The organism is Phytobacter diazotrophicus, from assembly GCF_052061655.1.
Taxonomy (GTDB): domain Bacteria; phylum Pseudomonadota; class Gammaproteobacteria; order Enterobacterales; family Enterobacteriaceae; genus Phytobacter; species Phytobacter diazotrophicus.
Genome location: NZ_CM125428.1, coordinates 459,379 through 569,637, shown reverse-complemented (window position 1 = coordinate 569,637; position 110,259 = coordinate 459,379). Strand labels below are relative to the sequence as shown.

Annotated in this window: 127 protein-coding genes, 2 tRNA genes, 4 rRNA genes and 2 pseudogenes (2 of these 135 cut by a window edge); 40 read left to right on the top strand and 95 right to left on the bottom strand. The window is 52.1% G+C overall.

Annotated elements, in window-relative coordinates:
• On the bottom strand, nt 1-581 hold the 5' portion of the coding sequence (gene zapE, locus ACS0RQ_RS02775; protein ID WP_271849892.1) for a cell division protein ZapE. Its footprint begins 544 nt before the window's first position; the window shows 581 of its 1,125 coding nt (coding positions 1-581); it begins with the start codon at nt 579-581; its stop codon lies off the left edge, out of view.
• 189 nt (nt 582-770) lie between these two features.
• On the opposite strand from zapE, the gene zapG reads away from it, so the two are divergent.
• The 3 genes from zapG to degS all read left to right on the top strand — a co-directional run bounded on the left by zapG (nt 771) and on the right by degS (nt 3,868).
• Nucleotides 771-1,169, top strand: a complete 399-nt coding sequence (gene zapG, locus ACS0RQ_RS02770) for a Z-ring associated protein ZapG (RefSeq protein ID WP_039077425.1) — start codon at nt 771-773, stop codon at nt 1,167-1,169.
• A 170-nt stretch (nt 1,170-1,339) separates the two neighbouring features.
• Nucleotides 1,340-2,710 (top strand): serine endoprotease DegQ, encoded by a 1,371-nt coding sequence (gene degQ, locus ACS0RQ_RS02765; RefSeq protein WP_039077424.1) that lies wholly within the window; start codon nt 1,340-1,342, stop codon nt 2,708-2,710.
• 90 nt (nt 2,711-2,800) lie between these two features.
• Nucleotides 2,801-3,868 carry an outer membrane-stress sensor serine endopeptidase DegS gene (degS, locus tag ACS0RQ_RS02760; RefSeq protein ID WP_039077545.1) on the top strand — a complete coding sequence of 356 codons (1,068 nt, stop codon included), beginning with the start codon at nt 2,801-2,803 and terminating at the stop codon, nt 3,866-3,868.
• An 87-nt stretch (nt 3,869-3,955) separates the two neighbouring features.
• Here the strand turns inward: degS and mdh are convergent, their stop codons facing one another.
• Entirely contained in the window at nt 3,956-4,894 is a 939-nt protein-coding gene (mdh, locus tag ACS0RQ_RS02755; RefSeq protein ID WP_039077423.1) for a malate dehydrogenase, read from the bottom strand.
• A gap of 404 nt (nt 4,895-5,298) precedes the next feature.
• Between mdh and argR the strand changes: the two genes are divergently transcribed.
• The 3 genes from argR (at nt 5,299) to yhcN (ACS0RQ_RS02740) (ending at nt 6,753) form a co-directional block, all read left to right on the top strand.
• Nucleotides 5,299-5,769: a transcriptional regulator ArgR gene (gene argR, locus ACS0RQ_RS02750; RefSeq protein ID WP_039077422.1), complete on the top strand. Its 471-nt coding sequence runs from the start codon at nt 5,299-5,301 to the stop codon at nt 5,767-5,769.
• 361 nt (nt 5,770-6,130) lie between these two features.
• A complete protein-coding gene (gene yhcN, locus ACS0RQ_RS02745; RefSeq protein ID WP_271849891.1) occupies nt 6,131-6,394 on the top strand; it encodes a peroxide/acid stress response protein YhcN in 264 nt (87 codons plus the stop codon).
• A 95-nt stretch (nt 6,395-6,489) separates the two neighbouring features.
• Entirely contained in the window at nt 6,490-6,753 is a 264-nt protein-coding gene (gene yhcN / locus ACS0RQ_RS02740) for a peroxide/acid stress response protein YhcN (protein WP_039077420.1), read from the top strand.
• A gap of 61 nt (nt 6,754-6,814) precedes the next feature.
• On the opposite strand, the gene ACS0RQ_RS02735 is transcribed toward yhcN (ACS0RQ_RS02740), so the two are convergent.
• The 5 genes from ACS0RQ_RS02735 to aaeX all read right to left on the bottom strand — a co-directional run bounded on the left by ACS0RQ_RS02735 (nt 6,815) and on the right by aaeX (nt 11,781).
• Nucleotides 6,815-7,081 carry a barstar family protein gene (locus ACS0RQ_RS02735; RefSeq protein WP_271849890.1) on the bottom strand — a complete coding sequence of 89 codons (267 nt, stop codon included), beginning with the start codon at nt 7,079-7,081 and terminating at the stop codon, nt 6,815-6,817.
• Nucleotides 7,082-7,126: 45 nt separating this feature from the next.
• Entirely contained in the window at nt 7,127-8,581 is a 1,455-nt protein-coding gene (locus ACS0RQ_RS02730; protein WP_271849889.1) for an NAD-dependent succinate-semialdehyde dehydrogenase, read from the bottom strand.
• An 83-nt stretch (nt 8,582-8,664) separates the two neighbouring features.
• Nucleotides 8,665-10,632 (bottom strand): p-hydroxybenzoic acid efflux pump subunit AaeB, encoded by a 1,968-nt coding sequence (aaeB, locus tag ACS0RQ_RS02725; protein WP_271849888.1) that lies wholly within the window; start codon nt 10,630-10,632, stop codon nt 8,665-8,667.
• A gap of 5 nt (nt 10,633-10,637) precedes the next feature.
• Nucleotides 10,638-11,570 (bottom strand): p-hydroxybenzoic acid efflux pump subunit AaeA, encoded by a 933-nt coding sequence (aaeA, locus tag ACS0RQ_RS02720; RefSeq protein ID WP_271849887.1) that lies wholly within the window; start codon nt 11,568-11,570, stop codon nt 10,638-10,640.
• Nucleotides 11,571-11,577: 7 nt separating this feature from the next.
• Nucleotides 11,578-11,781 (bottom strand): p-hydroxybenzoic acid efflux pump operon protein AaeX, encoded by a 204-nt coding sequence (aaeX, locus tag ACS0RQ_RS02715; RefSeq protein ID WP_039077415.1) that lies wholly within the window; start codon nt 11,779-11,781, stop codon nt 11,578-11,580.
• Between the two features lie 173 nt (nt 11,782-11,954).
• Between aaeX and aaeR the strand changes: the two genes are divergently transcribed.
• Nucleotides 11,955-12,878: an HTH-type transcriptional activator AaeR gene (gene aaeR / locus ACS0RQ_RS02710; RefSeq protein WP_071194419.1), complete on the top strand. Its 924-nt coding sequence runs from the start codon at nt 11,955-11,957 to the stop codon at nt 12,876-12,878.
• Nucleotides 12,879-12,926: 48 nt separating this feature from the next.
• Here the strand turns inward: aaeR and tldD are convergent, their stop codons facing one another.
• From tldD to csrD, 8 genes are all read right to left on the bottom strand, one after another.
• On the bottom strand, nt 12,927-14,372 hold the full coding sequence (gene tldD / locus ACS0RQ_RS02705; RefSeq protein ID WP_039077413.1) for a metalloprotease TldD: 1,446 nt from the start codon (nt 14,370-14,372) through the stop codon (nt 12,927-12,929).
• 85 nt (nt 14,373-14,457) lie between these two features.
• Entirely contained in the window at nt 14,458-18,267 is a 3,810-nt protein-coding gene (yhdP, locus tag ACS0RQ_RS02700) for an AsmA2 domain-containing protein YhdP (RefSeq protein WP_271849886.1), read from the bottom strand.
• Nucleotides 18,268-18,308: 41 nt separating this feature from the next.
• Nucleotides 18,309-19,778, bottom strand: coding sequence for a ribonuclease G (rng, locus tag ACS0RQ_RS02695; RefSeq protein WP_039077411.1), 1,470 nt, complete (start codon nt 19,776-19,778; stop codon nt 18,309-18,311).
• Complete coding sequence (locus ACS0RQ_RS02690; protein WP_039077410.1) at nt 19,768-20,361, bottom strand: Maf family protein; 594 nt, start codon at nt 20,359-20,361, stop codon at nt 19,768-19,770. The genes rng and ACS0RQ_RS02690 overlap by 11 nt, the downstream gene beginning before the upstream one ends.
• Nucleotides 20,362-20,369: 8 nt before the next feature.
• The gene (gene mreD / locus ACS0RQ_RS02685) at nt 20,370-20,858 is read right to left on the bottom strand and encodes a rod shape-determining protein MreD (protein ID WP_039077409.1); all 489 of its coding nucleotides are present in this window, start codon (nt 20,856-20,858) and stop codon (nt 20,370-20,372) included.
• Nucleotides 20,858-21,862 (bottom strand): rod shape-determining protein MreC, encoded by a 1,005-nt coding sequence (mreC, locus tag ACS0RQ_RS02680; protein ID WP_071194416.1) that lies wholly within the window; start codon nt 21,860-21,862, stop codon nt 20,858-20,860. Before mreC ends, mreD begins: the two co-directional genes overlap by 1 nt.
• Nucleotides 21,863-21,927: 65 nt before the next feature.
• Nucleotides 21,928-22,971, bottom strand: a complete 1,044-nt coding sequence (gene mreB, locus ACS0RQ_RS02675; RefSeq protein WP_006818047.1) for a rod shape-determining protein MreB — start codon at nt 22,969-22,971, stop codon at nt 21,928-21,930.
• A gap of 309 nt (nt 22,972-23,280) precedes the next feature.
• On the bottom strand, nt 23,281-25,221 hold the full coding sequence (csrD, locus tag ACS0RQ_RS02670) for an RNase E specificity factor CsrD (protein WP_079497037.1): 1,941 nt from the start codon (nt 25,219-25,221) through the stop codon (nt 23,281-23,283).
• A 280-nt stretch (nt 25,222-25,501) separates the two neighbouring features.
• On the opposite strand from csrD, the gene msrP reads away from it, so the two are divergent.
• The 11 genes and pseudogenes from msrP to ACS0RQ_RS02615 all read left to right on the top strand — a co-directional run bounded on the left by msrP (nt 25,502) and on the right by ACS0RQ_RS02615 (nt 34,717).
• On the top strand, nt 25,502-26,503 hold the full coding sequence (gene msrP, locus ACS0RQ_RS02665; RefSeq protein ID WP_271849885.1) for a protein-methionine-sulfoxide reductase catalytic subunit MsrP: 1,002 nt from the start codon (nt 25,502-25,504) through the stop codon (nt 26,501-26,503).
• Nucleotides 26,504-27,103, top strand: a complete 600-nt coding sequence (msrQ, locus tag ACS0RQ_RS02660) for a protein-methionine-sulfoxide reductase heme-binding subunit MsrQ (protein ID WP_110295858.1) — start codon at nt 26,504-26,506, stop codon at nt 27,101-27,103.
• A gap of 234 nt (nt 27,104-27,337) precedes the next feature.
• Nucleotides 27,338-27,587, top strand: a pseudogene (locus tag ACS0RQ_RS02655) (type II 3-dehydroquinate dehydratase).
• 21 nt (nt 27,588-27,608) lie between these two features.
• Nucleotides 27,609-28,085: an acetyl-CoA carboxylase biotin carboxyl carrier protein gene (gene accB, locus ACS0RQ_RS02650; protein ID WP_039077404.1), complete on the top strand. Its 477-nt coding sequence runs from the start codon at nt 27,609-27,611 to the stop codon at nt 28,083-28,085.
• Between the two features lie 10 nt (nt 28,086-28,095).
• Nucleotides 28,096-29,445, top strand: a complete 1,350-nt coding sequence (gene accC / locus ACS0RQ_RS02645; RefSeq protein WP_039077403.1) for an acetyl-CoA carboxylase biotin carboxylase subunit — start codon at nt 28,096-28,098, stop codon at nt 29,443-29,445.
• 114 nt (nt 29,446-29,559) lie between these two features.
• Nucleotides 29,560-29,802: a YhdT family protein gene (locus ACS0RQ_RS02640; RefSeq protein ID WP_271849884.1), complete on the top strand. Its 243-nt coding sequence runs from the start codon at nt 29,560-29,562 to the stop codon at nt 29,800-29,802.
• Nucleotides 29,792-31,243, top strand: a complete 1,452-nt coding sequence (panF, locus tag ACS0RQ_RS02635) for a sodium/pantothenate symporter (protein WP_271849975.1) — start codon at nt 29,792-29,794, stop codon at nt 31,241-31,243. Before ACS0RQ_RS02640 ends, panF begins: the two co-directional genes overlap by 11 nt.
• 11 nt (nt 31,244-31,254) lie before the next feature.
• Nucleotides 31,255-32,136 (top strand): 50S ribosomal protein L11 methyltransferase, encoded by an 882-nt coding sequence (prmA, locus tag ACS0RQ_RS02630; protein ID WP_193794499.1) that lies wholly within the window; start codon nt 31,255-31,257, stop codon nt 32,134-32,136.
• A gap of 358 nt (nt 32,137-32,494) precedes the next feature.
• Entirely contained in the window at nt 32,495-33,460 is a 966-nt protein-coding gene (dusB, locus tag ACS0RQ_RS02625; protein ID WP_271849883.1) for a tRNA dihydrouridine synthase DusB, read from the top strand.
• 23 nt (nt 33,461-33,483) lie between these two features.
• Nucleotides 33,484-33,780: a DNA-binding transcriptional regulator Fis gene (fis, locus tag ACS0RQ_RS02620; protein ID WP_000462905.1), complete on the top strand. Its 297-nt coding sequence runs from the start codon at nt 33,484-33,486 to the stop codon at nt 33,778-33,780.
• Nucleotides 33,781-33,952: 172 nt separating this feature from the next.
• Nucleotides 33,953-34,717 carry an abortive infection family protein gene (locus ACS0RQ_RS02615; protein ID WP_249569790.1) on the top strand — a complete coding sequence of 255 codons (765 nt, stop codon included), beginning with the start codon at nt 33,953-33,955 and terminating at the stop codon, nt 34,715-34,717.
• Here ACS0RQ_RS02615 and ACS0RQ_RS02610 read toward each other — a convergent pair.
• The 9 genes from ACS0RQ_RS02610 to ACS0RQ_RS02570 all read right to left on the bottom strand — a co-directional run bounded on the left by ACS0RQ_RS02610 (nt 34,714) and on the right by ACS0RQ_RS02570 (nt 40,504).
• Entirely contained in the window at nt 34,714-34,896 is a 183-nt protein-coding gene (locus tag ACS0RQ_RS02610) for a hypothetical protein (RefSeq protein WP_114266263.1), read from the bottom strand. The two genes, ACS0RQ_RS02615 and ACS0RQ_RS02610, sit on opposite strands and share 4 nt — an antisense overlap.
• Nucleotides 34,897-34,899: 3 nt before the next feature.
• Nucleotides 34,900-35,385, bottom strand: a complete 486-nt coding sequence (locus ACS0RQ_RS02605) for a DUF1441 family protein (protein ID WP_114266264.1) — start codon at nt 35,383-35,385, stop codon at nt 34,900-34,902.
• A 219-nt stretch (nt 35,386-35,604) separates the two neighbouring features.
• Nucleotides 35,605-37,521 carry a ClpP-like prohead protease/major capsid protein fusion protein gene (locus tag ACS0RQ_RS02600; RefSeq protein WP_334633157.1) on the bottom strand — a complete coding sequence of 639 codons (1,917 nt, stop codon included), beginning with the start codon at nt 37,519-37,521 and terminating at the stop codon, nt 35,605-35,607.
• Nucleotides 37,518-37,712 carry a hypothetical protein gene (locus ACS0RQ_RS02595; protein ID WP_249573398.1) on the bottom strand — a complete coding sequence of 65 codons (195 nt, stop codon included), beginning with the start codon at nt 37,710-37,712 and terminating at the stop codon, nt 37,518-37,520. The genes ACS0RQ_RS02600 and ACS0RQ_RS02595 overlap by 4 nt, the downstream gene beginning before the upstream one ends.
• A gap of 305 nt (nt 37,713-38,017) precedes the next feature.
• On the bottom strand, nt 38,018-39,388 hold the full coding sequence (locus ACS0RQ_RS02590; protein ID WP_334633159.1) for a helicase RepA family protein: 1,371 nt from the start codon (nt 39,386-39,388) through the stop codon (nt 38,018-38,020).
• The gene (locus ACS0RQ_RS02585) at nt 39,385-39,753 is read right to left on the bottom strand and encodes a hypothetical protein (RefSeq protein WP_108700606.1); all 369 of its coding nucleotides are present in this window, start codon (nt 39,751-39,753) and stop codon (nt 39,385-39,387) included. The genes ACS0RQ_RS02590 and ACS0RQ_RS02585 overlap by 4 nt, the downstream gene beginning before the upstream one ends.
• Nucleotides 39,750-40,061 (bottom strand): hypothetical protein, encoded by a 312-nt coding sequence (locus ACS0RQ_RS02580; RefSeq protein WP_334633163.1) that lies wholly within the window; start codon nt 40,059-40,061, stop codon nt 39,750-39,752. The genes ACS0RQ_RS02585 and ACS0RQ_RS02580 overlap by 4 nt, the downstream gene beginning before the upstream one ends.
• Nucleotides 40,054-40,242 carry a hypothetical protein gene (locus ACS0RQ_RS02575; protein WP_334633165.1) on the bottom strand — a complete coding sequence of 63 codons (189 nt, stop codon included), beginning with the start codon at nt 40,240-40,242 and terminating at the stop codon, nt 40,054-40,056. The genes ACS0RQ_RS02580 and ACS0RQ_RS02575 overlap by 8 nt, the downstream gene beginning before the upstream one ends.
• Nucleotides 40,235-40,504 carry a host cell division inhibitor Icd-like protein gene (locus ACS0RQ_RS02570; RefSeq protein ID WP_334633167.1) on the bottom strand — a complete coding sequence of 90 codons (270 nt, stop codon included), beginning with the start codon at nt 40,502-40,504 and terminating at the stop codon, nt 40,235-40,237. The genes ACS0RQ_RS02575 and ACS0RQ_RS02570 overlap by 8 nt, the downstream gene beginning before the upstream one ends.
• Nucleotides 40,505-40,691: 187 nt before the next feature.
• On the opposite strand from ACS0RQ_RS02570, the gene ACS0RQ_RS02565 reads away from it, so the two are divergent.
• Nucleotides 40,692-40,877, top strand: coding sequence for a YlcI/YnfO family protein (locus tag ACS0RQ_RS02565; RefSeq protein ID WP_334633169.1), 186 nt, complete (start codon nt 40,692-40,694; stop codon nt 40,875-40,877).
• 162 nt (nt 40,878-41,039) lie between these two features.
• Here ACS0RQ_RS02565 and ACS0RQ_RS02560 read toward each other — a convergent pair whose 3' ends face one another.
• Genes ACS0RQ_RS02560 through ACS0RQ_RS02550 form a run of 3 tightly spaced genes read right to left on the bottom strand, consistent with a single transcriptional unit; the run spans nt 41,040 to nt 43,344 of the window.
• On the bottom strand, nt 41,040-41,243 hold the full coding sequence (locus ACS0RQ_RS02560; RefSeq protein WP_249573266.1) for a helix-turn-helix transcriptional regulator: 204 nt from the start codon (nt 41,241-41,243) through the stop codon (nt 41,040-41,042).
• Between the two features lie 53 nt (nt 41,244-41,296).
• Complete coding sequence (locus tag ACS0RQ_RS02555; RefSeq protein WP_271851948.1) at nt 41,297-42,124, bottom strand: hypothetical protein; 828 nt, start codon at nt 42,122-42,124, stop codon at nt 41,297-41,299.
• The gene (locus ACS0RQ_RS02550; protein ID WP_249573268.1) at nt 42,121-43,344 is read right to left on the bottom strand and encodes a tyrosine-type recombinase/integrase; all 1,224 of its coding nucleotides are present in this window, start codon (nt 43,342-43,344) and stop codon (nt 42,121-42,123) included. The genes ACS0RQ_RS02555 and ACS0RQ_RS02550 overlap by 4 nt, the downstream gene beginning before the upstream one ends.
• A 348-nt stretch (nt 43,345-43,692) precedes the next feature.
• Here ACS0RQ_RS02550 and ACS0RQ_RS02545 point away from each other — a divergent pair, with 348 nt between their 5' ends.
• The 7 genes from ACS0RQ_RS02545 to ACS0RQ_RS02515 all read left to right on the top strand — a co-directional run bounded on the left by ACS0RQ_RS02545 (nt 43,693) and on the right by ACS0RQ_RS02515 (nt 51,296).
• Nucleotides 43,693-43,857: a DUF2556 family protein gene (locus tag ACS0RQ_RS02545; protein ID WP_039077398.1), complete on the top strand. Its 165-nt coding sequence runs from the start codon at nt 43,693-43,695 to the stop codon at nt 43,855-43,857.
• Nucleotides 43,858-43,998: 141 nt separating this feature from the next.
• Nucleotides 43,999-46,077 carry a putative bifunctional diguanylate cyclase/phosphodiesterase gene (locus tag ACS0RQ_RS02540; RefSeq protein WP_271851949.1) on the top strand — a complete coding sequence of 693 codons (2,079 nt, stop codon included), beginning with the start codon at nt 43,999-44,001 and terminating at the stop codon, nt 46,075-46,077.
• 364 nt (nt 46,078-46,441) lie between these two features.
• Entirely contained in the window at nt 46,442-46,663 is a 222-nt protein-coding gene (locus tag ACS0RQ_RS02535) for a putative periplasmic lipoprotein (protein WP_039077395.1), read from the top strand.
• Between the two features lie 476 nt (nt 46,664-47,139).
• The gene (locus tag ACS0RQ_RS02530) at nt 47,140-48,165 is read left to right on the top strand and encodes an amino acid ABC transporter substrate-binding protein (RefSeq protein WP_271851958.1); all 1,026 of its coding nucleotides are present in this window, start codon (nt 47,140-47,142) and stop codon (nt 48,163-48,165) included.
• 70 nt (nt 48,166-48,235) lie between these two features.
• Complete coding sequence (locus tag ACS0RQ_RS02525) at nt 48,236-49,417, top strand: amino acid ABC transporter permease (protein WP_271851957.1); 1,182 nt, start codon at nt 48,236-48,238, stop codon at nt 49,415-49,417.
• A gap of 9 nt (nt 49,418-49,426) precedes the next feature.
• Entirely contained in the window at nt 49,427-50,530 is a 1,104-nt protein-coding gene (locus ACS0RQ_RS02520) for an amino acid ABC transporter permease (protein WP_271851956.1), read from the top strand.
• Nucleotides 50,531-50,537: 7 nt separating this feature from the next.
• Nucleotides 50,538-51,296, top strand: a complete 759-nt coding sequence (locus ACS0RQ_RS02515; RefSeq protein WP_039077391.1) for an amino acid ABC transporter ATP-binding protein — start codon at nt 50,538-50,540, stop codon at nt 51,294-51,296.
• Nucleotides 51,297-51,456: 160 nt separating this feature from the next.
• On the opposite strand, the gene rrf (ACS0RQ_RS02510) is transcribed toward ACS0RQ_RS02515, so the two are convergent.
• From rrf (ACS0RQ_RS02510) to ACS0RQ_RS02485, 6 genes are all read right to left on the bottom strand, one after another.
• Nucleotides 51,457-51,572 (bottom strand): 5S ribosomal RNA (gene rrf / locus ACS0RQ_RS02510).
• Between the two features lie 37 nt (nt 51,573-51,609).
• Nucleotides 51,610-51,685: transfer RNA gene (locus ACS0RQ_RS02505), tRNA-Thr, on the bottom strand.
• A 14-nt stretch (nt 51,686-51,699) separates the two neighbouring features.
• A 5S ribosomal RNA gene (gene rrf, locus ACS0RQ_RS02500) occupies nt 51,700-51,815 on the bottom strand.
• A gap of 197 nt (nt 51,816-52,012) precedes the next feature.
• Nucleotides 52,013-54,913 (bottom strand): 23S ribosomal RNA (locus tag ACS0RQ_RS02495).
• 345 nt (nt 54,914-55,258) lie between these two features.
• Nucleotides 55,259-55,334 (bottom strand) — tRNA-Glu (locus ACS0RQ_RS02490).
• A gap of 85 nt (nt 55,335-55,419) precedes the next feature.
• Nucleotides 55,420-56,961 (bottom strand): 16S ribosomal RNA (locus ACS0RQ_RS02485).
• The 16S, 23S and 5S rRNA genes sit together here with 2 tRNA genes alongside, the layout of an rRNA operon.
• 473 nt (nt 56,962-57,434) lie before the next feature.
• Between ACS0RQ_RS02485 and ACS0RQ_RS02480 the strand changes: the two genes are divergently transcribed.
• Entirely contained in the window at nt 57,435-57,983 is a 549-nt protein-coding gene (locus tag ACS0RQ_RS02480) for a gamma carbonic anhydrase family protein (protein WP_039076835.1), read from the top strand.
• On the opposite strand, the gene ACS0RQ_RS02475 is transcribed toward ACS0RQ_RS02480, so the two are convergent.
• The 6 genes from ACS0RQ_RS02475 to dprA are packed head-to-tail and all read right to left on the bottom strand — an operon-like array spanning nt 57,965 to nt 61,758.
• Nucleotides 57,965-58,222, bottom strand: a complete 258-nt coding sequence (locus ACS0RQ_RS02475; protein ID WP_271851077.1) for a DUF1488 family protein — start codon at nt 58,220-58,222, stop codon at nt 57,965-57,967. The genes ACS0RQ_RS02480 and ACS0RQ_RS02475 overlap by 19 nt on opposite strands.
• A complete protein-coding gene (aroE, locus tag ACS0RQ_RS02470; RefSeq protein ID WP_271851078.1) occupies nt 58,219-59,037 on the bottom strand; it encodes a shikimate dehydrogenase in 819 nt (272 codons plus the stop codon). Before aroE ends, ACS0RQ_RS02475 begins: the two co-directional genes overlap by 4 nt.
• 4 nt (nt 59,038-59,041) lie before the next feature.
• The gene (tsaC, locus tag ACS0RQ_RS02465; RefSeq protein ID WP_271851079.1) at nt 59,042-59,614 is read right to left on the bottom strand and encodes an L-threonylcarbamoyladenylate synthase type 1 TsaC; all 573 of its coding nucleotides are present in this window, start codon (nt 59,612-59,614) and stop codon (nt 59,042-59,044) included.
• A complete protein-coding gene (locus ACS0RQ_RS02460) occupies nt 59,604-60,161 on the bottom strand; it encodes a DNA topoisomerase family protein (protein ID WP_271851080.1) in 558 nt (185 codons plus the stop codon). Before ACS0RQ_RS02460 ends, tsaC begins: the two co-directional genes overlap by 11 nt.
• Nucleotides 60,162-60,188: 27 nt before the next feature.
• Nucleotides 60,189-60,662: a DUF494 family protein Smg gene (gene smg / locus ACS0RQ_RS02455; protein ID WP_039076830.1), complete on the bottom strand. Its 474-nt coding sequence runs from the start codon at nt 60,660-60,662 to the stop codon at nt 60,189-60,191.
• Entirely contained in the window at nt 60,634-61,758 is a 1,125-nt protein-coding gene (gene dprA, locus ACS0RQ_RS02450) for a DNA-protecting protein DprA (RefSeq protein ID WP_271851081.1), read from the bottom strand. Before dprA ends, smg begins: the two co-directional genes overlap by 29 nt.
• Nucleotides 61,759-61,885: 127 nt before the next feature.
• Between dprA and def the strand changes: the two genes are divergently transcribed.
• From def to mscL, 5 genes are all read left to right on the top strand, one after another.
• Nucleotides 61,886-62,395, top strand: coding sequence for a peptide deformylase (gene def / locus ACS0RQ_RS02445; RefSeq protein WP_039076828.1), 510 nt, complete (start codon nt 61,886-61,888; stop codon nt 62,393-62,395).
• 14 nt (nt 62,396-62,409) lie between these two features.
• On the top strand, nt 62,410-63,357 hold the full coding sequence (fmt, locus tag ACS0RQ_RS02440) for a methionyl-tRNA formyltransferase (RefSeq protein ID WP_271851082.1): 948 nt from the start codon (nt 62,410-62,412) through the stop codon (nt 63,355-63,357).
• A gap of 48 nt (nt 63,358-63,405) precedes the next feature.
• Entirely contained in the window at nt 63,406-64,695 is a 1,290-nt protein-coding gene (gene rsmB / locus ACS0RQ_RS02435; RefSeq protein ID WP_271851110.1) for a 16S rRNA (cytosine(967)-C(5))-methyltransferase RsmB, read from the top strand.
• 22 nt (nt 64,696-64,717) lie between these two features.
• Nucleotides 64,718-66,094, top strand: coding sequence for a Trk system potassium transporter TrkA (gene trkA, locus ACS0RQ_RS02430; protein ID WP_039076825.1), 1,377 nt, complete (start codon nt 64,718-64,720; stop codon nt 66,092-66,094).
• A gap of 139 nt (nt 66,095-66,233) precedes the next feature.
• Nucleotides 66,234-66,647 carry a large-conductance mechanosensitive channel protein MscL gene (gene mscL / locus ACS0RQ_RS02425; RefSeq protein ID WP_039076824.1) on the top strand — a complete coding sequence of 138 codons (414 nt, stop codon included), beginning with the start codon at nt 66,234-66,236 and terminating at the stop codon, nt 66,645-66,647.
• Here the strand turns inward: mscL and ACS0RQ_RS02420 are convergent.
• The 31 genes and pseudogenes from ACS0RQ_RS02420 to rpsJ form a co-directional block, all read right to left on the bottom strand.
• A pseudogene (locus ACS0RQ_RS02420) lies at nt 66,538-66,863 on the bottom strand (alternative ribosome-rescue factor A). The gene mscL and the pseudogene ACS0RQ_RS02420 overlap by 110 nt on opposite strands.
• Before the next feature lie 66 nt (nt 66,864-66,929).
• Nucleotides 66,930-67,346, bottom strand: a complete 417-nt coding sequence (gene zntR / locus ACS0RQ_RS02415) for a Zn(2+)-responsive transcriptional regulator (RefSeq protein ID WP_271851083.1) — start codon at nt 67,344-67,346, stop codon at nt 66,930-66,932.
• Nucleotides 67,347-67,348: 2 nt separating this feature from the next.
• Nucleotides 67,349-67,717, bottom strand: a complete 369-nt coding sequence (locus ACS0RQ_RS02410; RefSeq protein WP_271851084.1) for a DnaJ family domain-containing protein — start codon at nt 67,715-67,717, stop codon at nt 67,349-67,351.
• A gap of 107 nt (nt 67,718-67,824) precedes the next feature.
• The gene (gene rplQ, locus ACS0RQ_RS02405; protein ID WP_001216372.1) at nt 67,825-68,211 is read right to left on the bottom strand and encodes a 50S ribosomal protein L17; all 387 of its coding nucleotides are present in this window, start codon (nt 68,209-68,211) and stop codon (nt 67,825-67,827) included.
• A 40-nt stretch (nt 68,212-68,251) separates the two neighbouring features.
• Nucleotides 68,252-69,241, bottom strand: a complete 990-nt coding sequence (locus ACS0RQ_RS02400) for a DNA-directed RNA polymerase subunit alpha (RefSeq protein ID WP_034461761.1) — start codon at nt 69,239-69,241, stop codon at nt 68,252-68,254.
• A 25-nt stretch (nt 69,242-69,266) separates the two neighbouring features.
• Nucleotides 69,267-69,887: a 30S ribosomal protein S4 gene (rpsD, locus tag ACS0RQ_RS02395; RefSeq protein ID WP_000135224.1), complete on the bottom strand. Its 621-nt coding sequence runs from the start codon at nt 69,885-69,887 to the stop codon at nt 69,267-69,269.
• A 33-nt stretch (nt 69,888-69,920) separates the two neighbouring features.
• Nucleotides 69,921-70,310, bottom strand: coding sequence for a 30S ribosomal protein S11 (gene rpsK / locus ACS0RQ_RS02390; RefSeq protein ID WP_002919257.1), 390 nt, complete (start codon nt 70,308-70,310; stop codon nt 69,921-69,923).
• A gap of 16 nt (nt 70,311-70,326) precedes the next feature.
• Nucleotides 70,327-70,683 (bottom strand): 30S ribosomal protein S13, encoded by a 357-nt coding sequence (gene rpsM, locus ACS0RQ_RS02385; protein WP_003863308.1) that lies wholly within the window; start codon nt 70,681-70,683, stop codon nt 70,327-70,329.
• Nucleotides 70,684-70,829: 146 nt separating this feature from the next.
• Nucleotides 70,830-70,946 carry a 50S ribosomal protein L36 gene (gene rpmJ / locus ACS0RQ_RS02380; RefSeq protein WP_000868187.1) on the bottom strand — a complete coding sequence of 39 codons (117 nt, stop codon included), beginning with the start codon at nt 70,944-70,946 and terminating at the stop codon, nt 70,830-70,832.
• A gap of 30 nt (nt 70,947-70,976) precedes the next feature.
• A complete protein-coding gene (secY, locus tag ACS0RQ_RS02375) occupies nt 70,977-72,308 on the bottom strand; it encodes a preprotein translocase subunit SecY (protein ID WP_039076820.1) in 1,332 nt (443 codons plus the stop codon).
• A gap of 7 nt (nt 72,309-72,315) precedes the next feature.
• Nucleotides 72,316-72,750 carry a 50S ribosomal protein L15 gene (gene rplO / locus ACS0RQ_RS02370; RefSeq protein WP_039076819.1) on the bottom strand — a complete coding sequence of 145 codons (435 nt, stop codon included), beginning with the start codon at nt 72,748-72,750 and terminating at the stop codon, nt 72,316-72,318.
• A 3-nt stretch (nt 72,751-72,753) separates the two neighbouring features.
• On the bottom strand, nt 72,754-72,933 hold the full coding sequence (gene rpmD, locus ACS0RQ_RS02365; RefSeq protein WP_001140434.1) for a 50S ribosomal protein L30: 180 nt from the start codon (nt 72,931-72,933) through the stop codon (nt 72,754-72,756).
• 3 nt (nt 72,934-72,936) lie between these two features.
• Nucleotides 72,937-73,440 (bottom strand): 30S ribosomal protein S5, encoded by a 504-nt coding sequence (gene rpsE, locus ACS0RQ_RS02360; RefSeq protein WP_039076818.1) that lies wholly within the window; start codon nt 73,438-73,440, stop codon nt 72,937-72,939.
• Nucleotides 73,441-73,454: 14 nt separating this feature from the next.
• A complete protein-coding gene (gene rplR / locus ACS0RQ_RS02355) occupies nt 73,455-73,808 on the bottom strand; it encodes a 50S ribosomal protein L18 (RefSeq protein ID WP_039076817.1) in 354 nt (117 codons plus the stop codon).
• A 9-nt stretch (nt 73,809-73,817) separates the two neighbouring features.
• Nucleotides 73,818-74,351 carry a 50S ribosomal protein L6 gene (rplF, locus tag ACS0RQ_RS02350; RefSeq protein WP_039076816.1) on the bottom strand — a complete coding sequence of 178 codons (534 nt, stop codon included), beginning with the start codon at nt 74,349-74,351 and terminating at the stop codon, nt 73,818-73,820.
• A 12-nt stretch (nt 74,352-74,363) separates the two neighbouring features.
• Entirely contained in the window at nt 74,364-74,756 is a 393-nt protein-coding gene (rpsH, locus tag ACS0RQ_RS02345) for a 30S ribosomal protein S8 (RefSeq protein ID WP_039076815.1), read from the bottom strand.
• 33 nt (nt 74,757-74,789) lie between these two features.
• The gene (gene rpsN / locus ACS0RQ_RS02340; protein WP_039076814.1) at nt 74,790-75,095 is read right to left on the bottom strand and encodes a 30S ribosomal protein S14; all 306 of its coding nucleotides are present in this window, start codon (nt 75,093-75,095) and stop codon (nt 74,790-74,792) included.
• A gap of 14 nt (nt 75,096-75,109) precedes the next feature.
• Nucleotides 75,110-75,649 carry a 50S ribosomal protein L5 gene (gene rplE / locus ACS0RQ_RS02335; RefSeq protein ID WP_007702494.1) on the bottom strand — a complete coding sequence of 180 codons (540 nt, stop codon included), beginning with the start codon at nt 75,647-75,649 and terminating at the stop codon, nt 75,110-75,112.
• Between the two features lie 14 nt (nt 75,650-75,663).
• Entirely contained in the window at nt 75,664-75,978 is a 315-nt protein-coding gene (gene rplX, locus ACS0RQ_RS02330; RefSeq protein ID WP_035894981.1) for a 50S ribosomal protein L24, read from the bottom strand.
• 10 nt (nt 75,979-75,988) lie between these two features.
• The gene (rplN, locus tag ACS0RQ_RS02325; protein WP_008457164.1) at nt 75,989-76,360 is read right to left on the bottom strand and encodes a 50S ribosomal protein L14; all 372 of its coding nucleotides are present in this window, start codon (nt 76,358-76,360) and stop codon (nt 75,989-75,991) included.
• 162 nt (nt 76,361-76,522) lie between these two features.
• Nucleotides 76,523-76,777, bottom strand: coding sequence for a 30S ribosomal protein S17 (rpsQ, locus tag ACS0RQ_RS02320; RefSeq protein ID WP_000130100.1), 255 nt, complete (start codon nt 76,775-76,777; stop codon nt 76,523-76,525).
• Nucleotides 76,777-76,968, bottom strand: a complete 192-nt coding sequence (gene rpmC / locus ACS0RQ_RS02315; protein ID WP_032614707.1) for a 50S ribosomal protein L29 — start codon at nt 76,966-76,968, stop codon at nt 76,777-76,779. Before rpmC ends, rpsQ begins: the two co-directional genes overlap by 1 nt.
• Nucleotides 76,968-77,378: a 50S ribosomal protein L16 gene (rplP, locus tag ACS0RQ_RS02310; protein ID WP_007369814.1), complete on the bottom strand. Its 411-nt coding sequence runs from the start codon at nt 77,376-77,378 to the stop codon at nt 76,968-76,970. Before rplP ends, rpmC begins: the two co-directional genes overlap by 1 nt.
• Nucleotides 77,379-77,390: 12 nt before the next feature.
• Complete coding sequence (gene rpsC, locus ACS0RQ_RS02305) at nt 77,391-78,092, bottom strand: 30S ribosomal protein S3 (RefSeq protein WP_000529945.1); 702 nt, start codon at nt 78,090-78,092, stop codon at nt 77,391-77,393.
• A 17-nt stretch (nt 78,093-78,109) separates the two neighbouring features.
• Nucleotides 78,110-78,442 carry a 50S ribosomal protein L22 gene (gene rplV / locus ACS0RQ_RS02300; protein WP_002919773.1) on the bottom strand — a complete coding sequence of 111 codons (333 nt, stop codon included), beginning with the start codon at nt 78,440-78,442 and terminating at the stop codon, nt 78,110-78,112.
• Between the two features lie 14 nt (nt 78,443-78,456).
• On the bottom strand, nt 78,457-78,735 hold the full coding sequence (gene rpsS, locus ACS0RQ_RS02295) for a 30S ribosomal protein S19 (protein WP_001138115.1): 279 nt from the start codon (nt 78,733-78,735) through the stop codon (nt 78,457-78,459).
• Between the two features lie 16 nt (nt 78,736-78,751).
• A complete protein-coding gene (gene rplB, locus ACS0RQ_RS02290; protein ID WP_039076813.1) occupies nt 78,752-79,573 on the bottom strand; it encodes a 50S ribosomal protein L2 in 822 nt (273 codons plus the stop codon).
• Between the two features lie 17 nt (nt 79,574-79,590).
• The gene (gene rplW / locus ACS0RQ_RS02285; RefSeq protein WP_000617546.1) at nt 79,591-79,893 is read right to left on the bottom strand and encodes a 50S ribosomal protein L23; all 303 of its coding nucleotides are present in this window, start codon (nt 79,891-79,893) and stop codon (nt 79,591-79,593) included.
• Nucleotides 79,890-80,495 (bottom strand): 50S ribosomal protein L4, encoded by a 606-nt coding sequence (rplD, locus tag ACS0RQ_RS02280; RefSeq protein WP_039076812.1) that lies wholly within the window; start codon nt 80,493-80,495, stop codon nt 79,890-79,892. Before rplD ends, rplW begins: the two co-directional genes overlap by 4 nt.
• A 10-nt stretch (nt 80,496-80,505) precedes the next feature.
• A complete protein-coding gene (gene rplC, locus ACS0RQ_RS02275) occupies nt 80,506-81,135 on the bottom strand; it encodes a 50S ribosomal protein L3 (RefSeq protein ID WP_039076811.1) in 630 nt (209 codons plus the stop codon).
• Nucleotides 81,136-81,167: 32 nt separating this feature from the next.
• Entirely contained in the window at nt 81,168-81,479 is a 312-nt protein-coding gene (rpsJ, locus tag ACS0RQ_RS02270; RefSeq protein WP_001181005.1) for a 30S ribosomal protein S10, read from the bottom strand.
• A gap of 372 nt (nt 81,480-81,851) precedes the next feature.
• Here rpsJ and ACS0RQ_RS02265 point away from each other — a divergent pair, with 372 nt between their 5' ends.
• Entirely contained in the window at nt 81,852-82,337 is a 486-nt protein-coding gene (locus ACS0RQ_RS02265; protein WP_271851085.1) for a prepilin peptidase, read from the top strand.
• On the opposite strand, the gene bfr is transcribed toward ACS0RQ_RS02265, so the two are convergent.
• The 11 genes from bfr to fkpA all read right to left on the bottom strand — a co-directional run bounded on the left by bfr (nt 82,321) and on the right by fkpA (nt 90,672).
• Nucleotides 82,321-82,797, bottom strand: a complete 477-nt coding sequence (gene bfr / locus ACS0RQ_RS02260; RefSeq protein ID WP_039076809.1) for a bacterioferritin — start codon at nt 82,795-82,797, stop codon at nt 82,321-82,323. The two genes, ACS0RQ_RS02265 and bfr, sit on opposite strands and share 17 nt — an antisense overlap.
• A 70-nt stretch (nt 82,798-82,867) precedes the next feature.
• Entirely contained in the window at nt 82,868-83,062 is a 195-nt protein-coding gene (gene bfd, locus ACS0RQ_RS02255) for a bacterioferritin-associated ferredoxin (protein WP_039076808.1), read from the bottom strand.
• 183 nt (nt 83,063-83,245) lie between these two features.
• Nucleotides 83,246-84,430 carry an elongation factor Tu gene (tuf, locus tag ACS0RQ_RS02250; RefSeq protein WP_047372876.1) on the bottom strand — a complete coding sequence of 395 codons (1,185 nt, stop codon included), beginning with the start codon at nt 84,428-84,430 and terminating at the stop codon, nt 83,246-83,248.
• A 71-nt stretch (nt 84,431-84,501) separates the two neighbouring features.
• Nucleotides 84,502-86,616 (bottom strand): elongation factor G, encoded by a 2,115-nt coding sequence (gene fusA / locus ACS0RQ_RS02245; RefSeq protein WP_041851438.1) that lies wholly within the window; start codon nt 86,614-86,616, stop codon nt 84,502-84,504.
• 88 nt (nt 86,617-86,704) lie between these two features.
• Nucleotides 86,705-87,175 (bottom strand): 30S ribosomal protein S7, encoded by a 471-nt coding sequence (rpsG, locus tag ACS0RQ_RS02240; protein ID WP_035894363.1) that lies wholly within the window; start codon nt 87,173-87,175, stop codon nt 86,705-86,707.
• Between the two features lie 95 nt (nt 87,176-87,270).
• The gene (gene rpsL, locus ACS0RQ_RS02235) at nt 87,271-87,645 is read right to left on the bottom strand and encodes a 30S ribosomal protein S12 (protein WP_000246815.1); all 375 of its coding nucleotides are present in this window, start codon (nt 87,643-87,645) and stop codon (nt 87,271-87,273) included.
• Nucleotides 87,646-87,769: 124 nt separating this feature from the next.
• A complete protein-coding gene (gene tusB / locus ACS0RQ_RS02230; RefSeq protein ID WP_271851086.1) occupies nt 87,770-88,057 on the bottom strand; it encodes a sulfurtransferase complex subunit TusB in 288 nt (95 codons plus the stop codon).
• A gap of 7 nt (nt 88,058-88,064) precedes the next feature.
• The gene (gene tusC, locus ACS0RQ_RS02225) at nt 88,065-88,424 is read right to left on the bottom strand and encodes a sulfurtransferase complex subunit TusC (protein WP_271851087.1); all 360 of its coding nucleotides are present in this window, start codon (nt 88,422-88,424) and stop codon (nt 88,065-88,067) included.
• Complete coding sequence (gene tusD / locus ACS0RQ_RS02220) at nt 88,424-88,810, bottom strand: sulfurtransferase complex subunit TusD (protein ID WP_271851088.1); 387 nt, start codon at nt 88,808-88,810, stop codon at nt 88,424-88,426. Before tusD ends, tusC begins: the two co-directional genes overlap by 1 nt.
• The gene (locus ACS0RQ_RS02215; RefSeq protein ID WP_041851434.1) at nt 88,810-89,532 is read right to left on the bottom strand and encodes a helix-turn-helix transcriptional regulator; all 723 of its coding nucleotides are present in this window, start codon (nt 89,530-89,532) and stop codon (nt 88,810-88,812) included. The genes tusD and ACS0RQ_RS02215 overlap by 1 nt, the downstream gene beginning before the upstream one ends.
• 282 nt (nt 89,533-89,814) lie before the next feature.
• The gene (gene fkpA, locus ACS0RQ_RS02210) at nt 89,815-90,672 is read right to left on the bottom strand and encodes an FKBP-type peptidyl-prolyl cis-trans isomerase (RefSeq protein ID WP_271851089.1); all 858 of its coding nucleotides are present in this window, start codon (nt 90,670-90,672) and stop codon (nt 89,815-89,817) included.
• 234 nt (nt 90,673-90,906) lie between these two features.
• On the opposite strand from fkpA, the gene ACS0RQ_RS02205 reads away from it, so the two are divergent.
• Complete coding sequence (locus ACS0RQ_RS02205) at nt 90,907-91,125, top strand: protein SlyX (protein ID WP_041851432.1); 219 nt, start codon at nt 90,907-90,909, stop codon at nt 91,123-91,125.
• Nucleotides 91,126-91,284: 159 nt separating this feature from the next.
• Here ACS0RQ_RS02205 and slyD read toward each other — a convergent pair whose 3' ends face one another.
• From slyD to kefG, 4 genes are all read right to left on the bottom strand, one after another.
• On the bottom strand, nt 91,285-91,890 hold the full coding sequence (slyD, locus tag ACS0RQ_RS02200; RefSeq protein ID WP_271851090.1) for a peptidylprolyl isomerase: 606 nt from the start codon (nt 91,888-91,890) through the stop codon (nt 91,285-91,287).
• A gap of 94 nt (nt 91,891-91,984) precedes the next feature.
• Nucleotides 91,985-92,185 (bottom strand): YheV family putative zinc ribbon protein, encoded by a 201-nt coding sequence (locus tag ACS0RQ_RS02195; RefSeq protein WP_041851430.1) that lies wholly within the window; start codon nt 92,183-92,185, stop codon nt 91,985-91,987.
• Nucleotides 92,186-92,195: 10 nt separating this feature from the next.
• The gene (gene kefB / locus ACS0RQ_RS02190) at nt 92,196-94,001 is read right to left on the bottom strand and encodes a glutathione-regulated potassium-efflux system protein KefB (protein WP_041851429.1); all 1,806 of its coding nucleotides are present in this window, start codon (nt 93,999-94,001) and stop codon (nt 92,196-92,198) included.
• Nucleotides 94,001-94,555, bottom strand: a complete 555-nt coding sequence (gene kefG / locus ACS0RQ_RS02185) for a glutathione-regulated potassium-efflux system ancillary protein KefG (protein ID WP_072039772.1) — start codon at nt 94,553-94,555, stop codon at nt 94,001-94,003. The genes kefB and kefG overlap by 1 nt, the downstream gene beginning before the upstream one ends.
• Before the next feature lie 170 nt (nt 94,556-94,725).
• Between kefG and ACS0RQ_RS02180 the strand changes: the two genes are divergently transcribed.
• Together ACS0RQ_RS02180 and ACS0RQ_RS02175 are read left to right on the top strand one after the other, a co-directional pair.
• The gene (locus ACS0RQ_RS02180) at nt 94,726-96,630 is read left to right on the top strand and encodes an ABC transporter ATP-binding protein (protein ID WP_041851427.1); all 1,905 of its coding nucleotides are present in this window, start codon (nt 94,726-94,728) and stop codon (nt 96,628-96,630) included.
• Between the two features lie 18 nt (nt 96,631-96,648).
• Nucleotides 96,649-97,581 carry a LysR family transcriptional regulator gene (locus ACS0RQ_RS02175; RefSeq protein ID WP_271851091.1) on the top strand — a complete coding sequence of 311 codons (933 nt, stop codon included), beginning with the start codon at nt 96,649-96,651 and terminating at the stop codon, nt 97,579-97,581.
• Between the two features lie 12 nt (nt 97,582-97,593).
• Here ACS0RQ_RS02175 and mdcH read toward each other — a convergent pair whose 3' ends face one another.
• The 10 genes from mdcH to prs all read right to left on the bottom strand — a co-directional run bounded on the left by mdcH (nt 97,594) and on the right by prs (nt 107,230).
• Entirely contained in the window at nt 97,594-98,496 is a 903-nt protein-coding gene (gene mdcH / locus ACS0RQ_RS02170; RefSeq protein ID WP_271851092.1) for a malonate decarboxylase subunit epsilon, read from the bottom strand.
• Nucleotides 98,497-99,111, bottom strand: coding sequence for a malonate decarboxylase holo-ACP synthase (locus ACS0RQ_RS02165; RefSeq protein ID WP_271851093.1), 615 nt, complete (start codon nt 99,109-99,111; stop codon nt 98,497-98,499).
• A 3-nt stretch (nt 99,112-99,114) separates the two neighbouring features.
• On the bottom strand, nt 99,115-100,074 hold the full coding sequence (locus ACS0RQ_RS02160; protein ID WP_041851423.1) for an AEC family transporter: 960 nt from the start codon (nt 100,072-100,074) through the stop codon (nt 99,115-99,117).
• Nucleotides 100,075-100,204: 130 nt separating this feature from the next.
• Nucleotides 100,205-101,005 carry a biotin-independent malonate decarboxylase subunit gamma gene (gene mdcE / locus ACS0RQ_RS02155; protein WP_271851111.1) on the bottom strand — a complete coding sequence of 267 codons (801 nt, stop codon included), beginning with the start codon at nt 101,003-101,005 and terminating at the stop codon, nt 100,205-100,207.
• Complete coding sequence (locus ACS0RQ_RS02150) at nt 101,005-101,838, bottom strand: biotin-independent malonate decarboxylase subunit beta (protein WP_041851421.1); 834 nt, start codon at nt 101,836-101,838, stop codon at nt 101,005-101,007. Before ACS0RQ_RS02150 ends, mdcE begins: the two co-directional genes overlap by 1 nt.
• Entirely contained in the window at nt 101,831-102,130 is a 300-nt protein-coding gene (gene mdcC, locus ACS0RQ_RS02145; protein WP_271851094.1) for a malonate decarboxylase acyl carrier protein, read from the bottom strand. Before mdcC ends, ACS0RQ_RS02150 begins: the two co-directional genes overlap by 8 nt.
• Before the next feature lie 9 nt (nt 102,131-102,139).
• Nucleotides 102,140-102,997, bottom strand: a complete 858-nt coding sequence (locus ACS0RQ_RS02140; protein WP_271851095.1) for a triphosphoribosyl-dephospho-CoA synthase — start codon at nt 102,995-102,997, stop codon at nt 102,140-102,142.
• Nucleotides 102,997-104,652 carry a malonate decarboxylase subunit alpha gene (gene mdcA / locus ACS0RQ_RS02135; RefSeq protein WP_271851096.1) on the bottom strand — a complete coding sequence of 552 codons (1,656 nt, stop codon included), beginning with the start codon at nt 104,650-104,652 and terminating at the stop codon, nt 102,997-102,999. The genes ACS0RQ_RS02140 and mdcA overlap by 1 nt, the downstream gene beginning before the upstream one ends.
• Before the next feature lie 213 nt (nt 104,653-104,865).
• Entirely contained in the window at nt 104,866-106,356 is a 1,491-nt protein-coding gene (locus ACS0RQ_RS02130) for a nicotinate phosphoribosyltransferase (protein WP_271851097.1), read from the bottom strand.
• A gap of 13 nt (nt 106,357-106,369) precedes the next feature.
• Nucleotides 106,370-107,230 (bottom strand): ribose-phosphate diphosphokinase, encoded by an 861-nt coding sequence (prs, locus tag ACS0RQ_RS02125; protein ID WP_271851098.1) that lies wholly within the window; start codon nt 107,228-107,230, stop codon nt 106,370-106,372.
• Between the two features lie 192 nt (nt 107,231-107,422).
• Between prs and ACS0RQ_RS02120 the strand changes: the two genes are divergently transcribed.
• The 4 genes from ACS0RQ_RS02120 to ACS0RQ_RS02105 form a co-directional block, all read left to right on the top strand.
• Nucleotides 107,423-108,142 carry an NUDIX hydrolase gene (locus ACS0RQ_RS02120; RefSeq protein WP_271851099.1) on the top strand — a complete coding sequence of 240 codons (720 nt, stop codon included), beginning with the start codon at nt 107,423-107,425 and terminating at the stop codon, nt 108,140-108,142.
• A gap of 123 nt (nt 108,143-108,265) precedes the next feature.
• The gene (locus ACS0RQ_RS02115) at nt 108,266-109,249 is read left to right on the top strand and encodes a hydrolase (protein ID WP_420372492.1); all 984 of its coding nucleotides are present in this window, start codon (nt 108,266-108,268) and stop codon (nt 109,247-109,249) included.
• Complete coding sequence (locus ACS0RQ_RS02110) at nt 109,250-109,468, top strand: YheU family protein (protein WP_041851414.1); 219 nt, start codon at nt 109,250-109,252, stop codon at nt 109,466-109,468.
• 51 nt (nt 109,469-109,519) lie between these two features.
• On the top strand, nt 109,520-110,259 hold the 5' portion of the coding sequence (locus ACS0RQ_RS02105) for a phosphoribulokinase (RefSeq protein ID WP_041851413.1). It continues 130 nt past the right edge of the window; 740 of the gene's 870 nt are visible here — the first part of the coding sequence; its start codon is at nt 109,520-109,522; its stop codon lies off the right edge, out of view.

Genomic DNA, 110,259 nt, shown 5'->3' with positions numbered 1-110,259 from the left:
GCCGGTAAAAAACGCGCCCGTTGCAACCCGTTACGATAAAGTTCGTCTGGCGGAATATTCGAAGTGGCGACCAGCGTAATTCCTCTGGCGAAGAGTGCCTTCATTAGCCCGCCGAGCAACATGGCGTCGGTGATATCCGATACGAAAAACTCATCAAAACAGAGTACATCGGTTTCGGCTTTGAAATGGTCGGCGACAATCTCCAGCGGATCGCTATGCCCCTGTAGTTGCGTTAATTCCTCATGCACACGCAGCATAAAACGGTGGAAATGCAGACGCTGTTTCCGTTCCCCTGGCAGGCTTTGAAAAAAGAGGTCCATTAACCAGGTTTTACCGCGCCCAACGCCCCCCCACATATAAAGGCCGCGTACGGGGGTAAGCGTCGTGGGCTCACGCTTACCTAACAATTTGCCAAATTTCGCCATCAGGCCACCGCTTTGCGGGGCGGAATGTTCTTTGGTCACAATTTGCTGGTAAATGAGATCAAGACGGCTAACAGCTTCTTTTTGCACATCATCCGGCTGATGGCTACCCTCGTTGAGGGCATTGAGGTAACGCGATGTCGGGGTAAGGCTCTGCATGGTGTTATCGTTATTCCTTGAAAATCGATCCTGCCCACAGGGTTGGCGAAAAAAAGGTCGTTCTACCCTACGCGATGCCGCGTCGGGATTCCACTTCTGCGCGAATAGCGGTTATAGTGGCATAATCAGGCGCAGGCAAGGAGCTTGCAGCTATTACCCTACGGAACCATAAGACAATGGGAGAAGTACATGACCTGGGAATACGCGCTAATTGGGTTAGTCGTCGGCGTCATCATTGGTGCTGTGGCCATGCGTTTTGGAAACCGGAAATTACGCCAGCAACAGGCAATGCAGTACGAGCTGGAAAAAAATAAAGCAGAACTTGAAGAGTACCGTGAAGAGCTGGTCAATCACTTCGCTCGCAGCGCAGAACTCCTCGACAATATGGCGCATGATTACCGCCAGCTTTATCAGCACATGGCAAAAAGTTCCAGCAGCTTACTGCCGGAAATGTCTGCTGAGGAAAACCCATTCCGTAACCGTCTGGCGGAGTCCGAAGCGGGCAACGATCAGGCACCGGTACAGATTCCTCGTGACTATTCCGAAGGTGCCTCCGGCTTGCTGCGCGGCAACGCAAACCGCAAATAATCACTTTATTACCGCATTTTTAACGGGCGCACAGGTTGCGCCCGTCTTGTCTTTATAATCACAGCTATCATTTAGTCATTAACCTCATTGTTATCCGATTGAAATTTCAATAACATCAAACTGTTTTGCATCGTTTTCCCTTTCACTTCAGGTTACGAGAGCCAGCATCAATGAAGAAACAAACCCAGCTGTTGAGTGCGTTAGCGTTAAGTGTCGGGTTATCTCTCTCGGCACCCATCCAGACTATGGCAGCGATGCCATCGCAGGTTCCAGGCCAGGGAGCGCTTCCCAGCCTCGCGCCAGTGCTGGAGAAAGTTTTACCTGCCGTGGTGAGCGTGCAGGTGGAAGGAACGGCGGTACAAGGACAGAAAGTCCCTGATGAACTGAAAAAATATTTTGGCGATGAGTTGCCCGAACAGCAGCAGGCTCAGCCTTTTGAAGGGTTGGGTTCCGGGGTCATCATTGATGCAGCAAAAGGTTACGTGTTGACGAACAACCACGTCATTAACCAGGCGCAAAAAATCAATGTCCAGCTCAACGATGGTCGCGAGTTCGAGGCCAAACTGATTGGCGGCGACGATCAAAGCGACATTGCGCTGTTGCAGCTACAAAACCCCAGCAACCTCACGCAAATCGCGATCGCCGATTCCGATAAGTTAAGAGTGGGTGACTTTGTCGTTGCCGTGGGGAACCCGTTCGGGCTGGGGCAAACAGCGACATCCGGGATTGTTTCTGCTCTGGGCCGAAGCGGACTTAATCTCGAAGGGCTGGAAAACTTTATCCAGACCGATGCCTCGATTAACCGCGGTAACTCCGGCGGCGCATTGCTGAACCTGAACGGTGAGCTTATTGGCATCAACACAGCAATCCTTGCGCCGAGCGGCGGCAGCGTCGGTATCGGTTTTGCGATTCCGAGTAATATGGCACAGACACTGTCTCGCCAGTTGATTCAGTTCGGCGAAATCAAACGCGGCCTGCTGGGTATTAAAGGGACCGAGATGAGTGCTGATATCGCCAAAGCCTTCAACCTGAATGTGCAGCGTGGCGCCTTTGTCAGCGAAGTATTACCGAACTCCGGCTCAGCGAAAGCAGGCATTAAATCTGGCGACGTGATTGTCAGCCTTAATGACAAGCCGCTGAACAGCTTTGCCGAACTGCGTTCACGCATTGCAACGACGGAACCGGGCGCAAAAGTGAAGTTAGGCATCCTGCGTGACGGCAAACCGCAGGATATTGAAGTCACACTGGATAAGAGCACTTCGTCTTCTGCCAGCGCTGAACTGATCTCCCCGGCGCTGCAGGGCGCCTCGTTGAGTGATGGTCAACTCAAAGACGGTACGAAAGGTATCAATATTGAGAACGTCGAAAAAGGCAGTGCGGCTGCTCAGGCAGGCCTGCATAAAGACGATGTCATTATTGGCATTAACCGTACGCAGGTGCAGTCCATTGCCGAGCTGCGTAAGGTTCTTGAAACCAAACCATCGGTAATTGCTCTGCAAATCATCCGCGGCAATGAAACACTCTATTTATTGCTACGTTAAGCAAATGCGATCCCGGACATCACCGCTGCATGTGATGTCCGGAAAACTCGTGCTATGCTGCTGCGACTCCCTAATGACGACGCCTGCATCATGTTTTTGAAGCTCTTACGCTCGGTTGCAATTGGTTTAATGGTTGGTGGCATTATCCTCGCCGCCCTGCCTTCGCTACGCCAGCATAACCCGCTAACCGCAACGCAATTTGACAGTACCGATGAAACGCCCGCCAGTTACAACCCGGCGGTTCGCCGCGCCGCGCCCGCGGTAGTCTATGTCTATAACCGTAGTATGAATACGTCATCCCATAATCGTCTGGAAATTCGTACCCTGGGTTCCGGTGTAATTATGGATCAGCGTGGTTATATCGTTACGAATAAACATGTTATCAACGATGCGGACCAGATCATCGTTGCCTTGCAGGATGGCCGCGTTTTTGAGGCGCTTCTCGTGGGGTCGGACTCCCTTACCGACCTGGCGGTACTGAAAATTAACGCCACTGGCGGCCTGCCGGTGATTCCGATCAATCCGCGTCGTGTACCGCACATTGGTGATGTGGTATTGGCGATTGGTAACCCCTATAACCTGGGGCAAACCATTACTCAGGGGATCATCAGTGCCACCGGGCGTATTGGCCTGAACCCAACAGGTCGCCAGAATTTCCTGCAAACGGATGCCTCCATCAACCACGGCAACTCCGGCGGCGCGCTGGTGAACTCGCTGGGTGAGTTAATGGGTATCAATACTCTCTCTTTCGACAAGAGCAACGATGGCGAGACACCGGAAGGTATTGGTTTCGCTATCCCCTTCCAGCTCGCGACGAAAATCATGGATAAGTTGATTCGCGATGGTCGGGTGATCCGTGGCTATATCGGTATCGGCGGAAGAGAAATCGCCCCCATGCATACCCAGAACGGCGGTATCGATCAAATTCAGGGAATCGTGGTTAATGAAGTCTCGCCAGATGGTCCGGCAGCCCGGGCAGGCATTCAGGTGAATGATGTTATTGTCAGCGTAAATGGTAAGCCCGCGGTCTCGGCACTGGAAACCATGGACCAGGTCGCGGAAATTCGTCCCGGGTCAGAAATACCGGTTGAAGTGATGCGTGATGACAAGAAACTAAAACTGCAGGTCACAATCCAGGAATATCCAGCGACCAACTAAAAGCGATAAAAAAACCGGAGCCTAATGAACTCCGGTTTTTTTTGCGCGTCTCTGGAGGCAAACGGCGTACCAGATGGCGGCGGCTATTTACTTGTTAACAAAATCTTCGCCGAGCTGAATATCTTTTTTCAGGGTTTCCAGCATCCCTTCCAGCGCCTGCTGTTCAAAGGCGCTTAATTTGCCAATCGACTGGCGTTCTTCAATACCATTTTTACCTAACAGCAGCGGCTGAGAGAAGAAGCGGGCATACTGGCCATCGCCTTCAACATAGGCACATTCGACAACGCCTTTTTCGCCTTGCAACGCACGCACCAGCGACAGGCCAAAGCGCGCGGCTGCCTGGCCCATAGAGAGTGTTGCAGACCCGCCACCCGCTTTTGCTTCGACCACCTCAGTGCCCGCGTTCTGAATACGTTTTGTCAGATCGGCAATTTCCTGCTCAGAGAAGCTGACACCCGGAATTTGCGACAGCAGCGGCAGAATGGTGACGCCTGAATGTCCGCCCACGACTGGCACTTCAACCTCGCCCGGCTGCTTACCTTTCAGCTCAGCCACAAAGGTATTGGAGCGAATGATATCCAGCGTTGTCACGCCGAACAGTTTGTTTTTGTCATACACACCAGCTTTTTTCAGCACCTCTGCGGCAATCGCCACCGTAGTGTTAACCGGGTTAGTGATCACGCCAATACAGGCTTTGGGGCAGGTTTTGGCAATTTGCGCGACCAGGTTTTTCACAATACCGGCATTCACATTAAAAAGATCGGAACGATCCATACCCGGTTTACGCGCGACGCCCGCGGAAATCAGCACCACATCCGCACCGTGCAGAGCAGGCGTTGCGTCTTCTCCAGAAAAACCTTTAATTTTCACAGCGGTAGGAATATGGCTGAGGTCAACAGCAACCCCAGGGGTTACAGGAGCAATATCATAGAGCGAGAGTTCTGAACCTGAAGGCAGTTGAGTTTTAAGTAGTAGAGCTAACGCCTGGCCGATGCCACCAGCTGCGCCGAGGACTGCAACTTTCATCATAAACTCCTTATTATGGTTAGCTAAATATTTTGTTACTCCATTGCGGCGACCTTAATTCACCCTGATAATTATGGCAACGAACCAGCCAAAATTCTGCGGCATGGCACGCTTTTAAAATATTATAATGGGCTTTCACGACCGTCGGACCGGCAAACCAAGCAACTAAGATTGAGAGTTTACAATATAGCGCTGATATCCATCTAAACAATATCATTTCAGTAACATTTATTTTACTTTTGCTTGAATTTGCGACACATGACACAGTAGGTTCCATAACGTAATTTGATAAAATTTACGTGAACTATAAGAAAATTTGAGTTATTTCCACAGTAGATTATTTGCATAAAAATTCATCCATGTGCATAATAATGTAGTTTTCACGGCCTTAATACGGGTGACTTATGCGAAGCTCGGCAAAACAAGAAGAATTAGTTAAAGCGTTTAAAGCGCTACTTAAAGAAGAGAAATTTAGTTCTCAGGGAGAGATTGTTCTGGCGTTACAAGAACAGGGCTTTGACAATATCAATCAGTCTAAAGTCTCCCGCATGTTGACTAAATTCGGCGCGGTGCGTACGCGCAACGCCAAAATGGAGATGGTGTACTGTTTGCCTGTCGAAATGGGTGTTCCAACCACCTCCAGCCCGCTCAAAAATCTGGTGCTTGATATCGATTACAACGACGCCGTTGTTGTTATTCATACCAGCCCAGGCGCTGCACAACTGATTGCGCGCTTACTGGACTCGCTGGGCAAAGCGGAAGGTATTCTGGGTACTATTGCCGGTGACGATACTATTTTCACTACCCCGGCAAGCGGCTTTACGGTCAAAGAACTTTACGAAGCCATCCTCGTACTCTTCGAACAAGAGCTTTAATTCCTTCCCCCGGTTTCGTGCCGGGGAAGTGCCTCTCTTAGAGTCACATCTCTTTCTGGCCCCCCTTCCTTTAACACAATGTGCGAATTTCCGTCGCATTTCATTCACGCAATGAATGTTTTCGCACAAAAAATCAAAATAACGCATCTCATTGATTTTAATTATTAAAAAATAAATCCCCGCTCAAAATCATCCGTTTTTTATGCCTTTTTGACTATAAAAAAAGGTTTCTTTACCACTTACTTACAATAGCAATAATTAGCTCAGTATTAATTTTACACGTTATTAGTGTATACTTGATTTTGTGATGAGGGTCACGAAACAAAGCCCTCAGGAATTAAGATTCGACGAGGTAAGCATTATGAAAATCAAATCAACTCTAGCAACACTCAGCATCCTTTCTGTTCTGTCCTTTGGCGCATTTGCAGCAAGCTCTATCGATGCTGGCCAGGCGCAGAATCGCCAATCATTAGGTACCGTCTCTGTCGGTGGCATTGCATCATCCCCGATGGATATGCGTGCAGAACTGAACAAAAAAGCTGAAGAACAGGGTGCGTCTTCTTATCGCATCATCGAAGCACGTACCGGCGATAGCTGGCATGCCACTGCTGAACTGTATAAATAATTAACCGACAACCCTATGTCATCATCACTCAGCGGCACCAGGCATAAAAATAGCAGTATAAACCTTCTCGCCGTTGAGTATTGAGGAGAAAGACAATGAAACGTAACGCAATCATCGCAGCCCTTGGTTTAGCTTCACTGATCTCTTTTGGTGCCAGCGCAGCCACTCAACTGTCCGATAACCAAACACAAAACATGCAGGCCATTGGGACCATTTCTGTTTCCCAGACCGCAAGTTCTCCAATGAGCATCCGTGACGAATTATCTGCCAAAGCGGACGCGGCAGGCGCGAAAGCCTACCACGTGACCGAACTCCAGGAAGGTGATACCTGGCACGCAACGGCGGAACTCTACAAATAAACCCTCGTCGTCTACTCCGACGACTTGCCCCCGCCTGTCGGGGGCTTTTTTTTGTGCTGCATTAGCGCACGTTAAAACGCAACTGCCCTTCCAGCTCTTCCTCCGCTTCATCAAACAGCAGAATGAGCGCGCCGAAACGCCGCCGCAGTGTTTCGCTAAGATGAATGAACTCAATTTCAACCGGCAACGACAACTTTTCCGTCACTACTATCCATAATGAATCCAGATCGGTAATGCTTGCCCCATCGAGAGCAAACCGGCGGGAAAACTCGTGATAGAACTTACTTTGCGTGTCGATCTCAGCAAAATCGAAGATATAGGTATTCATTGTCCGCCATCCAGCCCTGTCGGGCGGCTTACGCCACCCGTTTCACTATAATCCCCCGAGATGCAGGGTTTTGACTTCCATAAACTCTTCCAGCCCCAGAACGGAGCCTTCCCGTCCCAGGCCGGACTCTTTTACACCGCCAAATGGGCCCAGCTCAGTGGATACCGCGCATTCATTGATACCAATCATCCCACTTTCAATCGCCTGGGAGACGCGGAACACGCGGGATAAGTTTTGAGTGTAGAAATAGGCTGCAAGACCAAACGGCGTTGCGTTAGCGCGCTGGATAACTTCATCCTCAGTCGTAAAGCGAAAACAGGCGGCGACCGGGCCAAACGTCTCTTCGTTCGCCAGCTTCATGCCATCGCTGCAATCCCCCAGGACGGTGGGTTGCCAGAAATTTCCCCCCAACGCGTGCGCTTTACCCCCAGCCAGAACTTTCGCCCCTTTTGCGACGGCGTCTTCCACGTGTTCACGCACTTTACCCACCGCCGAAGATTCAATAAGCGGGCCGACCACCACACCGTCGTCAAGACCATTCCCGACTTTAAGGGCATTGACCGCCTCTGCCAGTTTCTGCGTGAAGGTGTCATACACCGACTCATGAATATAGAAACGGTTTACGCTCACACAAACTTGCCCGGCATTACGGAATTTATTGGCAATCGCCCCTTTTACCGCCGCATCAATATCTGCGTCTTCAAAGACAATGTAAGGCGCGTTGCCCCCGAGCTCCATGGAGACTTTCTTCATGGTTTCAGCCGCGTTACGCACCAATGTTTTACCGACTGCGGTAGATCCGGTAAAGGAAATTTTGCGTACATCATGGCTCGCCATGATCGCATCGCTAATTTCCGATGTATTCCCGGCAACCGCATTTAGCACACCGTCCGGCACGCCCGCTTTTTTCGCCAGCGCCAGCAGCGCAAAGGCACTGAGCGGCGTGTTATTGGCGGGTTTAATCACGCCCGTACACCCTGCGGCTAACGCGGGTCCCAGCTTACGGGTCAGCATCGCCATCGGGAAATTCCAGGGGGTTATCGCTGCCACAACGCCAATGGGTTCGCGGGTAGCAAAAATACGCGATCCGGGTTTTATCGGCGGGATAATTTCGCCATTAGCACGCTTCGCTTGCTCGGCGAACCATTGAATAAAGCTTGCAGCATAGTCCACCTCACCTTCGGCTTCTTTTAAGGGCTTGCCCTGTTCGGTGGTCATTAACCTTCCCAGCCAGCTTTTGTTTTCAATGATCAATTCGTACCAACGATAAAGGATGGCGGAACGCTCTTTTGCCGTTTTCGCACGCCAGGCGGGAAAAGCCCTGGTGGCTGCGGCGATAGCGGCTTCCGTCTCTTTTTTCCCGGCTTTTGCTACCTTCGCGACAACCTCGCCGGTCGCCGGGTTCAGTACGTCAAATGTCGTGTCCAACGATTTCCAGACGCCATCGACAAGATAGCCCGTCTGGAAAAGTTCGCTGTCCTGCAATGCCTGCGTTGTCATTTGTCCTCCTGATCTGTGATTTACAAAAGCTCCCGTAAAGTATAGCCATAAAAAAACCGACGCTTCTGGCGTCGGTTTTGGGTCTAGCTGCTGGTTAGTGCATGCTGATATTTGTGTAACATTCCGGTAAGTCGTTTTACCGGCTCGGTCACCTGCGGCGGCGCATCCCAGTGCTGCAATTTCTCCTGATAGACCTCCAGCTCCTCCAGCAACTGCGAGAAATAGTGCCGTCGTCTGCTGTCAGATCGGGCGGAGATGACGCTGTCAGCCGTACGGCGAAGCTGTCGATGGAACGCCGAAAGCTCCTCATTCACTGGTACAGGCGCATCACGTAAACGCTGATGAGCGATGATCAATGTCAGCGCCAGGCGGAATTTCGCCACATCGCCAGGGAATTTATTCAACAGTAAAAACAACTGCTGATAGAGCGCAGGAAGATGGTTCTCTTTACGTCGCGCGCTGTTGGTTGTCATCGCCGAAACGGCCGCCGAGACAAACTGATTGAGCAACATCCGCCCGGTACGTGCCTGCGAATTGTCCCGCACCAGCAAAATGACGATCAGCGCCAGCCCGCAGCCGATAATTTGCCCGAGCGCGCTATCAAGAAATTGGCTGAACTTAAACGTCATCGGGTTATCAAGCACGATAATGTTGATGGTACTTGCCAGCGCCCCCAGCGAACCCAGCCGCCGTTTCTGCACCTCGACACCGGCAAAAAAAGCCAGTACAGCCAGGCTGATGCAGAGCAACAGCATGCTCTGCTGCGTCGAAGGGATGATAAACAGAAAATAGAGCGCACCGACCGGCAGGGCGACCAACGTCCCTATCAGAAAATCAATAGCCACCATTTTCGGATTTGGCAGACGCATTGCCAGCGACGTCACCACCGCGATCATCACCATGGTTCCACTACCGGAAGTCCAGCCGCTCCACAACCAGAATAAGGTCCCTAACCCGCAGGATAGAGTGGTACGCCAGAAGTTGACCATCGCATGATGGCGTTCCGCTGATGCCGGTTTGATAACCACTTCGCCGCGCAGGACTTCTTCTTCCGTCGCACTGATTTTGGTGTTGCTCACCACCCCACGTTTAAGCAGCAAATACCGCGTGGCCGCCCCTACCCAGCTATAGATGGTGACTGGTGTTTCACGTTCACCGGTCCAGGCAATCACCCGGCGCATCCGCTTCATTTGTCTATGCACGTCCTGAACGGTTTCTACGGGCTCATCGAACAGTTCACGGAACGTGTCGGTAATCAATTCGGGTCGCGTATTTTGGATCAGATACGTTTCACAGGCCTGGGTAATCAGCGTAAGCGACAACGTATTGATCGCTGTCAGTCGGCGGTTGGCGCGCCCCCAGCGGGAGGACTCAATTTTCAGGTTGCTGCGCATCCCTTCCAGGGCAGTTGTGCGCCGCACCAGTGCTCCCCAGGCTTTATCCACGTCTTCTGGGTCGCCATGTTTAATGCACAACTGCATTAGCTGGTATTGGGCCACCAGCAGACTGTCCAGCTCGCGGTCAATCTCGCGTTTAATCGAACGGGGAGAAAACAGCAAATCTGCCGCAATGGCGCAGACAATACCGATAACGATTTCACTGCAACGCTCAACGGCAAACTGAGGGGCCAGCAGCGGTTCGCTCTGGATTGTCACAACAATAATCAGCGCCGTATAGCCTGCCAGTCCCCAGGCGTAAGAGTTCTCCACACGGACGAGCGAAGAAACCCAGGTACAAAACCCCGCCCAGATACAGCAAACCGTCAGCATCAGGAATGGAGCACGGATCATGGCGATGATGATGGTCAGACCGGCGATAGAGCCAATAAAAGTACCGACAATACGCAGCATACCGCGATAACGAATCGCGCCCGACCAGGGTTCCCCCCCGGCAGCAAAAGCCGGACCTGCCGCCACAATCGCCGCCGTCAATACTGCCCAGCGGGGTGTTTCCAGTTGGAAATGAAAACCGACAAATAGCGCCAGTACGATAGCGCATGCGAGTTTGAGGGCGAAGCGAACGTGGTAGCTGGCGATGGAAAACATAGCCATAGGGATTAACCAAATTCACGCAGGCGATGAGCCAGTTTGCGGAAAAATGAGTCGTGGCTCTCATCGCGATCGGTTTGCCCCGTTACCACAACCGTAGCCGTCGTGCCTGCTGGCCAGAGATTCCCCTGCTGCTCATCCAGGCGAATACGTACCGGCACGCGTTGCGCCAGACGTACCCACTCAAGATTCGAATCAATGGTCGCCATCCCTTTGCTGTCATTGCTGCTGCTGGCATTCGTCACCCCGGCTGCCACGCTCTCTACCGTGCCTTTCAGAACCCGGTTACTGCCCAGCGGGGTGATTTCGGCCCGGAAGCCAGGATGAACGCCCTCCAGTTTGGTCTCTTCCATATAAGCCTGAACATAGAAGGAGTTCTGTTTGACCAGCGCGACGGCCGTTGAACCACGGGTAATAAACTCCCCGGCGTAGACATTGAGGTTGGTAACCCATCCGTCTGCCGGTGCGCGAATCACCGTGCGTTCCAGATCCAGTTTTGCCAGGTCACGTGTAGCCTGCGCTTTCGCCAGTTGATGTAATACTGTCTGCAGGACGTTGTTAGCCTGATCGATTTCTTCGCGGGACATCGCCTGAACGCCAAGCTGGTTACGGCGGCCTGCTTCACGGCGCTTTTCACTTTCCAGCGCCTGGTAGTAAGCGACATCCGCTTCAGCCTCTTCCAGCGCTTTCTGATAACGCGGCTGATCGATGGTAAACAGCACCTGGTCTTTTTTAACCAGTTGGTTATCGTGAACGCTGACGTCGGTGATTAATCCGGCGACGTCAGGCGCGATAGCGACCACGTCGGCGCTAAAGCGCGCATCGCGAGTCCAGGGGGATTCTGTGTAGTACACCCATGCGCGGAAAATAGCGATGAAAGCGAGGATAACCAGCACCAGGGTGATGGCGGTACGAAAGAAATTTCTTGTTAGTGTTTTCACTTCTACCTCAAACAAACAGACGCGACAGCAGGTAAAACAAGCAGCAGTAAAGCGCAGTATTGAACAACGCCGGATGCCAGACAAAATCATAGATCCCGGTCGGGATCAGCATGCGGCGCACCAGCCAGAAGATCGCCAGTGACAAAAGCAATTCAAAAAAAATCGGTGGGAACGACAGACCGAACACCACGATAACGGGAAACAGACTCATGTTGACCTTGATTAGAGAGAATGCAGGCGACAATATTTCTTATACGCACCGCAGCGGAGCAGGAAGCAAGGCGAGATCGGCACGTTAATTATTCAGCGAATAGTATATTAACGTAACTGTTATGCTGTTATCTATATTATGTGATCTAAATCACTTTTAAGCCAGAGTGAATAATGGAACGACTTAAACGCATGTCGGTATTCGCCAAAGTGGTGGAACAAGGCTCGTTTACTGCCGCGGCCCGGCAGTTGCAAATGAGCGTATCTTCCATCAGTCAAACGGTGGCGAAGCTGGAAGATGAGCTACAGGTTAAGCTGTTAAACCGCAGTACACGCAGCCTTGGGCTCACCGAAGCCGGGAAAATTTATTATCAGGGTTGCCGACGCATGCTGCATGAAGTGCAGGATGTCCATGAACAGCTTTACGCCTTCAATAACACGCCCATCGGTACGCTGCGCATTGGTTGTTCTTCAACCATGGCGCACAATGTTCTGGCGCAGATGACCGCCGCGATGCTGAAAGAGTACCCCGGTTTATCGGTGAATCTGGTAACGGGCATTCCCGCACCGGATCTGATTGCCGACGGGCTGGATGTGGTCATCCGGGTGGGCGCGTTGCAGGATTCCAGCCTGTTTTCTCGTCGTCTGGGCGCGATGCCGATGGTCGTCTGTGCGGCTAAAAGTTATCTGGCCCAGTACGGTATTCCGGAAAAACCCACTGATCTTGTTAATCATTCATGGCTGGAATACAGCGTCAGACCAGATAATGAATTTGAGCTGATCGCACCAGAGGGCATTTCCACTCGCCTGATCCCTCAGGGCCGCTTTGTCACCAACGATCCGATGACCATGACACGCTGGCTTACCGCCGGGGCCGGGATCGCCTATGTACCGTTGATGTGGGCGATCAACGAGATCAATAACGGGACGCTGGAGATCTTGTTCAGCCGCTATCAGTCCGATCCGCGTCCGGTCTGGGCTCTGTATACGGAAAAAGACAAACTGCCGCTAAAGGTGCAGGTGTGTATTAACTATTTGACGGATTATTTTAACGAGGTCGCCAAGCTGTATCAGGGCGTGCAGGGGCGGAGATTGTAGGATGCGCTCCCGGATGACGGCGCTTCGCCATCCGGGAATAAACCGAACTTATGCCGTCCCGCCGACGGTCAGGTTGTCCACTTTCAGCGTCGGCTGACCGACACCCACCGGCAGACTCTGGCCTTCTTTGCCGCAGACACCGACGCCGTTATCCAGTTTCAGGTCATTACCCACCATGGAGATCTGCTGCATAGCTTCAATGCCCGAGCCAATCAGGGTTGCCCCTTTCACCGGCTTAGTCACCTTGCCTTTTTCAATCAGGTAGGCCTCTGAGGTAGAGAACACGAACTTACCGGAAGTGATATCCACCTGGCCACCGCCAAAGTTCGGCGCATAAATACCAAACTCGACCGACTCGATAATCTCCTGCGGCGTCGATTTCCCTGCCAGCATGTAGGTGTTGGTCATACGCGGCATTGGCAGATGCGCATAGGATTCGCGACGACCGTTACCGGTTGGCGCAACGCCCATCAGACGGGCATTCAACTTATCCTGCATGTAGCCTTTCAACACACCGTTTTCAATCAGCACATTGTACTGACCCGGCGTACCTTCGTCGTCGATAGAGACGGAACCACGGCGATCGGCAATGGTGCCATCATCAACGACAGTACAAAGCTCAGAGGCTACCAGCTCGCCCATGTGACCACTGAATACTGACGTGCCACGGCGGTTAAAGTCGCCTTCCAGACCGTGCCCGACCGCCTCGTGCAGCAATACGCCCGGCCAGCCAGCACCCAGCACCACAGGCAGTGTTCCGGCAGGCGCCGCTACAGCAGAGAGATTCACCAGTGCCATGCGCACCGCTTCTTTTGCCCAGGCATCGGCACGGACGTCGCCATCGACATCTTTCAGGAACCAGTCATAGCCAAAACGACCGCCGCCACCGCTGGAGCCGCGTTCGCGTTTGCCGTCATCTTCCACCTGCACACTCACGGAGAGGCGTACCAGCGGGCGAACATCCGCCGCCAGCGTACCGTCCGTCGCGGCAACCAGAATTAATTCATACACGCCGGTCAGGCTGGCGGACACTTCCTGTACACGCTTATCCGCTGCACGGGCCACTTTGTCGACGCGGCGCAGAATATCGAGCTTCTCTTCCCGGCTCATGCTTTGCAGCGGGTCAATGCTGGCATAGAGTCCCTGATGCTCAACGGCGCCGAGCGTTTGCACGCGCCCATCACCTGACTCACGCACGATGGTACGTGCCGCCTGCGCGCTCTGCTCCAGCGCCAGTAGACTAATTTGGTCAGCGTAGGCAAAACCGGTTTTCTCGCCGCTTACCGCACGCACACCAACGCCCTGGTCGATGTTGTATGACCCGTCTTTGATGATACTGTCTTCCAGCACCCAGGATTCGTGATAGCTCGACTGAAAATAGAGATCACCGTAGTCGAGTCGGCGCTCGGTCAATTGACCAAGGATGGAAAACAGATCCTGATGATTCAGGCCATTCGCTGCGAGCAATTGTTCACTTACCAGGTTCAGACTCATCGTTTGCTACTCGTCGTTGCCGCCACATCGGGCAATAAAAAAGTGTGATATAAGGAGCTTGAGGCAATTCGCCGACGCCGTCAAATCATTGCTTTTTATCTGTACGCGGCTGGCGTAAGACTTCATTGATTTGTGGTTTGTCTACCGGACCGGTGATGCGATAACGCAAAATGGAGACTTTATTCCACAGCGGCCCCAAAACTTTACTGGCGGCGAACACCGCAGCACCAATAATCGGGTTAACGGCAAAGGCAGCCGCAACGCCTACCGTTGCTGAGATTTCCGGTGCGACAACTGCCTCGACATCTAACCGGCGCTGTACCAGATCCACCGATCCTTTCATCGCAATATCAGCTTCCAGGCCGTCGACCAGCGTATCGTCAGTATGCAGAACACCATCTTTAATCCAGGCGGCGCTGCGGATAGAGTCAAAATAGAACCCTTCACTGCTGAACGTGTCGCTGAAATCGAAACGAAGCTTGCGCAGCAACGCATCGACGCTAAACAGACGCAACAGTTGCCCGGCGTGTCCGGTACTGATATCGGTAATATCCCCTTTGCCGAGGCGGGTGCGCAGAATACCGCTAAGCGACTCTTCCTGCGGCTGCCATGGCGCGCTACGCCAGTGTAAATCATAGTTCACATCAAACGGCGCATTGCGCACAGGCGTTGAAATCCCGAAGAAATTCATCGCCGAATCGATTTTGTCACCGTGCAATGTGCCTTTCAGTGAGGTACGTTCTCCGCCGATTTTGTTGACCCACTCGCCATCGGCAGTGAGACGGGCAAAGCCGCTGTCGATGAGACCATTTGCCAGCGACAGGGTATCTCCGTTGATCGCGAAATCGCCCTCAATACGGCCATATTTTTGTCCCCACAGCCAGCACTCAGCACAACGCAGTTGCAGATCCGGCCAGCCGGTGAAATCCACCTGCGTCTTGCCACGCAGCAATGTCGACGGCGAAGAGATATCGTTGTCATCCGACGCCGTCGCAGACGGGTTGTAGTAAAGGTAGCGAATCGCCGCCTGCCACGGTGCGTTATCGCGCAGGGTAAACGTCCCGTTGATTTCACGCCCTTGTGCTTCGACAACCGACCCTGACGCCTGCGGCTGCGAGACAATACTCAGGTTGTTCCACTGCTGACCTGCCAGGGTGAGCGCCGGAGTACGCAGCGTGACACTGGCCGGGAACGACGTTGCGTTGCTGACGTTACTGGCAACGCCCTGACGCAACAGACCCAGCCACTGCGCGCCGTTCATTGGCGGCAGATTCAGTTCAAGACCGGCCTGCTCAGGCAGTGGCGGCAGCGTGCGGCTATCAGATGTCCAGATTGCCCTGTCGAGGGTGAGTTTCTGGTTGAGCAACCAGCTACTGTTAAAATGGTTGCTATTGCCTGCACTGCCGGTCAGATCGAAACTGCGAAGATTGCCTTCAACATTCACCTTCACCGGCAAGGCTTTGCCCGCAGGCTTATCAAGCGGCGGCGGCAGGCGACTGGCGATATCCGTCAAATCACCGTCGATACTGACGTTATATTTCGCCCCGGCGCTGTGCGGCAGTTCGATGTCCACTTTGCCTTTCCAGCCCACACTGCCGCTCACCGCATCACTGAGCTGCTGCGGCATGATGCCTGTTTTCGCCGGTTGCCAGTTGCCATTCAGATTGACCGCCACCTGATAGGCTTTCGCCCCTTCGGTGGTAGTGAAATCAATATTCACAGGCTGGTTAAACCACATCGCCTGCAGTGGCTCGCTTTTCAGATTACCGTTAACAAAGCTGAACGAGCCCCGCAAATCTTTCACCGTGCTGTTAAGCGGTTTGATGAACAGATTATTGTGGTTGAGGACGACATCGCCTTTCGCGGTCGTTATCTCGCCGTCCAGCGGAATATCAAGATGTAAGCGAGCACTCACATCACCATCCAACTGGAGCTCATCGAGGGCTGTAGAAAGCGTATCTTTTAGCGGCGTATCTTTAAAATAGGGCCCAACCGCTTTCCCTGGCCCGTTGATATCGGCATCAATGAGCAGTTTCTCTTTAATGTAATCCGGAATGACAGCCGTCAGGTTTGTGGCTTTAACACCGCCCAATGCCACTTCATCCGTCTTCATCCACAGGCCGTCATTGATGAAATCGAGTTGAATATCGAAATTTTTCAGCGCTGGCCAGTCTGGCTGGAAGGCAAAGGTGGCGTTACGTAACGGCACCAGCACCTCAAACTGCCCTTCATTATGCTTATAAGGAAAGAGCCGTGGGTTGCCACCGTAGACCAGCGTCGCGTTATCAGCCTGCCCGCCCTGAATCGCCGCGCTCAGATAATCCACCAGCGCTTTGCCCATCAGGTTTTCCGGGAAGTAGCGCCATGCCTGGCCGCCATCGGTAACATTAATGCCTGCCAGAATACCCAGCCACGGCTCGTCGTCTTTAGGCTGCAAGTAGCGGAAATCGCCCCTGGCGTGAATCGCATTCGCCTGCACGTCGATATCATGTCCATCGATCTGCAGACCACGCTCATCGTTTTGCCAGGCGAGGGTCGCTACCCCTTTTTCAATCTCCAGCGGCGCACGGAAAACCGTGGCATAAGGCATTTTTGCCTTTGCCATGTCGACAGTCACGCGCCCATTTTCAACGCTACCGGACAACGTACCGGAAAGGTTCTCGACGCCGGGCAGCAGTTCCCACTGCTTCCAGGAGATGTCTTTCCAGTTTGCCTGGAAGCGTGTTTTTTCCGTCGCCTGTAGCGGAATATCCAGCGCCAGATTTTCCAGCAGCCCTTCCGGGGCCATTGTTCGCCAGACTTTTCCCAGCTGTGGTGAAATTTTTTCGGCAATCGGCAGCATACCGTCAAGCGCATCCAGATCGAGGCGACTGGCACGGACGCGTAATTCATCGCTACGCTGACCTTTTTCCCCCCCCGCTTCCTGGGCCGGCACCCACGCAAAGGCCAGCGAGCCTTGCGGCCACGGGTGTCCATCCATAGTTATGCGCGTAGTGGGAATATCAAACTGCCAGCCCTGCTGCTGACGCGAGACGTGTGCCGTCAGGTTATCAACCAACAGTTGGTGATTATCTTTGTCCCCAGGCCAGCTAGCGCCGCCTTTTTTAAGCCAGACATCACCACTTTCCACCACACCTTTATTGAAAGTCATCCAGCCTTCGAGACTAAATTGGGCGCTCTCCAGGGCAATGTTGTCCTGCATCCATTTATTAAGCCAGGGCTTAACATCGATGTCGTCCGCCTGTAGCCACAGCCGACCGTTATTGAGGATGCCCCGGTCATCGCGAAGATCCATCCTCACTTGCATAATGCCATGCTGTCCGGTCAGGCTGGACAGGCTCACCTGGCCTTCTGCACGGTGTCGGTCATCGCTATTAAGCCAGGTCAATTGAGGGATCGCGAGTTCGGCACGCTGGCCGGAGAGGGTCAAAAAGCTGAGGCGACTGTCGCGCAGAACGAAGTGATCGAACTGGCGAAGGAAAAGATCGCGGATACGGTCAGTTTCTATCGCTTTACCATCATCATTGCGCTGTAACGGGGTATTCGTGCGCACAGCCAACTGATAAAACGTGAGATCGCGGAACTGCCAGCGCATTTGTAGCAGGCTTTGCCAGACGTCCAGCGCCAGGGTGACGCGTTTAACGGACAGATCGCCGCCGTCATTGAGGGTAGCTTTAACGTCACGAACGTCGAGGATGGGGCCGAAATTTTCCCAACTGGCGTTCAACTGACTGGCATCGACTACAATACCGGTGTTTGCCTGAATTTTCGCCAGGATTTCAGGGCGCCAGTTATCCAGATGGGGCAGGATAAGGCGCAGGCCACTTACCAGCAGCGCCACTATCACCACCAGCGTCGCACCCGTAAGCAGCAATATCCCCGGCAATCGCCTCACGCACCTCTCCTTGTCAACAAACGTCTGGACGTAATCGTCTTTTACATCATCACCACATCAAACTGCTCCTGATTATAGAGCGGCTCAATTTGCACTTTAACTTGCTTACCGACAAAGATTTCGACCTCAGCCAGCGCATGGGACTCTTCCCCTTTCAGGGTTTCCGCCACAGCAGGAGAAGCATAGACCAGGAAACGATCTGAGTCGTAAGCATGGTGTACGCGAACGATTTCACGCATGATTTCGTAGCAGACGGTTTCCACCGTTTTTACTGTGCCTCGTCCATGGCAGGTTGGGCATTCATTACAGAGAACATGTTCCACGCTTTCACGCGTACGTTTACGGGTCATCTCAACCAGACCGAGCTGAGAGAAACCGTTTATGCTGGTCTTCACACGGTCCTTGCTCAAGGCTTGTTCCAGTGAATGCAGGACACGGCGGCGATGGTCATCGTTATTCATATCTATGAAATCAATGATGATAATGCCGCCAAGGTTACGTAAACGCAGTTGGCGAGCGATAGCCTGCGTGGCTTCGATATTGGTATTGAAAATGGTGTCATCGAGATTACGGTGGCCAACGAACGCCCCGGTGTTGATATCCACCGTCGTCATTGCTTCGGTCTGGTCAATAACCAAATAGCCACCGGATTTCAACTCCACTTTTCTTTCCAGTGCGCGCTGGATTTCATTCTCAACGTCATAGAGATCGAATATCGGCTGGCGACCGCTGTAATGTTCAATCATGCTGGTCATTTCCGGCATGTATTCAGCGGTGAACTCCAGCAGCATCTCATAGGTCAGACGTGAGTCAACGCGGATCCGGTCAAGTTGAGCATCGGCAAAATCACGCAGCACACGCTGCGCCAGCGCCAGTTCGCCGTAGAGCTTGCACCGGGTCTGCTGACGCTTTTTGCGCTCCATGACTTTCGTCCATACCCGCTTGAGGTAGGCTGCATCGGAGGCGAGATCCTCATTGCACACCCCTTCTGCCGCCGTGCGAATGATGAATCCGCCCTGCTCATCGCAATACTCAGAGACGACCTGCTTGAGTCGCTCACGTTCGGCCTCGCTTTCGATACGCTGAGAAACCCCAACGTGTGATGCGCCGGGCATGAAGACCAGATAGCGAGAAGGTAGAGTGATGTCTGTGGTCAGGCGAGCACCTTTGGTGCCCAGGGGATCTTTCACCACCTGTACCATCAGGTCCTGTCCCTGACGTACCAACTCAGAGATATCGCGAACGGTGAAGTTCTTCTGCTCTTCTCCCGCCACACATTCGGTGTGAGGCATAATGTCCGAGGCGTGAAGAAACGCGGCCTTATCCAGACCAATATCTACAAAAGCCGCCTGCATACCAGGCAGTACGCGACTGACCCGACCCTTGTAGATATTGCCTACTATCCCGCGCCGCGCTTCACGTTCAATGTGAATCTCTTGCAGGATACCGCCATCGATATAGGCCACGCGTGTTTCCGATGGCGTAATGTTGACTAACAATTCAGCCGTCATGATTGTCTCTTCCCTCGCGCAATGCGTTAAAGTTGCTCAACAGTTCCCAGGTCTCTACCAGCGGCAAACCCACCACAGCGTGATAACTCCCGTTTATTTTCCTGACAAAACAGCCGCCCAGCCCCTGAATTCCGTACGCACCGGCTTTGTCCATCGGCTCACCGCTGGCAACATAGGTAGCAATATCATCATCAGAAAGGGTTCGGAACGTCACCTCGGTTGTCACCAGACAATCCAGCAGGTGTTGGTTGTCCGCCAGCGCGACGGCCGTCATCACCTGATGGGTCTGACCAGAGAGCTGTCGCAGCATTTTAGCAGCATGCGAGGAGTCTTTCGGTTTTTCAAGCACTTCACCATTAAATATGACAATGGTGTCAGCCCCCAGCACGGGCAAATCGCGAGAAACCATCGCCACACCTGCGAGCGCCTTTTCCCTTGCCAGCCGCACAACATAATGTTGGGCGCTTTCTTGCGCCCGACGTTGCTCTTCAATACCGGGAATAATTCGCTCGAAGGTCACGCCCAGTTGAGTGAGCAGTTCCTGACGACGCGGGGAACCAGAGGCAAGCCAAATCGATGTCATAAAAACCTTTATTGCACGGCAAACTGCTGGCGAATTTTACGCATAAGCAGGAAAAGCCACGGCCAAAGCACGCCATTAACGAAGCTACTCCAGAAAATTTCTGGTTTGAAGGAGACATTAATGACCAAAAACTCTGCCCAAAAGACGATGACTTCGGTTGCCAGCGACAAGACCATCACCACCAGCGCCTGTTGCCATAGCGCCAGGTTACGGAACAGTTGAAATTTAAGCGCGACCAGATAGGCGATAATGCTCAGAGACAACGCACGTACACCAAGCGTGGATCCGCTAATCAGATCCAGTATGGCACCCATAACGAAACCTGTGCCGACATTTACGCGGTGCGGTAGCGCCAGAATCCAGTAAAGCAGGATAAGTAACACCCAGTTTGGCCGGTAGACAAGAATGTCATCCGGCCAGGGCATAATTTGAAGCAACAATGCGATAAGAAACGAGAGCCAGATAACCCATCGCCCCTGGCTACGGTAACTTGCCACTATTGGCCTCCCCGGGAGCCTTGAGACGGTGACGGCGGCCCGGCAATACCGGTTGCAGGTGCAGGAATCGGCGCAGGCGGCCCCATCGCATCCGGAGCAGGCAATACTTGCGGCATCATCTGCATCAAACGTTCGTTAGCCACGCGGTGTACTTCTTCCGGCGTCATCGGATTCGTGCCGTTACGATCGGCTCCCCACAGCAAAAGCAAGTAGCGCAAACGCTGCAAGCCTGCGGTAGGACGCGCCTGGATAACGGTATACGCCCGCTGCGTGTCGAGTTTTACGGAAGAGACCACCCCAACAGGATAACCTTCCGGGAAGCGCCCACCGAGACCGGACGTCACCAGCACATCCCCTACCCGAATATCGGTATTGGCTGGCAGATGTTCCAGTTGCAGATCGTCAGTACAGCCATTGCCTGCGGCAATAACGCGAATATCGTTACGCAGCACCTGAATCGGCAGTGCATGGGTCGCATCACAAATTAACAGAACCCGGCTGGTCAGTTTGGCTACTGCGACAACCTGGCCTACCACGCCTTTATCGCTGATCACCGGCTGGCCTTCATAGACACCGTTAGCACTGCCCTTGTCGATAACAACCTGGTCGCTATACGGATCGTTGACCGTTGAAATAACCTGGGTGACCATTTTCTGTTCGTCCTGACGCAGCGGCGAACCCAGCAGCTCGCGCAGTCGCGCGTTCTCCTGTTTATATTGCCCTAACATCAGCAGCTCGCTGTTTTTCAGCAGCAGTTCCTGACGCAATGCCCGATTTTCAAGCTCAAGTTGATCGCGCGACGAGATCGTTTGTGAAACGCTATCTAATAATTCGCGAGGACCATTGGAAATAAAGTAGAAAGGACTGACGGCAGTATCCATGTACGTTCGAATTTGACTGAACGTACCGAGGCGGCTGTCGGCAATAATAACTCCGAGCGCCACTACCACCGCCAGGAAAAGGCGAATCTGTAGCGACGGGCCACGGCTAAAAATTGGCTTCATAGGCTTTGCGTATTCTCAGGCCAGACAAATCCGGGGCGATATCTTCGCCCCGAATCTGAATCAGACTATTCTTCGCTGAACAAATCGCCGCCGTGCATATCGATCATTTCCAGCGCCTTGCCGCCGCCACGCGCTACGCAAGTCAGTGGATCTTCTGCAACTACGACAGGAATACCTGTCTCTTCCATTAACAGGCGGTCAAGGTTGCGCAGCAGCGCGCCACCACCGGTCAGAACCATACCGCGCTCAGAAATATCGGACGCCAGTTCTGGTGGGCACTGTTCCAGTGCAACCATCACCGCGCTAACAATACCGGTCAGAGGTTCCTGCAGTGCTTCCAGAATTTCGTTAGAGTTCAGCGTGAAGCCACGCGGAACACCTTCTGCCAGGTTACGGCCACGAACTTCGATTTCGCGGACTTCGTCACCCGGGTAAGCAGAACCGATCTCGTGCTTAATACGCTCAGCGGTCGCTTCACCGATCAGAGAGCCGTAGTTACGGCGAACGTAATTAATGATTGCTTCATCGAAACGGTCACCACCGATACGTACAGAGGAGGAGTAGACCACGCCGTTCAGAGAGATAACGGCCACTTCTGTGGTACCACCACCGATATCGACAACCATAGAACCGGTTGCCTCAGAAACTGGCAGGCCTGCACCGATTGCGGCAGCCATAGGTTCTTCAATCAGGAAAACTTCACGCGCACCAGCACCCTGAGCGGATTCACGGATCGCACGACGCTCTACCTGGGTCGCGCCAACCGGCACACACACCAGAACACGCGGGCTTGGGCGCATAAAGCTGTTGCTGTGCACCTGTTTGATAAAGTGCTGGAGCATCTTTTCTGTCACGAAGAAGTCGGCGATCACGCCATCTTTCATCGGGCGGATAGCAGCAATGTTGCCCGGCGTACGGCCCAGCATCTGCTTAGCTTCATGACCTACCGCGGCTACACTTTTCGGTGAACCGGCACGATCCTGGCGAATGGCTACCACGGAAGGCTCATTCAATACGATGCCTTGTCCTTTTACATAAATCAGGGTATTCGCGGTACCCAGGTCAATGGACAGGTCATTGGAAAACATGCCACGAAATTTTTTCAACATACTAAGGGATAATCCTGAAAGCTGGGGCGGAAAACAAAATCCGCTTACTTTACCAACCACACGCAGCAGCGACAAGGCGCAAAAATCATCTGCTACGGTGAAAATTAGTGCAGTTTGTTTCCTTTGTTACAAACAACCTGACTCCTTCAGGAATGAACCATGGCGGGAGCAATCCTTGCCCTGCGTTTGTAACCTGTCAAAGGTTAAAACTAGCGTTCGCGCTGTGGCAATCTGGCGGGCAGGCAAGCACACCCCCATACGTACGATACAGCGCGCGTTATTCTACGTGAAAACGGCTTAAACGGCAGTTCAAACCGAGTATCTTTGCGAATATTTTTTCACATTGGTGTCAAGCGGCTGGGAGGAAGCAAAAAAATCCCCCTGACCACCCGAAACGCCACGTTCAATCAGCGTCTGCCATTCGCCACGGGAACGAACGCCAGTGGCGAAAACGCGCGTATGCGTACCTTTGCAGGCTTCTACGAGACTTTGCACCAGTAGCTGATTTTCCGTGCGTTTCTCAATGTTCCTGACAATCCCAGGATGAAGTTTTAGCAATTCAACATCCAGCGCTTTAATCCAGCTGGTACTGACCAGGGTGAGACCCGCCTGCGTGACAGCAACTCGCGAGCCTAACGCATTAATCAACCGCACCACCGGTTGTAACCGGCTGATATGTTGACAAACATCAGCCTCGGCAAGTTCAAAAATAATCCGTCGACGCTGTGATTTTTCACATTGCATCAAGGTATCGCGCAGCCAACGCTGAAAACGTGGTCGAATAAGCGACTCCACGGTCACCTGCATGGCGAGGGTTTCTTCCGGCCAGTACCCCAGATAAGGAATGAGGCGTCCAATTTGCAATCGGTCATACTCTTCAGACAGACCAAACTGCAGCACCATGGGCATATATTCCGCAGAAATAACTTCCTGGTCGCCATCATAGATGCGGCACATCAGTTCGCGATGGTGAACAATCCCTTCGCGATTCACTGCTGGCTTCTGATAGACCCGCGGGCCGCCACGGCTAAGCATTTGCTCAATGAGCGTGCGCCAGCGAACGTTGCCGCGCCCCTGCTCCGGCAGCGTATCGTCGTAAACCGACCAGCTATTCCCCCCTTGCAATACCGCATTGCGGGTCGCCGCTTCAGCATGCTCCATGACCTGCTCTGTTGACTGTCCGCTGCGCCAGGCGCAAATGCCAATGTGCATCATATCTTCACGATCGAGCATTTTGCTGGGTTGCAGGCCATCCACGGCCTTTAAAATCTGCCCGGCGATACTTTCCGCTTCTTTTAATGTGCGGTGCGGTAACAGCACGGTAAAGTCACTGCGGTGGTAGCGCGCCAGCAGCGCGCCGGGATAACGCATAATAAATGTCGATAACAGGTTAATGAGCATAAACAGATGCTCTTCGACGGCCGGGCGCCCCCAGCTATCGCGCAGTAATTCAAAATCGGGTAACCGGATCATCATGACAACGCCGTGCGCGCCGACTTTCTCCTGATCCTCAAGCAATGTGGCCAGTTGATTATCAAAGAAGAGACGGTTATTGAGCCCGGTTTTGGTATCCTGGGCGGCGTAGGAACGGATCAGCGTATCGATATGACTGCGCTGATCGCTGGCAAACTGGATCTCTGAGAGCAGAACATCCAGCGCGCTACTGGCGCGGGATGGCCATTCATAAATAGAACCGCGCGCCTGCGCCCCGCGCTCCCCATTAAGAATGCGGGTGGAGCGAAGTTCGAGTAATTCCTGCCCCGAGAGCTGTCGGCGCAGCCAGCGTACAGAGAGGAAAATAATCAGGACCATAAAACCGATCGCCAGCGTCAGCGGTACGGTGGTTAAGAGAGAACGGAAATAGTTAGCCATCGGGTCCTGATAGACCAGCGTGATGGTCATGCCCGGATTTTTAAGGGAGTTAATCTCTAATTCACGATACTGGTAATTACTACCGGCGGGGCGATAACTGCTTTTGCGGGTGTGCTGCAGAACGGTTTGCTTTCCCTGACGTACCTCGATACCCACTATGTCCACTGGCACCATCAGTTCATCCAGATGGGATGAGATGGCCGAAGGAGACATAAAAATCAAACGGGTATCAACCACCGCCGCAACCGATTCAACGCGGTTGATCACCTTCGACTGAATGGCGTTGTAAAAGCTCAGTGAGCAGCCAAACAGGGTGACAAATATTGCCAGGCCCGTTAGTAGCGTCACAAAAGCTGAGAATTTCGTCGTTAATCGCATCCTTGTGTTAACTCCGTAGTGTAAAAGAACGAGACGCGGCAAACCCTGAAAACAAAGTAAGCGCTAACTTGAAAAACGAGCCCGGCATACTAGCAGGCCTGACGCTTCTGGCAATCAGTATTGCATACAACTATGCGAGTATAGCCCTCAGAATTTATTTGCCAATCATCCTGGGGAGCAAAGGCCACCTGCAGGCAGTAAACGGCCAGATTTCAATTTTTCGTGATAATCCCCCGACCACATATTCGCCGTGCTACAAGTAATAAAAAGGGGGAAATTTATGCACAAGAAAAAACTTACTGAATCCGATGTCACCGCCGAATCCGTTTTTATGCTGCGACGTCGCCAGATCCTGAAAACGCTGGGCATTAGCGCCGCTGCCCTGAGCCTGTCTCCCACTGCGCGCGCCGATCTGCTTGACTGGTTTAAAGGAAATGATCGGCCTAAAGCCCAGCCCGGCAAACCACTCCAGTTCAGTAAACCGGCTCAGTGGCAAAACACGCTGACATTAACGCCGGAAGATAAAGTGACGGGCTATAACAATTTTTATGAGTTTGGGCTGGATAAAGCCGATCCCGCGGCTAACGCGGGAAGCATGAAAACCAATCCATGGACGCTCAAAATTGACGGTGAAGTAGCCAAACCCCTTACGCTTGATTATGACGCGCTTACCGCGCGTTTCCCGCTGGAAGAGCGCATCTACCGCATGCGTTGTGTTGAGGCCTGGTCGATGGTGATTCCATGGACCGGCTTTCCGCTGCATAAGCTGCTGTCGCTGGTCGAGCCCACCAGCAACGCTAAATATGTGGCTTTTCAAACCCTCTATGCCCCCGATGAGATGCCCGGTCAGAAGGATCGCTTCATTGGCGGCGGTCTGGAATATCCTTACGTAGAAGGGTTACGTATAGATGAAGCGATGCATCCCCTCACATTATTGTCGGTTGGCGTTTATGGTAAAGCGCTGCCGCCACAAAATGGCGCGCCGATCCGCCTGACCGTCCCGTGGAAATACGGTTTTAAAGGCATTAAGTCGATAGTCAGTATTAAGCTAACGAAAGAACGCCCACCCACCACCTGGAACCTTGCGGCGCCAAATGAGTACGGTTTTTTTGCCAATGTAAATCCGCATGTCGACCATCCTCGCTGGTCACAGGCGACCGAGCGCTTTATCGGATCCGGCGGCGTACTGGATGTAAAACGCCAGCCTACGCTTCTTTTTAACGGCTATGCGGATGAAGTGGCGTCCCTTTATCGTGGTTTGGATCTGCGGGAGAATTTTTGAGTGCGTTTAACAGCAAAACAGATTGTCTGGCTTAAAGTATTGCTGCACCTGGCAGGTTTTCTGCCCTTTGTCTGGTTGTTCTGGGCGTCGTCGCAGGGGTATTTTAGTGCCGACCCGGCAAAAGACATTCAGCATTTTACCGGCAGAATGGCGCTGAAATTTTTACTGGCAGGCTTGCTGGTTGCGCCACTGGCGCGTTACGCTAAACAACCGTTGCTTATTCGCACCCGTCGTTTACTGGGATTATGGTGTTTTGCCTGGGCAACATTACATCTGACCAGTTACGCACTGCTGGAACTGGGGATCAACAATCTGGTTTTGCTTGGCCGGGAACTGACAACTCGCCCCTATTTAATGTTAGGAATTGTGAGCTGGTTTATCCTGTTGGCTCTGGCAGCGACATCTACCCAGTGGGCACAGCGAAAAATGGGTAAACGATGGCAACAATTGCATAACTTCGTCTATCTGGTCGCGATCCTGGCCCCTATCCATTATCTGTGGTCAGTGAAGATATTATCGCCGTTGCCGCTCCTGTATGCAGCCGCTGCATTCGGGCTATTAGCGTGGCGATACAAGAAGTTCCGCCAGTGGTGGCGCTAAAGTTTCGATATGTGCACTCCTCCGCAGTTCCATTATCAATCGCAGGGATAAAACCAAATGCGGTTGATAATCTTCCCTGATAAGACCAGTATTTAGCTGCGAAATGCTACGAAATAGTTATAATGTGCGACTTTGGTTTTGCCTGGCGGGCTTTTTAAGGTCCAAAAAGGTGACAACCACGCAATGAAGGTATATTTTGTTTTTTACCGGAAAATTGCAGGAGATAGCAGCACGATGGCTGGCAAGTTGCGCATTTTGCTTTTAAACGGCCCCAATCTTAACATGCCGGGAGCACGCAAGTCGGAAACCTATGGCACCCTTCGACTTTACTGAGTTCACTCTGAGCAATATGCATGCGCACGAACCATCTCGCCATCATTCCTGGCTCTCCGAAATCGCTACTGGCGTGGTCTTCGGACCTTATGCTGGCAGTTGTACATACGCTTTACAGACGGCGGTAACACGCCTGTCACAATCAAACTAAACAAGAGTACGGAACCCACTCATGGATATTCGTAAGATTAAAAAACTGATCGAACTGGTTGAAGAATCAGGCATCGCTGAACTGGAAATTTCTGAAGGCGAAGAGTCTGTACGCATCAGCCGCGCACCGGTGAACACGGGCTTCCCGGTGATGCAGCAAGCTTATGCGGCTCCGGTTATGCAGCAGCCAGCCCCTGCGCTTTCTGGCGCAGTCGCTCCCGCAGCTCCGGCTACGGCAGCAGAACCTGCGGCTGCGCAAATCAGTGGTCACATCGTACGTTCCCCGATGGTCGGGACCTTCTACCGCACGCCGAGCCCGGACGCTAAAGCATTCTGTGAAGTCGGCCAGAAAGTCAATGTCGGCGATACCCTGTGCATCGTTGAAGCCATGAAAATGATGAACCAGATCGAAGCCGACAAAGCGGGCGTAGTGAAAGCCATTCTGGTTGAAAGTGGCCAGCCGGTAGAGTTTGACGAGCCGCTGGTCGTCATCGAATAACGAGGCGCACATGCTGGATAAAATTGTCATCGCCAACCGCGGCGAGATTGCACTGCGTATTCTTCGTGCCTGTAAAGAACTGGGTATCAAGACTGTCGCCGTGCATTCGACTGCGGACCGCGATTTAAAACACGTACTCCTGGCGGATGAGACGGTCTGTATTGGCCCGGCTCCGTCCGTAAAAAGCTACCTGAACATCCCGGCTATCATCAGCGCGGCGGAAATCACTGGCGCGGTGGCGATTCACCCCGGTTATGGTTTCCTTTCAGAGAACGCCAACTTTGCCGAGCAGGTTGAGCAGTCCGGCTTTATCTTCATCGGCCCGAAAGCCGACACTATTCGCCTGATGGGCGACAAAGTGTCTGCCATTACCGCTATGAAGAAAGCGGGCGTACCGACCGTACCGGGCTCCGACGGCCCGCTGGGCGACGATATGGATGTCAACCGCGCGCATGCCAAACGCATTGGCTACCCGGTTATCATCAAGGCGTCCGGCGGCGGCGGCGGTCGCGGCATGCGTGTCGTTCGCGGTGACGCTGAACTGGCACAGTCCATTGCCATGACCAAAGCTGAGGCCAAAGCGGCGTTCAACAATGACATGGTGTACATGGAAAAATACCTGGAAAATCCTCGTCATATCGAGATCCAGGTACTGGCTGATGGCCAGGGTAACGCCATTTATCTGGCTGAACGCGACTGCTCCATGCAGCGTCGTCACCAGAAAGTTGTCGAAGAAGCACCGGCTCCGGGCATTACTCCGGAACTGCGCCGCTATATCGGTGAGCGTTGCTCCAAAGCCTGTGTGGATATCGGTTACCGTGGAGCAGGTACGTTTGAGTTCCTGTTCGAAAACGGCGAGTTCTATTTCATTGAAATGAACACCCGTATCCAGGTGGAACATCCGGTGACCGAAATGATCACTGGCGTGGACCTGATCAAAGAGCAGTTGCGTATCGCTGCCGGTCAGCCACTGTCCATCAAACAGGAAGAAGTTGTGGTGAAAGGCCATGCGGTAGAGTGCCGTATCAACGCCGAAGATCCGAACACCTTCCTGCCGAGCCCGGGTAAAATTACCCGTTTCCATGCACCTGGTGGTTTTGGCGTGCGCTGGGAATCACATATCTACGCCGGTTACACCGTACCGCCGTACTATGACTCAATGATCGGCAAGCTGATTTGCTTTGGTGAGAATCGTGATGTGGCAATTGCGCGTATGAAAAATGCGTTGCAGGAGCTGATCATTGACGGTATCAAAACCAACGTGGATCTGCAGATGCGCATCATGAGCGATGAAAAATTCCAGCAGGGTGGCACCAACATCCACTACCTGGAGAAGAAACTCGGTCTGAACGAAAAATAAGACTGGGTGACTTGTCATGTAAAAGGCCGGATTTTCCGGCCTTTTTTATTTCAGGGGATCGCTGACGATCCATAAGGTACAATCCCCGCTTTCTTTATCCACATGGGACACAAAATGGACAAACGTTTTGTTCAGGCCCACAAAGAAGCGCGCTGGGCGCTGTGGCTGACCCTCCTCTACCTCGCCGCTTGGTTAGTGACTGCTTACTTACCTGATTCAGCGGTCGGGTTTACCGGATTACCTCACTGGTTTGAAATGGCCTGCCTGTTAACGCCGCTGATTTTTATCCTACTGTGCTGGGCAATGGTGAAGTTTATTTATCGCGATATTCCCCTGGAGGACGATGATGCAGCCTGAAGTCATTCTCCCCCTTGTCGCTTATCTGTTAGTGGTGTTTGGCCTGTCTGTATACGCCATGCGCAAAAGGACTACCGGCACCTTTCTGAACGAGTATTTCCTTGGCAGCCGCTCGATGGGCGGCATAGTGCTGGCAATGACGTTGACTGCGACCTACATCAGCGCCAGTTCCTTTATCGGCGGCCCAGGCGCTGCCTATAAATACGGACTGGGTTGGGTGTTGCTGGCGATGATCCAGTTGCCTGCTGTCTGGCTTTCGCTGGGTATTCTTGGCAAGAAATTCGCCATTCTGGCGCGGCGCTACAATGCAGTGACGCTCAACGATATGCTGTTCGCCCGCTACCAGAGTCGTCTGCTGGTCTGGCTGGCAAGCCTGAGCCTGCTGGTAGCTTTCATCGGCGCAATGACCGTGCAGTTCATTGGCGGCGCGCGTTTGCTGGAAACCGCTGCGGGCATCCCTTACGAAACCGGTCTGCTGATTTTTGGCATCAGCATTGCGCTGTATACCGCGTTTGGCGGTTTTCGCGCAAGCGTACTGAACGACACGATGCAAGGCATGGTGATGCTGATTGGCACCATCGTCCTATTGGTGGGCGTGGTGCACGCGGCGGGTGGTTTAGGTCATGCGGTGGAGACATTGCAGACTATCGATCCGAAACTGGTCACGCCGCAAGGGGCCAACGATATTCTGTCGCCAACCTTTATGACCTCATTCTGGGTGCTGGTCTGTTTTGGCGTGATCGGTTTACCGCACACGGCGGTACGCTGCATCTCCTATAAAGATAGCAAAGCGGTGCATCGCGGAATAATCATCGGCACGATTGTGGTGGCGATCCTGATGTTCGGGATGCATCTGGCTGGCGCGCTGGGCCGCGCGGTGATACCTGACCTGACCGTACCGGATTTGGTGATCCCCACGTTAATGGTTAAAGTGCTGCCGCCGTTTGCCGCCGGGATCTTCCTGGCAGCACCGATGGCGGCGATCATGTCGACGATCAACGCCCAGTTGCTGCAAAGTTCCGCTACGATCATTAAAGATCTCTATCTCAACCTCCGCCCGGAGCAGCTAAAAAATGAGAGGCGCCTGAAACGAATGTCGGCAGTCATCACGCTGATTTTAGGTGCTCTGCTGCTGCTTGCTGCCTGGCGACCGCCGGAGATGATCATCTGGCTGAACCTGTTGGCGTTTGGTGGGCTGGAGGCCGTATTCCTGTGGCCGCTGGTGCTGGGGCTTTACTGGGAACGTGCAAACGCGGCAGGCGCGCTGAGCGCCATGATCGTCGGCGGCGTGCTGTATGCCGTGCTTGCTACGTTTAAGATCCAGTACCTGGGCTTCCATCCGATTGTGCCTTCGTTACTATTAAGTTTACTGGCGTTTGTGGTCGGCAACCGTTTCGGTCAGCCTGTTTCACAACCCGCTACGATTTCTACTGATAAATAAAGAGTTTTGCCATGCCGTGGATCCAACTAAAACTGAATACAACTGGCGCTAACGCCGAAGACCTGAGCGACGCGCTGATGGAGGCCGGCTCGGTCTCCATCACCTTTCAGGACACGCATGACACGCCGGTCTTTGAGCCGCTACCGGGCGAGACGCGCCTGTGGGGTGATACCGACGTTATTGGCCTGTTCGATGCCGAAACCGACATGAAAGAAGTCGTCGCGATTCTGGAAAATCATCCGCTGCTCGGTGCAGGTTTCGCACACAAAATTGAACAGCTCGAAGATAAAGACTGGGAGCGCGAGTGGATGGATAACTTCCACCCGATGCGCTTTGGTGAACGTTTGTGGATCTGCCCGAGCTGGCGCGATGTGCCGGACAAAAACGCGGTAAATGTGATGCTCGATCCTGGCCTGGCGTTTGGTACCGGCACGCACCCAACCACGTCGTTATGTCTGCAGTGGCTTGATGGTCTGGATTTAGCGGGTAAAACAGTGATCGACTTTGGCTGCGGCTCCGGCATTCTGGCGATTGCCGCGCTGAAACTGGGGGCGGCAAAGGCGATCGGTATCGATATCGACCCGCAGGCGATTCAGGCCAGCCGCGACAATGCCGAGCGTAACGGCGTTTCTGAGCGCCTGGAACTGTATCTGCCGCAAGACCAGCCTGACGCGATGCAGGCGGACGTGGTGGTCGCCAACATTCTGGCAGGCCCTTTGCGTGAGCTTGCCCCGCTTATCAGCGTACTGCCGATCTCAGGCGGCCTGCTCGGCCTTTCCGGCATTCTCGCCAGCCAGGCTGAAAGTGTCTGTGAAGCCTATCGCGATACCTTCGCACTCGACGCTGTGGTGGAAAAAGAAGAATGGTGCCGCATCACCGGCCAGAAAAAGTAAGTCGTCGACCTGGCAATAAGGCCACGAAGCATTCAGCAACATAATGCTCCATAGGGTGAAAATGGGAGTCTGATCTCATTTTCACCCTCTTTTTTGACGATTAAAACAGCAAGATATGCCGCTGAATCAGGGTTATGGTGAAGAAAAACAGAGAAGTTTGACGAATTTATATTTGTTCACAAATTCGCCATTTTAATATAACTCAATGATTTTAAATCATTAATATTTTCAGCTATCGCCTTTCGCTGTGATTCATTGATCTGCGACAGTGGATTGGTCAAAGTTTGGCCTTTCATCTCGTGCGAAAAATGCGTAATATACGCCGCCTTGCAGTCACAGTATGGTCATTTCTTAACTCATGCGCATCGGACACCACCAGCTCAGAAATCGACTGATCGCAGCGCCAATGGCTGGCATTACTGACAGACCGTTTCGGACGTTGTGTTACGAGATGGGAGCCGGATTAACGGTATCCGAGATGATGTCCTCCAACCCTCAGGTTTGGGAGAGTGACAAATCAAGGCTGCGGATGGTGCATATCGATGAGCCCGGTATTCGTACCGTGCAAATTGCCGGTAGTGACCCGGAAGAAATGGCGGAAGCCGCACGTATCAACGTGGAAAGCGGCGCCCAGATTATTGATATCAATATGGGCTGCCCGGCAAAGAAAGTGAATCGCAAGCTTGCGGGCTCTGCCCTGCTGCAATACCCGGATCTGGTGAAGTCTATCCTGAACGCGGTAGTGAAAGCAGTGGATGTGCCCGTCACGCTTAAGACTCGCACTGGCTGGGCTCCGGAACACCGTAACTGCGTAGAAATTGCCCAACTGGCTGAAGACTGTGGCATTCAGGCTCTGACCATTCATGGACGCACCCGCGCCTGTTTGTTCAATGGAGACGCTGAGTACGACAGTATTCGGGCAGTAAAGCAGAAGGTTTCCATTCCGGTTATCGCGAATGGTGACATCACTGACCCGCTTAAAGCCAGAGCTGTACTCGACTATACGGGGGCTGATGCCCTGATGATAGGCCGTGCAGCTCAGGGAAGACCCTGGATCTTTCGGGAAATCCAGCATTATCTGGACACTGGGGAGCTGCTCGCCCCACTGCCTTTGGCAGAGGTAAAGCGCTTGCTTTGCGCGCATGTTCGGGAATTGCATGACTTTTATGGTCAGGCAAAAGGGTACCGAATTGCACGTAAACACGTCTCCTGGTATCTCCAGGAGCACGCTCCAAATGACCAGTTTCGGCGCACATTCAACGCCATAGAGGACGCCAGCGAACAGCTGGAGGCGTTGGAGGCATACTTCGAAAATCTTGCGTAATGAAATAAAGAGCTGACAGAACTATGTTCGAACAACGCGTAAATTCTGACGTACTGACCGTTTCTACCGTTAACTCTCAGGATCAGGTAACTCAAAAGCCCCTGCGTGACTCGGTTAAACAGGCACTGAAGAACTATTTTGCTCAACTGAATGGTCAGGATGTTAATGATCTGTATGAGCTGGTACTGGCTGAAGTTGAACAGCCACTGTTGGACATGGTGATGCAATACACCCGCGGCAATCAAACCCGCGCTGCCCTGATGATGGGTATCAACCGTGGTACGCTGCGTAAGAAACTGAAAAAATACGGCATGAACTGATAACAATCAGTTATGTTATTGAATTAAAAGGCGCTACTCGGCATGGGGAAGCGCCTTTTTTATTGATTGTGATACACATTGTGATACACAATTCAGTGAACCTTATTGAACGATGTTGAACACCTTCCATATTTGGCATTACAGTCATAAAAGCCAGAAAAAAATGGAAGGTATGATGGACGATTTTTTAAATGAATTTGCATCGGATGAGGAAAGAGCCAGGCATCTTGAGAATCTTTTAATCGAGGTTGCCAGAGGAGGTCCGCGCGACAATAGCGATAACTTCAATGCTCTTCGGTCCCATTTCATAAAAAATGGAGTCTTAAAAGATCTTTTGCCTGCATTTGTCCGAGAGTGCAGAAGCCTTAAGCAGTTTTGGGGCTTTATTCAACCCGCATATTCTTCTTACAGAGAACGTGAAAGTTTCATTGCGTCCGAGTTCACCCCCTTAATCGATTATTTTGAGGGGCCAAACACCATCCCTTCTGATTTTCACATTACTGATGGACTGAAAAGTTACGATGAGCGCGGCGTAAATGATGCGTGGACAAAAGCATTAGACCGCAGAAGCACAGACCCCGAAGGTGCTATAACCGCAGCTCGCACGTTAGTAGAGACAGTTTGCAAACATATCTTGGATGATTTGAAGATTCCTTATGATCGAAACCTTGATATGAGTGAGTTGTACAAGCTAACGTCGAAAGAGCTAAATCTTGCCCCTGACCAGCATGGTGAACAGATATTTAAACAAATACTCAAAGGCTGCTCATCAGTGGTTAATGGTCTCGGTACTCTGCGTAATAAATATGGTGATGCTCATGGGATAGGAAAAAAACCACCCAAACCAACTGACCGGCACGCTCTTTTAGCCGTAAATCTCGCTGGTAGCATGGCTGTTTTCCTAATCCAAACCTGGCAAAAAAAATCGAAAAATTAGCGGCGGGGCGGTGTTACTTTTTGCCATTTGTACGGTTTGGCCTCCATCCTCTGACGGTGCAGATCTTTAGCAGTTAAGGCCTTAGCAATCTTTGTACGAATGAGTAACCTATCCTGCCCGTTAAGTTCATGGCCCTGCTGACGGGCCATTTCAATCAATACTAACTCAAGGTTAACCATGAGTTATCCCTCTGCCGGGACTGCGGGCCAGCCTTCTTCATTCTCTGAATCAGCAACTTTGCGAGCCATTTCATCGCGCAGATCGTCAATTATCCCTTGTACGCGGTTAACTGCTACTGGCGTCAGTCCACAGTCACGCTCCAGAATATCCGGTAGTGTCTCAAGTACCATGACCACAGCCTTTAGCATTGATGAGTACACCTGCACTACTTCGTCAACCGGGATAACCTCGCGTTCTTCTTTCTCAAATTTCAGGCGCTCATTTTCCGACTGATACCAGGCTTTTCTGTCCTGAGGCGACATTTCGCCATTCTCCTGCACCGATGGCATGATGAGTACCCGCAGGGCTTTACACAGTTCATACTGTTTCAGGTTTTCGCCGTTTCCACCGTCCAATTCAGTTTCACGTAGCCGTCGCGCTACCATGTTCCGGTTCATCCCCACCAGTTCAGACAGTTGGGTAACATTAACCAGTGTTTTACTCAGCATTAAATCGTACCTCGTTGCACGTTCACTTTTGCAGCAAACGCAATCAGAAACATTAATTATCAGTTAGTTAGGTCAGCGCTGCTGCACGGATAAAATACAGAAAACCAGCCGAAACCCGCGAGTCCGCCGCCCCGTGGCAGGTCGTATGCCCAGGAGTACCTTTTCAAATGAGAGAGATTCTCAAATGATAAAAGGCGACCGAAGCCGCCCTCTTTCCCGTCACGCCGCGCCATTCGATTTGACCAGCCCGCGATAGTCCAGCGCGGCCACCCCCGCATCAATGCGCACCTTCCAGGCCACACCATCGACCGTGAAGCCGTCCATCTGCTCCAGATATGGCGTATCCATACCATCGAGATAAGCCACCTCGATAGTGTCAGTGCCCTGCGCGGCGGCTACATACCACTGTTTGTTATTGGCCTTGTCCAGACGTGGTTCAACAATAACCTGAGCCATATCCTTCACCATGTTGATAATGCCGGGGTTCTGGTTCAGCGTGCCGTTCTGATCCACAGGGAACAAAGAAGAGGAAGAGAGCACAGCGCGATTTGCTGCACCTTCCAGCGCGGCAGGTACAAGGATATAGGCCGGGATGACATTAATCGGATCACCGTTCGCATCCTCCTGCAGGCGCATAGCCTTGCGGGCCTCGTTCAGTCCGTCCGTATCCATCCCCTTTGAAATGAGGTTGTTGTGATCCGCATGGAACAGCGCCTTACCATCGGTGAAGCTGGCGTTTGCAGTGAGTTGCAGATAGACAAGATTACCGACCGTTCGCGCTGCTGCTCGTCCCATAGCCTGGGGAATAGTGGAAAGCTGACTCAGGTCGTCATTGATGATGGCCTGACGGGTAACAGAGAAAATATTGCCATACGTCGCCAGCGCGATAGGGACGCCGTTGTCACTGGTAGTGACGTATTTGTATTCAGCCCCCTCTGGAACCTTTTCCAGTTCAGAGAAACCATTCAGGCCCACACGTTTTGCTTCATGGAAGTTAGACAGGGAGCCTGTTTTAGTCCATTGCTGGAAAGTCTCGCCGCTGTTCTGCCAGCCTGTGAGTACAGACTTCTCAGCGCCACCAGCAAGGATATGTGAAAAGTCGCTGGTACTATGCGTGAAGGCCAAGTTCACAATCTGCGAGCGGTTGCCAAATCCGCTGATGCTGATGCCACGATCCACCAGCGAAGCCTGAGCCATTTCAAACAGACTCATCATTGCATAGGGGTTTCCACGCTCCGCGCGTTCATGCCCCAGGCGGGCATTAAGCCCCTGGCGGATACCGTCGCCAACGATGTTACCGTTGCCCGCATAAACATGGGAAAAAGCGTTTTTATTGGATGGTGTGGCAGTGCGCCCCATTTCGGCCAGCAGCAGGTCTTTTGCTTTGTCCGGTGTACAGTCGGCATCTTCCAGGCACTGCATTTTCAGCGAATCATGCTTGCCACCAAACATGGCAAACAAATCTTTAATACCGTTGATGCGGTTCTGTTCCGGCACAATGGAACCAGTAGAGCCTTTAGGCTGGGTGATCATCCCTTTGATGTTGTCGGGCATATGTTCAAAATCCTCAATTCGTTTTGATTCGATTCGGGCCATCGCACTGACAGCCGGCAGTAACTCATCTGCAAATCCCTGCGCTACACATTCGCGGCCATCCATCCAGGTTTCCTCCTCCAGCAGGGATGCCAGCACCTCAGCAGACTTACCTGTTTTACGTGCATAGGCGGGGATCAGGACGTTTTCTACCTTGTCCAGCAACTCGGCATAGTCGCGCATGTCGTTGGCGTTCCCACCGGAAATGCCCCACGGCTTGTGAATCATCATGATGGCGTTCTCAGGCATGACGATACGATCACCGGCCATCGCAATGACTGACGCCATAGACGCGGCCAGCCCATCGATATGCACCGTGATTTTTGCCGGGTGTTTATTCAGGAGGTTGTAAATAGCGATGCCGTCAAAGACATCGCCACCGGGCGAATGGATGTTCAGATTGATATGGGAAATGTCGCCCAGGGCTTTCAGGTCTTCGGAGAACTGCTGGGCGGTGATGCCCCAGCCGCCAATCTCTTCATAAATCTGAATGGTTGCGCTTGCGCCATCGCTGGCCGCTTTGATGTTGTACCAGCCTTTCATACCCATGCCCCCAGCGTGTGGTGATGCCAGTAGTTCACGCTGCTGCGCACAATCTGGCCTTTAGTGGGGACAGGCATTTCAGGGTGATTCTTTTTAATGAACGCCTGGTACTCCTCGATTTTCTTCATTGTTTCGGCGTCAATATGGACCGTACCGCCCTTATCATGCGTCGATTTGTTCTTATCAGCCATCTTCTTACCCTTATCGTGATTGATGGTACACGTGCAATCATTGATCACCAAAAGTGGTAAGTAAACGAATTTTAATCATAAAAAGTGGTTTATAAGTTTATGATAAAACTAAGGGAGGCCATCGCCTCCCCACTTAACACCCACTTACTACCCTCCCCACTTGCTCCCCACCCACATTTTCATTAATAGGCATCAAAGCCAGTAATGACGCGGGTTTAAGCAGTTTTACCCACTTGCTCCGTGTATATGGGCGCAAAGTGGGGAATATGGGGTCCCGCTCCCCACATCCCCCACCAGCGCCCCACTTAGTTACCCACTTCCCGTAAAGATTTCAGTGTCAGCAAATCGCCGTCCTGAATAACCAGGCCATCATCAATCAGTTTCTGGAGCCAGCGCGTGAAATGCTTGGTGTTTATGCCAGTGGCTTTCAGGTCGTCACGAATGACCGCCCTGTTACAGGGTTCGCCCCGCGCTATTCGGCTTCTGATTGCCTGCCACAGCGCCATGTGGTTATCGGTGAGTTTTTCCACCCCAGCCAGTTCAGGATCAACCTCTTTAGCCTCACGCGGTACATCGCGAACCACCAGTGAGCACACCATTTCCCCGTCTTCATCCGTGTACAGTTCGGCGGTACGAAGGTCATAGGCTTTACGTTCGGGCTCCTCGGCATCCTTCATCTTGGTGCATGACAGGATTAGCGCCTGTCCGTCCCCTTCTCGCTTCACATTGAACTCAGCATCAAGCGCCGCCCGAAACGAACTGGAACCACGCGCCCCTTTAGCCTCATCCTTGCCAGAGTGATGAACCACCAGCACCGTAGCGCCTGTTTTCTGCTTGATAACGTCACAGCCTTCGATAAACGCCCCCATGTCACGAGCATCGTTTTCATCATTACCGCCAAAGCAACGCGCCAGCGTGTCGATCACCACCAGCCGCACGGGCATAGCGCATTCCGCTGTGATCTGCCTGGATGCCAGAATGACTTCTGATACCTCGGATTCACGCACCGGGAAGACGGGGCGGTTAACAAGCCAGAGGTTATCAACCTGCTGGCCATGTACCTGCTCCCATGCTTTGATCCTGCGGGGAACACCCACACCGCCCTCACCTACCACATAAAGCACAGCGCCGCGCTCAACCTTCTTACCTGACCACGAGGCACCAGCAGCTATATGACAGGCCCATGAAACAGCCAGGAAGCTTTTATACGAACCGCTGGGGCCGTATATGCTGCACAGTGACTGTGCCGGGAGCATATGCTTAATCACATAGTCCTGACGGACGTTATAGCCCTCGGAGCCGCGTGTAAGTGGTAGCTTTGAGCGCTTTTTATCAATGGTGGCATCCGGGAATGCTCGCTGTATGCGCTGCGTGTCGGACAGCCAGAGATTCATTTCCTCTTCGCCGATTTCATCCACCAGCACAGAGCGGCGGGCAATAATCATCTGCTTACGGTCGGTATCGAGATAACCGGCATCACACAGATCCTCATATGACATCTCGACTATCTGCTTTAACCGCACCGCCAGCTTGCCATAGCGTGTAGTCGGGTCTTTATGCTGGTGGATTGCCTTTTCCAGATCGGTGCGGCTGTAGTGCTTACCATGTGCCCAGAGATAAGAGCACGTAAACAGGGCATCCGATACTGTCTCTACTGCTGTCAGTTGTACTGTCATTTAGGAATGCCTCCGCTCATCTGGAACTTACCGAGCAAGGGATGGAACCAGTACGCCGAACCGTATTTACGCTTGGCGCTGCGGAGCACCAGTCGGGCCGCTTCCCTGAATTTCTCATCAGGCGCAACAAAGCCACCGGATTTCAGTTTGACCAGCATCACACCCGTATTTTTCGCCAGTTCCTCGGCCTTTTTGGTAGAAATGCCATACTCAGCCGCCAACGTTGCGACAGGAGTCATACCGGGAGGAATTTCACCTCCCTGGCTATCTGTGAGCACTCTAACCTTCTCTTCCAGCACAGTGACTTTATCCACCAGCAGATCGAAGCGTTTTTCCAGTTCGTTGAATTTGACGTTGCTGATCATGACCGTTTCCCCTTATTGCGCTCACCACGTACATAACTCGCTGTGTCACTACTTTGACTCAGCGCCATAGCCATACGGGGAAGATGACGCAACACGTTGCTGACCAGAACCAAATCACGGCGGGCGTCTTCGTCGGAATAGTCCTCGGCATTGGTTGCATCGAAAGCCAGATTGCCGATCAGCGTAAGGGCGCTGTTAATGGCAAATGCGCCAGCAGAATATAAATCGCTGGATTCAGCCAAAGCCTCATCAGTGAAGTTTTTAAAATCAGGAGTGCTCTTAACAAGCTGATGGTAAATATCACGCATGGGTCACCTCACTTGCCGTTTTTAGTTCACGAACGCGGGACAACGACATGCTGATCAGATCCATCGCAACGCTGTACTCGGTTTCATCCTCAAAATTCATATACAGCGATGTTGAGAGCAATGCTTCCAGGCGGCGCAGTTCATCTTCAATGTCAATTTCTGACCATTTGACCTTACGCATGGCGCACCTCCTGAATCGCGGCACTGTCGAACTCCCATCCACGTCTTGATGTGTAATCAAAGAACACAACACGGCAAGGAGCGTGAGCGCGGATTTTGGCGGCAAAGATTAAGTTCCAGCCGGGAAATGCATCACGGGCAGTCTCTTCGGTGTCAGCATCAAAACGCAGGACGATAGGAGAGCACTCCGGGTAATGCTTGGGAGTGGCAAGGAATAGCCATGTAAATTCAGGGCGAGTTTGGATAGACTGATTGTCAGCCATAACTGTTACCTCACTTAACGGTTTGGTCAGAAGCCCGGTTAGTGTTGACGCACTTCCGGGCTTCGCACTTACAAGGTGTATTTCACCTTCTTTTTTAAAACTAGCCCAAAGTGAAATACACCTCAAGTCTTTTCTTCTCATTTTTTTTGCGTATACTGAAATACACCTAACACAAGGAGTTTCAGTAATGGCAACAGGTGCGAAGAACGCGAAATCACAAATGACCACCGTAAGAATCCCCCATGAAGTTATGGAAGATATAGAGCGACTACGGGAAGATGGTGAAAGCACCGCTGGATTTCTGGTTACAGCAGCCAAAGGAGAGATCAAACGCCGGCAGCGTAAACAAGCCAAGGAAGCCGCTAAAGAGTGATGCTTAATATTTGCACAACTCTTAAAGAGTTGCGCCCCTGTCTTTCCGGGAGCGGTCAGGCTTTGACCACCAGCGCAAGGCCTGGTATGCTGATCCTGTTTCGTTGTAATGCACTGGCGGCCATGCGGGGCCGCCTTTGTTTTATCTGACATACCCCACCCCTTACGCCGCTTTGCGACTCTGCTGCCAAGCCGTAACCTCTGAAAGAAGCCAGCCAACAGCGCGTCCACCCAATTTTCGACGAGCGGGAAAGTTGCCTTCCTTTTCCATCATGTAGCGGGTTGTGCGACAGATCCCGGTCAATCGGCGACACTCTGCCTCACGAATCATACGTTCGGTGCTAATTTGAAAGGTTTGATTGCTCATTACTGCTCCTTACGGTTTGCTTTTGTTCGTAAGGAGAGTAATTAGAGGAAGGACTACTTTTTGGAGATATCCATTCTTACTCTGGATATTTCCACAGTATCGAGTTCTACATCCTTTAACCAATCGGATAACACTTTTCCAGAAACCGGGGGCCTGATACCAGCTTTATCAAAATCAGCCAGCATCTCTCCGCTATTTTTTTCAGTATTAAGAAGTGATCTGGCCCGGTCTGATTGCCCCAGTCCGTAGTGAATTTCAATCAGCGCTTTAATCATCTTCGCCTGTTTGTTCTCATTAGGCTTTCGTTTCGGTCTATCAGACTCTGGCGAGGGAATTTTCCCTGATTTTTCTTGAATGTTTTCCAGCTCTTCAAACATTACGCAAAGATATCTTGAAGGAAATAATACGCCGATAGGTGAATCAAGGATGACGGCTCCCATATCATCAAAGTCTTCTGTAGCATAAAGGGTATTTATCTTAATTGTATCAGCATTAATATCGAATTCTAATTCAGTGAGGTTACGAGGTACCAAATAAAAGAAACCATTGAAATGTTTTACGAGCTTAGTATCTTTTTGATAAAAATCATTATCTTTAGGAATATAATTGTATATGCCATTAATTTCCCAACTCTCACCACTCAAGCCTAAATATTCACCATACCTATACTGATCCGCATCAACAGCCAATCCATTGTAAAATATAGAAAATGACTCTTTTTCTATCTCATGCCAACCAGGAATGTAAATAGATATCTTTAGCACCCCTATAGCACCCAGATGAACTACATCCTTCACGCTACAATTTAAAAAAACCGCAGCCTCTTCAAGCGGATAATATAAGCGATGAATTTTATCTTTTGCGCCACCAAAATCACTCATTTCGCCACCTTCAAAATTTCCACATTTGTGTAATCGGATGAAATAATCTCTAAGCGCTCCATCCATTTATTCAGGGCGTCCAGTTTTTCGGGTAAGTACTGGCTACGGTTATATACTGCCATAACGCCGCCCAGCGTGTGGCCAAGCAGTTGCTCAACCACATGAGGTGCAATCCCCATATTGTTCAGTGTGGTAGCGAACGTGCGACGCAGGTCGTGAAGCGTCCAAGGTTCCGCATGGCCCAAGCGTTTATACACTCCCCTTCCCCACTGGCTGACAGCTTCCGGTTTCTTCATCTCGCCCAGCAGCAGGCCTGTTTGATTATTTTGCTCGTACAGGTCCGACACGATCTGGCGCATAGCGACGGGAATAGGCCGTAATATCTTCTCACCCCCCTTGCTATGTTCCTTGGGAACTGTCCAGACCCAATTTTTCAGATCCCATTCTGCCCAGGTCGAAAGACGAACCTCCTGGGAACGGCAACCGAAGACCACCAGCAGACGTAACAGAGTGGCATAGTAGGGTTTAAACAACTTACCCGAACACGAACGCCAGATTTGCGCCAGTTCGTCCATATCATGAACCCTGTCGCCTTTGTCCTGCTTTTTACCCACATCCTGTATTGTCAGGTCATCAAGAGCATTACTGACGGCGTAGCGTCGAACACGGCAGAATTTAAGCGCCTGCTTGCACATCTGGAAAACGTAACCGGCAGCAACAGGGGTTTCGCGCTTGGCTCTGTCAAAACACTCGAGCCAGTGGCGCGTTTCGCACAGAGAAAGGGGTAAGTCGCCGATGTAAGGATAAATGTGTTTATCGAGTTGGGCCTCGTGGCGATTCACGTTTACGCGGTGATGGGCCGCATATTCACGAATCCAGTATGACATGGCGTCTCTTACAGTTACTGGGCGCAGGATCTCTTCCGTTCGTACATCAAGCTGAAATTTTGGGTTTTTCCCTTCGGCCAGCCAGGCACGGCATTCTTCTCGCCGTTCACGCGCCAGCTTAAGCGACATATCCGGGTAGTTCCCCAGAGTAAGCCTTTCCAGCCGGGAGCCTCTGCCACCGAGACGATAAGAAAAAATCCAACTAATGGACCCGGAACGAAGCAAACGGACGCTCAAACCGTCGCCATCAGCCATCATTTCTTCTTTTTTTCGTACAGAACCGAGCAAAGATTTTAGCTTTTTGTCGCTTAATTTGTTGGTCGAGCCGGCCATAAAACCTCAGTTCATAAAAAGTTTGTGATACACCTTGTGATACACGGCTCAGTGTAAGACCCTAAACAGCAATGAACAAGAATAAACAACAAAAGCAATAAAACCGTTAAAAACCATGCAGTTGAAAAAAACCACTCAGACCATGACGAACGGTAATAAACCATGCTTGTGAACATACGGCATGAACTGATAGTTATCAGAGACTGCTTGTTAAAAGGCGCGGACCGGCATGGGGACGCGCTTTTTTTTCGCTGGAGCTCCGCCAAAAAACTTATCTTTCCTCAACGCCTGCCGATAACATTTTCGTGTATATTCCCAACGAATGGTTGCACGAAAAGGATATGCGGGATGATTCGAAAGTATTTTTGGCTGGTTATTTTTGCCCTTTCTGTCCTGTTGCTGGATGCATTGATCATGCAGTGGATCGAATTCCTGACAACAGAGGTAGATAAATGCCGAAACATGGATTCCGTCAATCCTCTCAAGCTGGTGAACTGTGCTGATTTAAATTAGCTGTTTTCCCGCCCGGTCTCTTGCTTCGTGCAAGCAGAGAAACCGTTTTGAGTCATCCACTTGCAATGATAATGTCACCACCTTTTTTGTCTTCTCAAGTGTAGTTACGCATAATACTTTTGTGAATGAGTTGATGACATCATGCTGGTTAGCCAATACGACCAAATCCTGGTTGTTGTTTCTTTTATTGTTGCCATTCTGGCTTCCTATACTGCGCTAAATATGGCAGGTCGTGTGTCCACCAGCTCAGGGTCTTCATCATGGGTGTGGTTGACCGGCGGCGGTGTAGCAATGGGCATTGGTATCTGGGCCATGCATTTTATCGGCATGCTGGCGATGGATATCTCAATGCACCTGAGCTATGACCCGTTATTGACGGCGATCTCCATGCTCATTGCCATCGGCGCCTCATTGTTTGCACTCTGGTTAGTCAGCGGTAATGAATTGACCATGCTGCATCTTCTCCCCGGTTCGTTTGTGATGGGGATGGGGATCGTTGCCATGCACTATACCGGTATGGCAGCGCTGAAAGTGGAACCCGCCATTGTCTGGAATATGTTCTGGGTCGCCATCTCGGTCATCATTGCATTAACCGCTTCTTTTGCCGCGCTATGGCTGACGTTCCGTCTTCGTCATGAAGCCGCTCAGGTGGCTTTAATGCGCTTTGGCGCGGCCATTTTAATGGGGTTCGCCATTGCCGGTATGCACTACAGCGGCATGATGGCCGCGCAATTCCCTAACCACGAGCCAATGAGTCACCATGGCGTTAACGGCAACTGGCTGGCAGTGCTGGTAAGCGTCGTGGCATTTTCCATCCTCGGCATCACCCTGCTCGTTTCCATGCTGGATGCACGCCTGCAGGCGCGGACATCTCAGTTGGCCTCTTCCCTGGCGGAAGCGAACCGCGAGCTGGCCCAACTGGCGCTACACGATACCCTAACGCGCCTGCCTAACCGCGTGCTGCTGGAAGACCGTCTGGATCAGGCGATAAATAAAGCAAGACGTGAAGGTTCTTTCTTCGCGCTGATGTTTATGGACCTGGACGGCTTTAAAACCGTTAACGACGCCTATGGGCACGACGTGGGCGATAAATTGCTGGTTGCAGTGGCTGATCGTCTCAAGCAGCAGCTCAAGGGGCAATATACGCTGGCTCGTATGGGTGGTGACGAATTCGTCCTGCTGACAGAGGTAAGCGCCCCGGATGAAGCAGCGACGCTTGCAGGCTCGCTGGTACGCGTTATCGACAAGCCGTTTAATATCGACCCTTATGACATGATGGTCACCCTGAGCGTGGGCATCGCACTCTATCCGCACGATGGTAAAAATGAGCGCGAGCTGATGTTTAACGCCGACGCGGCGATGTATCACACTAAGCATATGGGGCGAAACGGCTATCACTTCTTCCAGCCGTCCATGAACACCCTGGCGCAAACGCAGTTACAACTGATGAACGACCTGTGGCTGGCTATGGAACGTAAAGAGTTTCGCCTGGTTTACCAGCCCAAATTTCAGGCGCCAGCCGGACCAATCATTGGTTTTGAAGCCCTGCTCCGCTGGCAGCATCCAAAACGAGGGATGCTCTCTCCTGACGTTTTTTTACCGTTAGCGGAGAAGACGGGCCTGATTGTCCCGCTCGGAAACTGGGTCATTGATGAAGCATGCCGCCAGTTAAGCGAATGGCGGACGCAGGGGAATATTGACTGGTCCGTGGCAGTCAACTTATCAACACTGCAATTTGAACAGCCGTCGCTGGTTCAGACCATCATGGATAGCCTACAAAAGCATGAGGTGCCACCTGACACGCTAATACTTGAGGTTACCGAGACCACAGCGATGACGAACCCGGACGAGAGCGTTCGCGTCTTGACGGAACTTACTGATGCAGGCGTTCAGGCGTCCATTGACGACTTTGGTACTGGCTATTCCAGCTTGCTTTATCTCAAGCGGCTTCCCGCGTGTGAACTGAAAATTGATCGCGCTTTTGTCAGAGAACTCAACAGCGATGGCGACGATGCAACCATCGTCTCGGCTATCATCGCGCTGGCGAAAACGTTAAATCTGAAAGTGGTAGCGGAAGGGGTTGAAACCACAGAACAGCAGGCCTTTTTGACTGAGCTGGGGTGCAATACGCTACAAGGCTATCTATTAGGTCGCCCGGTCACACCTGAGGTTATCAGCGCTCAGGGAAATACATTGTGCCGACAGGAACCTGTTTGTTAAATGTCAATAGACTAGATAAAAGGGTGTTTAATTGTACACCCTTTTATCTATTAGCCTGTCGGCGTTTTTTATCTGCCTTGTTATTGCCATTTCCATTATTTTTATTAAAATCACTGGCTCACAATAGATAACGAACTTTAAATTTTTATATTTCCCTATCCCCCTGCATAATCTCTTCATCACCTCCATTTTTTCTGCATTATTCGATGAAATATCGTTATTCTCTTCACGATGTTTACACTGCTCATACTTTGAGATTATTGAACGGGGCATTCTTAATCTTCGCGATGTTAAAATAGCGTATCGATTCTGCGCTGGTGTCGTTATTTGATACCGGGGATCGGGACTATTTAGAGGTAACATCATGAAAAGATTAATTTCCGTTGTTCTGCTTACCGCTACCCTGGCAGGTTGTGCGCACGACTCACCTTGTGTCCCCACGTATGACGATCAAGGGCGTCTGGTCCATACCAATACCTGTGTAAAAGGAACGACTCAGGACAACTGGGAAACCGCAGGTGCGATTGCGGGAGGGGCTGCGGCTCTGGCAGGCTTAACGCTGGGTATCGTCGCGTTAACTAAGTAATTTATCCAAAGCGCGGTTATGCCGCGCTTTGCTTTATTACAGTGCATTTCTTTTTATTGGCGTAAATTTTTAGCATCAAAAATGAGCAACTCATTTAAATAAATCTGCACTCCTGCCTGATTTCCCACCATATTTTTAATTATTTCATTCCTTCTCGTGACGCGTTTCACAAAGTAATGCGTTTAGCTTTCTTGCTTATATTACCCCCTGAAACTTATTTGTTAGCAGAATCGGCTAATTGAAATTTTTTTGCTCTGTTTTGTGGCGCAGGTTGGAATTTTGCACCATGGCAGGGCATTGAGGTTATTTTTTCCTGTCTACACTCTCCATATTGCGCTCGCGGCTCGCATTTTTCCGCATTCGCAAAAACTGGCACTACCTTTGCTTTAAAGAGTATGGCCAAAGCCACAGACAGGTTTAAGGCGTTTCCCGGACGCCTTCATATAACGATAATTTTTCGCCACACAGGATGCATTATGAAAAATATGATGATTGCCAGCCTGGCAGCTGCCGGCGTGCTGTTTGCCGTTGCAAATCAAGCCCATGCTGGCACAACTCTGGATGCCGTTAAGAAGAAAGGCTTCGTACAGTGCGGTATCAGTGACGGTCTTCCTGGCTTCTCTTACGCGGATGCTAACGGTAAATTCACCGGTATTGATGTAGATGTATGCCGTGGCGTTGCCGCTGCCGTATTTGGCGATGACACGAAAGTAAAATACACCCCGCTGACCGCAAAAGAACGTTTCACCGCACTGCAATCCGGCGAGGTAGATATCCTTTCCCGTAACACAACCTGGACCTCTTCACGCGACGCTGGTATGGGGATGTCCTTTACTGGCGTAACCTATTACGACGGTATCGGCTTCCTGACCCATAACAAAGCAGGCCTGAAAAGCGCCAAAGAGCTGGACGGCGCAACCGTATGTATTCAGGCGGGTACCGATACCGAGCTCAACGTGGCGGATTACTTTAAATCCAACAATATGAAATACACGCCGGTGACCTTTGACCGCTCTGATGAATCCGCAAAAGCACTGGAGTCAGGCCGTTGCGATACGCTGGCATCTGACCAGTCTCAGTTGTACGCACTGCGTATCAAGCTGAGCAATCCGGCGGAATGGATCGTCCTGCCGGAAGTGATCTCCAAAGAACCGCTGGGTCCGGTCGTTCGTCGCGGTGATGAAGATTGGTTCTCCATCGTTCGCTGGACGCTGTTTGCCATGCTGAACGCAGAAGAAATGGGCATCAACTCGAAAAACGTTGACGAGAAAGCGGCTAAGCCAGCAACGCCAGACATGGCGCACCTGCTGGGTACCGAAGGTGATTTTGGTAAAGACCTGAAACTCGACAACAAATGGGCCTACAACATCATCAAGAAAGTGGGCAACTACTCTGAAATCTTCGAGCGTAACGTCGGTGCTGACAGCGCGCTGAAAATCAAACGCGGCCAGAATAACCTCTGGAACAACGGCGGTATTCAGTACGCTCCGCCAGTACGTTAAGACGTAAGCGCTGTAACGGGCGCTGCCGATGCGGCGCCCACTCCAGAGTCATGGTTACCGAGGTTTTCTTATGTCCCAACGCCGCCCAACCGTTAAAGGAACACTCTCCTTTTCAAACCCTGCGGTTCGTGCCTGGCTGTTTCAAATTATCGCTATTCTTGCTGTTATCGGCATCGCGATCTATTTGATACACAATACCGTTACTAACCTGAACAGCCGCGGTATTACTTCTGGTTTTGCATTTCTTGATCGTGCTGCCGGATTTGGCATTGTTCAGCACCTTATCGACTACGAACAGGGTGACACTTATGGCCGCGTTTTCTTCGTTGGCCTGCTGAATACCTTATTGGTATCAGCGCTGTGTATTGTTTTTGCGTCATTTATCGGCTTTTTTCTGGGGCTTTGCCGTCTTTCAGAAAACTGGCTGTTACGTAAGCTCTCTACGATTTATATCGAGACGTTCCGTAATATTCCCCCGCTGCTGCAAATCTTCTTCTGGTATTTCGCCGTATTGCGTAATTTACCTGGCCCACGTCAGGCTATTGGCGCTATGGATTTGCTGTTCCTCAGTAACAGGGGTCTCTATATCCCATCACCTCAGTTGGGGGAGGGTCTATGGGCGTTTATCGGCACGATTGTTATCGCATTCGCCATCAGCATCGGTCTGTATCGCTTTAACAAAGCGCACCAGATTAAAACCGGCCAATTGCGCCGCACATGGCCAACGGCTCTGGGGCTGATTATTGTGCTCCCGTTGCTGGCTCATTGGGTATTTGGCGCGGCGCTTCACTGGGACATCCCGCACTTGCGCGGTTTCAACTTCCAGGGCGGTATGGTGTTGATTCCGGAACTGGCGGCACTCACGATTGCACTGTCGGTTTACACCTCGGCATTCATTGCTGAGATTATCCGCTCAGGCATTCAATCTGTTCCCTACGGTCAACATGAAGCGGCACGTTCGCTTGGCTTGCCCAACCCGGTGACGTTGCGTCAGGTCATCATTCCGCAGGCACTGCGTGTCATTATTCCACCGCTGACCAGCCAGTATTTGAACATTGCAAAAAACTCGTCTCTGGCAGCCGCGATTGGTTATCCGGATATGGTGTCGTTGTTCGCCGGTACGGTGTTGAACCAGACAGGCCAGGCCATCGAAACGATCGCGATTACCATGTCGGTTTACCTGATTATCAGTCTGTCGATTTCGTTGCTTATGAATATCTATAACCGCCGCATCGCATTAATTGAGCGCTAAGGACATCTGATGACAAAAGCTATTATGTCTCAATCTACGCGCCAGACCCGTGCAGGAAGCAGCGGTATTGTGCTGTGGATAAAGAAAAATTTATTTTCAAGCTGGCTGAACGCACTGCTGACGCTCTTCTGCCTGTGGCTGATGTGGGAACTGATTCCACCGCTGCTGAACTGGGCTCTTTTCCAGGCGAACTGGATAGGATCGACGCGCGCAGACTGTACCAAAGCGGGTGCGTGCTGGGTGTTTATTCATGAGCGTTTTGGTCAGTTCATGTATGGCCTCTATCCGCATGAGCAACGCTGGCGCATTAACCTCGCCCTGATTGTCGGACTCCTTTCTATCGCACCGATGTTCTGGAAAAAGCTACCGAGTCGTGGTCGCTATATCGCTTGCTGGGCTGTGGTTTATCCGCTCGTGGTGTGGTGGCTGATGTACGGTGGTTTTTTGGGACTCGATCGCGTGGAAACGCGCCAGTGGGGCGGGTTAGCGCTGACGTTGATCATCGCCTCTGTGGGTATCGCTGGTGCTTTGCCTCTGGGCATATTGCTGGCGCTCGGGCGTCGCTCAAAAATGCCGGTCGTGCGGGTATTGTCAGTGATTTTTATCGAGTTCTGGCGTGGCGTACCGCTGATCACTGTACTGTTCATGTCCTCGGTCATGCTGCCGCTGTTTATGGCGGAAGGCACAAGTATCGATAAGCTGATCCGTGCGCTGGTCGGGGTGATTCTGTTTCAGTCCGCCTACGTCGCCGAAGTAGTGCGTGGCGGCTTGCAGGCTCTGCCAAAAGGGCAATATGAAGCTGCCGAGTCACTGGCGCTGGGATACTGGAAAACACAAGGGCTGGTGATTTTACCGCAGGCACTCAAACTGGTTATTCCGGGTCTGGTGAATACCATCATCGCGCTGTTTAAAGATACCAGCCTCGTTATCATCATCGGCCTGTTCGATCTTTTCAGTAGCGTCCAGCAGGCAACGGTAGACCCCGCCTGGCTCGGTATGTCGACCGAAGGTTATGTATTTGCCGCGTTAGTTTACTGGATTTTCTGTTTTAGCATGTCGCGCTATAGCCAACATCTGGAGAAGCGCTTCCATACCGGGCGTTCAGCGCATTGAGGAAATTATGAGTCAAATTACTATGCAACCTGCCGATGCGATGATTACGCTCGAAGATGTGAATAAATGGTACGGGCAATTTCACGTGCTTAAAGATATTAACCTTAAGGTAAAGCAGGGGGAACGCATCGTTCTGTGCGGCCCTTCCGGCTCAGGGAAATCCACGACTATTCGGTGCATTAATCATCTGGAAGAGCATCAGCAGGGTCGTATCGTAGTGGATGGCATCGAATTAAACGAAGATATTCGTAATATCGAAAAGGTTCGCCAGGAAGTGGGGATGGTATTTCAGCACTTCAACCTTTTCCCGCATCTGACGGTACTGCAGAACTGCACGCTGGCACCGATCTGGGTGCGGAAGATGCCGAAGAAGGAAGCCGAAGCGCTGGCAATGCACTATTTAGAGCGCGTTCGTATTGCTGAGCACGCCCATAAATTCCCGGGGCAAATTTCTGGTGGTCAGCAGCAGCGTGTGGCTATCGCCCGCTCACTCTGTATGAAACCGAAAATTATGCTCTTTGATGAACCAACCTCTGCGCTTGACCCTGAGATGGTGAAAGAAGTGCTGGATACCATGATTGGTCTGGCTGAATCGGGAATGACAATGCTGTGCGTTACTCACGAAATGGGCTTTGCACGTACCGTTGCTGACCGGGTGATCTTTATGGATCGTGGTGAAATCGTTGAACAGGCGCCGCCGCAGGAGTTTTTCGCTAATCCTAAGTCTGAACGCACCCGTGCTTTTCTGTCTCAGGTTATCCACTGATACTTGTTATAGAAATGCAAAAGGCCATCCCTGCGGATGGCCTTTTTTATTGATTCAGTTCCCGTAGGTTGTACTGGAAAAGAAGCTGCAAACGCGCTGATAAATCTATATCAAAAACAAAAGGCCCAGTCTTTCGACTGAGCCTTTTGTTTTAATTGATGTCTGGCAGTTCCCTACTCTCACATGGGGAGACCCCACACTACCATCGGCGCTACGGCGTTTCACTTCTGAGTTCGGCATGGGGTCAGGTGGGACCACCGCGCTAAAGCCGCCAGACAAATTCTTTCTAAGCGCCGAACTTTAACCTTAAAACTGGTGCTGATACCCAGAGTCGAACTGGGGACCTCACCCTTACCAAGGGTGCGCTCTACCAACTGAGCCATATCAGCACGCTTAATTTGATGCCTGGCAGTTCCCTACTCTCACATGGGGAGACCCCACACTACCATCGGCGCTACGGCGTTTCACTTCTGAGTTCGGCATGGGGTCAGGTGGGACCACCGCGCTAAAGCCGCCAGGCAAATTCTTTGTGCTCGGTACGCAATTTTTTATCGCATCAGCCGCGTTGGCTGCATTCGCGAACGTCAGTCACATACTCATGTATGCTCCTTCCGTCGCTTCATTTGCCGCCTTGCTGCTGCGCAAATTATTGCGTACTTAACGCTGAATCAATGCTGAAAATCTTCTCAAATCCGCCAAAACATCTTCGGCGTTGTAAGGTTAAGCCTCACGGTTCATTAGTACCGGTTAGCTCAACGCATCGCTGCGCTTACACACCCGGCCTATCAACGTCATCGTCTTTAACGTTCCTTTAGTGGACTTAAAGTCCAAGGGAGAACTCATCTCGGGGCAAGTTTCGTGCTTAGATGCTTTCAGCACTTATCTCTTCCGCATGTAGCTACCGGGCAATGCCATTGGCATGACAACCCGAACACCAGTGATGCGTCCACTCCGGTCCTCTCGTACTAGGAGCAGCCCCCCTCAATTCTCCAGCGCCCACGGCAGATAGGGACCGAACTGTCTCACGACGTTCTAAACCCAGCTCGCGTACCACTTTAAATGGCGAACAGCCATACCCTTGGGACCTACTTCAGCCCCAGGATGTGATGAGCCGACATCGAGGTGCCAAACACCGCCGTCGATATGAACTCTTGGGCGGTATCAGCCTGTTATCCCCGGAGTACCTTTTATCCGTTGAGCGATGGCCCTTCCATTCAGAACCACCGGATCACTATGACCTGCTTTCGCACCTGCTCGCGCCGTCACGCTCGCAGTCAAGCTGGCTTATGCCATTGCACTAACCTCCTGATGTCCGACCAGGATTAGCCAACCTTCGTGCTCCTCCGTTACTCTTTGGGAGGAGACCGCCCCAGTCAAACTACCCACCAGACACTGTCCGCAACCCGGATCACGGGTCCACGTTAGAACATCAAACATTAAAGGGTGGTATTTCAAGGTTGGCTCCACGCAGACTGGCGTCCACGCTTCAAAGCCTCCCACCTATCCTACACATCAAGGCTCAATGTTCAGTGTCAAGCTATAGTAAAGGTTCACGGGGTCTTTCCGTCTTGCCGCGGGTACACTGCATCTTCACAGCGAGTTCAATTTCACTGAGTCTCGGGTGGAGACAGCCTGGCCATCATTACGCCATTCGTGCAGGTCGGAACTTACCCGACAAGGAATTTCGCTACCTTAGGACCGTTATAGTTACGGCCGCCGTTTACCGGGGCTTCGATCAAGAGCTTCTCCTTACGGATAACCCCATCAATTAACCTTCCGGCACCGGGCAGGCGTCACACCGTATACGTCCACTTTCGTGTTTGCACAGTGCTGTGTTTTTAATAAACAGTTGCAGCCAGCTGGTATCTTCGACTGATTTCAGCTCCACCCGCAGGGGCTTCACCTACATATCAGCGTGCCTTCTCCCGAAGTTACGGCACCATTTTGCCTAGTTCCTTCACCCGAGTTCTCTCAAGCGCCTTGGTATTCTCTACCTGACCACCTGTGTCGGTTTGGGGTACGATTTGATGTTACCTGATGCTTAGAGGCTTTTCCTGGAAGCAGGGCATTTGTTACTTCATCACCGTAGTGACTCGTCATCACACCTCAGCCTTGATTATCCGGATTTGCCTGGATAACCAGCCTACATGCTTAAACCGGGACAACCGTCGCCCGGCTAACATAGCCTTCTCCGTCCCCCCTTCGCAGTAACACCAAGTACAGGAATATTAACCTGTTTCCCATCGACTACGCCTTTCGGCCTCGCCTTAGGGGTCGACTCACCCTGCCCCGATTAACGTTGGACAGGAACCCTTGGTCTTCCGGCGAGCGGGCTTTTCACCCGCTTTATCGTTACTTATGTCAGCATTCGCACTTCTGATACCTCCAGCATGCCTCACAGCACACCTTCGCAGGCTTACAGAACGCTCCCCTACCCAACAACACATAGTGTCGCTGCCGCAGCTTCGGTGCATGGTTAGCCCCGTTACATCTTCCGCGCAGGCCGACTCGACCAGTGAGCTATTACGCTTTCTTTAAATGATGGCTGCTTCTAAGCCAACATCCTGGCTGTCTGTGCCTTCCCACATCGTTTCCCACTTAACCATGACTTTGGGACCTTAGCTGGCGGTCTGGGTTGTTTCCCTCTTCACGACGGACGTTAGCACCCGCCGTGTGTCTCCCGTGATAACATTCTCCGGTATTCGTAGTTTGCATCGGGTTGGTAAGCCGGGATGGCCCCCTAGCCGAAACAGTGCTCTACCCCGGAGATGAATTCACGAGGCGCTACCTAAATAGCTTTCGGGGAGAACCAGCTATCTCCCGGTTTGATTGGCCTTTCACCCCCAGCCACAAGTCATCCGCTAATTTTTCAACATTAGTCGGTTCGGTCCTCCAGTTAGTGTTACCCAACCTTCAACCTGCCCATGGCTAGATCACCGGGTTTCGGGTCTATACCCTGCAACTTAACGCCCAGTTAAGACTCGGTTTCCCTTCGGCTCCCCTATTCGGTTAACCTTGCTACAGAATATAAGTCGCTGACCCATTATACAAAAGGTACGCAGTCACCCCATTAAAGAGGCTCCCACTGCTTGTACGTACACGGTTTCAGGTTCTTTTTCACTCCCCTCGCCGGGGTTCTTTTCGCCTTTCCCTCACGGTACTGGTTCACTATCGGTCAGTCAGGAGTATTTAGCCTTGGAGGATGGTCCCCCCATATTCAGACAGGATACCACGTGTCCCGCCCTACTCATCGAGCTCACAGCCTGTGTGCTTTCGTGTACGGGGCTGTCACCCTGTATCGCGCGACTTTCCAGACGCTTCCACTAACACACAAGCTGATTCAGGCTCTGGGCTGCTCCCCGTTCGCTCGCCGCTACTGGGGGAATCTCGGTTGATTTCTTTTCCTCGGGGTACTTAGATGTTTCAGTTCCCCCGGTTCGCCTCGTTTGACTATGTATTCATCAAACGATAGTGCAACGGATTGCACTGGGTTTCCCCATTCGGACATCGCCGGGTCAAAGGTTCATATCACCTCGCCGGCGCTTTTCGCAGATTAGCACGTCCTTCATCGCCTCTGACTGCCAGGGCATCCACCGTGTACGCTTAGTCGCTTAACCTCACAACCCGAAGATGTCTTGTTCTGTCCGGTTTGTTGCGCGTTGTGAATACTGCGTTGTTCCGTACTCGCGATGCTCATGGACATTAAGTCCACTCCGCTCGCTGCGTGCGGTACGCCTTGTCTTCACGTCGCTCACGTCACCTTTTACAGTGTCATCTTCTGATTGCGATAATTTGAGAGACTCGAACACACCGTCATCTGTTCTTATTACGGAGAACAGACACTGTGTGTCGTTTCAATTTTCAGCTTGATCCAGATTTTTAAAGAGCAAATATCTCAAACATGACTCGGAAGTCAGTTTTGAGATATCGGTGGCAACGCCTTTCACACATTACCGCGCAAGTGGCGTCCCCTAGGGGATTCGAACCCCTGTTACCGCCGTGAAAGGGCGGTGTCCTGGGCCTCTAGACGAAGGGGACACTTAAGTCTCACTCGCAAGACGCCTTGCTTTTTACTTTTCATCAGACAATCTGTGTGAGCACTACAAAGGCAGGTTCTTTAAGGTAAGGAGGTGATCCAACCGCAGGTTCCCCTACGGTTACCTTGTTACGACTTCACCCCAGTCATGAATCACAAAGTGGTAAGCGCCCTCCCGAAGGTTAAGCTACCTACTTCTTTTGCAACCCACTCCCATGGTGTGACGGGCGGTGTGTACAAGGCCCGGGAACGTATTCACCGTGGCATTCTGATCCACGATTACTAGCGATTCCGACTTCATGGAGTCGAGTTGCAGACTCCAATCCGGACTACGACATACTTTATGAGGTCCGCTTGCTCTCGCGAGGTCGCTTCTCTTTGTATATGCCATTGTAGCACGTGTGTAGCCCTGGTCGTAAGGGCCATGATGACTTGACGTCATCCCCACCTTCCTCCAGTTTATCACTGGCAGTCTCCTTTGAGTTCCCGGCCTAACCGCTGGCAACAAAGGATAAGGGTTGCGCTCGTTGCGGGACTTAACCCAACATTTCACAACACGAGCTGACGACAGCCATGCAGCACCTGTCTCACGGTTCCCGAAGGCACCAAGGCATCTCTGCCGAATTCCGTGGATGTCAAGACCAGGTAAGGTTCTTCGCGTTGCATCGAATTAAACCACATGCTCCACCGCTTGTGCGGGCCCCCGTCAATTCATTTGAGTTTTAACCTTGCGGCCGTACTCCCCAGGCGGTCGACTTAACGCGTTAGCTCCGGAAGCCACGCCTCAAGGGCACAACCTCCAAGTCGACATCGTTTACGGCGTGGACTACCAGGGTATCTAATCCTGTTTGCTCCCCACGCTTTCGCACCTGAGCGTCAGTCTTTGTCCAGGGGGCCGCCTTCGCCACCGGTATTCCTCCAGATCTCTACGCATTTCACCGCTACACCTGGAATTCTACCCCCCTCTACAAGACTCAAGCCTGCCAGTTTCGAATGCAGTTCCCAGGTTGAGCCCGGGGATTTCACATCCGACTTGACAGACCGCCTGCGTGCGCTTTACGCCCAGTAATTCCGATTAACGCTTGCACCCTCCGTATTACCGCGGCTGCTGGCACGGAGTTAGCCGGTGCTTCTTCTGCGGGTAACGTCAATCAACACGGTTATTAACCGTACTGCCTTCCTCCCCGCTGAAAGTACTTTACAACCCGAAGGCCTTCTTCATACACGCGGCATGGCTGCATCAGGCTTGCGCCCATTGTGCAATATTCCCCACTGCTGCCTCCCGTAGGAGTCTGGACCGTGTCTCAGTTCCAGTGTGGCTGGTCATCCTCTCAGACCAGCTAGGGATCGTCGCCTTGGTGAGCCATTACCTCACCAACAAGCTAATCCCATCTGGGCACATCCGATGGCAAGAGGCCCGAAGGTCCCCCTCTTTGGTCTTGCGACATTATGCGGTATTAGCTACCGTTTCCAGTAGTTATCCCCCTCCATCGGGCAGTTTCCCAGACATTACTCACCCGTCCGCCACTCGTCACCCAAGGAGCAAGCTCCTCTGTGCTACCGTTCGACTTGCATGTGTTAGGCCTGCCGCCAGCGTTCAATCTGAGCCATGATCAAACTCTTCAATTTAAAAGTTTGATGCTCAATGAATTAAACTTCGTAATGAATTACGTGTTCACTCGTTGAGACTTGGTATTCATTTAGTGTCCGAAGACATTAAGAATCCATGTCACTTTGAGTGCCCACACAGATTGTCTGATAAATTGTTAAAGAGCAGTGCAACGCGGCTTTCGCTCACCGTTGCGAGGTGGCGTATATTACGCTTTCCTCTTTCAGAGTCAACCCGTTATTTCAGGATTTTTCTCTTCGTTGTTCCGACCATCTCGTGAAGTGTTTCACATTGTCGTCTCAACGGAGGCGCATTATAGGGATCCCATTTTTTTGCACAAGCCTTTTTTCGATCTTTTTTACTGATTGTTGTTTTTTCGCCCTTTTCGCTGAGATCCCGTACGATCTGCTCGAATTATGACAAGTAAAAGGCTTGCACAAGGCCGTTATTGCCACCAAAGTCTACTCCACAACCTGTTTTTGATGAGGTAGCTATGTCCGCAGTTTTACGTCCTTATAGAAATTTGTATCCTCAAGTCGGTGAAAAAGTGATGGTCGATGCCACCAGCGTCGTGATCGGCGATGTACGTATTGCTGATGATGTCGGTATCTGGCCACTGGTCGTTATCCGCGGTGATGTCAACTATGTAGAGATAGGGGCACGCAGTAATATCCAGGACGGTAGCGTATTACACGTTACGCATAAGTCTTCTTATAACCCAGAAGGTAACCCGCTAATCATTGGCGAAGATGTGACGGTGGGACATAAAGTCATGCTGCATGGCTGCATTATCGGTAACCGCGTTCTGGTCGGAATGGGGTCCATTTTATTAGATGGCGCGGTTATAGAGGATGACGTGATGATTGGCGCGGGCAGCCTGGTTCCGCAAAATAAACGCCTCGAGAGCGGTTACCTTTACCTTGGCAGCCCGGTGAAACAGATCCGTCCGCTAAAAGAAGAAGAGATCGCAGGGTTAAAATACTCAGCGAACAACTACGTGAAATGGAAAGATGAGTATCTGGCTCAGGATAACCAGATATAACCCCGCGCGTCTTCCTGCTGCTCACGGATCAACTGTTCGGCCTCATCTTCCAGATCCCAGCGGTTTTCCCGGAACAACGCCAGCCACCGCGCTGGCGAATCGCCCCCAAAACGTTCCGCCAGAACCTCAGCACGCATTATGCAGGTAAGTTGTAAGCCGTTAACCAGGGCAGGAAAACAGACCGCCTGCTGTGCATCATTCCACTCTTCCCTGTCGGGAAATTGGATAGCCTGGTTCATTCCGCCAGTTCCCTCTGGAGCTGTTTAATAACAGATTCGATATCTGGCAATACGCCATGCCATAACAGCACGGAATGCGCGGCTTGCCCCACCAACATCCCTAAACCATCGGCGCATCGCTGCGCCCCATTTTGCTGGCACCACGCAAGGAAAGGTGTGCTGCCTTTTTGATAGAACATGTCGTAGCAAAAAAGCTCTGCATGGATGAGAGATTCGGGTAACTCGGGCACGCCTCCATCAATACCACTGGAGGTAGCATTAATGATGAGGTCGAATTCATGGCCTGCCAGCTCGGATAACGCAAGCGCATTCACACTGCCGGTATGAGCAAACAGCGTTGCCAGTTCTTGTGCGCGAGCCAACGTCCGGTTGGTTATTGTCACTGCGCAATCCAGCGAAAGCAGCGGGAGCAGTACGCCTCGTGCAGCGCCACCCGCACCAATTAGCAGGATGCGAAAGCCGGGCTTGATAAATGACAAGCGCTCCAGATCGCTCAACAACCCGATCCCGTCAGTGTTGTCACCCAGCAAACGCCCATCATCAAGACGCTTTAATGTATTTACCGCCCCCGCAAGCGCGGCGCGTTCGGTAAGTTCATCTGCCCGACTGAAGGCTTCTTCTTTAAAAGGCACGGTAATATTGGCGCCTTTTCCTCCCGCAATAAAGAAAGCCTCAAGCGTATTGACGAAATCATCCACTGGCGCCAGTACGCGACCATAAGGATGCTCAATCTTTAACTGAGTCGCAAATTGCGCGTGAATAAACGGCGATTTGCTGTGTGCGACGGGGTTACCAAATACAGCGTAGGATTCCATAGCGTTAACCTTGACGAAATAGTTCACCGGTAAGGGCGTCGCGAATTTCAGAAGGATTCTGGCGGCCACCCGTTTTCCCTTCCACGACCGGGAAGTCGGCACCAAATTGCTGGCGTACTTCGTCATCCGTTCTGCAAGGAGGTAAACCGGTCAAGTTTGCACTGGTTGATACCAGTGGTTTGCCGTACGCCTCGCACAGCGCGATAACCAGCGGGTGATCGGTAACGCGCACAGCCAAAGAATCGAAACGCCCGGTCAGCCAGCGCGGCGTGGTAGCTTTGGCAGGAAAGACGAATGTTACCGGTCCTGGCCAGCAGGCGAAAACAGCCTGCCGCTGGGCTTCACTCAGCATGCTGTCGTCTATATAGGGCTTTAGCTGCTCGAAACTGGCAGCGATCAAGATCAGTCCTTTCTCGACCGGGCGCTGTTTCAACTCAAGCAGACGATTTACGGCAATCTCGCTGTCCGGGTCACACCCAACACCGAAAACCGCTTCTGTAGGATATGCGATGACTTTATTATTTTTCAGGACCGCCACCGCAGCAGCGATGGGATCCAAATGCAGGTTATTCTTCACGAGTCTGTTCCGCCGTTACCGGCTTTCCACATTGTTTACTGGCGCAGAAACATCTGATGCCTTGCGCCGTTTTTTTCTCAATCAGTAGCGGGTAGTGGCATGTTGGACACTCCCCTGCCACGGGTTTGAAATTGATGACGAACTGACAATCGGGATAACGATCGCAGGAATGGAAGGTTTTGCCAAATCGCGACCGTCGCTGGATCAAGTGCCCGATCTGACACTGTGGACACGTGATCGCGGTGTCATCGGGTTTGTCGATTTGTTCGGTATGTTCACACTCAGGATAGTGGCTACAGCCAATGAACATCCCAAACCGCCCCTGTCGCAGTACCAGTACGGCACCACATACGGGACAGTCTTGTCCTTCCAGAATTTTGACGACGTGTCCATCCGCCTGACTTTTCAGCGGACGAACATAATCGCATTCCGGATAATGAGAACATCCGAGAAACGGACCATGCTTGCCGGAACGAATAACGAGTTCAGCCCCGCACTGTGGGCAGGGCTCGTTGTTACGCACCGTAAACAGTGCTGATTTGGCCATAAGGACTCTGGAAGCTGCAAAAAATGATTAATGCAGCATACCTTCATTCACTTCAAAGAGTAATTCTTCCATTTGCTGGTAGGCGTTTTCACACCCTGGAATGTTAAACAGAACCATCAGAATGACCCATTTAAGGTCCTCCAGTTCGAATTCTGCCGTATCCAGCGCCAGCACACGTTCAATCACCATTTCACGTGTTTCGAGGTTTAGCACCTGAATCTGCTCCAGGAATAATAAGAATCCCCGGCAACTGGCATCCAGCCGTTCACACTCTTCTGGCGTATAAATACGCACGGAGAGCGGGTCAGAAGCGAGCTGCATCGGTTCGGCAAGGCCTTCCTGATAATCAGCCAGCTTTTCAAGCCACAGAAGCGCGTTATAGATATCTTCACGATCAAAACCAGCGTCGGTAAGGTCCCGTTCCAGTTTGTCCTGATCCACCCGCATTTCAGCTTCGTTATGGATGTAAGTCTCAAACAAATACATTAGTACGTCGAACATGGCTTGCCCTCCTTAATCGGACATAGCCGCCGGGTACAGCTGCGATCCACCCTGCTAACTCCAGTTCAAGTAGCTGAGCCACAGTTACTGGCACAGGTTGGCCGGCACGTTCAGCGACGACGTCAACAGGTGTTACCTCATCTCCTACGTTAGCCAGGAGCTCGGGAAATGGCAATGCCACCTCTTCTTGATCTGGCGAATAAATTGAATTTTCGTTACCTGGCTGCAACCAATGTAGCCCGTATTGCAAATTTTCCAGAATCTCTTCTGGCGAGACAACCAGGAGCGCGCCCTGCTGTATCAACCAGTGCGGCCCCTCACTACCGGGATTTCCTACCGGGCCGGGGATCGCAAAAACTTCACGCCCCTGTTCCACCGCACAGCGCGCAGTCACTAATGAACCGCTGCGTAAAGCAGCTTCGATAACCAGCGCCCCACGACTAAGCCCACTAATGATGCGATTACGTCGAGGGAAATTGCCCGGATTAGGTGTAGTCTTGAGGGAAAATTCGGAGACGAGCGCCCCACCATTGGCAACGATGTCAGCAGCCAGGGAGATATGACGCCGTGGATACACGGTAAAAAGGCCATGCCCCAACACACCAATGGTTTTACCCTGCGCGTTAAGCGCTGCGCGATGCGCAACACTGTCGATCCCAAGCGCCAGTCCACTGGTAATGGTTAAACCGCTCCGTGCCAGAGCTTCACAAAACTGAGTCCCCCAACGCTCGCCGTACCATGAATGCGCTCGACTGCCAACGACAGCAATCTGCTGGCTCGTCAGTACATCTGGCTCCCCTATAATAAAAAGCGCACCAGGATAATCAGCAATCGCCCGTAACTGCTGAGGATATTGCTTCTCGCAGGCCAGAATAAGATGATGCTGTGGCTGCTCAAGCCATCGCAAACTCTCTTCAATTTCCCGCGAGCTCATGGCCAGAAACCGTCTGGCCTGTTTTGCCGTCAGGCCGCTTGAGGTTAACGTCTCAGCATCAATCACAGCGCTATTTGCCAGGCTTTGCGCTGCCCTGAGCATCCCCTCACCGAACAGATCGCCTGTATATATCAGGCGCAACCATATTTCTGTAGAAGTCATCTGCATCCCTGCCATAAATAGCTCGCCCAATCCTTGCGATTGGTCACCGATGCTGTCAATCGGAGGGGGATTTGTCTAGAATAGAGGGAATAATCTTTCTTACTCCTGAACACGACTCTGGATATTTATGGCAGTTTTGCAAGTGTTACATATTCCGGACGAGCGTCTTCGCAAAGTCGCCGCGCCGGTAAAAGAAGTTAATGCAGAAATTCAGCGTATCGTCGACGATATGTTTGAGACGATGTACGCCGAAGAAGGTATCGGTCTGGCTGCAACCCAGGTAGATATTCATCAACGTATTATCGTTATTGATGTCTCTGAAAACCGCGATGAGCAACTGGTGTTAATTAACCCGGAACTGCTGGAAAAAAGCGGCGAGACGGGAATTGAAGAGGGTTGCCTCTCTATTCCAGAGCAACGTGCGCTTGTTCCGCGTGCCGAAAAAGTGAAAATCCGCGCGCTGAACCGCGAAGGTCAAACCTATGAGCTGGAAGCGGATGGCCTGTTGGCTATTTGCATTCAGCATGAGATGGATCATCTGGTCGGAAAATTGTTTATCGACTATTTGTCACCACTCAAGCAACAACGTATTCGTCAGAAAGTTGAAAAACTTGATCGCATGAAAGCGCGAGCTTAAGGATAAGAATCCACGTGTCAGATTCACTACGCATTATATTTGCCGGCACACCTGATTTTGCAGCGCGTCACCTCGACGCGCTGCTCTCTTCTGAGCATCAGATCGTTGGCGTATTCACTCAGCCTGATCGTCCTGCCGGACGCGGCAAAAAATTGATGCCGAGCCCTGTCAAAGTACTGGCTGAAGAGAAAGGGATTCCGGTATTTCAGCCAGTGTCTCTTCGTCCACAGGAAAATCAACAGCTCGTTGCCGATTTGCAGGCGGATGTCATGGTGGTTGTCGCCTACGGCCTCATCCTGCCGAAAGCTGTTCTGGAAATGCCTCGTCTCGGCTGCCTGAACGTACACGGTTCTTTGCTCCCACGCTGGCGTGGTGCGGCACCGATCCAACGTTCCCTCTGGGCGGGTGATACGGAAACTGGCGTCACTATCATGCAAATGGATGTCGGGCTGGACACGGGAGATATGCTTTATAAACTCTCCTGCCCAATCACTGCCGAAGACACCAGTGCGACACTCTACGATAAGCTGGCACAACTTGGCCCGCAGGGTTTGCTCGCAACGCTGACGCAAATTGCAACCGGTACGGCAACGCCCGAGATTCAGGACGAAACGCAGGTTACCTATGCTGAAAAACTCAGCAAAGAAGAAGCGCTTCTTGACTGGTCTTTGCCTGCTGAACAGCTTGAGCGTTGTATTCGAGCCTTCAATCCCTGGCCAATGAGCTATTTCGTCATTGAGGATCAGCCCGTTAAGGTCTGGAAGGCGTCGGTGATAAATAGCCAGGCTAAAGCCGAACCCGGCACCATTATTGAAGCTAATAAGCAAGGTATTCAGATTGCAACGGCTGAGGGCATTTTGAATCTTGAATCGCTCCAACCCGCCGGTAAAAAAGCGATGAATGCCCAGGATTTACTAAACTCCCGGCGGGAGTGGTTTACGCCGGGCAATCGTCTGGTCTGACAATTATCTTTAAGCCCGGTACTACCGGGCGTTTTTATTTTCGTGGCTATGAAAAAAAATATTAATTTACGCAGCATGGCGGCACAGGCTATCGAGCAGGTCGTTGAACAAGGGCAATCCCTGAGTAATGTTCTTCCGCCGCTACAGCAAAAAGTCTCCGATAAAGACAAAGCACTGTTGCAGGAGCTCTGCTTTGGTGCACTACGAACGTTCCCGCAACTGGACTGGCTCATCAACAAGCTGATGTCCCGTCCAATGACGGGTAAACAGCGTACTGTGCATTATCTTATTATGATTGGCCTTTATCAGCTGCTGCATACCCGTATTCCGGCTCACGCCGCGCTGGCAGAGACCGTTGAAGGTGCCGTTGCTATCAAGCGTCCACAGCTTAAGGGCTTGATTAATGGTGTACTGCGTCAGTTCCAACGCCAGCAAGAAGCCTTACAGGATGAGTTTGAACAGAGCGAACAACGCTTCCTGCAACCAACGTGGTTGCTAAAACGTCTGCAAAAAGCGTATCCGCAACAGTGGCAACATATTGTCGAAGCCAATAATCTGCGTCCACCTATGTGGTTGCGCGTCAATCGTAACCATCACTCGCGCGATGCCTGGCTGGCACTGCTGGCTGAAAGCGGAATGGAAGGATTCCCACATCCGGATTATCCCGATGCTGTACGCATGGCATCCGCGGTTCCTGTAAGCGCATTACCCGGTTTTGATGAGGGCTGGGTCACTGTCCAGGATGCGTCCGCACAGGGCTGCATAAGCTTCCTTGAACCGCAAAATGGTGAACGCATCCTGGATTTGTGTGCCGCCCCAGGCGGTAAAACCACACATATCCTTGAAGCCGCTCCGCAATCCCGCGTTCTGGCTGTCGACATTGACGAGCAACGTCTTTCCCGCGTCTATGACAACCTCAAACGCCTGGGAATGAAGGCTGAGGTGAAGCAAGGAGATGGACGTCACCCTGCACAATGGTGCGGCGATGAGAAATTCGACCGTATTTTGCTGGATGCGCCCTGCTCAGCGACGGGGGTTATTCGTCGCCATCCGGATATCAAATGGTTGCGCCGGGATCGTGACATCAGCGAACTTGTGCAATTACAGGCTGAGATTCTTGATGCTGTCTGGCCACATCTTAAACCTGGCGGGACGCTGGTGTATGCCACATGCTCAGTTTTGCCGGAAGAGAACAGCCAGCAAATTGCCGCATTCCTGTCACGTACGCCGGATGCTCGCTTAAACGTAACGGGAACACCAGAACGGCCAGGTCAGCAGAATCTGCCTGGAGCCGAAGAGGGTGACGGCTTCTTTTACGCTAAGCTTTCCAAACAATAAGTAGGATAACGGGTCGCAGCTGATGAAAATCATAATACTGGGCGCGGGGCAAGTCGGCGGAACGCTGGCGGAAAACCTGGTCGGTGAAAATAATGACATCACCGTCGTGGATACTAACGGCGATCGTCTGCGTAGTCTGCAGGACAAATTTGATTTACGCGTCGTCCAGGGGCATGGGTCACATCCACGCGTGCTGCGCGAGGCTGGTGCTGACGACGCAGATATGCTGGTTGCAGTAACCAGTTCTGACGAAACAAATATGGTTGCCTGTCAGGTGGCCTATTCATTGTTTAATACGCCAAACCGTATTGCACGTATCCGCTCCCCGGACTATGTGCGTGACGCAGACAAGTTGTTCCATTCTGAAGCTGTGCCTATTGACCACCTCATTGCCCCGGAGCAGTTGGTCATCGACAGCCTTTATCGATTGATTGAATACCCGGGGGCGCTTCAGGTTGTGAATTTCGCCGAGGGGAAAGTTAGCCTCGCTGTCGTAAAAGCCTATTACGGCGGTCCTCTGGTAGGAAATGCGCTATCAACCATGCGCGAGCATATGCCGCATATTGATACTCGCGTCGCCGCTATTTTCCGTCATGACCGCCCAATTCGCCCACAGGGTTCAACGATTGTCGAAGCCGGTGATGAAGTCTTTTTCATCGCCGCGTCTCAACATATTCGTGCCGTGATGAGCGAGTTACAGCGTCTTGAAAAACCCTATAAGCGCATCATGCTTGTTGGCGGCGGGAATATCGGCGCTGGCCTGGCAATGCGCCTGGAAAAAGATTACAGCGTTAAATTGATCGAGCGCGATCAACAACGCGCGGCAGAACTGGCGGAAAAACTACAAAACACCATTGTGTTTTATGGTGATGCGTCGGATCAGGAACTGCTCGCAGAAGAACATATTGATCAAATGGATCTCTTCATTGCCGTCACCAACGATGATGAAGCGAATATCATGTCCGCCATGTTGGCCAAGCGAATGGGCGCCAAGAAAGTCATGGTGCTCATCCAACGCCGGGCCTACGTCGATCTGGTGCAGGGCAGCGTGATCGATATTGCGATTTCACCACAGCAGGCCACTATTTCTGCATTGCTAAGCCATGTGCGCAAAGCAGATATCGTCGGTGTGTCGTCGCTGCGCCGCGGTGTTGCCGAAGCGATAGAGGCCGTGGCACATGGTGATGAGAGTACCTCGCGTGTCGTCGGACGCGTCATTGATGAGATTAAGCTGCCACCAGGCACAATTATCGGTGCCGTCGTGCGCGGTAATGATGTCATGATCGCTAACGATAATTTACGTATCGAACAGGGTGACCACGTCATCATGTTCCTTACCGACAAAAAATATATTACCGACGTTGAGCGCCTGTTCCAGCCCAGCCCTTTCTTCCTGTAATTATCGGGCGCCATACCGGCGCCTTTTATTTAACCCTGGTTTTATCAATGTTAAAAAAATTCAGCAAATTTTTACCCTCAATGGAAAACGAGAATACATTTGTTAGACTTAACTTGTCTGACAGCACAAGGAGAAGAGCATGAGCTTGCTAAAAGAATTTCGCGAATTTGCGATGCGGGGAAATGTAGTTGATTTGGCGGTAGGTGTGATTATTGGGGCAGCATTCGGCAAGATTGTGTCGTCCCTGGTTGCTGATATTATCATGCCGCCATTAGGGTTACTGATTGGTGGAATAGACTTTAAGCAATTTGCTCTAACTTTACGCGAAGCACAAGGCGATGTCCCGGCAGTCGTAATGCATTACGGTGTCTTCATCCAGAATATTTTCGACTTTATTATTGTCGCGTTTGCTATTTTCATGGCGATTAAATTGATTAACCGTCTCAAACGTAAACAGGAAGATGAACCCAAAGCGCCGCCGGCTCCTGGCAAAGAGGAATTGCTATTAACAGAAATCCGCGATCTGTTGAAAGAACAAAATAAACGCTCCTGATTAAGCTGTTTTAAGCAGAAGGCCAGTGGTAAATAAGCGATTCGCTTGTTTGCCACTGGCCTCCCAGTTCCCTTTCTTACCGTGTTTGTCTTTGCGTAAATAACTCCCTTTCCCCTTCTTATTCTTCTCAACTCGCTGTCTGAACAAAGGGTCATGAAGTAATGCCTCAATGGCGTTATTGTTAATCTGCCCTTTCTTATGCTGATAGTGGCTCATAATTTCTCCAGATTGTGGTTTAAAACGGCGCAAGTGTAGGCTTGCTGACAACAAAAATCAATGTCCCTAAGGAGCGCTGCTGGCACCCTGCTCCAGGGCCTCGAGTATTGAGCAATAGACGCTACTGTGCGCAGTACCACAGCAAGCATCATTCAGTTTCTGTAGAGAGCGTTGCATAATCTGCAATTCCTGGATCCTCGCTTCAACCTCGCTCAATCGCGCCTGAACAATGCTCTTGGATTCCTGGCAAGTGTGATGCTCAGGATCGATACGTATAGAGAGCAATTCACGAATAGACTCAAGCGTAAATCCAAGCTGTCGTGCATGCCGGATAAATTTCAGACGCTGTAAGTCATTGTCCGAATAAAGGCGAAAGCCACCCTCCGTTCTGATCTCGTGATCCATCATCTGCTGTTTTTCATAGTAGCGAATGGTGTCCGGGGTAACGTCAGCCAGTTTAGCTAATTCTCCAATGCGAAACATCTCTACTCCTCATCTAATTTCAGCATCAATTTTTCCGCATATTCGCCGCGAAGGAATTCTGTACTTAGTCCAGCTTGCTTCAATTTAAGTTCCAGAAGCGCCAATCTTCGACTTACTTCATGATAATCCGGATGATCCTGGTGTATATGAGCCAGTAAGTCTGACAAAGCAAGCGCTTCTTTACGATATTCAAGTTCAGGCGGAAGACAGCCCGCATTTTTGAGTAAACGAAACCCTGCGCGTAGTTCAGGAGGGACATGCGAATCATCGTCCAGGACAAGCGGTTTACCGTTACCAGGCAAATGCTCAAATTCACCTTTAGTCTGCGCATCGAGGATATGTCGTTCTGCCCACTGGTCAAGTAACCACATACCACCTCCAGGAGAGGAACGAAAAACTTATAGACATTGTAGAGAATATCGAGGTTTTGCGGATATAAAAAAACCCGCCGAAGCGGGTTTTCTTACGTTACTGCAGATTACTCTGCAGCAGCTTCTGCTTTCGATTCAGAACGATCAACCAGCTCGATGTATGCCATCGGCGCATTGTCGCCTGCACGGAAGCCACACTTCAGAATGCGAGTGTAACCACCGGCACGGCTCGCGAAACGCGGGCCCAGCTCGTTAAACAGTTTTGCCACGATCTCGTTATCACGAGTACGGGCGAATGCCAGACGACGATTAGCAACGCTATCAGTCTTGGCAAGAGTAATCAGCGGCTCAACTACGCGACGCAGTTCTTTCGCTTTCGGCAGGGTCGTCTTGATGATTTCATGACGAACCAGCGAACCTGCCATGTTGCGGAACATAGCCTGGCGATGGCTGCTGTTGCGGTTCAGTTGACGACCACTCTTACGATGGCGCATGACCTTATCCTTCTCAGTAAAACCTTAACCTGTGATCCGGTTACTCGTCAGCAATGCTTGCCGGCGGCCAGTTTTCCAGGCGCATGCCCAGAGACAGACCACGTGAGGCCAGCACATCTTTAATCTCGGTGAGAGATTTTTTACCCAGGTTCGGCGTTTTCAGCAACTCAACCTCGGTACGCTGTACCAGATCACCGATATAGTGGATAGCTTCTGCCTTGAGGCAGTTAGCAGAGCGGACAGTCAATTCCAGATCGTCAACAGGGCGCAGCAGGATCGGATCGAATTCTGGTTTCTCTTCTTTTACTTCCGGCTGACGTACATCACGTAAATCAACGAAAGCTTCCAGTTGTTCAGCCAGAATGGTGGCCGCACGACGAATCGCCTCTTCAGGATCGATTGTGCCGTTGGTTTCCATTTCGATGACCAGCTTGTCCAGGTCGGTACGCTGTTCTACACGCGCTGCTTCAACATTGTAGGCAATACGCTCTACAGGGCTGTAGCATGCGTCGACCAGCAGACGGCCGATTGGGCGCTCATCTTCTTCCGAATGAATTCGGGCAGAAGCCGGCACATAACCACGACCGCGCTGAACTTTGATACGCATGCTAATAGACGCGTTCTCATCGGTCAGGTGGCAGATCACGTGCTGCGGCTTGACGATTTCGACATCACCGTCGTGGGTAATGTCGGCTGCAGTCACAGGGCCAATGCCAGATTTATTCAGAGTAAGAATAACATCATCTTTACCCTGAACTCTCACCGCCAGCCCTTTCAGGTTGAGCAGGATTTCAAGGATATCTTCCTGAACGCCTTCTTTGGTGCTGTACTCATGAAGTACACCATCAATCTCAACCTCGGTCACCGCGCAACCCGGCATCGATGAGAGCAGAATACGGCGCAGTGCGTTACCCAGAGTATGGCCAAAGCCACGCTCTAAAGGCTCAAGGGTCACCTTGGCGTGCGTCGAACTCACTTGCTCGATATCTACCAGGCGCGGTTTTAGAAACTCTGTCACAGAACCCTGCATTGTGTCCTCTCTTTGGTACTAAGCTTTACTTGGAGTAAAGCTCGACGATCAGGTGTTCGTTAATGTCCGCAGACAGATCAGAACGCTCCGGCTTACGCTTGAACGTGCCTTCCATCTTGCCAGCATCAACTTCCAGCCAGGTTGGCTTTTCACGCTGCTCAGCCAGCTCCAGAGCGGCTTTCACGCGAGACTGCTTTTTCGCTTTCTCACGAATGCTAACAACGTCATTCGGACTAACCTGATAAGAAGCGATGTTAACAACACGACCGTTTACCATGATAGCCTTATGGCTAACCAGCTGGCGTGCTTCTGCACGAGTGGCGCCGAAGCCCATACGGTATACAACGTTGTCCAGACGACCTTCCAGCAGAGCCAACAGGTTTTCACCGGTGTTGCCTTTCAGACGTGCTGCTTCTTTATAGTAGTTACGGAACTGACGCTCCAGCACACCGTAGATACGGCGAACTTTTTGCTTTTCACGCAACTGCACACCATAGTCAGACAGACGCGGTTTACGCGCACCGTGCTGGCCAGGAGCTTGTTCAATTTTACACTTGGTATCGATCGCGCGAACGCCAGACTTAAGGAATAAGTCGGTGCCCTCACGACGGCTCAGCTTGAGCTTAGGACCCAAATATCTTGCCATTTTCTTTCTCCAACAATCCTAGAAACGACAGCGTTATACGCGACGTTTTTTCGGCGGACGACAACCGTTATGAGGGATCGGAGTCACATCAGTAATATTAGTGATGCGGAAACCAGCGGCGTTCAGAGCACGAATAGTAGATTCGCGACCCGGACCCGGACCTTTGACCATAACTTCCAGATTCTTGATGCCGTATTCTTTAACGGCTTCTGCACAACGCTCTGCTGCAACCTGAGCTGCAAACGGAGTGGATTTGCGCGAACCACGGAAACCGGAACCACCGGCTGTTGCCCAACCCAATGCGTTACCCTGACGATCAGTAATAGTAACGATGGTGTTGTTGAAAGAAGCATGGATATGAGCCACGCCGTCAGAGACTTGTTTTCTTACACGTTTACGTGCACGAATTGGTGCCTTTGCCATTATTCAATCACCCCGATTATTTCTTGATCGGTTTGCGCGGACCCTTACGGGTACGTGCGTTGGTCTTAGTACGCTGACCGCGCACTGGCAGACCACGACGATGACGCAAACCGCGATAGCAACCAAGATCCATCAGGCGCTTGATGCTCATGCTGATTTCACGGCGCAGATCACCTTCAACGACAAATTTGGCAACTTCGTCACGCAGCGTGTCGATTTGTTCTTCAGACAGCTCACTGATCTTAACATCTTCAGCGATACCCGCTGCAGCCAGGATGGCTTTGGAACGGGTCTTGCCGACGCCGTAGATCGAAGTTAAAGCGATCACGGCATGTTTCTGATCAGGAATGTTAATGCCTGCTATACGGGCCACTATGCACTCCTATAATTTTACTTGTACGCACCATGCTGAAAAGCCCGTTTTCAGGATACTCAAATGGAAACGCACAGACATACAAAAGATTGGCTGGCTAATCTAGCCAGCTCAACCCAACTTTGCAAGAAAAATATGCGAAATAATCAGCCTTGGCGCTGTTTATGTTTCGGCTCGGCACTGCAAATCACGCGGATGACGCCATCACGCTTAACGATTTTGCAGTTACGGCATAATTTCTTGACGGAAGCACGAACTTTCATTTTTACTCTCCGTAACTTCTCGGGCGACCATTAACGGCCATAGCCTTTCAGGTTCGCCTTCTTCAATGCAGACTCGTACTGACTTGACATCATCAGAGTTTGCACTTGAGCCATAAAGTCCATAATCACGACAACAACGATAAGCAGCGAGGTTCCACCGAAGTAGAACGGCACTTTCATCGCATCACGCATGAACTCCGGGATCAGGCAGATAAAAGTAATATACAACGCACCAATCAAAGTCAGGCGTGTCATTACCTTATCGATATACTTCGCCGTTTGCTCTCCCGGACGAATTCCTGGTACAAATGCACCGGACTTCTTCAGGTTATCTGCTGTTTCACGCGGATTGAAAACCAATGCCGTGTAGAAGAAACAGAAGAAGATGATTGCAGACGCATAGAGTAACACATAAAGCGGTTGCCCAGGCTGCAAATACAGCGAAATTGTTGTCAGCCAGTTCCAACCAGTACCGCCCCCGAACCATGACGCGATGGTTGCCGGGAACAGAATAATACTGGAAGCGAAAATTGCCGGGATTACCCCCGCCATATTCACTTTCAGCGGCAAATGTGTGCTCTGAGCAGCATAGACACGACGACCCTGCTGACGTTTCGCGTAGTTTACCACAATGCGGCGTTGACCACGTTCAACGAATACAACAAAGAACGTCACTGCAAATACTAATACTGCAACCAACAGCAACAGGAGGAAGTGCAGGTCGCCTTGACGCGCTTGCTCGATAGTATGGGCAATGGCTGGCGGGAGTCCCGCAACGATACCGGCGAAGATAATGATTGAGATACCGTTACCGATACCACGCTCAGTAATCTGTTCGCCGAGCCACATCAGGAACATTGTCCCTGTAACCAGACTTACAACAGCGGTGAAATAGAATGCAAAGCCCGGGTTAATAACCAGGCCCTGCATACCAGGCATATTCGGCAAACCGGTAGCAATACCGGTTGCCTGAAATATTGCCAGCACCAGAGTGCCGTAACGGGTGTACTGGCTAATCTTACGACGACCAGATTCCCCTTCTTTCTTCAGTTCTGCCAGGGCCGGATGAACGACCGTCAGCAGCTGGATAATAATTGATGCCGAGATGTACGGCATAATACCCAGAGCGAAGATAGAAGCACGGCTGAGAGCACCACCAGAGAACATGTTAAACATTTCAATGATGGTGCCTCGCTGTTGCTCAAGCAGTTTGGCAAGTACAGCGGCATCAATACCAGGGATCGGAATAAAAGAGCCAATACGGAACACAATAAGCGCACCGATAACAAACAGCAGTCTGCGTTTCAGCTCGCCTAAGCCACCTTTGGCACTTTGAAAATCTAATCCCGGTTGTTTAGCCATCTGCTACTTATTCCTCGATTTTACCGCCAGCAGCTTCGATAGCAGCACGAGCGCCTTTAGTAACACGCAGGCCACGAACAGTTACCGGAGTAGAAACTTCACCAGACAGGATCACTTTCGCGAACTCGATCTGAATACCGATAATGTTTGCTGCTTTCAGCGTGTTCAGGTCAACTACGTCGCCTTCTACTTTAGCCAGATCAGAGAGGCGGACCTCTGCAGTGATCATTGCTTTACGAGAAGTGAAACCGAATTTCGGCAGACGACGGTACAGAGGCATCTGACCACCCTCGAAACCGCGACGTACGCCACCGCCAGAACGAGAGTTCTGACCTTTGTGACCACGACCACCGGTTTTACCGAGGCCAGAACCGATACCACGACCCAGGCGTTTACCCGCCTTTTTGGAGCCTTCGGCCGGAGACAGAGTATTTAAACGCATCTCTTACTCCTCAACTTTAACCATGAAGGAAACCGCGTTGACCATACCACGAACAGCAGGAGTATCCTCGCGTTCTACGGTGTGACCAATACGACGCAGACCCAGGCCAAGCAGCGTTGCCTTGTGTTTCGGCAGACGACCGATTGCACTGCGGGTTTGAGTAATTTTAATAGTCTTTGCCATGGTTTATTTCCCCAGAATTTCTTCAACGGATTTACCACGCTTGGCAGCGACCATTTCTGGAGAATTCATATTTTCCAGGCCATCAATAGTTGCACGAACCACGTTGATCGGGTTGGTGGAACCATATGCTTTAGCCAGAACGTTATGAACCCCAGCGACTTCCAGAACGGCGCGCATTGCACCACCGGCGATGATACCGGTACCTTCGGAAGCCGGCTGCATGAATACACGAGAACCCGTGTGAGTACCCTTAACCGGGTGCTGCAGGGTGCCGTGGTTCAGCGCGACGTTAATCATATTGCGACGGGCTTTTTCCATCGCTTTCTGGATCGCTGCTGGAACTTCACGCGCTTTACCGTAACCAAAACCTACGCGACCGTTACCGTCACCTACAACAGTCAGAGCTGTGAAGGAGAAAATACGACCACCTTTAACGGTTTTAGATACGCGGTTTACCGCGATCAGCTTTTCCTGCAGTTCGCCAGCTTGTTTTTCGATGTGAGCCATCTTACACCTCTACCTTAGAACTGAAGGCCAGCTTCACGGGCAGCATCTGCCAGTGCCTGGACACGACCATGATATTGGAACCCGGAACGGTCAAAGGACACATCTTTGATGCCTTTTTCCAGAGCGCGTTCAGCGACAGCTTTACCCACAGCTGCAGCCGCGTCTTTGTTACCGGTGTACTTCAGTTGTTCAGAGATAGCTTTTTCTACAGTAGAAGCAGCTACCAGAACTTCAGAACCGTTCGGTGCAATTACCTGTGCGTAAATATGACGCGGGGTACGATGTACCACCAGGCGAGTTGCGCCCAGCTCTTTGAGCTTGCGGCGTGCGCGGGTCGCACGACGGATACGAGCAGATTTCTTATCCATAGTGTTACCTTACTTCTTCTTAGCCTCTTTGGTACGCACGACTTCGTCGGCGTAACGAACACCCTTGCCTTTGTAAGGCTCAGGACGACGGTAGGCGCGCAGATCAGCTGCAACCTGACCGATCAACTGTTTATCAGCGCCTTTCAGCACGATTTCAGTTTGAGTCGGGCACTCTGCAGTGATGCCAGCCGGCAGTTGATGGTCAACAGGATGAGAGAAACCTAAAGCCAGGTTTACTGCATTCCCTTTAACCGCTGCACGGTAACCTACACCAACCAGCTGCAGCTTCTTAGTGAAGCCTTCGGTAACACCGATAACCATTGAGTTCAGCAGGGCACGCGCGGTACCAGCCTGAGCCCAACCGTCTGCGTAACCATCACGCGGACCGAAAGTCAGAGCGTTATCTGCATGTTTCACTTCAACAGCATCGTTGAGAGTACGAGTCAGCTCGCCGTTTTTACCTTTGATCGTGATAACCTGACCGTTGAGTTTTACATCAACGCCGGCAGGAATAACGACCGGTGCTTTAGCAACACGAGACATTTTTTCCTCCGATTAGGCTACGTAGCAGATAATTTCGCCACCAAGACCAGCCTGGCGCGCTGCACGATCAGTCATAACACCTTTAGAGGTAGAAACAACTGCAATACCCAGACCACCCATAACTTTCGGCAGCTCATCTTTTTTCTTATAGATGCGCAGACCTGGGCGGCTGACACGCTGAATGCTTTCTACAACAGCTTTGCCCTGGAAGTATTTAAGAGCTACTTCCAGTTCAGGCTTGGTGTCGCCTTCGATTTTGAAATCTTCAATAAAACCTTCTTCCTTCAGCACGTTGGCAATTGCCACTTTCAGCTTGGAGGAAGGCATGGTGACCGCAGCTTTGTTCGCGGCCTGACCGTTACGGATACGGGTCAGCATATCCGCGATCGGATCTTGCATGCTCATCTGTCTTTACTCCCGTGATTCAATTGGTGACAATTACCAGCTAGCCTTTTTCAGACCCGGGATTTCACCGCGCATAGCGGCTTCACGGACCTTAATACGGCTCAACCCGAACTTCCGCAGGAAAGCGTGCGGACGACCAGTTTGACGGCAGCGATTACGCTGACGAGACGGGCTGGAATCACGCGGCAGAGTCTGCAGCTTGAGAACGGCATTCCAACGATCTTCGTCGGTTGCGTTCACATCAGAGATGATAGCTTTCAGTTCAGCGCGTTTAGCGAAGAATTTATCAGCTAAAGCTACGCGCTTTACTTCGCGTGCTTTCATTGATTGCTTAGCCATTAAGTAACCCTACCTTACTTGCGGAACGGGAAGTCAAAGGCAGCCAGCAGAGCACGGCCTTCTTCATCAGATTTCGCAGTAGTGGTAATGGTAATATCCAAACCACGCACGCGGTCGACTTTATCGTAGTCGATTTCTGGGAAGATGATCTGCTCACGGACACCCATGCTGTAGTTACCACGACCGTCGAAAGACTTAGCGGACAAGCCACGGAAGTCACGGATACGCGGTACAGCAATAGTGATCAGGCGCTCAAAGAACTCCCACATGCGTTCGCCACGCAGAGTTACTTTACAGCCGATCGGATAGCCCTGACGGATTTTGAAGCCTGCAACAGATTTGCGTGCTTTGGTGATCAACGGTTTTTGACCGGAGATTGCTGCCAGGTCAGCTGCTGCGTTATCCAGCAGTTTCTTGTCAGCGATCGCTTCACCAACACCCATGTTCAGGGTGATCTTCTCGACCCGAGGGACTTGCATGACAGAATTGTAGTTAAACTCAGTCATGAGTTTGTTAACTACTTCGTCTTTGTAGTAATCATGCAGTTTCGCCATCGTACTACTCCAAATTACTTGATAGTTTCGCTGTTAGACTTGAAGAAACGGACTTTTTTGCCGTCTTCGAATCTAAAGCCTACACGGTCAGCCTTGCCGGTTGCCGCATTGAAGAGTGCAATGTTAGAGATCTGAATAGCTGCTTCTTTCTCAACAATGCCACCTGGTTGGTTCAGGGCCGGAACCGGCTTCTGATGTTTCTTAACCAGGTTGATACCTTCAACAATGACCTTGCCGGAAGACAGGACATTCTTAACTTTACCGCGTTTACCTTTATCTTTACCGGTTAACACGATAACTTCGTCATCACGACGGATTTTCGCTGCCATGATTCGCTCCTTAGAGTACTTCTGGTGCCAGAGAGATAATTTTCATGAACTTCTCGTTGCGAAGTTCACGAGTTACCGGCCCAAAAATACGCGTACCGATAGGCTGCTCGCTGTTATTGTTTAAAATAACGCATGCATTACCATCGAAGCGAATGACAGAACCGTCCGGGCGACGAACACCCTTCTTGGTGCGCACCACTACCGCCTTCAGCACATCACCTTTTTTGACCTTACCACGCGGAATTGCTTCCTTGATGGTGATCTTGATGATGTCGCCTACGCCTGCGTAGCGACGGTGCGAGCCACCCAGAACCTTGATACACATTACGCGACGTGCACCGGAGTTGTCGGCGACGGTCAGCATAGTCTGTTCTTGGATCATTTTAGTGCTCCGCTAATGTCAACTACTACTGAGACCCTAAAAACGGGTCGTTAAAAAAGCCCCATATCGGGGGCGCGGCATTATAACACCGCTTCTTAGATATGGGTAGAAAAAATAAACGGCCCATCACTGGACCGTTTATTATTGAGAATGCGTACTGTATTACAGAACCGCTTTCTCTACAACGCGAACCAGCGTCCAGGACTTAGTCTTGGACAGCGGACGGCATTCGCGGATTTCAACCACGTCGCCGATACCGCATTCGTTGTTCTCGTCATGTACGTGCAGTTTGGTCGTACGCTTGATGAATTTACCGTAGATCGGGTGTTTCACAAAACGTTCGATAGCAACAACAATGGATTTCTCCATTTTGTCGCTAACTACGCGACCTTGCAGAGTACGGATTTTATCGGTCATTACGCACCCGCCTTCTGAGTCAGTAAAGTCTTAACGCGTGCAACATCACGACGAACCTGCTTCAGCAGGTGAGTCTGTTGCAGCTGGCCACTTGCAGCCTGCATACGCAGGTTGAACTGCTCACGCAGCAGGTTCAGCAGCTCAGCGTTCAGCTCTTCAACGCTTTTTTCACGCAGCTCATTTGCTTTCATTACATCACCGTCTTAGTTACAAAGGTGGTTTTAATCGGCAGTTTTGCTGCTGCCAGCTCGAAGGCTTCACGGGCCAGCTCTTCCGGAACGCCGTCCATTTCATACAGGACTTTACCCGGCTGAATCAAGGCAACCCAATACTCCACGTTACCTTTACCTTTACCCATACGAACTTCCAGCGGCTTCTCGGTGATCGGTTTGTCCGGGAATACACGGATCCAGATCTTACCCTGACGCTTAACTGCACGTGTCATGGCACGACGTGCTGCTTCAATCTGACGAGCGGTCAGACGACCACGGCCAACAGCTTTCAGACCGTAAGTGCCGAAGCTCACATCCGTGCCCTGCGCCAGACCACGGTTGCGGCCTTTGTGCACCTTACGGAATTTTGTACGCTTTGGTTGTAACATCAGCGACGCTCCTTATTTACGGCCTTTACGCTGCTGCTTTTTCGGTTGAGCAGCCGGTTTTTCCGGTTGTTCAACAGCAGCCATACCACCAAGGATCTCACCTTTGAAGATCCACACTTTAACGCCGATTACACCATAAGTGGTGTGCGCTTCAGAGGTGTTGTAGTCAATGTCAGCACGCAGAGTGTGCAGCGGAACACGACCTTCGCGGTACCATTCAGTACGTGCGATTTCCGCGCCGCCCAGACGGCCGCTAACTTCAACTTTGATACCTTTAGCGCCCAGACGCATTGCGTTCTGTACAGCACGCTTCATAGCACGACGGAACATTACACGACGTTCCAGCTGAGAAGTGATGCTGTCAGCAACCAGTTTTGCGTCCAGTTCAGGTTTACGAACTTCGGCGATATTGATCTGAGCAGGAACGCCAGCGATATCCGCTACGACCTTGCGCAGTTTTTCTACGTCTTCGCCTTTCTTACCGATAACGATACCCGGGCGAGCGGTGTGAATAGTCACACGGATGCTCTTAGCCGGACGCTCGATAACGATACGAGATACGGACGCTTTAGCCAGTTCCTTAGTCAGGTACTGGCGTACTTTAAAATCGCTGTCCAGGTTGTCAGCGAATTCTTTGGTGTTCGCGAACCAGGTAGAGTTCCAAGGTTTGACAATACCCAGGCGAATACCATTAGGATGTACTTTCTGACCCATTGCTAGTCTCCAGAGTCTCAGCGATCGGACACAACCACAGTAATGTGGCTGGTGCGCTTCAGGATGCGATCTGCACGACCTTTTGCACGCGGCATAATGCGCTTCATGCTCGGGCCTTCGTCTACGAAAATTTTCGCAACTTTCAGATCGTCAATGTCAGCGCCATCGTTGTGTTCAGCGTTAGCAATGGCAGATTCCAGAACTTTCTTGACCAGTACAGCCGCTTTCTTATTGGTGTAGGTCAGAATATCCAGGGCCTGCGACACTTTCTTACCGCGAATCAGGTCAGCAACAAGGCGTACCTTCTGAGCAGAAGAACGAGCATGGCGATGTTGAGCTAAAGTTTCCATCTCTTCCTCCTACCTTATTTCTTCTTCGCTTTTTTATCAGCAGCGTGGCCGCGATAAGTACGAGTCGGTGCGAATTCACCCAGTTTGTGACCGACCATTTCGTCGGAAACAAATACCGGAACGTGCTGACGACCATTATGGACAGCGATGGTCAAACCGATCATGTTAGGAAAGATCGTTGAACGACGGGACCAAGTGCGCAGGGGCTTCTTGTCTCCGCTTTCCACCGCTTTCTCTACCTTCTTCAGCAAGTGCAGGTCAATAAAAGGACCTTTCTTGAGAGAACGTGGCATGGCTTATCCTCTAATATTATTTGCTACGGCGACGTACGATAAATTTATCAGTACGCTTGTTGCTGCGGGTCTTCTTACCTTTGGTCTGAACGCCCCACGGAGTTACCGGGTGCTTACCAAAGTTACGACCTTCACCACCACCATGTGGGTGGTCGACTGGGTTCATCGCAGTACCGCGAACGGTAGGACGAACACCACGCCAGCGTGCAGCACCTGCTTTACCCAGAACGCGCAGCATATGCTCAGCATTGCCAACTTCGCCCAGAGTAGCGCGGCAGTCTGCTTCGACTTTACGCATTTCACCAGAACGCAGACGCAGGGTGACATAAGCACCATCACGAGCAACGATCTGAACGTAAGTACCAGCGGAACGTGCCAGCTGACCGCCTTTACCTGGTTTCATTTCTACGTTATGAACAGTAGAACCAACCGGGATATTGCGCATCGGCAGGGTGTTGCCTGCTTTGATTGCAGCATCAACGCCAGACTGAATCTGGTCGCCAGCTTTCAGGCCTTTAGGGGCCAGGATGTAACGGCGTTCGCCATCTTTGTACAGAACCAGCGCGATGTTCGCGGAACGGTTCGGATCGTACTCAAGACGCTCAACAACTGCCGGGATACCGTCTTTGTTGCGTTTGAAGTCAACCAGACGATAAGCCTGCTTGTGGCCACCACCGATGTGACGAGTGGTGATACGGCCATTGTTGTTACGACCACCGGATTTGCTGTTTTTTTCCAGCAGCGGAGCAAAAGGTTTGCCCTTGTGCAGCTCAGGGTTAACCACTTTAACTACGTGGCGACGACCCGGAGATGTCGGTTTACATTTAACAACTGCCATTGTATTACTCCTCCGACTTACTCAGCGCCGCCAACGAAGTCCAGATTCTGGCCTTCTTTCAGGGTGACGTAAGCTTTTTTCCAGTCGCTACGACGACCGATACGCTGTCCGTGACGTTTAACTTTCCCTTTAACAACCAGGGTGTTAACGACTTCGACTTCGACTTCAAACAGTTTCTGCACAGCAGCTTTGATTTCTGCTTTGGTCGCGTCTTTAGCAACTTTGAGAACGATGGTGTTAGTTTTTTCCATCGCAGTAGACGCTTTTTCAGAAACGTGCGGTGCGCGCAGCACCTTCAGCAGACGTTCTTCACGAATCATGCCAGCATCTCCTCAACTTGCTTAACAGCATCAGCAGTCATTACGACTTTGTCGAAGGCGATCAGGCTAACCGGGTCGATACCAGTTGCATCGCGTACGTCAACCTTGTGCAGGTTGCGCGCAGCCAGGAACAGGTTTTCGTCCAGCTCACCGGTGATGATCAGCACATCTTCCAGAGCCATGTCTTTCAGTTTCTGTGCCAGCAGCTTAGTTTTAGGCGCTTCTACAGAGAAAGATTCGACAACGATCAGACGATCCTGACGTACCAGTTCGGACAGAATGCTTTTCAGCGCGCCGCGGTACATCTTTTTGTTAACTTTTTGACTGTGGTCCTGCGGACGCGCAGCGAAAGTTACGCCACCAGAACGCCAGATCGGGCTCTTGATAGAACCAGAACGCGCACGGCCGGTACCTTTCTGGCGCCACGGTTTTTTACCGGAACCAGTTACTTCAGCACGAGTCTTCTGAGCACGAGAACCCTGACGTGCACCAGCTGCATAAGCAACAACAACCTGGTGTACCAGCGCTTCGTTAAAATCACGACCGAAGGTAGTTTCGGAAACAGTCAGCGCGCTCTGCGCGTCTTTCAATACTAATTCCATTGCTATCTCCTCACGCCTTCACAGCTGGTTTAACGATCAGGTCGCTACCGGTTGCACCCGGGACCGCACCTTTAACCAGCAGCAGGTTGCGCTCAGCGTCAACACGTACTACGTCCAGGCTCTGAACAGTGACACGTTCGTTACCCAGCTGACCTGCCATTTTCTTGCCTTTGAACACTTTGCCCGGAGTCTGGTTCTGACCGATAGAACCCGGAACGCGGTGAGACAAGGAGTTACCGTGGGTAGCGTCCTGGGTACGGAAGTTCCAGCGCTTAACGGTACCTGCGAAACCTTTACCTTTAGAGGTGCCAGTTACGTCAACTTTTTTAACTTCGGCAAACAGCTCAACGCTAATGCTCTGACCTACGGTGAACTCTTCGCCGTCAGCAAGACGGAATTCCCACAGACCACGGCCAGCTTCTACGCCAGCTTTAGCGAAGTGACCCGCTTCCGGCTTGGTTACACGGTTAGCTTTTTTAGCACCAGTGGTAACCTGAACAGCGCGGTAGCCATCGTTAGCCAGATCTTTAACCTGAGTAACGCGGTTTGCTTCAACTTCGATTACGGTTACTGGGATAGATACGCCATCTTCAGTGAAGATGCGGGTCATACCCACTTTTTTACCGACTAAACCAATCATTGTTTCAACCTCTCAATCGCTCGATGACCTGATTAACCCAGGCTGATCTGCACGTCTACACCGGCAGCCAGGTCCAGACGCATCAGAGCATCAACGGTTTTCTCGGTTGGCTCAACGATGTCAACCAGACGCTTGTGAGTGCGGATTTCGTACTGATCGCGCGCGTCTTTGTTAACGTGCGGGGAGATCAGAACGGTGAAGCGCTCTTTGCGGGTCGGCAGCGGGATCGGACCACGGACTTGCGCACCAGTGCGCTTAGCAGTCTCGACGATTTCCGCGGTTGATTGATCGATCAGACGATGATCAAACGCTTTCAGGCGGATACGGATTCTTTGGTTCTGCATGAGACCAGAGCTCCAATTATTTTATAGACGAAATGATTACTCCTCATACCCATTACGATTGATGGGAGAGTGTAACCGTTCTTACATAGCCCCCCGATTGGGAGCATTGTTTGATAGCCAAATGCGCTATCAGGGGTTCATATCGAACCAGCCGTCAATTACGACAAGCCCGCGCATTATACGTAAATCTGGCATTTACGCAAGGGGCGTTTATAAATTAAACGCCTGTGCGTGAAGCGTCGCACATTGCTTGCCGCGCTATGCAAGGCAGTTATCTTTTTCTGAAGCTTGTACGCAAGAGCTCGCTTGCCCCTCTTTTGCCGTTTATCTCTGTCGCTGATGCTTAATCGCCAGCGAGCATGTGGAGGTTATATGGCAGGTACAATTCTCTTTATATGTATTTATCTTGTACTTAATACATTGCTGGTTTGGTATGACGTCCGGCAGGGTCTTCTACCCGATCGCTTCACCTGCCCTCTTCTCTGGAGTGGGCTGTTTTATTGTGGCTGGTTCAATCCCATGCTGTTGCAGGAAAAGGTATTAGGAGCAATTGCGGGTTACGTCGGATTCGCGGCACTTTATTGGGGGTATCGCTCCCTACGTAATAAGGAAGGACTCGGCTATGGTGATGTGAAATTTCTGGCAGCACTGGGTGCCTGGCATGGCTGGGAAGCCTTACCCTTGCTTGTCTTTGTTGCCGCATCACTTGCGTCCGGAGTCGCCTGCCTTATGTCCATAAGACGCAGAAGCATGCAGATAATAAAAAACCCGCTGCCTTTTGGTCCATTCCTGGCGGGCGCGGGTTTGTTCATGTCTTACCAAAGCATCTTTAGGACGATGGTTAATCTTGAACCTTGATTTGTGACTGGAGATAGTTCTGCAAACCAATCTTGCCGATAAGGTCCAGCTCGGTTTCCAGCCAGTCAATATGGCCTTCTTCATCGGCCAGGATTTCAATCATCATGTCCCGGCTGACATAATCATGCACACTGTCAGCGTAGGCAATGGCTTCACGCAAATCTCTGGCGCCTTCCAGCTCCAGTCGTAAATCGGACTGTAGCATCTCTTCAACGTCTTCACCGATACCGAGTTTGCCCAGATCTTGCAGATTTGGAATGCCTTCAAGAAACAAAATACGCTCGATATATTTATCAGCGTGTTTCATTTCATCGATGGATTCATGATATTCAACATCATTAAGGCGCATCAGGCCCCAGTTCTTGAACATTCTCGCGTGGAGAAAATACTGGTTGATTGCGACAAGCTCGTTTCCCAATAACTTATTGAGATAATTTATAACTTTGACATCACCTTTCATTATAGTCCCTCCGCTTCCACTCATTGAAGCGTAGATCGGGCTACAGGGAAGTCAAAAAAAAGCAGAAGACTCAGGCGGTTTCTTTATATTCCGGGATCTGCAGCAACTCATCCTGCATGATTTCGCGAGCAGCGCGTACACACTTACCACACTGATTTCCCACAGGAATAAACTTGCGCAATTGCTGGAATGATTGAGGATGGAACTGGCGTACAGCCTGGCGAATTTTTTTATCACTTACACCATTACACAAACAAACGTACATAATCACTCCCGTTCAATTTATGCGCAAAGTCTAAATGAGAATAGTTATGATTACAATAGCACAACGATGTTTGTTGGATGGGAAGGTGAGAAAAAATACGTACAAATATGGCGATAGCCAACAAGCAGACAGCAAAAAGGGCGCCTTAGCGCCCTTTTCAATTCAAAACTAATTAACGAATAATTAGCCCAGAACTTTTGCTACAACGCCCGCGCCTACAGTACGGCCGCCTTCACGGATTGCGAAACGCAGACCGTCGTCCATCGCGATCGGGTGGATCAGGGTAACAACCATTTTGATGTTGTCGCCCGGCATTACCATCTCTACGCCTTCCGGCAGTTCGATGGTGCCAGTCACGTCAGTTGTACGGAAGTAGAACTGCGGACGGTAGCCTTTGAAGAACGGAGTATGACGGCCGCCTTCATCTTTGGACAGAATGTACACTTCGGATTCGAACTTGGTGTGCGGCTTGATGGTGCCCGGCTTAGCCAGTACCTGACCACGTTCGATTTCTTCACGTTTGATACCACGCAGCAGAACACCAACGTTCTCACCAGCACGGCCTTCGTCCAGCAGTTTGCGGAACATTTCAACGCCGGTACAGGTAGATTTCGCAGTATCTTTGATACCAACGATTTCAACTTCTTCACCAACTTTGATGATACCGCGCTCTACACGACCGGTAACAACGGTACCACGACCGGAGATGGAGAATACGTCTTCGATCGGCAGCAGGAACGGCTTGTCAATCGCACGCTCTGGTTCCGGGATATAGGTATCCAGGTGGCCAGCCAGTTCGATGATTTTCGCTTCCCACTCAGCTTCGCCTTCCAGCGCTTTCAGAGCAGAACCACGAACGATCGGAGTGTCGTCGCCCGGGAAATCGTACTGAGACAGAAGTTCACGAACTTCCATTTCAACCAGTTCCAGCAACTCTTCGTCATCAACCATGTCGCATTTGTTCAGGAACACGATGATGTACGGAACGCCTACCTGACGACCCAGCAGGATGTGCTCACGAGTCTGCGGCATCGGGCCGTCAGTCGCAGCAACAACCAGGATCGCGCCGTCCATCTGCGCAGCACCGGTGATCATGTTTTTAACATAGTCGGCGTGGCCCGGGCAGTCTACGTGTGCGTAGTGACGGATCGCAGTATCGTACTCAACGTGAGAGGTGTTGATGGTGATACCACGTGCTTTTTCTTCCGGCGCGTTATCGATCTGGTCGAATGCACGAGCCTGGCCACCGTAAGTTTTGGACAGAACGGTAGTGATTGCAGCAGTCAGAGTAGTTTTACCGTGGTCAACGTGGCCGATGGTGCCGACGTTAACGTGCGGTTTTGTACGTTCAAATTTTTCTTTAGACACGGCTATATTCCTTACTATAGTGCTCCCCCCCTTATGGAGGGGGCACGGGACTTTGGTTTTAACCCTGCGGCTTATTTACCACGGGCTTCGATTACGGCCTGAGCAACGTTGTTCGGGGCATCATCATACTTCAGGAATTCCATAGTGTACGATGCGCGACCTTTGGTCAGAGAACGCAGCTGAGTTGCGTATCCGAACATTTCAGACAGCGGTACTTCAGCGTGGATCTTAACGCCAGTCACTTCGGATTCCTGACCGCGCAGCATACCGCGACGACGGCTCAAGTCACCAATAACGTCACCAGTGTTCTCTTCCGGAGTCTCTACTTCAACCTTCATGATCGGCTCAAGCAGAACTGGTTTTGCTTTCTTAAAGCCTTCTTTAAAGGCAATAGACGCAGCCAGTTTAAACGCCAGTTCAGAGGAGTCAACGTCATGGTAAGAACCGAAGTGCAGACGCACGCCCATGTCAACTACCGGGTAACCAGCCAGCGGACCAGATTTCAGCTGCTCCTGGATGCCTTTATCAACGGCCGGGATGTATTCGCCAGGAATTACACCACCTTTAATGTCGTTGATGAACTCGTAACCTTTCGGATTTGAGCCCGGCTCCAGCGGGTACATGTCGATAACAACATGACCATACTGACCACGACCACCAGACTGTTTCGCGTGTTTACCTTCAACATCGGTAACTTTCTGACGAATCGCTTCACGGTAAGCAACCTGAGGTTTACCTACGTTAGCTTCAACGTTGAATTCACGTTTCATACGGTCAACGATGATATCGAGGTGCAACTCACCCATACCAGCGATGATGGTCTGGTTAGATTCTTCGTCAGTCCATACACGGAAAGACGGGTCTTCTTTAGCCAGACGGCCCAGAGCCAGACCCATTTTTTCCTGGTCAGCTTTGGTTTTCGGTTCTACTGCGATGGAGATTACCGGTTCCGGGAATTCCATACGCTCCAGAATGATCGGGTGATCCGGGTTACACAGGGTGTCACCGGTGGTCACGTCTTTCAGACCGATAGCTGCAGCGATATCGCCCGCGCGAACTTCTTTGATCTCTTCACGTTTGTTCGCGTGCATCTGCACGATACGACCAAAACGTTCACGAGCCGCTTTCACGGAGTTCAGTACGGTATCACCAGAGTTAACCACGCCAGAGTACACGCGGAAGAACGTCAGGTTACCTACGAACGGGTCGGTAGCGATTTTGAATGCCAGCGCAGAGAACGGCTCGTCATCACTTGCGTGACGTTCAGCCGGGGTATCTTTACCGTCGTCCAGAATACCGTTGATTGCCGGTACGTCAGTCGGTGCAGGCAGGTAATCAATTACCGCATCCAGCATCGCCTGAACACCTTTGTTCTTAAATGCAGAACCACAGGTTACCAGGATGATTTCGTTGTTCAGAACACGCTGACGCAGCGCTTTCTTGATCTCTTCCTCGGTCAGCTCTTCGCCACCCAGGTATTTTTCCATCAGCTCTTCAGACGCTTCAGCTGCGGACTCGATCAGGTTCTGGTGCCATTCATCAGCCAGGTCCTGCATGTCTGCCGGGATATCTTCGTAAACGAAGGTAACGCCCTGGTCTGCATCGTTCCAGTTGATGGCTTTCATTTTCACCAGGTCAACAACACCGGTGAAACCTTCTTCAGCACCAATCGCCAGCTGCAGCGGAACAGGGTTCGCGCCCAGACGGGTTTTGATCTGACCAACAACTTTCAGGAAGTTCGCGCCCATGCGGTCCATTTTGTTAACGAACGCGATACGCGGAACTTTATATTTGTTTGCCTGACGCCATACGGTTTCAGACTGCGGCTGAACACCACCAACTGCGCAGTAAACCATTACCGCGCCATCAAGAACACGCATGGAACGTTCTACTTCGATGGTGAAGTCAACGTGCCCCGGGGTGTCGATGATGTTTACGCGATGCGGTTCATACTGTTTGGCCATACCAGACCAGAATGCAGTAGTTGCAGCGGAAGTGATGGTAATACCACGTTCCTGCTCCTGCTCCATCCAGTCCATGGTAGCGGCGCCGTCGTGAACTTCACCGATTTTGTGGTTTACACCGGTGTAGAACAGAATACGTTCGGTAGTCGTGGTTTTACCGGCGTCGATGTGCGCACTGATACCGATGTTACGGTAGCGTGCGATGGGTGTTGTACGAGCCATTTGATTCCTCGTTTATTGCTTTAGACGTTCAGATTAAGTGAGCCAGAGCGGGCACCGAAGCGCCCGCCTGGTGACTAAACCGAAGGGATTACCAACGGTAGTGTGCGAACGCCTTGTTGGCTTCTGCCATACGGTGAACGTCTTCACGTTTCTTAACTGCAGTACCTTTGTTGTCTGCAGCATCAGAAAGTTCGTTCGCCAGGCGCAGAGCCATGGATTTATCACCGCGTTTACGAGCAGCTTCAACGATCCAACGCATTGCCAGAGCATTGCGACGAACCGGACGGACTTCAACTGGAACCTGATAAGTAGAACCACCAACGCGGCGAGACTTAACTTCTACAGTCGGGCGCACGTTTTCGAGAGCGACTTCGAATGCTTCCAGTTCGTTTTTACCAGAACGCTGAGCCAGGGTCTCAAGCGCGCTGTATACGATAGATTCGGCAGTAGATTTTTTACCATCTACCATCAGGATATTTACAAATTTAGCCAGCAGTTCTGATCCGAACTTCGGATCCGGCAGAATTTTACGCTGACCAATGACGCGACGACGTGGCATGGAAATACTCCGTTGTTAATTCAGGATTGTCCAAAACTCAAAGAGTTTAGTTTGACATTAATTTAAAACGTTTGGCCTTACTTAACGGAGAACCATTAAGCCTTAGGACGTTTCACGCCATACTTGGAGCGTGCTTGCTTACGGTCTTTAACACCGGAGCAGTCAAGCGCACCACGAACGGTGTGGTAACGAACACCCGGGAGGTCTTTTACACGACCGCCACGGATCAGGATCACGGAGTGCTCCTGCAGGTTGTGACCTTCACCACCGATGTAGGAAGTCACTTCAAAACCGTTAGTCAGACGAACACGACATACTTTACGCAGTGCGGAGTTCGGTTTTTTAGGAGTGGTAGTATATACACGAGTACATACGCCACGTTTTTGCGGGCATGCTTCCAGCGCAGGCACGTTGCTTTTCGCAACTTTGCGTGCACGTGGTTTGCGTACCAGCTGGTTAACTGTTGCCATTAAATAGCTCCTGGTTTTAGCTTTTGCTTCGTAAACACGTAATAAATCGACCTCATATAATATGAGGACGCAGAATTTTATGGCTGTGCTGAAAAGGTGTCAAGAAATATACAACGATCCCGTATCACCAACGCATCTGAGTCTCGTGTTTTACCGCCAGGCTAACGAAATCATTATAGCCAACCCTGACGACACTGCTCGAAATTTGACCAGACAGACCCCGCGCATCAATGTCTTCATTCAGCGCATGCACCGTTATGGGGGCATTTAGCAGTAACTCAAGGTATTGCCCGCCTTCCAGAGCCGCAACCACACCATCGGAAAGCAATAAAAGATCGTCCCCACTGCGCACGGTTCGCAGTAACGTTGCCATATCACATTGCCAGGGAGAGTGAGTCAAAGTGTGCAACATAAATGCCTCAAAACGTCATGACAACATCGTACCCATCTAATTGATCGCGAAGCGCATTCGGCTCAAGCAGTTGCGCTGGTAACACAAATTGCGTCGCATCACTCAGGCCACGCTCGCGAAGCGATGCCTGGCAAACCCAACAGGTTTCGATGTCATAAAGAGGAAGAACTTTAAAGGTCGCGATGTAATCACGTGCCAGGATAGCCTTCGGCTGTTGATTCACCAGCAACTGGAAGACACCATCACCGATAAAAAACACGCCGATATCATCGGTAAACGCGGACGCGGCCATTAATGCATCAAGGCCTTCACGTCCGGCAGCAGATCCATGCGGCGCAGAGCTAAAGATAAAAGCGATACGTTTCATTAAAATTGCACCACACGATCGCACGTTAATGCCGCTTCGGCCAGCGCACCCAGGCCCGAGAGCGTGAACCCCGGCTGGAGATTAGCGCAAGGCAAGCCTTGTTGACTGGCCTCGTTTTCATCAACAACGCCCCGACGCAGCGCCGCCGCAACGCAGATATGCAATGCAACCTGATGCTGCTCATGCAGACGTTGCCATGCGCGAACGAGATCAAACTCGTCAGAGGCGGGAGAGGTCAACGCGTTCGCATTGCTGACCCCGTCCTGGTAGAAAAAGACACAATCCATCTCATGCCCACTGGCCAGCAGCGCGCAGGCAAACTGCCAGGCACTGCTCGCCTGCTGGGAACCATAAGCCGGGCCGGTGACCATTAAGGCAAAACGCATTACCGATCCTGCCCCGAGAAGTCACCACTTTTGAACTGACGGATATACAGATAAACGGTGTGCTTGGAGATATTCAAACGATCCGCCACCTGGTTGATGGCATCTTTGATATCGAAGATACCTTTTTCGTAGAGATTCAGAACGATTTGGCGATTCTTGGCGTTATTGGAAACGTTACGATCGGCATTCACTTCTTCAATCGTGAACTCAAGGGTCTGAGTTACCAGATCCTCTACCGAAGAAGCAAAGTTGACAGACGAACCTGCATCCGGTGTTTCTGGCGGGATAAAGGTGTTCATGATTTGCGAGAACGGCACGTCAAGGTTCATGTTGATGCACAACAGACCAATGACCCGATGATCGCGATTACGAATAGCAATAGTCACCGATTTCATTAAAACGCCGCTTTTCGCGCGCGTGAAGTAGCACTTGGACACGCTACTGTCCGCACCGGTCATATCGTGCAGCATACGCAATGCAAGGTCAGTAATCGGCGAACCGATTTTACGCCCGGTGTGCTCGCCGTTAGCGATACGAATGGCGGAACATTTCAGATCCTGCAGGGAGTGCAAAACAATTTCGCAGTGAGAACCAATGAGCATCGCTAACCCGTCCACAACGGCTTCGTATGACTTAAGAATATCGAAGTCCGTTTGATCGAAAGGACGTTGATCCAGTAAATCAAGTTCACTGGTTTCGTTGGTTAAAAGCGACCTGGACATGAAAAAAAGCACTCCTTTTCAGGAGCCTGTCGTTATGTTTTCAGGGCAGGCTCGACATTTACACAGAGGATTAAATTAATACAGCGTGGGTGACGCTTTCCAGAATTATATACATTTTATGCTTCAAGCTGCTTCTTTGTTGGCGGCATCAGCGCTGTCTGGTCACAGATTTGAGTATGCGTGGGAAATACTGGTATTCCCGCGCCGAAGCAGTATGAATGATGTGTATCTCTGTGCTGCAATAAAAAAACCGCCGCTCAAAAGGCGGCGGCGTTTACATCATTATTTTTTGCTTGCGTCAGCGGGCTTATCGCCGGTAGCGGCTGGCGCATCAGGCGCAGCTGCTGCATCTGGCGAGGCAGATGCGTCTGCTTTCGGTGCTGGTTTGATATCCAGCAGTTCTACGTTAAAGACCAGCGTAGAGTTAGCCGGAATACCCGGAACGCCGTTTTTACCGTAAGCCAGTTCTGGTGGAATCACGAGTTTGATTTTACCGCCTTTCTTGATGTTTTTCAGGCCTTCGGTCCAGCCAGGGATAACACCATCAAGACGGAAAGAGAGCGGCTCGCCACGGGTATAAGAGTTGTCGAACTCTTTACCGTCAATCAGCGTCCCTTTGTAGTTAACGACTACGGTATCGCTGTCTTTCGGCGCATCACCCGTACCTTCTTTCTCTACCTGATAGAGCAAGCCAGTAGAAGAGGTTTTAACGCCTTTCTCTTTAGCGAACGCATCACGGAAAGCTTTGCCCTTGGTTTCGTTTTCCAGAGCGTCTTTTTCCATTTTTTCCTGCGCGGCTGTCTTCACGCGGGTTTCAAACGCCTGCAGAGTCTGTTCGATCTCCTGGTCAGTCAGTTTGCTCTTATCAGCAAACGCATCCTGAACACCTGCGATCAGCTGATCTTTGTCCAGTTTGATGCCCATTTTTTCTTGCTCTTTCAGGGAGTTTTCCATATAGCGGCCCAGTGACGCACCCAGCGCATACGCGGATTTCTGGTCGTCATTTTTAAATGCCGCTTTGCTGTCAGCTGCTGCTGCAGTTGCATCTTTCGTTGCGGTTTCAGCAGCGAAGGTCAGCGGCGCATTCAGTGCAACGGCCATCGTGGTCGCCAGCAGCGTGACTTTAAACAGTGATTTCATCCATATCTCCAGGGCCGGGGCATCTCACCCCAGGGTTAAACGTAAATGAGAAACGTACTATAAAACGTTGTGGGCGAAATCAACATAAGGTCTCCCCCTGAAATCGCCTGTTTTCAGACTATTTTTGTTTAAATTAGTTTCGCGTCGCCAGTCGGATGCTGCAGACGGGGTGAAAGTTCAGTAAAATCCGTCATCCTGGCAATAACCGTGCAGAACATTGATACGAGGTACACCATGAACGATTTAACAATGGAAGCGCGGCTGGCAGAACTGGAAAGCAAACTGGCCTTCCAGGAGATGACCATTGAAGAGCTCAACCAGACGGTCATTGCCCATGAACTGGAAATGACAAAGCTGCGGGAACATATGCGCTTAATGGCAGAAAAACTCAAAGCCAGCCAGCCCTCACACATCGCTTCACAGTCCGAAGAGACGCCTCCGCCCCATTATTGAGACGTAAAAAAAGCGGGAATCTCCCGCTTTTTTTGTGCCCGAACATTTACCGAGTCACCGCAAGACATAAAGCCAGTGGAATCCCCGGAGCAAAGATAACTCTGTGACCGGGGTTCGCAAGCGTAGCCCATGCCGCTGTGGCTGGAAAGACGACGGGTATTAGTGGCAGCCGCAACCGCCATTACCGCCGCAACCACCTTTGCCATGCTCATGACCGTGGTCATGATCGTGGCCGTGGCCGTGGCCGTGGCCGCCGCAGCAACCGTCGTGACCATGGTCGTGATCGTGATCATGACCGTGAGCACCGTGAACGTGACCATGAGCCAGTTCTTCTTCGGTTGCTTCGCGAATAGCAACAACTTCAACGTTGAATTTCAGGTTCTGGCCAGCCAGCATGTGGTTACCGTCAACCACCACGTGGTCGTCTTCCACTTCGGTAATTTCTACCGGTACCGGGCCCTGGTCTGTTTCAGCCAGGAAACGCATGCCAACCTGCAGCTCGTCAACGCCCATGAAAACGTCTTTAGGAACGCGCTGAACCAGATTTTCGTCATATTGACCGTAAGCGTCATTCGCGCCTACAGCAACATCAAATTTGTCGCCGACGTCGTGACCTTCCAGCGCTGTTTCCAGGCCAGAGATCAGGGAACCATGACCATGCAGGTAGTCCAGCGGCGCACTCACCGGAGACTCATCAACCAATACACCGTCTTCTGTACGTACCTGATAGGCCAGGCTGACCACCAGGTCTTTTGCTACTTTCATGATATCTCCTGAGCGTGGGAAAATTGCTGGCGCAGATTGTAACGGAAATCCGCCCCTGTGTACCCTTTAGCTTAAAAAAACTCTGGGTATATCGCTAGTCCGGATGAAAGATCCCGATAACTTGCTCATCTTTGCGGACATGTTCACGGGCTTCTTTATCCGCCTCACGCATCTGGTGACCGCACTTAACGCATTCAACTATATCGACATTATTCTCGCGCCACATTGCCATCGAATCCTGCGCCTGGCAGGACGGGCATACGGCCCCGGCAATAAAACGTTTACGTACTGCCATGGGTTCCCCCTTATTCAAACTCGTCCCAGCCATCCAGTTGGCGACGCTCTTGCTGCATTTCACGCTGAAAAATCTCTTCCAGCTCTCGTCTCGCTTCCCGCACACGGGAAATTTGCATTGTATCGGTATGCACTGGCATCAGCTCACGCAGCATACGCATATCGAGACGCTTAAAGTGCAACTGCGCACGGTGGGCCTGATGCGGGTGCATCCCCACCGAGATAAGCGTTTTACGGCCTAATTCCAGCGCACTGGAAAACGTCTCACGGGAAAATTGTGTCACGCCCACCTGCAAGAGCTCATGTGCTTCCACACGGCCCCGCGCACGCGCCATGATCTTAAGCTGCGGGAAATGTTGCTGACACAGTTCCACCAGCTTCATCGTATCTTCCGGATCGTTACAGGTGATAACGATGGACTGGGCCTCTTCCGCCCCCGCAGAACGCAACAATTCAAGCTGCGTGGCGTCACCGTAATACACTTTATAGCCATATTTACGCATCAGGTTAACGGCGCTGATATCCCGCTCCAGTACCGTTATGCGCATTTTATTGGCCATCAGCAGACGACCAATCACCTGACCGAAACGCCCGAAGCCCACCACAATCACCTGCGGTTTATCGTCGTCCACCCACGGCATTTCGTCTTCATCTTCTGGCTGGTTAAAGCGCCGGGACAGCAATTTATCAATGAGCTTCATCAGCGCTGGCGTGGTCATCATGGATAAAGTGACCGTCACCAGCAGCAGCGCCATTTGATCATTGTGGAACAGGCGTTGCGAGGATGCCGAGGAAAAAAGCACAAAAGCAAATTCTCCCCCCTGGCTCAACACCCCGGCAAACTGCATTCGCTCGGAACTGCGCAGACCATAGATACGCGCCAGGGAATAGAGCACTCCCGTCTTCACCGCCACCAGCACGGCAACACTCGCCAGTACCCAAAGCAGATGGGTATAGAGCACACCAAGGTTGAGCGCCATGCCGACGGAAATAAAGAACAACCCTAACAGCAGCCCTTTAAACGGATCGATGGCTATTTCCAGCTCATGACGGTATTCACTTTCCGCCAGCAACACACCCGCAATGAAGGTGCCCAGCGCCATCGACAGCCCCAGCGCATCCATGAACAGCGCCGATCCGAGGACCAGTAACAATGTAGCGGCTGTAAAAACTTCCCGTACGCCGGATGCGGCAATAAAGCGAAACACCGGGCGCAACAGATAGCGCCCGCCAACCAGCACACCCGCAAACACCAGCACCTTGATGCCTATTTTTACCCAGTCAGGATGGTCATCACCGTTACCCGCCAACAGCGGTACCAGCGCCAGCGCCGGGATCACCGCTAAGTCCTGAAACAGGAGTACCGAAAAGCCAAGCTGGCCGGATTCGCTACGGTTCATCCCTTTTTCACGCATCAACTGGAGTGCCATCGCGGTGGAGGACATCGCCAGACCAATCCCACCAATCACCGCCGCCTGCCAGGAGAATTGTGTCAGCATCAGTAATCCAGCCAGCACGGCCGCGCTCATCAGCACCTGCGCGGCGCCTACGCCAAAGATAGAGCGACGCAGCGCCCAAAGTTTTGACGGATTCAGCTCCAGTCCAATGATGAACATCAGGAAGACGACACCAAGTTCCGAAAAGTGCAGGATCTCATCGACATCGCTGATGAAACCGAGCCCCCAGGGGCCAATGGCAATCCCCGCCAGCAAGTAACCGAGTACCGCGCCAATTCCTAACCTGGCAGCAAGCGGAACCGCCACCACCGCAGCGAAAAGAAACAGGACGCCAGCCAGCAATAAATCCGAACCTTCCATTACAGGCCTCCCGTCATGATTGGCGAGGCCAGCCAGTCGCCGTAGGCTTTCGCATGGTTTGCCAGCGCCTCTGGCGGCTGCCTGCGCGCCCAGTAAATAATGATGGGATTCATCCAGTGCATGCGGCACATGGCCGCCGTTAACTCAAAAGGGCGCAGAATATCGCTTATGGGATAACGGTTGAGCCCGTCATGGCGATAGGCCGCCTCCGGTTCACCGGTGGTGATGACACTACGCCAGTACTTTCCCGCGAGCTGACTCCCTCCCGGGCCGCTGGCGAATTCGCGCGTAAGCACGCGATCAAACCACTCTTTCAGCAACGCCGGGCAACTGTAGGTATAAAGCGGATGTTGGAAAACAATAACCTCATGCTCGCGCAGCAGCGCCTGCTCCCGGGGAATATCAATAAAAAAGTCTGGATAGTGTGCATAGAGGTCATGCACGGTGACATTGTGCAGTTGCTTTGCCGGCTTGAGCAAAACTCGATTTGCCACCGAGTCCTGTGATTCCGGATGGGCATACAGCAGCAGTACTTTCGCTGTCTGGGACATCATCCCCCTCCCGGGCGTAAAACCTGTCATTTTTATTACCGCATTCAGCGGCCAGAATGATTTTGTCTAAATTCTTTGTTTTGGGCTACCATTGCGGGCCTGGTGGGGCGAAACCGCTCACTACTTACATTATCATAATGACAAATTAACATAGTCTGAACATACGGCGCCTTATGATTGTTTTCTCCTCGTTACAAATTCGTCGCGGCGTGCGTGTCCTGCTGGATAACGCCACAGCTACCATCAACCCGGGTCAGAAAGTCGGCCTGGTGGGCAAAAACGGCTGCGGCAAATCTACATTGCTGGCGCTTTTGAAAAACGAGCTCAGCGCTGATGGCGGTAGTTTTACCTTTCCCAATAACTGGCAACTGGCGTGGGTGAATCAGGAAACCCCTGCCCTGCCAATGCCTGCACTCGACTATGTGATTGATGGCGATCGCGAATACCGTCGGCTCGAAGCAGAGCTGAACGCGGCCAACGAACGCAATGACGGACACGCCATCGCCACCGTCCACGGCAAGCTCGACGCTATCGACGCCTGGACTATCCGTTCGCGCGCCTCCAGTTTGCTACATGGTCTGGGTTTTTCTAACGAACAGCTCGAACGTCCGGTCAGCGATTTCTCAGGCGGCTGGCGTATGCGTCTTAACCTCGCGCAGGCACTGATTTGCCGCTCCGACCTGCTGCTGCTCGATGAACCGACCAACCACCTCGATCTCGATGCGGTAATCTGGCTGGAAAAGTGGCTAAAGAGCTATCAGGGCACTCTGATTCTTATCTCCCACGATCGTGACTTTCTCGATCCGGTGGTGGATAAAATTATTCATATCGAACAGCAAACCATGTTCGAATACACTGGCAACTACAGTTCCTTCGAGCGTCAGCGCGCAACCCGTCTGGCGCAACAGCAGGCAATGTACGAAAGCCAGCAGGAGCGCGTGGCGCATCTGCAAAGTTTCATCGATCGCTTCAAGGCCAAAGCCAGCAAAGCGAAGCAGGCGCAAAGCCGCATCAAAATGCTCGAGCGTATGGAGCTTATCGCTCCGGCCCACGTGGATAACCCGTTCCACTTTAGCTTCCGTGCGCCAGAAAGCCTGCCCAATCCGCTGCTGAAAATGGAAAAAATCAGCGCCGGCTATGGCGACCGTGTCATCCTCGACTCTATTAAGCTCAACCTGGTGCCAGGGTCGCGTATCGGGTTACTGGGCCGCAACGGTGCGGGTAAATCGACGCTTATTAAACTGCTGGCCGGTGAACTGACGCCGTTTAGCGGCGACATCGGTCTGGCGAAGGGCATCAAGCTTGGCTATTTCGCCCAGCATCAATTGGAGTTCTTGCGTGCCGACGAGTCGCCGTTACAGCATCTGGCGCGTATGGCCCCGCAGGAGCTGGAGCAAAAGCTGCGTGATTATCTCGGCGGTTTTGGTTTCCAGGGTGACAAAGTCAGCGAAGAGACTCGCCGCTTCTCCGGGGGCGAGAAAGCACGCCTGGTACTGGCGCTGATCGTCTGGCAGCGCCCGAACCTGTTGCTGCTCGATGAACCCACCAACCACCTTGATCTCGACATGCGTCAGGCGCTGACCGAAGCGTTAATCGAATTTGAAGGCGCGTTGGTGGTGGTGTCGCATGACCGTCATCTGCTGCGCTCCACTACGGACGATTTATACCTGGTGCACGACGGAAAAGTCGAACCGTTCGATGGCGATCTGGAAGATTATCAGCAGTGGCTGAGCGACATTCAGAAACAGGAAAGCCAGCCGACCGACGCACCGAAAGACAATGCCAACAGTGCGCAAGCCCGCAAAGACCAGAAACGCCGGGAAGCCGAATTGCGAACCCAAACGCAACCACTGCGCAAAGAGATCACCCGCCTCGAAAAAGAGATGGAAAAACTCAATGCCCAGCTAGCGCAGGCGGAAGAGAAGCTCGGAGACAGCGGCCTGTATGACCAAAGCCGTAAAGCAGAACTTACCGAGTGTCTGCAGCAACAGGCAAAGGCAAAAGCGGGTCTTGAAGAGTGCGAAATGGCGTGGCTGGAGGCGCACGAGCAGCTCGAAGCAATGCTGCAAACTGATTAATCACGCAGGCAGGCTGAGATGACCCCCGACATCACCAGTGATCTCACCTTTCGCAAGCTGGCCATTTTTATGGCCTTCATGGAGAAAGGCAATATCGCCCGAGCCGCCGAGGCGCTGAACCTTAGCGGTGTGAGCGTGCATCGCGCGCTGCATACGCTGGAGGAGAACGTACGCTGCCCGCTGTTTGTCCATAAGGGGCGCAACTTATTGCCCCTTCCGGCGGCCTGGACATTGCTGGAGTATTGCCAGGAAGCCACGCAAATCATGGAGCGCGGTCTGGCAGAAGCCCGCAAGATGGCGGGTATCGGCCAGAATCGTTTGCGCGTCGGCACCCTCTATTCGCTCACGCTGGAAACCGTCCCCCAGTTGATCATGGGGATGAAGCTACGCCGCCCGGAACTTGAGATGGATTTGACGATGGGGTCGAACGAGACCCTGTTGCATAAACTGGAGGAAGGAACGCTGGACGCGATACTGATCTCCATTTCTGAATCGGAACTGGATTCAGCCAACCTCGAAATGCTGCCGCTCTTCCACGATGAAATCTTTCTGGCTGCACCGGCGGCCGCGAAACTGAATACCTCAGCTCCTGCCGATTTACGCGACTATCGCCAGCAAAAATTCGTTGCTCTTGCCGAAGGGTTTGCCACCTACGCCGGGTTTCAGGAAGCCTTCCATATCGCCGGGTTTGAGCCAGAGATTGTGACGCGGGTGAATGATATCTTTTCTATGCTGAGCCTGGTGCAGGCGGGCGTGGGCTTCACGTTGATGCCGGGGCGAATGAAGAAGGTGTATGAGAATTCCGTGCAGCTACTCAAACTCGCACAGCCCTACCAGATGCAGCAGCAGATAGCCATTGTCTTTGCCCGCAACCGCGAGCATGACCCGAACTTACTGGCGCTGGCGGCGGAAGGCCGTATGTACGCCAGAAACCGGCAGGACAACGTCTGAACCGAACCCGGCTTATTCCTGCGATCTGAGCCGTTTTGCGAGGTGTTCCGCGACCGACACGCCGCTGCGATCGAGTGAAATCGTCTCTCCCGTCCATGCGGCCTGACGGGTTAAGCAGGTCAGTATGCCGCCGGGCGGCATCTCAATCGCCAGCCGGGCTTCACGTTCGTTTGCCGCAATCATCGCCTCCTGCCAGCGCACGGTGCGCGCCATGTTCATCGCCAGATCGTCGGCAATTTTATCAGCCTGCCACAATACGCGCCCGGTGCTACCGCTAAGGTAAGCACAGTTCGGGCGAGCAAGTGTCACCTTGCGAAATGCCTCCGCCAGTTTTTGGGCCGGTTCAGCCAGCAGCGCACAGTGTGACGGTACGCTGACATCAAGACGTCGGACTTTATTTGCGCCTTTGGCGAGCGCTTTCTGCCCCACACTCGCCATCGCCGCGTCGCTACCGGCAATCACAATCTGGGTCTCGGCATTCAGATTGGCAATATACGCCCCGCTCCCTTCCACCAGTGCTTCCACCTGCGGTAGCGTCAGCCCCATGATCGCCGTCAGACCATAACCGTGGGGCCAGGCCTGTTCCATTAAATCACCGCGTAATGCCACAAGCCACAGAGCGTCTGCATAATCCAGCGCTCCGGCGATGACCGCGGCCGGATAGGCGCCAATCGAAAGGCCGCTGACAATATCGGGCGAAACGTCCCGGCGCTTAAGTTCACGCGCCCAGGCAACCCCGGCTATCAACAAACAAAGCTGAACGGCGCGCGTATGCTGTAAAGCTTCCGCAGTATCCAGCGTATCGATTTCTGCGCCCAGCACCTCACGTGCCTGCGCCAGTTCCGTTCCCGGAAGCGCGCGCAACATCCCCGGATGCTGCGTCCCCTGCCCGGGAAAGGTGAACAGAATTTTCATTTAATTCCCCTCAAACCAGGGATCGCTGACCAACTGCGGCCCGCGATTCGTTTTCAGAAGCACCCTGCCGTCACGCAGCCACTCCGTGAGCGCAAAGCCGCCCTGCGGAACATTGACCTGCGTATCAACACGGCATAAGGCGCCTGAAATCAGCTGCTGCCAGCGAAGTAACGCCTCGCGTGCCAGCGGTTGCGGCGCACGGATCATCAGGTCAAGATCGCTGGACGCATGCAAAACCGGGATCCCGGTTGCCAGGCTATAACCGCTACTGCCCGTAATCCCCCAGACCCACGGCCAGCGCTGTTGAGCCAACTGGAACGCAACCTGCACGGGCGGCTGAGTGATAAACGGTGAACGGACCAGCGTCTGCGTATCAACGAGTTCTTCCGGAGAGACAACGCGGACAACGTGCTCCGGGGCAACCCAGGCCGCTGCGCGTTGCTCACGTTTAAGGCCGCGTATCCCGACAGGCACGCGCCCATTAGGATTCACATCACGCCGCACCACCACCGGCAAACCGGGGTGCCATATCTCTTCAACCCAGGCTTCGGTAACGCCTTCCAGGGCGCTACGATCGGCAAGCCAGACAAGATCGTGCGGTCGTAATGTTTTCATGGTTTAGATTCCTGAGGTCAGCGAGATAAACAGCGGCAACGACAGAATACACAGTACTGAGCTTAACAGCAGCACGGCTTCTGCATCCGGCGATTGCACGCCAAATCGGTTACCGAATACCACGCCGAAGAAACCGGCAGACAGCGCAATCATCAGGATTGCGGTAATCGCCACCGAACCGTGCAGGCCAAAAATCAGCACGATACCCCAGGCGATAAAAGGCTGAATCAGCAGCTTGGCAATGGTCGAGGTGATGACCATCGTGTTGATCTGCAGTTTACGGGCAGAGAGGATCACCCCGGTCAGGAATAACGCCGCTGCGGTTGCAGACAGGCCCAGCGGTTTAATCGCCGCCAGCAGGAGTTCCGGCATTTTGATACCAATCGCAGAGAGGATCACACCCAACAGCGGCCCCATCACGATCGGTTTTTTCAGCGAGCGCCACATCAAAACCGGCAGCATTGCCAGCGTGGAACCGGAGTTGCCTCCCTGCGCACGGGCTTTTTCACGCTCCAGAATCAGCAGGCAGAATGGGGTCATCAATACTGAACCACAGGCAATCGACACCGCGACAGAAAGCGACGTAGAAGAACCTTCGCCCAGCACGCTACCCAGAATAGGCAGCCCCAGCGCCGCATAGTTCGGCAGCGCGACGGTCAGGGTCAGCACGGCGGCATCCTGCGGCGATTTTTTAAAGACACGGGTCGCCAGGAAGTAGATAACCGCGTAAGTAACCCACATCGCCAGCGTCAGGACCAGAATCAGTGGAGACTGGGCAACGATACCGGTCCACGGAGTTTGTACCGTGGCACTGAACAGGGCCGCGGGGAGTGCAAAATCCATGACGAAAATATTGAGCAGGGAAACATTCTTGTTATCCACCATTTTGGCCTTGCCCGCCCAAAAGCCCAGCAACATGATGATAAAAATCGGTGCGAGGGCATGAACAATTACATAAGTCATAAATCACCTGTAATAAATAAAGAAACGTTTAGCACTGGTGCGATGATTATTATTTTCAGGATGCACGCGCCCGCGTGGGCACAGTGGCTGTGCCCACGGAGTTAATGCATCTGGCAGGTCTCTTTTTTACTTACCAGCTCGCTTTCATGCGTTCACGCACAAGCGCAGAGCTGCGGCGATTGTCAGCGCCCAGACGGTTTTTCAGGGTGGCATCCTGACGAGCGGCGTGGATAGCCTCTTGCAGCGTGGTTTTCACCAGTGCCAGATCGGACGACGATGGCGCATCCGGATTGCTGATATCCAGCAGATTTTCCAGCAGCCCCAGGGTGGCGTAGTTACTGATGTCATAGGCCATCGGTGGGATGGTCGCCGCCAGTTTTTCCAGCGCCTCTACGGTACGCAAGGTGATACGCGCGGCGGACTCTTTACCCATCGCGTGAATCAACACGCCTTTGTCGTTGAAGGCTATCAGCCGGTTAGCCTGATAACCGTGCGCCAGAAACGCACCGGACATCGCTTTACCAACAATGAGACCAATCACCGGATGGCCTGCCAGGCGCGCATTGGCATAGGCCGCAGCGGCACCGGCCAGCGCCTGGTGAATACCAAAACCTTCTTCACGGCGACCGTACGCCTGGCTTGGCACATCAATTACCGCCACAATCGGGCGTTTCTCGGCTTTATCCGCATCAGCGGCGACCGTTTCGCTGATAACTTTCGCCAGCGTCCAGCCTTCCAGCAGGCCCACCTCGCCTTTGGCGGCGCGCGGGAAATGGTTATTCGCATCAGGGACAACGGCAACAAAGCGCACCGTTTCACCGTTCAGTTCACCATCGGCTACCTGTACGGACGGGCATAAGCCTGCCAGGCGCTGGGCGTTTGGGGCGAGGGTTTCCAGCCAGAGTTCGCCACGGCTTATTGCAGTACTCATCATTTCACCTCCCGGGCAAAAAGGGCTTTAATCTGTTCGGCATCAGCCTGTTTGCGGGTGTCGAAATTGGTCAGACGGGCAAGGTAGTCGTCGTAGTTATCGGTGCGATGTTTTGCCGGTACGCCTTTGGCAATCGCCTCGTTCATGGCTTGCTTCACCGCGTTTACACCATCGCCCACCAGCGCATCCACCAGCCCGCTTTGATAGCGTACTTCCCCACCGGTCATGCTCCAGATAAACGGACGGTCGCGGGAGTCGTACTCTTCAATACCCGCTTCCTGTTCGATGACCTGCGGACCGTTCAGCCCCAGGCGGGCTTCGCGGGTAACAATCAGATAACTGCACAACGCTGCGGCAATGGACATCCCACCGAAGCAGCCCACGGTCCCGGCCACAATACCGATCACCGGGGTATAGCGGCGCAGGTCAACAATCGCGGCATGAATATCAGCAATCGCCGCCAGGCCAAGGTTGGCCTCCTGCAGACGAACGCCACCGGTTTCCAGACTCAGCACCGCCTGAGTCGGGATACCGTTGCGGTTATCTTCTGCCGCCAGTTCCAGCGCCGCTGCCATTTTGGCACCGGAGACTTCGCCCATACTGCCGCCCTGGAAGGCGCCCTCAATGGCGACGACCACGGCGGGTTTGCCGTTGATGGTGCCTTTCGCCACTACCATGCCGTCATCGGCCTGCGGCACGATGCCCTGCGCGCCCAGCCACGGGGAGACAATCCCTTCAAACGGGTCGAGCAGTTCACGGTAGCTGCCCTCATCCAGCAGCGCATGCGCACGCTGGCGTGCTTTTAGTTCGATAAAACTGCGATCATCACGCATAGCTCACCTCTTCAAAGACCTGCTCAATACGAATGCGCGCGACGCCAGGCGTGGCGCCGAAATCGTGAATGATCAGTTTGCCCGCAGGCAGGTTGCTGACGGTTTGCAGACGGTTGAACAAGGCTTCCCAGCGGCCACGGCTGTTGTCGACGGAAGTCGTGATATCTATAGTGAGTGTCTGGCTCTGGTCGGCGGTGAATAACACCTCCATATCCCCTGAACCAACAACCCCTGCCAGCGCTTTGCCGTTTAAGGTACGGCTGGCGGGCACGGTTAATGTGATTTTTTCCATAACATCCTCTTAATGCTTGAAATAGGGTGTCCCGATACGGTCAAGAAACAGAGTGGCAGCCAGTAAGTCTGCCGCACCGCCCGGTGAGGCGTTCAGCGCCAGCATTTGACGATCCAGGAGGTGGAGCGCCTGCTGTCCTTCCGGGGTCGCACTGCCCCCCGCGGTTAAGACGGCGCGCGCACCATGCTGCATGGCCTCAAGCCCTTCCATCCCGGCGCGGGAGAGCACGCAGGTATCGGTAAGCGAGGTCATGATGGCCATCAGGGCATCAATCCGGGCGTGAGACTCACTGCCACCGTTCATCCGGCTCAAACGCAACTGCGGTAAGGCGAGCTGTAAAATATGCGGGAAGGCCTGTTGTGCCTCTTCTCTGGCACCGGGTACGCGATAGCGATGTGTGGCGCGAAGCCCTTTACTGAAAATTTTGGGCGCGGCGTCATCCGGCAGTTTCGCCAGTGTGGCGGCGGTCGCTGCAATAACAGGCGCGCTCGCATCGCCACCACGCATCGCCACCGCGCTGACCAGCAGCCCCAGCGCCCAAATCGCACCACGGTGGGTATTCACGCCACCTGTTGCCACCATCATCTGCTGTTCGCCAACACGTCCGAGTCGTCCAATGGTTTGTCGCAGCGCAATGTCCGCCGGACGTTGCCAGCTTTGTTGCGCCAGCGCCTGAAACGTGGGGGTCAGGCTATGGGCAGAGCGCTCCATCAGCGCAAGCGTTAAGTCGTGGTGCGCGCCGTTCCCCCGACTGTCCACCAGACCGGGTTTCGGGCTTAATCGTGCTTCGTCAATCAGACACTGCGTGGCGGTTCGCGCCAGCCATTCGGCACCGCCTTCAACCTGAATCTGTGGCAGAAGTTTCATTACCAGCTCCGGAATTTCGCAGGCGGGTTATAAAGACCACCGGACCATTCCACCAGGTCTGCCACGCTGCTTGCCGCAAGTAACGAACGGGTGGCCTCGGTGCGGCGAATACCCATATCTTCCGGGTAAACCACTTTGCCACTGCGGCGCAATTCGGCGACGCGTTTGGCGTCTACGCCCAGGCCAATATCGGTGATACCCGCCACGGCGGCGACCATCGCACGGCGCTCTTCAAGGCTTTCAGCACGATAGAGGTAAGCAATGCCTTCTTCGGTCAGCACATGGGTGACGTCATCGCCATAAATCATGACCGGTGCCAGCGGCATACCGGACGCTTTGGCCACGTCTACAGCATCAAGCGTTTCCACAAAGGTGGGTTTTGCACCGGCCTGGAAGGTCTCAACCATCTGCACCACCAGCTTTTTACCGCGCTGCATGGGGTCAGGTTCGGTGATCATATTCAGCCAGGCAGGCGTCGCATGACGACGACCATGCGGGTCATGGCCCATATTTGGCGCACCGCCGAATCCAGCCAGACGCCCACGGGTGACCGTCGACGAGTTTGCCAGGCCATCCACCTGCAGGGTCGAGCCGATAAACATATCCACCGCGTACTGACCCGCCAGTTGGCAGAAGGCGCGGTTGGAGCGCATAGAACCGTCTGCGCCGGTAAAGAACACGTCCGGGCGGGCGCGGATGTACTCTTCCATCCCCAGTTCGCCGCCGAAGCAGTGCACGCTCTCCACCCAACCGCTTTCAATGGCCGGGATCAGCGTTGGATGCGGGTTCAACGTCCAGTGCTTACAGATTTTGCCTTTCAGACCAAGCTGTTCACCGTAAGTCGGCAGCAACAGTTCAATCGCCGCGGTGTTAAAGCCGATACCGTGGTTCAGCGACTGTACCTGGTGCTCGGCGTAAATCCCTTTGATGGCCATCATCGCCATCAGAATGTGTTCCTGTTTAATCAGGCGCGGGTCGCGGGTAAACAGCGGTTCGATAAAGAAAGGCTTATCAGCCACGACCACGTAGTCAATCCACGAGCCAGGGATATCCACACGCGGCAAATCGCATTCGTCATCCACCAGTTCATTGACCTGGGCGATAACAATGCCGTCGCGGAAGGCGGCCGCTTCCACCAGCGCCGGGGTGTCTTCGGTACTCGGCCCGGTGTAGAGATTGCCTTTACGGTCCGCTTTGTAACCGGCAATCAGTGCCACGTTTGGCGAGAGGTCAACATACAGGCGGGAATACAGCTCGATGTAAGTATGAATAGCGCCGATTTCCAGCAGGCCATCTTCCAGCAACTGTGAGATACGCAGGCTTTGGGTACCCGAGAAAGAAAAGTCCAGCTTGTGGGCGATACCTTTTTCGAAAATGTCGAGATGTTCACTGCGTCCGACGCTTGGCATGATCATATGCAGGTCATGGACTTTTTGCGGGTTGACCGACGCCAGCGCGCGGGAGAGAAAATCGGCCTGTTTTTGGTTATTCCCTTCCAGTACCACTTTGTCGCCCGGCGCGATCAATTTTTCCAGCATGGCGACCAGATCGTCGGTCGGCAGCACCTTGCCCTTTACGGGTACGGATGCCAGGCGACGCTGTTTTTCCGTGCGCCGCGTATTCCACACCCGTTCTGGTGTTTGTCCAGATAACATTATTAACCTCCTGATTCAGCGAATCATTTTGATTTGCTTAACACTAAGTAAAGTGTGCGCGCTGGTGAGAAAGGCATCAATTAAGGATAAAAGACGATTGTTAGCCTGAGAGTAATAATCAAAGTGATGATTTGTGACGAGGATCATTTTAAGAAGGGAAAATGTGTAGCACATAGGGGGCACGATGCGCCCCCCCAGAATGGAGTAGAGCAGTTAGCGCTGGGCGGTCAGGCGCTGGCGAATCTGTTCAAAATGGTCAACGTTATACAGTTTGCCGTCCAGGAAACGCGTTTTCAGTTCACCGGTTCTTTCCTGCTCCCAGGTTTGTTCATCATGCAGTTGCAGCTCACCCTGCGCGTCTCTTTCTACCCGTAACAGCCCGCGCGCTGAACGTTTCAGGCCGCTGTCAGTTTTCGGCTCTTTGAAGATCATCCGCCCTTCGCCGTTAACCGCGCCCCATGTCGCTTTCATCGCAAAACCAAACGTATCGCGTGTGTTGTACTGATAGGTAAATGATCCCACCCCGAAGACAACGTTTGAGCTGGCAAAACCTTTGGCTTCCAGGCGACGCAGGATTTCATCTGCCCGCGCAAGGGTAATGGAGTCGCCATAAATCAGACCAACATGCGGGTCGAGTACCTTGTAGCCCTTCTCATTCACGGTGCCGCCGAAGATCTCCCATAGCACTTCCACAGAACCTTTCTCCTCCGGGGTGCGCGTGTTGCGGGTATCATCATCCGCCCCGGTACCACACAGGATCTCAACCGGGTCACCGCTGTCCGGGCGGAACACGACGCGCCCTTCACGATTAAGGATTATCTGTTTCAGTTCACGGGTGTATTCCGTCATTACCCGCCAGTAATCCCAGGTATCCGAGACGATTGAGACAAAGCCCTGCGGATAGAGATCGACTATCAAACGACGGAAGGTTTCAATTTCTTGTTCCTTCTCGCCCATGCACATCACGCTATGCTCGGTGGCCGGAATGCTCGCGCCAATAAAATAGTCCTCACCAGCGGTGTAGTGGTCACGGGCGTAGAGCAGTGACGGAATGCTGTCGGTACCTTTAAAACTCAGCAGGTGCCCGGCACCGGCCTGCATAGTGTCCTGGAGACCCGCCATGCCACGGAAGGAAAAGTCGTGGCACTGGAAATCAAGATGTGACATATCGCTGCAGGTTTTTACCGCCCACTGTTCACAGACTTTACGGTAGTGGTGCGCAATGGTGGCGTTGGTGGAGGCTTTCCACAATTCAGCGGAGAGCACCGTCTCAAGATAATTCACCAGCCAGAAGAACTCATCACGGGTATTGGTGATGGTCAGCACCGGCACTTTCATGGGCACTTTGCTGCCCTCATCAAGGGATTTAATGTGCAGAGGCAGATAACCCAAATTGTGCAGTGCGCGAATGTGGTCAACCGGCACGGCGTCTTTGCCCAGGTAGCTGTCCATCACCGCTTTGTATTCATTAACCACGTCTTCTTGTGGGCGGGCAAAAAAGGCATCGTTGAACAAATCGACCATAAACCACTGTAAAAACCCCTGCAGACCAAAGAACACCAGCTTGCCGTCTGCCATGGGAGATGAGAAAAAGCGATCGCTGCGCGGCGTAAAGTTGGAGTACACCTGCGTGGTCCCTTGCGGGTACTGCGCGCGGTGGGAAACTTTATAACCGTCGATAGCCAGGATGGGGTTCATTTTCATGGTGTTATCTCCCTTAAGCACAAAAAATAGTGTCGATGTCGATAAGCTCAACGCGAGGTTCGCGAAGCTCAGAAGAGGCAAAAGAAGTAGTGGTATAAATGGCGTCAATACCATTGTTCAGCAGGTTCCCGACCCCTTTAGAAAACACGCCGTGGGTTACATATAAACTCACGCTGCGCGCGCCGGCATCACGTAGTACCTGAGCAGAGCCGATAAAGGTACCGCCCGCATCGCAAAGGTCATCCACAATGAGCACGTCTTTGCCTGCCACATTACCGGAGACGAGGGAAAAACCGGTCAGGTTACCCGTTGCAACATCACGCTCTTTCGTGAGGATGGCATAGTCCCGCGCCCCACTGGCTTTGGCTACGTTATGAATTTTCTTCAATGCCCCGGCATCGGGCGCTACAAGCATCAATTTGCCTGTGCTTATCGCCTGACGCAGGTTTTCGCTTTTCATCAGGCAGGTTTCCTGCGCAATCACCACGCTATTGTTGATGGCCGCCGCTGCCGCATCACTGTGCGGATCCAGCAGATAAACTTTGTTGAAGTTCAGTGTGTTCAACTGGTTAGCGAATACTTTGAGCGCAAAACTGTCGCCGTTAACCATGTGTCGGTCCTGGCGCGCCCAGGGCAGCCATGCCAGTTCAAGATGGCTTACGGCGATGTCCGTAACATGACGCACCGCATCAACCAGTTGGGCTAACAGCATGAAATCGTTCATATCGCGCATGGCGGCAACGCGAACCCGCATGACCTGAGCAAAACGTGGCAGTTCACCGATGACTTTCAGCCATACCGCGCCGTCGGGAAAGACACCTCGTTCGATTTCAACGGGTTGATTATCAAGTGCTAACGCGATTCTGCTGGTCATAATTCACCTCACCATTAATTAATGTCCCTAAGACACTTATAATAGTGTCTATGAGACATTTATTGGCAAGGGATTTTTTTCCTATCGCGCAAATAAAAAGTTAATCAATTGATATTTAAGGGTATAAAAGTTAGCTTGCCGCCATTGGGTGGGCTGATAAACTTGTGGCGTGTTTAATAAGCCGAGTAAGCGATGATCAGCGAAGCAGAGTATCTGGATTCTTATGATGCCAGCCGGTTCCCTTCCCCCCTGGTGACGGTAGACAGTGTGCTGTTCACGCTGCATGAGCAGGCGCTTCGCGTTTTGCTGGTGAAACGAGCGAGTCACCCTCAACGGGGGCGTTGGGGTCTGCCTGGCGGGTTTATCGATATGGAAAAAGATGAATCCACGCGAGCCACGGCATTACGTAAGCTGACAGAAAAAACGGGCGTCTCCCCTTCCTGGCTGGAGCAACTGGATACGTTTTCCGGGGCAAAACGCGATCCCCGTGGCTGGAGTCTGACCATCGCTTGGTATGCGTTAATCTCCTGGGTAGCCTGCGCGCCGCATATCGCGAGCGTCAGCGATGCCAAATGGATGCCCGTAACCGGGCTGGATGATATCGACCTGGCCTTCGATCACCGGGAGATAATTCAGACGGCGCTACAACGGTTACGACAGAAAACAATGTACTCTTTACTGCCAGTGTATTGTCTGCCTGATACCTTTACCCAGACACAATTGCAGGAGGCGACGGAGATTATCCTCGGCCAGCCTATCCAGCGAAAAAGCCTGATTCGCCGATTTGAGGCCTCAGGCATGTTTGAAGAGACAGGCGAGAGCGTAGCGACAGGTGCGCGAAAAGCACGCTTGTGGCGACGTAAGCCGGGTGTCGATATTCATCTCTTTTCCCGAAATTTACTGACGGACTAGTATGGCCTGCACGATGTCCCGCGAAATGAAAAAACGGCGCAACATCGAGCAGCTATAGTTGTCCCATTCTTGATTCTATTGTTCTTTACTATGGCTGAAATTACACCTTCACGACTCTCGGAAATGGCTGCTGATAACTCTGCGTTCCGCCCACTGCGCGGCGGAAGCAATCCGCATTTCCAGACCATGCTCCCGCGACTGATCCGCCGGAAACTGGGCTTTACGCCGACCTGGCAGCGCCTGGAATTGCCCGATGGCGATTTTGTGGATCTCGCCTGGAGCGAAGACCCTGAACTGGCAAAACATAAACCACGGCTGGTGGTCTTCCACGGGCTGGAAGGCAGCCTGCACAGCCCCTATGCTCATGGTCTGATAGAAGCAGCAAAAGCGCGCGGCTGGCTGGGCGTGGTGATGCATTTCCGTGGCTGCAGCGGTGAACCTAACCGCCTTAACCGCATTTATCACTCTGGCGAAACCGAAGACGGCACCTGGTTTTTGCACTGGCTGCAACGGGAGTTTGGCCAGGCCCCTACCGCGGCGGTGGGCTATTCGCTGGGCGGCAATATGCTGGCCTGCCTGCTGGCTAAAGAGGAAAATCGCGTACCCCTGGATGCTGCGGTCATTGTCTCTGCCCCCTTTGTCCTGGAAGCATGCAGCGCCCATATCGAAACCGGCTTTTCACGGGTGTATCAGCACTATCTGCTCAACCTGCTGAAAGCCAATGCGTCGCGCAAATTAAAAGCCTATCCGGGTTCCTTACCCATTGATTTACGGCAATTGAAACGTCTGCGTCGTCTGCGCGATTTTGATGATGCGATTACGGCGCGTATCCATGGTTTTGCCGATGCGATTGACTATTACCGCCAGTGCAGCGCCATGCCGCTGCTGAATAAAATCAGCAAACCGACGCTGATCATCCATGCTAAAGATGACCCCTTTATGGATCAAAATGTGATCCCCGATACGCAGACATTACCGCCGTCGGTAGAATATCAACTCACCGAACATGGCGGTCACGTGGGGTTTGTGGGCGGCACGTTACTCCACCCGGAAATGTGGCTTGAGAAACGTATCCCCGACTGGCTGCAAACTTATCTGGAAAGCTAAATGATTATTCCCTGGCAGGACCTGGCGCCTGAGACGCTCGACAGCCTGATTGAAAGCTTTGTCTTGCGTGAAGGCACCGATTATGGTGAACATGAGCGCTCACTCGAACAAAAGGTCGCCGATGTGAGACGGCAACTTAAAAACGGTGAAGCCGTACTGGTGTGGTCAGAACTGCACGAAACCGTCAACATTATGCCGCGCTCGCAGTTTCGCGAGTAACTCACTGGCGGCTGGCTTCGTCTACAACAATGGTTTACTCAGGGAGCTGCTATGTCCGCTAAACATCCGGTTATTGCCGTAACAGGTTCCAGCGGTGCGGGAACCACCACCACCAGCCTCGCGTTTCGCAAAATCTTTGCTCAACTGAATTTGCATGCCGCCGAGGTTGAAGGTGACAGTTTTCATCGCTATACCCGCCCTGAAATGGACATGGCAATTCGTAAAGCCCGCGATTTAGGTCGACATATCAGCTATTTTGGCCCGGAAGCGAATGACTTCGGCCTGCTGGAACAAACGTTTATTGAGTACGGACAAACCGGCACAGGCCAGGCACGAAAATATCTGCACACCTACGATGAAGCCGTTCCCTGGAACCAGGTTCCCGGTACGTTCACCCCCTGGCAGCCCCTGCCGGAGCCAACGGATGTGCTGTTTTATGAAGGGTTACACGGCGGCGTGGTGACGCCCCAGCACGATGTCGCCCGCCACGTCGATCTGCTGGTAGGCGTGGTGCCCATCGTCAATCTCGAGTGGATGCAAAAGCTGGTACGCGATACCAGCGAGCGCGGTCATTCCCGTGAGGCAGTGATGGACTCGGTGGTTCGATCGATGGAAGACTACATCAATTTCATCACCCCACAATTTTCCCGCACCCATATTAATTTCCAGCGCGTGCCGACGGTGGATACCTCCAACCCGTTCGCCGCCAAAGTGATCCCATCGCTCGATGAGAGCTTTGTGGTGATTCATTTTCGTAATCTTGAAGGGATCGACTATCCCTGGTTGCTGGC

Bases quoted from the DNA above. Each gene is read 5' to 3' on its own strand.
- zapG (WP_039077425.1), top strand. From the start codon at position 771: ATGACCTGGGAATACGCGCTAATTGGGTTAGTCGTCGGCGTCATCATT.
- degQ (WP_039077424.1), top strand. From the start codon at position 1,340: ATGAAGAAACAAACCCAGCTGTTGAGTGCGTTAGCGTTAAGTGTCGGG.
- degS (WP_039077545.1), top strand. From the start codon at position 2,801: ATGTTTTTGAAGCTCTTACGCTCGGTTGCAATTGGTTTAATGGTTGGT.
- mdh (WP_039077423.1), bottom strand. From the start codon at position 4,894: ATGAAAGTTGCAGTCCTCGGCGCAGCTGGTGGCATCGGCCAGGCGTTA.
- argR (WP_039077422.1), top strand. From the start codon at position 5,299: ATGCGAAGCTCGGCAAAACAAGAAGAATTAGTTAAAGCGTTTAAAGCG.
- yhcN (WP_271849891.1), top strand. From the start codon at position 6,131: ATGAAAATCAAATCAACTCTAGCAACACTCAGCATCCTTTCTGTTCTG.
- yhcN (WP_039077420.1), top strand. From the start codon at position 6,490: ATGAAACGTAACGCAATCATCGCAGCCCTTGGTTTAGCTTCACTGATC.
- ACS0RQ_RS02735 (WP_271849890.1), bottom strand. From the start codon at position 7,081: ATGAATACCTATATCTTCGATTTTGCTGAGATCGACACGCAAAGTAAG.
- ACS0RQ_RS02730 (WP_271849889.1), bottom strand. From the start codon at position 8,581: ATGACAACGCAGGCATTGCAGGACAGCGAACTTTTCCAGACGGGCTAT.
- aaeB (WP_271849888.1), bottom strand. From the start codon at position 10,632: ATGGCTATGTTTTCCATCGCCAGCTACCACGTTCGCTTCGCCCTCAAA.
- aaeX (WP_039077415.1), bottom strand. From the start codon at position 11,781: ATGAGTCTGTTTCCCGTTATCGTGGTGTTCGGTCTGTCGTTCCCACCG.
- aaeR (WP_071194419.1), top strand. From the start codon at position 11,955: ATGGAACGACTTAAACGCATGTCGGTATTCGCCAAAGTGGTGGAACAA.
- tldD (WP_039077413.1), bottom strand. From the start codon at position 14,372: ATGAGTCTGAACCTGGTAAGTGAACAATTGCTCGCAGCGAATGGCCTG.
- rng (WP_039077411.1), bottom strand. From the start codon at position 19,778: ATGACGGCTGAATTGTTAGTCAACATTACGCCATCGGAAACACGCGTG.
- ACS0RQ_RS02690 (WP_039077410.1), bottom strand. From the start codon at position 20,361: ATGACATCGATTTGGCTTGCCTCTGGTTCCCCGCGTCGTCAGGAACTG.
- mreC (WP_071194416.1), bottom strand. From the start codon at position 21,862: ATGAAGCCAATTTTTAGCCGTGGCCCGTCGCTACAGATTCGCCTTTTC.
- mreB (WP_006818047.1), bottom strand. From the start codon at position 22,971: ATGTTGAAAAAATTTCGTGGCATGTTTTCCAATGACCTGTCCATTGAC.
- csrD (WP_079497037.1), bottom strand. From the start codon at position 25,221: ATGCGATTAACGACGAAATTCTCAGCTTTTGTGACGCTACTAACGGGC.
- msrP (WP_271849885.1), top strand. From the start codon at position 25,502: ATGCACAAGAAAAAACTTACTGAATCCGATGTCACCGCCGAATCCGTT.
- accB (WP_039077404.1), top strand. From the start codon at position 27,609: ATGGATATTCGTAAGATTAAAAAACTGATCGAACTGGTTGAAGAATCA.
- accC (WP_039077403.1), top strand. From the start codon at position 28,096: ATGCTGGATAAAATTGTCATCGCCAACCGCGGCGAGATTGCACTGCGT.
- ACS0RQ_RS02640 (WP_271849884.1), top strand. From the start codon at position 29,560: ATGGACAAACGTTTTGTTCAGGCCCACAAAGAAGCGCGCTGGGCGCTG.
- panF (WP_271849975.1), top strand. From the start codon at position 29,792: ATGCAGCCTGAAGTCATTCTCCCCCTTGTCGCTTATCTGTTAGTGGTG.
- prmA (WP_193794499.1), top strand. From the start codon at position 31,255: ATGCCGTGGATCCAACTAAAACTGAATACAACTGGCGCTAACGCCGAA.
- dusB (WP_271849883.1), top strand. From the start codon at position 32,495: ATGCGCATCGGACACCACCAGCTCAGAAATCGACTGATCGCAGCGCCA.
- fis (WP_000462905.1), top strand. From the start codon at position 33,484: ATGTTCGAACAACGCGTAAATTCTGACGTACTGACCGTTTCTACCGTT.
- ACS0RQ_RS02615 (WP_249569790.1), top strand. From the start codon at position 33,953: ATGATGGACGATTTTTTAAATGAATTTGCATCGGATGAGGAAAGAGCC.
- ACS0RQ_RS02610 (WP_114266263.1), bottom strand. From the start codon at position 34,896: ATGGTTAACCTTGAGTTAGTATTGATTGAAATGGCCCGTCAGCAGGGC.
- ACS0RQ_RS02605 (WP_114266264.1), bottom strand. From the start codon at position 35,385: ATGCTGAGTAAAACACTGGTTAATGTTACCCAACTGTCTGAACTGGTG.
- ACS0RQ_RS02600 (WP_334633157.1), bottom strand. From the start codon at position 37,521: ATGAAAGGCTGGTACAACATCAAAGCGGCCAGCGATGGCGCAAGCGCA.
- ACS0RQ_RS02595 (WP_249573398.1), bottom strand. From the start codon at position 37,712: ATGGCTGATAAGAACAAATCGACGCATGATAAGGGCGGTACGGTCCAT.
- ACS0RQ_RS02590 (WP_334633159.1), bottom strand. From the start codon at position 39,388: ATGACAGTACAACTGACAGCAGTAGAGACAGTATCGGATGCCCTGTTT.
- ACS0RQ_RS02585 (WP_108700606.1), bottom strand. From the start codon at position 39,753: ATGATCAGCAACGTCAAATTCAACGAACTGGAAAAACGCTTCGATCTG.
- ACS0RQ_RS02580 (WP_334633163.1), bottom strand. From the start codon at position 40,061: ATGCGTGATATTTACCATCAGCTTGTTAAGAGCACTCCTGATTTTAAA.
- ACS0RQ_RS02575 (WP_334633165.1), bottom strand. From the start codon at position 40,242: ATGCGTAAGGTCAAATGGTCAGAAATTGACATTGAAGATGAACTGCGC.
- ACS0RQ_RS02570 (WP_334633167.1), bottom strand. From the start codon at position 40,504: ATGGCTGACAATCAGTCTATCCAAACTCGCCCTGAATTTACATGGCTA.
- ACS0RQ_RS02565 (WP_334633169.1), top strand. From the start codon at position 40,692: ATGGCAACAGGTGCGAAGAACGCGAAATCACAAATGACCACCGTAAGA.
- ACS0RQ_RS02560 (WP_249573266.1), bottom strand. From the start codon at position 41,243: ATGAGCAATCAAACCTTTCAAATTAGCACCGAACGTATGATTCGTGAG.
- ACS0RQ_RS02555 (WP_271851948.1), bottom strand. From the start codon at position 42,124: ATGAGTGATTTTGGTGGCGCAAAAGATAAAATTCATCGCTTATATTAT.
- ACS0RQ_RS02550 (WP_249573268.1), bottom strand. From the start codon at position 43,344: ATGGCCGGCTCGACCAACAAATTAAGCGACAAAAAGCTAAAATCTTTG.
- ACS0RQ_RS02545 (WP_039077398.1), top strand. From the start codon at position 43,693: ATGATTCGAAAGTATTTTTGGCTGGTTATTTTTGCCCTTTCTGTCCTG.
- ACS0RQ_RS02540 (WP_271851949.1), top strand. From the start codon at position 43,999: ATGCTGGTTAGCCAATACGACCAAATCCTGGTTGTTGTTTCTTTTATT.
- ACS0RQ_RS02535 (WP_039077395.1), top strand. From the start codon at position 46,442: ATGAAAAGATTAATTTCCGTTGTTCTGCTTACCGCTACCCTGGCAGGT.
- ACS0RQ_RS02530 (WP_271851958.1), top strand. From the start codon at position 47,140: ATGAAAAATATGATGATTGCCAGCCTGGCAGCTGCCGGCGTGCTGTTT.
- ACS0RQ_RS02525 (WP_271851957.1), top strand. From the start codon at position 48,236: ATGTCCCAACGCCGCCCAACCGTTAAAGGAACACTCTCCTTTTCAAAC.
- ACS0RQ_RS02520 (WP_271851956.1), top strand. From the start codon at position 49,427: ATGACAAAAGCTATTATGTCTCAATCTACGCGCCAGACCCGTGCAGGA.
- ACS0RQ_RS02515 (WP_039077391.1), top strand. From the start codon at position 50,538: ATGAGTCAAATTACTATGCAACCTGCCGATGCGATGATTACGCTCGAA.
- ACS0RQ_RS02480 (WP_039076835.1), top strand. From the start codon at position 57,435: ATGTCCGCAGTTTTACGTCCTTATAGAAATTTGTATCCTCAAGTCGGT.
- ACS0RQ_RS02475 (WP_271851077.1), bottom strand. From the start codon at position 58,222: ATGAACCAGGCTATCCAATTTCCCGACAGGGAAGAGTGGAATGATGCA.
- aroE (WP_271851078.1), bottom strand. From the start codon at position 59,037: ATGGAATCCTACGCTGTATTTGGTAACCCCGTCGCACACAGCAAATCG.
- ACS0RQ_RS02460 (WP_271851080.1), bottom strand. From the start codon at position 60,161: ATGGCCAAATCAGCACTGTTTACGGTGCGTAACAACGAGCCCTGCCCA.
- smg (WP_039076830.1), bottom strand. From the start codon at position 60,662: ATGTTCGACGTACTAATGTATTTGTTTGAGACTTACATCCATAACGAA.
- dprA (WP_271851081.1), bottom strand. From the start codon at position 61,758: ATGACTTCTACAGAAATATGGTTGCGCCTGATATATACAGGCGATCTG.
- def (WP_039076828.1), top strand. From the start codon at position 61,886: ATGGCAGTTTTGCAAGTGTTACATATTCCGGACGAGCGTCTTCGCAAA.
- rsmB (WP_271851110.1), top strand. From the start codon at position 63,406: ATGAAAAAAAATATTAATTTACGCAGCATGGCGGCACAGGCTATCGAG.
- trkA (WP_039076825.1), top strand. From the start codon at position 64,718: ATGAAAATCATAATACTGGGCGCGGGGCAAGTCGGCGGAACGCTGGCG.
- mscL (WP_039076824.1), top strand. From the start codon at position 66,234: ATGAGCTTGCTAAAAGAATTTCGCGAATTTGCGATGCGGGGAAATGTA.
- zntR (WP_271851083.1), bottom strand. From the start codon at position 67,346: ATGTTTCGCATTGGAGAATTAGCTAAACTGGCTGACGTTACCCCGGAC.
- ACS0RQ_RS02410 (WP_271851084.1), bottom strand. From the start codon at position 67,717: ATGTGGTTACTTGACCAGTGGGCAGAACGACATATCCTCGATGCGCAG.
- rplQ (WP_001216372.1), bottom strand. From the start codon at position 68,211: ATGCGCCATCGTAAGAGTGGTCGTCAACTGAACCGCAACAGCAGCCAT.
- ACS0RQ_RS02400 (WP_034461761.1), bottom strand. From the start codon at position 69,241: ATGCAGGGTTCTGTGACAGAGTTTCTAAAACCGCGCCTGGTAGATATC.
- rpsD (WP_000135224.1), bottom strand. From the start codon at position 69,887: ATGGCAAGATATTTGGGTCCTAAGCTCAAGCTGAGCCGTCGTGAGGGC.
- rpsK (WP_002919257.1), bottom strand. From the start codon at position 70,310: ATGGCAAAGGCACCAATTCGTGCACGTAAACGTGTAAGAAAACAAGTC.
- rpmJ (WP_000868187.1), bottom strand. From the start codon at position 70,946: ATGAAAGTTCGTGCTTCCGTCAAGAAATTATGCCGTAACTGCAAAATC.
- secY (WP_039076820.1), bottom strand. From the start codon at position 72,308: ATGGCTAAACAACCGGGATTAGATTTTCAAAGTGCCAAAGGTGGCTTA.
- rplO (WP_039076819.1), bottom strand. From the start codon at position 72,750: ATGCGTTTAAATACTCTGTCTCCGGCCGAAGGCTCCAAAAAGGCGGGT.
- rpmD (WP_001140434.1), bottom strand. From the start codon at position 72,933: ATGGCAAAGACTATTAAAATTACTCAAACCCGCAGTGCAATCGGTCGT.
- rpsE (WP_039076818.1), bottom strand. From the start codon at position 73,440: ATGGCTCACATCGAAAAACAAGCTGGCGAACTGCAGGAAAAGCTGATC.
- rplR (WP_039076817.1), bottom strand. From the start codon at position 73,808: ATGGATAAGAAATCTGCTCGTATCCGTCGTGCGACCCGCGCACGCCGC.
- rplF (WP_039076816.1), bottom strand. From the start codon at position 74,351: ATGTCTCGTGTTGCTAAAGCACCGGTCGTTATTCCTGCCGGCGTTGAT.
- rpsH (WP_039076815.1), bottom strand. From the start codon at position 74,756: ATGAGCATGCAAGATCCGATCGCGGATATGCTGACCCGTATCCGTAAC.
- rpsN (WP_039076814.1), bottom strand. From the start codon at position 75,095: ATGGCTAAGCAATCAATGAAAGCACGCGAAGTAAAGCGCGTAGCTTTA.
- rplE (WP_007702494.1), bottom strand. From the start codon at position 75,649: ATGGCGAAACTGCATGATTACTACAAAGACGAAGTAGTTAACAAACTC.
- rplX (WP_035894981.1), bottom strand. From the start codon at position 75,978: ATGGCAGCGAAAATCCGTCGTGATGACGAAGTTATCGTGTTAACCGGT.
- rplN (WP_008457164.1), bottom strand. From the start codon at position 76,360: ATGATCCAAGAACAGACTATGCTGACCGTCGCCGACAACTCCGGTGCA.
- rpsQ (WP_000130100.1), bottom strand. From the start codon at position 76,777: ATGACCGATAAAATCCGTACTCTGCAAGGTCGCGTAGTTAGCGACAAA.
- rpmC (WP_032614707.1), bottom strand. From the start codon at position 76,968: ATGAAAGCAAATGAGCTGCGTGAAAAAAGCGTTGAAGAGCTGAACGCT.
- rplP (WP_007369814.1), bottom strand. From the start codon at position 77,378: ATGTTACAACCAAAGCGTACAAAATTCCGTAAGGTGCACAAAGGCCGC.
- rpsC (WP_000529945.1), bottom strand. From the start codon at position 78,092: ATGGGTCAGAAAGTACATCCTAATGGTATTCGCCTGGGTATTGTCAAA.
- rplV (WP_002919773.1), bottom strand. From the start codon at position 78,442: ATGGAAACTTTAGCTCAACATCGCCATGCTCGTTCTTCTGCTCAGAAG.
- rpsS (WP_001138115.1), bottom strand. From the start codon at position 78,735: ATGCCACGTTCTCTCAAGAAAGGTCCTTTTATTGACCTGCACTTGCTG.
- rplB (WP_039076813.1), bottom strand. From the start codon at position 79,573: ATGGCAGTTGTTAAATGTAAACCGACATCTCCGGGTCGTCGCCACGTA.
- rplW (WP_000617546.1), bottom strand. From the start codon at position 79,893: ATGATTCGTGAAGAACGTCTGCTGAAGGTGCTGCGCGCACCGCACGTT.
- rplD (WP_039076812.1), bottom strand. From the start codon at position 80,495: ATGGAATTAGTATTGAAAGACGCGCAGAGCGCGCTGACTGTTTCCGAA.
- rplC (WP_039076811.1), bottom strand. From the start codon at position 81,135: ATGATTGGTTTAGTCGGTAAAAAAGTGGGTATGACCCGCATCTTCACT.
- rpsJ (WP_001181005.1), bottom strand. From the start codon at position 81,479: ATGCAGAACCAAAGAATCCGTATCCGCCTGAAAGCGTTTGATCATCGT.
- ACS0RQ_RS02265 (WP_271851085.1), top strand. From the start codon at position 81,852: ATGGCAGGTACAATTCTCTTTATATGTATTTATCTTGTACTTAATACA.
- bfr (WP_039076809.1), bottom strand. From the start codon at position 82,797: ATGAAAGGTGATGTCAAAGTTATAAATTATCTCAATAAGTTATTGGGA.
- bfd (WP_039076808.1), bottom strand. From the start codon at position 83,062: ATGTACGTTTGTTTGTGTAATGGTGTAAGTGATAAAAAAATTCGCCAG.
- fusA (WP_041851438.1), bottom strand. From the start codon at position 86,616: ATGGCTCGTACAACACCCATCGCACGCTACCGTAACATCGGTATCAGT.
- rpsG (WP_035894363.1), bottom strand. From the start codon at position 87,175: ATGCCACGTCGTCGCGTCATTGGTCAGCGTAAAATTCTGCCGGATCCG.
- rpsL (WP_000246815.1), bottom strand. From the start codon at position 87,645: ATGGCAACAGTTAACCAGCTGGTACGCAAACCACGTGCACGCAAAGTT.
- tusB (WP_271851086.1), bottom strand. From the start codon at position 88,057: ATGTTGCACACTTTGACTCACTCTCCCTGGCAATGTGATATGGCAACG.
- tusC (WP_271851087.1), bottom strand. From the start codon at position 88,424: ATGAAACGTATCGCTTTTATCTTTAGCTCTGCGCCGCATGGATCTGCT.
- tusD (WP_271851088.1), bottom strand. From the start codon at position 88,810: ATGCGTTTTGCCTTAATGGTCACCGGCCCGGCTTATGGTTCCCAGCAG.
- ACS0RQ_RS02215 (WP_041851434.1), bottom strand. From the start codon at position 89,532: ATGTCCAGGTCGCTTTTAACCAACGAAACCAGTGAACTTGATTTACTG.
- fkpA (WP_271851089.1), bottom strand. From the start codon at position 90,672: ATGAAATCACTGTTTAAAGTCACGCTGCTGGCGACCACGATGGCCGTT.
- ACS0RQ_RS02205 (WP_041851432.1), top strand. From the start codon at position 90,907: ATGAACGATTTAACAATGGAAGCGCGGCTGGCAGAACTGGAAAGCAAA.
- slyD (WP_271851090.1), bottom strand. From the start codon at position 91,890: ATGAAAGTAGCAAAAGACCTGGTGGTCAGCCTGGCCTATCAGGTACGT.
- ACS0RQ_RS02195 (WP_041851430.1), bottom strand. From the start codon at position 92,185: ATGGCAGTACGTAAACGTTTTATTGCCGGGGCCGTATGCCCGTCCTGC.
- kefB (WP_041851429.1), bottom strand. From the start codon at position 94,001: ATGGAAGGTTCGGATTTATTGCTGGCTGGCGTCCTGTTTCTTTTCGCT.
- kefG (WP_072039772.1), bottom strand. From the start codon at position 94,555: ATGATGTCCCAGACAGCGAAAGTACTGCTGCTGTATGCCCATCCGGAA.
- ACS0RQ_RS02180 (WP_041851427.1), top strand. From the start codon at position 94,726: ATGATTGTTTTCTCCTCGTTACAAATTCGTCGCGGCGTGCGTGTCCTG.
- ACS0RQ_RS02175 (WP_271851091.1), top strand. From the start codon at position 96,649: ATGACCCCCGACATCACCAGTGATCTCACCTTTCGCAAGCTGGCCATT.
- mdcH (WP_271851092.1), bottom strand. From the start codon at position 98,496: ATGAAAATTCTGTTCACCTTTCCCGGGCAGGGGACGCAGCATCCGGGG.
- ACS0RQ_RS02165 (WP_271851093.1), bottom strand. From the start codon at position 99,111: ATGAAAACATTACGACCGCACGATCTTGTCTGGCTTGCCGATCGTAGC.
- ACS0RQ_RS02160 (WP_041851423.1), bottom strand. From the start codon at position 100,074: ATGACTTATGTAATTGTTCATGCCCTCGCACCGATTTTTATCATCATG.
- mdcE (WP_271851111.1), bottom strand. From the start codon at position 101,005: ATGAGTACTGCAATAAGCCGTGGCGAACTCTGGCTGGAAACCCTCGCC.
- ACS0RQ_RS02150 (WP_041851421.1), bottom strand. From the start codon at position 101,838: ATGCGTGATGATCGCAGTTTTATCGAACTAAAAGCACGCCAGCGTGCG.
- mdcC (WP_271851094.1), bottom strand. From the start codon at position 102,130: ATGGAAAAAATCACATTAACCGTGCCCGCCAGCCGTACCTTAAACGGC.
- ACS0RQ_RS02140 (WP_271851095.1), bottom strand. From the start codon at position 102,997: ATGAAACTTCTGCCACAGATTCAGGTTGAAGGCGGTGCCGAATGGCTG.
- mdcA (WP_271851096.1), bottom strand. From the start codon at position 104,652: ATGTTATCTGGACAAACACCAGAACGGGTGTGGAATACGCGGCGCACG.
- ACS0RQ_RS02130 (WP_271851097.1), bottom strand. From the start codon at position 106,356: ATGAAAATGAACCCCATCCTGGCTATCGACGGTTATAAAGTTTCCCAC.
- prs (WP_271851098.1), bottom strand. From the start codon at position 107,230: ATGACCAGCAGAATCGCGTTAGCACTTGATAATCAACCCGTTGAAATC.
- ACS0RQ_RS02120 (WP_271851099.1), top strand. From the start codon at position 107,423: ATGATCAGCGAAGCAGAGTATCTGGATTCTTATGATGCCAGCCGGTTC.
- ACS0RQ_RS02115 (WP_420372492.1), top strand. From the start codon at position 108,266: ATGGCTGCTGATAACTCTGCGTTCCGCCCACTGCGCGGCGGAAGCAAT.
- ACS0RQ_RS02110 (WP_041851414.1), top strand. From the start codon at position 109,250: ATGATTATTCCCTGGCAGGACCTGGCGCCTGAGACGCTCGACAGCCTG.